Source organism: Reichenbachiella sp. (assembly GCF_033344935.1).
Lineage (GTDB): Bacteria > Bacteroidota > Bacteroidia > Cytophagales > Cyclobacteriaceae > Reichenbachiella.
This window is the reverse complement of the sequence record NZ_JAWPMM010000001.1, coordinates 2,806,175-2,921,517: the sequence shown is the minus strand read 5'-3', so window position 1 is coordinate 2,921,517 and position 115,343 is coordinate 2,806,175. Positions and strand designations below refer to the sequence as shown.

At 39.3% G+C, this 115,343-nt stretch carries 94 protein-coding genes and 1 riboswitch (1 of these 95 cut by a window edge); of the genes, 50 read left to right on the top strand and 44 right to left on the bottom strand.

Going from position 1 to position 115,343, the window contains the following annotated elements; all coding sequences use genetic code 11:
• Nucleotides 1–799, top strand: the 3' portion of a protein-coding gene (locus R8N23_RS12705) for a GAF domain-containing sensor histidine kinase (protein WP_318171981.1). The gene continues 434 nt to the left of window position 1, outside the view; only the last 799 of its 1,233 coding nucleotides appear in the window; the start codon falls outside the window, past its left edge; it ends in the stop codon at nucleotides 797–799.
• 210 nt (nucleotides 800–1,009) lie between these two features.
• On the opposite strand, the gene R8N23_RS12700 is transcribed toward R8N23_RS12705, so the two are convergent.
• From R8N23_RS12700 to dnaX, 3 genes are all read right to left on the bottom strand, one after another.
• A complete protein-coding gene (locus R8N23_RS12700) occupies nucleotides 1,010–1,552 on the bottom strand; it encodes a transposase (RefSeq protein ID WP_318171980.1) in 543 nt (180 codons plus the stop codon).
• Nucleotides 1,553–1,691: 139 nt separating this feature from the next.
• Nucleotides 1,692–1,943, bottom strand: coding sequence for a hypothetical protein (locus R8N23_RS12695; RefSeq protein ID WP_318171979.1), 252 nt, complete (start codon nucleotides 1,941–1,943; stop codon nucleotides 1,692–1,694).
• A 305-nt stretch (nucleotides 1,944–2,248) separates the two neighbouring features.
• Entirely contained in the window at nucleotides 2,249–3,364 is a 1,116-nt protein-coding gene (gene dnaX, locus R8N23_RS12690; protein ID WP_318171978.1) for a DNA polymerase III subunit gamma/tau, read from the bottom strand.
• 153 nt (nucleotides 3,365–3,517) lie between these two features.
• Here dnaX and R8N23_RS12685 point away from each other — a divergent pair, with 153 nt between their 5' ends.
• The gene (locus tag R8N23_RS12685) at nucleotides 3,518–3,835 is read left to right on the top strand and encodes a hypothetical protein (protein ID WP_318171977.1); all 318 of its coding nucleotides are present in this window, start codon (nucleotides 3,518–3,520) and stop codon (nucleotides 3,833–3,835) included.
• Nucleotides 3,836–3,860: 25 nt separating this feature from the next.
• Here R8N23_RS12685 and thiH read toward each other — a convergent pair whose 3' ends face one another.
• From thiH to R8N23_RS12625, 12 genes are all read right to left on the bottom strand, one after another.
• Complete coding sequence (gene thiH / locus R8N23_RS12680) at nucleotides 3,861–4,982, bottom strand: 2-iminoacetate synthase ThiH (protein WP_318171976.1); 1,122 nt, start codon at nucleotides 4,980–4,982, stop codon at nucleotides 3,861–3,863.
• Nucleotides 4,975–5,745 (bottom strand): thiazole synthase, encoded by a 771-nt coding sequence (locus R8N23_RS12675; RefSeq protein ID WP_318171975.1) that lies wholly within the window; start codon nucleotides 5,743–5,745, stop codon nucleotides 4,975–4,977. The genes thiH and R8N23_RS12675 overlap by 8 nt, the downstream gene beginning before the upstream one ends.
• Complete coding sequence (locus R8N23_RS12670; protein WP_318171974.1) at nucleotides 5,711–6,370, bottom strand: thiamine phosphate synthase; 660 nt, start codon at nucleotides 6,368–6,370, stop codon at nucleotides 5,711–5,713. The genes R8N23_RS12675 and R8N23_RS12670 overlap by 35 nt, the downstream gene beginning before the upstream one ends.
• Entirely contained in the window at nucleotides 6,367–7,113 is a 747-nt protein-coding gene (locus R8N23_RS12665) for a hydroxymethylpyrimidine/phosphomethylpyrimidine kinase (protein WP_318171973.1), read from the bottom strand. Before R8N23_RS12665 ends, R8N23_RS12670 begins: the two co-directional genes overlap by 4 nt.
• Nucleotides 7,106–7,678 carry a thiamine phosphate synthase gene (locus R8N23_RS12660; protein WP_318171972.1) on the bottom strand — a complete coding sequence of 191 codons (573 nt, stop codon included), beginning with the start codon at nucleotides 7,676–7,678 and terminating at the stop codon, nucleotides 7,106–7,108. Before R8N23_RS12660 ends, R8N23_RS12665 begins: the two co-directional genes overlap by 8 nt.
• A 4-nt stretch (nucleotides 7,679–7,682) precedes the next feature.
• Nucleotides 7,683–9,554, bottom strand: coding sequence for a phosphomethylpyrimidine synthase ThiC (gene thiC / locus R8N23_RS12655; RefSeq protein ID WP_318171971.1), 1,872 nt, complete (start codon nucleotides 9,552–9,554; stop codon nucleotides 7,683–7,685).
• 9 nt (nucleotides 9,555–9,563) lie between these two features.
• Entirely contained in the window at nucleotides 9,564–9,770 is a 207-nt protein-coding gene (thiS, locus tag R8N23_RS12650) for a sulfur carrier protein ThiS (RefSeq protein WP_318171970.1), read from the bottom strand.
• A complete protein-coding gene (locus tag R8N23_RS12645) occupies nucleotides 9,767–12,010 on the bottom strand; it encodes a TonB-dependent receptor (protein ID WP_318171969.1) in 2,244 nt (747 codons plus the stop codon). The genes thiS and R8N23_RS12645 overlap by 4 nt, the downstream gene beginning before the upstream one ends.
• A gap of 52 nt (nucleotides 12,011–12,062) precedes the next feature.
• A riboswitch (TPP riboswitch) is annotated at nucleotides 12,063–12,167 on the bottom strand.
• Nucleotides 12,168–12,223: 56 nt separating this feature from the next.
• Complete coding sequence (locus R8N23_RS12640; protein ID WP_318171968.1) at nucleotides 12,224–12,760, bottom strand: ATP-binding protein; 537 nt, start codon at nucleotides 12,758–12,760, stop codon at nucleotides 12,224–12,226.
• Nucleotides 12,727–13,359, bottom strand: coding sequence for a nicotinamide riboside transporter PnuC (gene pnuC, locus R8N23_RS12635; RefSeq protein ID WP_318171967.1), 633 nt, complete (start codon nucleotides 13,357–13,359; stop codon nucleotides 12,727–12,729). The genes R8N23_RS12640 and pnuC overlap by 34 nt, the downstream gene beginning before the upstream one ends.
• Before the next feature lie 66 nt (nucleotides 13,360–13,425).
• Entirely contained in the window at nucleotides 13,426–15,051 is a 1,626-nt protein-coding gene (locus R8N23_RS12630) for a tetratricopeptide repeat protein (protein WP_318171966.1), read from the bottom strand.
• Nucleotides 15,052–15,096: 45 nt separating this feature from the next.
• A complete protein-coding gene (locus R8N23_RS12625) occupies nucleotides 15,097–15,618 on the bottom strand; it encodes a hypothetical protein (RefSeq protein WP_318171965.1) in 522 nt (173 codons plus the stop codon).
• Between the two features lie 490 nt (nucleotides 15,619–16,108).
• Between R8N23_RS12625 and R8N23_RS12620 the strand changes: the two genes are divergently transcribed.
• From R8N23_RS12620 to R8N23_RS12610, 3 genes are all read left to right on the top strand, one after another.
• Nucleotides 16,109–16,510 (top strand): hypothetical protein, encoded by a 402-nt coding sequence (locus tag R8N23_RS12620; protein ID WP_318171964.1) that lies wholly within the window; start codon nucleotides 16,109–16,111, stop codon nucleotides 16,508–16,510.
• A gap of 115 nt (nucleotides 16,511–16,625) precedes the next feature.
• The gene (locus R8N23_RS12615; protein WP_318171963.1) at nucleotides 16,626–17,735 is read left to right on the top strand and encodes a sensor histidine kinase; all 1,110 of its coding nucleotides are present in this window, start codon (nucleotides 16,626–16,628) and stop codon (nucleotides 17,733–17,735) included.
• Nucleotides 17,732–18,490 carry a LytTR family DNA-binding domain-containing protein gene (locus R8N23_RS12610; RefSeq protein WP_318171962.1) on the top strand — a complete coding sequence of 253 codons (759 nt, stop codon included), beginning with the start codon at nucleotides 17,732–17,734 and terminating at the stop codon, nucleotides 18,488–18,490. The genes R8N23_RS12615 and R8N23_RS12610 overlap by 4 nt, the downstream gene beginning before the upstream one ends.
• A gap of 110 nt (nucleotides 18,491–18,600) precedes the next feature.
• Here the strand turns inward: R8N23_RS12610 and R8N23_RS12605 are convergent, their stop codons facing one another.
• The 3 genes from R8N23_RS12605 to R8N23_RS12595 form a co-directional block, all read right to left on the bottom strand.
• On the bottom strand, nucleotides 18,601–19,431 hold the full coding sequence (locus R8N23_RS12605) for a S1 RNA-binding domain-containing protein (protein ID WP_318171961.1): 831 nt from the start codon (nucleotides 19,429–19,431) through the stop codon (nucleotides 18,601–18,603).
• A 67-nt stretch (nucleotides 19,432–19,498) separates the two neighbouring features.
• Complete coding sequence (locus tag R8N23_RS12600; RefSeq protein ID WP_318171960.1) at nucleotides 19,499–20,461, bottom strand: calcium/sodium antiporter; 963 nt, start codon at nucleotides 20,459–20,461, stop codon at nucleotides 19,499–19,501.
• Nucleotides 20,462–20,654: 193 nt separating this feature from the next.
• On the bottom strand, nucleotides 20,655–21,803 hold the full coding sequence (locus tag R8N23_RS12595) for a vWA domain-containing protein (protein ID WP_318171959.1): 1,149 nt from the start codon (nucleotides 21,801–21,803) through the stop codon (nucleotides 20,655–20,657).
• A gap of 205 nt (nucleotides 21,804–22,008) precedes the next feature.
• Here R8N23_RS12595 and R8N23_RS12590 point away from each other — a divergent pair, with 205 nt between their 5' ends.
• From R8N23_RS12590 to R8N23_RS12580, 3 genes are read left to right on the top strand one after another with little or no spacing between them, the layout of a single operon-like run.
• A complete protein-coding gene (locus R8N23_RS12590) occupies nucleotides 22,009–22,506 on the top strand; it encodes a GyrI-like domain-containing protein (RefSeq protein WP_318171958.1) in 498 nt (165 codons plus the stop codon).
• Nucleotides 22,503–24,482, top strand: a complete 1,980-nt coding sequence (locus R8N23_RS12585; protein WP_318171957.1) for a histidine kinase — start codon at nucleotides 22,503–22,505, stop codon at nucleotides 24,480–24,482. The genes R8N23_RS12590 and R8N23_RS12585 overlap by 4 nt, the downstream gene beginning before the upstream one ends.
• Nucleotides 24,475–25,233: a LytTR family DNA-binding domain-containing protein gene (locus R8N23_RS12580; protein WP_318171956.1), complete on the top strand. Its 759-nt coding sequence runs from the start codon at nucleotides 24,475–24,477 to the stop codon at nucleotides 25,231–25,233. The genes R8N23_RS12585 and R8N23_RS12580 overlap by 8 nt, the downstream gene beginning before the upstream one ends.
• Here the strand turns inward: R8N23_RS12580 and R8N23_RS12575 are convergent.
• Nucleotides 25,230–26,027 carry a DUF3108 domain-containing protein gene (locus tag R8N23_RS12575; protein WP_318171955.1) on the bottom strand — a complete coding sequence of 266 codons (798 nt, stop codon included), beginning with the start codon at nucleotides 26,025–26,027 and terminating at the stop codon, nucleotides 25,230–25,232. The two genes, R8N23_RS12580 and R8N23_RS12575, sit on opposite strands and share 4 nt — an antisense overlap.
• A gap of 137 nt (nucleotides 26,028–26,164) precedes the next feature.
• Between R8N23_RS12575 and R8N23_RS12570 the strand changes: the two genes are divergently transcribed.
• The gene (locus tag R8N23_RS12570; RefSeq protein WP_318171954.1) at nucleotides 26,165–27,340 is read left to right on the top strand and encodes a twitch domain-containing radical SAM protein; all 1,176 of its coding nucleotides are present in this window, start codon (nucleotides 26,165–26,167) and stop codon (nucleotides 27,338–27,340) included.
• Here the strand turns inward: R8N23_RS12570 and yaaA are convergent.
• Entirely contained in the window at nucleotides 27,315–28,094 is a 780-nt protein-coding gene (gene yaaA, locus R8N23_RS12565; protein ID WP_318171953.1) for a peroxide stress protein YaaA, read from the bottom strand. The two genes, R8N23_RS12570 and yaaA, sit on opposite strands and share 26 nt — an antisense overlap.
• Before the next feature lie 97 nt (nucleotides 28,095–28,191).
• Here yaaA and R8N23_RS12560 point away from each other — a divergent pair, with 97 nt between their 5' ends.
• From R8N23_RS12560 to R8N23_RS12545, 4 genes are all read left to right on the top strand, one after another.
• Nucleotides 28,192–29,415 (top strand): helix-turn-helix domain-containing protein, encoded by a 1,224-nt coding sequence (locus tag R8N23_RS12560; RefSeq protein WP_318171952.1) that lies wholly within the window; start codon nucleotides 28,192–28,194, stop codon nucleotides 29,413–29,415.
• A 139-nt stretch (nucleotides 29,416–29,554) separates the two neighbouring features.
• Nucleotides 29,555–31,921, top strand: coding sequence for an ABC transporter permease (locus R8N23_RS12555; RefSeq protein ID WP_318171951.1), 2,367 nt, complete (start codon nucleotides 29,555–29,557; stop codon nucleotides 31,919–31,921).
• Nucleotides 31,922–32,086: 165 nt separating this feature from the next.
• Nucleotides 32,087–33,211 (top strand): PAS domain-containing protein, encoded by a 1,125-nt coding sequence (locus R8N23_RS12550; RefSeq protein WP_318171950.1) that lies wholly within the window; start codon nucleotides 32,087–32,089, stop codon nucleotides 33,209–33,211.
• Between the two features lie 30 nt (nucleotides 33,212–33,241).
• Entirely contained in the window at nucleotides 33,242–34,765 is a 1,524-nt protein-coding gene (locus R8N23_RS12545) for a HAMP domain-containing sensor histidine kinase (RefSeq protein ID WP_318171949.1), read from the top strand.
• Here the strand turns inward: R8N23_RS12545 and R8N23_RS12540 are convergent.
• A complete protein-coding gene (locus R8N23_RS12540) occupies nucleotides 34,762–35,343 on the bottom strand; it encodes a hypothetical protein (RefSeq protein WP_318171948.1) in 582 nt (193 codons plus the stop codon). The two genes, R8N23_RS12545 and R8N23_RS12540, sit on opposite strands and share 4 nt — an antisense overlap.
• 188 nt (nucleotides 35,344–35,531) lie before the next feature.
• Here R8N23_RS12540 and R8N23_RS12535 point away from each other — a divergent pair, with 188 nt between their 5' ends.
• From R8N23_RS12535 to R8N23_RS12510, 6 genes are all read left to right on the top strand, one after another.
• A complete protein-coding gene (locus tag R8N23_RS12535; RefSeq protein WP_318171947.1) occupies nucleotides 35,532–37,445 on the top strand; it encodes an OmpA family protein in 1,914 nt (637 codons plus the stop codon).
• 113 nt (nucleotides 37,446–37,558) lie between these two features.
• Nucleotides 37,559–40,603, top strand: coding sequence for a two-component regulator propeller domain-containing protein (locus R8N23_RS12530; protein WP_318171946.1), 3,045 nt, complete (start codon nucleotides 37,559–37,561; stop codon nucleotides 40,601–40,603).
• A 53-nt stretch (nucleotides 40,604–40,656) separates the two neighbouring features.
• Complete coding sequence (locus R8N23_RS12525) at nucleotides 40,657–41,643, top strand: ChbG/HpnK family deacetylase (RefSeq protein ID WP_318171945.1); 987 nt, start codon at nucleotides 40,657–40,659, stop codon at nucleotides 41,641–41,643.
• A 296-nt stretch (nucleotides 41,644–41,939) separates the two neighbouring features.
• The gene (locus tag R8N23_RS12520) at nucleotides 41,940–48,071 is read left to right on the top strand and encodes a T9SS type A sorting domain-containing protein (RefSeq protein WP_318171944.1); all 6,132 of its coding nucleotides are present in this window, start codon (nucleotides 41,940–41,942) and stop codon (nucleotides 48,069–48,071) included.
• Between the two features lie 184 nt (nucleotides 48,072–48,255).
• The gene (locus R8N23_RS12515; protein ID WP_318171943.1) at nucleotides 48,256–48,471 is read left to right on the top strand and encodes a cold-shock protein; all 216 of its coding nucleotides are present in this window, start codon (nucleotides 48,256–48,258) and stop codon (nucleotides 48,469–48,471) included.
• Between the two features lie 55 nt (nucleotides 48,472–48,526).
• Nucleotides 48,527–48,718, top strand: a complete 192-nt coding sequence (locus R8N23_RS12510; protein WP_084370440.1) for a cold-shock protein — start codon at nucleotides 48,527–48,529, stop codon at nucleotides 48,716–48,718.
• 57 nt (nucleotides 48,719–48,775) lie between these two features.
• Here R8N23_RS12510 and R8N23_RS12505 read toward each other — a convergent pair whose 3' ends face one another.
• Nucleotides 48,776–49,645, bottom strand: a complete 870-nt coding sequence (locus tag R8N23_RS12505; RefSeq protein WP_318171942.1) for a DUF72 domain-containing protein — start codon at nucleotides 49,643–49,645, stop codon at nucleotides 48,776–48,778.
• Nucleotides 49,646–49,888: 243 nt separating this feature from the next.
• On the opposite strand from R8N23_RS12505, the gene R8N23_RS12500 reads away from it, so the two are divergent.
• Entirely contained in the window at nucleotides 49,889–51,058 is a 1,170-nt protein-coding gene (locus R8N23_RS12500) for a T9SS type A sorting domain-containing protein (protein WP_318171941.1), read from the top strand.
• Nucleotides 51,059–51,111: 53 nt separating this feature from the next.
• Here R8N23_RS12500 and R8N23_RS12495 read toward each other — a convergent pair whose 3' ends face one another.
• Entirely contained in the window at nucleotides 51,112–51,927 is an 816-nt protein-coding gene (locus R8N23_RS12495) for a M48 family metalloprotease (protein WP_318171940.1), read from the bottom strand.
• Between the two features lie 134 nt (nucleotides 51,928–52,061).
• On the opposite strand from R8N23_RS12495, the gene R8N23_RS12490 reads away from it, so the two are divergent.
• A complete protein-coding gene (locus R8N23_RS12490; RefSeq protein WP_318171939.1) occupies nucleotides 52,062–53,411 on the top strand; it encodes a DEAD/DEAH box helicase in 1,350 nt (449 codons plus the stop codon).
• A 6-nt stretch (nucleotides 53,412–53,417) separates the two neighbouring features.
• Here R8N23_RS12490 and R8N23_RS12485 read toward each other — a convergent pair whose 3' ends face one another.
• Entirely contained in the window at nucleotides 53,418–56,345 is a 2,928-nt protein-coding gene (locus R8N23_RS12485; protein WP_318171938.1) for a CHAT domain-containing tetratricopeptide repeat protein, read from the bottom strand.
• 67 nt (nucleotides 56,346–56,412) lie between these two features.
• Nucleotides 56,413–57,837, bottom strand: a complete 1,425-nt coding sequence (locus tag R8N23_RS12480) for a hypothetical protein (protein ID WP_318171937.1) — start codon at nucleotides 57,835–57,837, stop codon at nucleotides 56,413–56,415.
• 123 nt (nucleotides 57,838–57,960) lie between these two features.
• Here R8N23_RS12480 and R8N23_RS12475 point away from each other — a divergent pair, with 123 nt between their 5' ends.
• Nucleotides 57,961–58,437 carry a nucleoside deaminase gene (locus R8N23_RS12475; RefSeq protein WP_318171936.1) on the top strand — a complete coding sequence of 159 codons (477 nt, stop codon included), beginning with the start codon at nucleotides 57,961–57,963 and terminating at the stop codon, nucleotides 58,435–58,437.
• 5 nt (nucleotides 58,438–58,442) lie between these two features.
• Here R8N23_RS12475 and R8N23_RS12470 read toward each other — a convergent pair whose 3' ends face one another.
• Entirely contained in the window at nucleotides 58,443–58,826 is a 384-nt protein-coding gene (locus R8N23_RS12470) for a response regulator (protein ID WP_318171935.1), read from the bottom strand.
• The gene (locus tag R8N23_RS12465) at nucleotides 58,827–59,960 is read right to left on the bottom strand and encodes a sensor histidine kinase (protein WP_318171934.1); all 1,134 of its coding nucleotides are present in this window, start codon (nucleotides 59,958–59,960) and stop codon (nucleotides 58,827–58,829) included. It lies immediately after the preceding gene.
• Nucleotides 59,961–60,098: 138 nt separating this feature from the next.
• Here R8N23_RS12465 and R8N23_RS12460 point away from each other — a divergent pair, with 138 nt between their 5' ends.
• Nucleotides 60,099–60,425, top strand: a complete 327-nt coding sequence (locus tag R8N23_RS12460) for a PadR family transcriptional regulator (RefSeq protein WP_318171933.1) — start codon at nucleotides 60,099–60,101, stop codon at nucleotides 60,423–60,425.
• Nucleotides 60,422–63,013 (top strand): ABC transporter permease, encoded by a 2,592-nt coding sequence (locus tag R8N23_RS12455; RefSeq protein WP_318171932.1) that lies wholly within the window; start codon nucleotides 60,422–60,424, stop codon nucleotides 63,011–63,013. Before R8N23_RS12460 ends, R8N23_RS12455 begins: the two co-directional genes overlap by 4 nt.
• A 37-nt stretch (nucleotides 63,014–63,050) precedes the next feature.
• On the opposite strand, the gene R8N23_RS12450 is transcribed toward R8N23_RS12455, so the two are convergent.
• The 5 genes from R8N23_RS12450 to R8N23_RS12430 all read right to left on the bottom strand — a co-directional run bounded on the left by R8N23_RS12450 (nucleotide 63,051) and on the right by R8N23_RS12430 (nucleotide 66,778).
• Nucleotides 63,051–63,644, bottom strand: coding sequence for a hypothetical protein (locus tag R8N23_RS12450; protein WP_318171931.1), 594 nt, complete (start codon nucleotides 63,642–63,644; stop codon nucleotides 63,051–63,053).
• Between the two features lie 67 nt (nucleotides 63,645–63,711).
• Nucleotides 63,712–64,278: a hypothetical protein gene (locus R8N23_RS12445; RefSeq protein ID WP_318171930.1), complete on the bottom strand. Its 567-nt coding sequence runs from the start codon at nucleotides 64,276–64,278 to the stop codon at nucleotides 63,712–63,714.
• A 144-nt stretch (nucleotides 64,279–64,422) separates the two neighbouring features.
• Nucleotides 64,423–64,920 (bottom strand): hypothetical protein, encoded by a 498-nt coding sequence (locus R8N23_RS12440; RefSeq protein WP_318171929.1) that lies wholly within the window; start codon nucleotides 64,918–64,920, stop codon nucleotides 64,423–64,425.
• A gap of 134 nt (nucleotides 64,921–65,054) precedes the next feature.
• A complete protein-coding gene (locus tag R8N23_RS12435; protein ID WP_318171928.1) occupies nucleotides 65,055–65,687 on the bottom strand; it encodes an MAE_28990/MAE_18760 family HEPN-like nuclease in 633 nt (210 codons plus the stop codon).
• On the bottom strand, nucleotides 65,684–66,778 hold the full coding sequence (locus R8N23_RS12430) for a DUF262 domain-containing protein (RefSeq protein ID WP_318171927.1): 1,095 nt from the start codon (nucleotides 66,776–66,778) through the stop codon (nucleotides 65,684–65,686). Before R8N23_RS12430 ends, R8N23_RS12435 begins: the two co-directional genes overlap by 4 nt.
• Before the next feature lie 194 nt (nucleotides 66,779–66,972).
• Here R8N23_RS12430 and R8N23_RS12425 point away from each other — a divergent pair, with 194 nt between their 5' ends.
• The 10 genes from R8N23_RS12425 to R8N23_RS12380 all read left to right on the top strand — a co-directional run bounded on the left by R8N23_RS12425 (nucleotide 66,973) and on the right by R8N23_RS12380 (nucleotide 72,178).
• Nucleotides 66,973–67,824, top strand: a complete 852-nt coding sequence (locus tag R8N23_RS12425; protein ID WP_318171926.1) for an ABC transporter ATP-binding protein — start codon at nucleotides 66,973–66,975, stop codon at nucleotides 67,822–67,824.
• Complete coding sequence (locus tag R8N23_RS12420; RefSeq protein WP_318171925.1) at nucleotides 67,821–68,576, top strand: hypothetical protein; 756 nt, start codon at nucleotides 67,821–67,823, stop codon at nucleotides 68,574–68,576. The genes R8N23_RS12425 and R8N23_RS12420 overlap by 4 nt, the downstream gene beginning before the upstream one ends.
• 1 nt (nucleotide 68,577) lies before the next feature.
• Nucleotides 68,578–68,952 carry a GntR family transcriptional regulator gene (locus R8N23_RS12415; protein WP_318171924.1) on the top strand — a complete coding sequence of 125 codons (375 nt, stop codon included), beginning with the start codon at nucleotides 68,578–68,580 and terminating at the stop codon, nucleotides 68,950–68,952.
• A gap of 26 nt (nucleotides 68,953–68,978) precedes the next feature.
• Nucleotides 68,979–69,494 carry a hypothetical protein gene (locus tag R8N23_RS12410; RefSeq protein ID WP_318171923.1) on the top strand — a complete coding sequence of 172 codons (516 nt, stop codon included), beginning with the start codon at nucleotides 68,979–68,981 and terminating at the stop codon, nucleotides 69,492–69,494.
• A 27-nt stretch (nucleotides 69,495–69,521) separates the two neighbouring features.
• Nucleotides 69,522–69,707, top strand: coding sequence for a hypothetical protein (locus R8N23_RS12405; protein ID WP_318171922.1), 186 nt, complete (start codon nucleotides 69,522–69,524; stop codon nucleotides 69,705–69,707).
• A 4-nt stretch (nucleotides 69,708–69,711) separates the two neighbouring features.
• Complete coding sequence (locus tag R8N23_RS12400) at nucleotides 69,712–69,930, top strand: hypothetical protein (RefSeq protein WP_318171921.1); 219 nt, start codon at nucleotides 69,712–69,714, stop codon at nucleotides 69,928–69,930.
• Nucleotides 69,931–69,932: 2 nt separating this feature from the next.
• Nucleotides 69,933–70,889 carry an NAD(P)-dependent alcohol dehydrogenase gene (locus tag R8N23_RS12395; RefSeq protein ID WP_318171920.1) on the top strand — a complete coding sequence of 319 codons (957 nt, stop codon included), beginning with the start codon at nucleotides 69,933–69,935 and terminating at the stop codon, nucleotides 70,887–70,889.
• A 214-nt stretch (nucleotides 70,890–71,103) separates the two neighbouring features.
• Entirely contained in the window at nucleotides 71,104–71,547 is a 444-nt protein-coding gene (locus tag R8N23_RS12390; RefSeq protein WP_318171919.1) for an Hsp20/alpha crystallin family protein, read from the top strand.
• 106 nt (nucleotides 71,548–71,653) lie between these two features.
• Nucleotides 71,654–71,839: a hypothetical protein gene (locus tag R8N23_RS12385; RefSeq protein ID WP_318171918.1), complete on the top strand. Its 186-nt coding sequence runs from the start codon at nucleotides 71,654–71,656 to the stop codon at nucleotides 71,837–71,839.
• 147 nt (nucleotides 71,840–71,986) lie between these two features.
• Nucleotides 71,987–72,178 carry a hypothetical protein gene (locus R8N23_RS12380; protein WP_318171917.1) on the top strand — a complete coding sequence of 64 codons (192 nt, stop codon included), beginning with the start codon at nucleotides 71,987–71,989 and terminating at the stop codon, nucleotides 72,176–72,178.
• Here R8N23_RS12380 and R8N23_RS12375 read toward each other — a convergent pair.
• From R8N23_RS12375 to R8N23_RS12355, 5 genes are all read right to left on the bottom strand, one after another.
• Nucleotides 72,165–74,552: a leucine-rich repeat domain-containing protein gene (locus tag R8N23_RS12375; RefSeq protein ID WP_318171916.1), complete on the bottom strand. Its 2,388-nt coding sequence runs from the start codon at nucleotides 74,550–74,552 to the stop codon at nucleotides 72,165–72,167. The two genes, R8N23_RS12380 and R8N23_RS12375, sit on opposite strands and share 14 nt — an antisense overlap.
• A 2-nt stretch (nucleotides 74,553–74,554) precedes the next feature.
• Nucleotides 74,555–75,388 (bottom strand): hypothetical protein, encoded by an 834-nt coding sequence (locus tag R8N23_RS12370; protein ID WP_318171915.1) that lies wholly within the window; start codon nucleotides 75,386–75,388, stop codon nucleotides 74,555–74,557.
• A complete protein-coding gene (locus R8N23_RS12365) occupies nucleotides 75,385–75,960 on the bottom strand; it encodes a hypothetical protein (RefSeq protein WP_318171914.1) in 576 nt (191 codons plus the stop codon). Before R8N23_RS12365 ends, R8N23_RS12370 begins: the two co-directional genes overlap by 4 nt.
• A gap of 21 nt (nucleotides 75,961–75,981) precedes the next feature.
• Complete coding sequence (locus R8N23_RS12360) at nucleotides 75,982–76,467, bottom strand: nucleoid-structuring protein H-NS (protein WP_318171913.1); 486 nt, start codon at nucleotides 76,465–76,467, stop codon at nucleotides 75,982–75,984.
• Between the two features lie 146 nt (nucleotides 76,468–76,613).
• Entirely contained in the window at nucleotides 76,614–77,645 is a 1,032-nt protein-coding gene (locus R8N23_RS12355; protein ID WP_318171912.1) for a HAMP domain-containing sensor histidine kinase, read from the bottom strand.
• Between the two features lie 197 nt (nucleotides 77,646–77,842).
• On the opposite strand from R8N23_RS12355, the gene R8N23_RS12350 reads away from it, so the two are divergent.
• The 11 genes from R8N23_RS12350 (at nucleotide 77,843) to R8N23_RS12300 (ending at nucleotide 96,928) form a co-directional block, all read left to right on the top strand.
• Entirely contained in the window at nucleotides 77,843–79,534 is a 1,692-nt protein-coding gene (locus R8N23_RS12350; RefSeq protein WP_318171911.1) for an FG-GAP-like repeat-containing protein, read from the top strand.
• Between the two features lie 167 nt (nucleotides 79,535–79,701).
• Nucleotides 79,702–81,006, top strand: coding sequence for a HAMP domain-containing sensor histidine kinase (locus R8N23_RS12345; protein ID WP_318171910.1), 1,305 nt, complete (start codon nucleotides 79,702–79,704; stop codon nucleotides 81,004–81,006).
• 33 nt (nucleotides 81,007–81,039) lie between these two features.
• Nucleotides 81,040–81,711 (top strand): hypothetical protein, encoded by a 672-nt coding sequence (locus R8N23_RS12340; protein WP_318171909.1) that lies wholly within the window; start codon nucleotides 81,040–81,042, stop codon nucleotides 81,709–81,711.
• A 152-nt stretch (nucleotides 81,712–81,863) separates the two neighbouring features.
• Nucleotides 81,864–83,018 carry an alpha/beta hydrolase-fold protein gene (locus R8N23_RS12335; RefSeq protein ID WP_318171908.1) on the top strand — a complete coding sequence of 385 codons (1,155 nt, stop codon included), beginning with the start codon at nucleotides 81,864–81,866 and terminating at the stop codon, nucleotides 83,016–83,018.
• A 65-nt stretch (nucleotides 83,019–83,083) separates the two neighbouring features.
• Nucleotides 83,084–83,599, top strand: coding sequence for a HEAT repeat domain-containing protein (locus tag R8N23_RS12330; RefSeq protein WP_318171907.1), 516 nt, complete (start codon nucleotides 83,084–83,086; stop codon nucleotides 83,597–83,599).
• 1 nt (nucleotide 83,600) lies between these two features.
• Nucleotides 83,601–85,019 carry a protein adenylyltransferase SelO gene (locus tag R8N23_RS12325; RefSeq protein WP_318171906.1) on the top strand — a complete coding sequence of 473 codons (1,419 nt, stop codon included), beginning with the start codon at nucleotides 83,601–83,603 and terminating at the stop codon, nucleotides 85,017–85,019.
• A 70-nt stretch (nucleotides 85,020–85,089) separates the two neighbouring features.
• The gene (locus tag R8N23_RS12320) at nucleotides 85,090–87,114 is read left to right on the top strand and encodes a M13 family metallopeptidase (RefSeq protein WP_318171905.1); all 2,025 of its coding nucleotides are present in this window, start codon (nucleotides 85,090–85,092) and stop codon (nucleotides 87,112–87,114) included.
• Nucleotides 87,115–87,406: 292 nt separating this feature from the next.
• Nucleotides 87,407–91,852 (top strand): hypothetical protein, encoded by a 4,446-nt coding sequence (locus tag R8N23_RS12315; protein ID WP_318171904.1) that lies wholly within the window; start codon nucleotides 87,407–87,409, stop codon nucleotides 91,850–91,852.
• A 4-nt stretch (nucleotides 91,853–91,856) separates the two neighbouring features.
• Entirely contained in the window at nucleotides 91,857–93,734 is a 1,878-nt protein-coding gene (locus R8N23_RS12310) for a hypothetical protein (RefSeq protein ID WP_318171903.1), read from the top strand.
• 2 nt (nucleotides 93,735–93,736) lie between these two features.
• The gene (locus tag R8N23_RS12305) at nucleotides 93,737–94,780 is read left to right on the top strand and encodes a PorP/SprF family type IX secretion system membrane protein (protein ID WP_318171902.1); all 1,044 of its coding nucleotides are present in this window, start codon (nucleotides 93,737–93,739) and stop codon (nucleotides 94,778–94,780) included.
• A complete protein-coding gene (locus tag R8N23_RS12300) occupies nucleotides 94,781–96,928 on the top strand; it encodes an OmpA family protein (protein WP_318171901.1) in 2,148 nt (715 codons plus the stop codon). It begins immediately after the preceding gene.
• A gap of 11 nt (nucleotides 96,929–96,939) precedes the next feature.
• Here R8N23_RS12300 and R8N23_RS12295 read toward each other — a convergent pair whose 3' ends face one another.
• Nucleotides 96,940–99,858, bottom strand: a complete 2,919-nt coding sequence (locus tag R8N23_RS12295) for a CHAT domain-containing protein (RefSeq protein ID WP_318171900.1) — start codon at nucleotides 99,856–99,858, stop codon at nucleotides 96,940–96,942.
• A gap of 197 nt (nucleotides 99,859–100,055) precedes the next feature.
• Here R8N23_RS12295 and R8N23_RS12290 point away from each other — a divergent pair, with 197 nt between their 5' ends.
• Complete coding sequence (locus R8N23_RS12290; RefSeq protein WP_318171899.1) at nucleotides 100,056–100,319, top strand: hypothetical protein; 264 nt, start codon at nucleotides 100,056–100,058, stop codon at nucleotides 100,317–100,319.
• A gap of 17 nt (nucleotides 100,320–100,336) precedes the next feature.
• Here R8N23_RS12290 and R8N23_RS12285 read toward each other — a convergent pair whose 3' ends face one another.
• Nucleotides 100,337–103,276: a triple tyrosine motif-containing protein gene (locus tag R8N23_RS12285; RefSeq protein ID WP_318171898.1), complete on the bottom strand. Its 2,940-nt coding sequence runs from the start codon at nucleotides 103,274–103,276 to the stop codon at nucleotides 100,337–100,339.
• A gap of 268 nt (nucleotides 103,277–103,544) precedes the next feature.
• Here R8N23_RS12285 and R8N23_RS12280 point away from each other — a divergent pair, with 268 nt between their 5' ends.
• The gene (locus tag R8N23_RS12280; protein ID WP_318171897.1) at nucleotides 103,545–104,603 is read left to right on the top strand and encodes a clostripain-related cysteine peptidase; all 1,059 of its coding nucleotides are present in this window, start codon (nucleotides 103,545–103,547) and stop codon (nucleotides 104,601–104,603) included.
• 10 nt (nucleotides 104,604–104,613) lie between these two features.
• Here R8N23_RS12280 and R8N23_RS12275 read toward each other — a convergent pair whose 3' ends face one another.
• Nucleotides 104,614–104,961, bottom strand: a complete 348-nt coding sequence (locus R8N23_RS12275) for a hypothetical protein (protein WP_318171896.1) — start codon at nucleotides 104,959–104,961, stop codon at nucleotides 104,614–104,616.
• 22 nt (nucleotides 104,962–104,983) lie between these two features.
• Nucleotides 104,984–105,622, bottom strand: coding sequence for a response regulator transcription factor (locus R8N23_RS12270; RefSeq protein WP_318171895.1), 639 nt, complete (start codon nucleotides 105,620–105,622; stop codon nucleotides 104,984–104,986).
• A 225-nt stretch (nucleotides 105,623–105,847) separates the two neighbouring features.
• On the opposite strand from R8N23_RS12270, the gene R8N23_RS12265 reads away from it, so the two are divergent.
• From R8N23_RS12265 to R8N23_RS12255, 3 genes are read left to right on the top strand one after another with little or no spacing between them, the layout of a single operon-like run.
• A complete protein-coding gene (locus R8N23_RS12265; protein WP_318171894.1) occupies nucleotides 105,848–106,234 on the top strand; it encodes a hypothetical protein in 387 nt (128 codons plus the stop codon).
• A 44-nt stretch (nucleotides 106,235–106,278) separates the two neighbouring features.
• On the top strand, nucleotides 106,279–107,379 hold the full coding sequence (locus R8N23_RS12260) for a hypothetical protein (RefSeq protein ID WP_318171893.1): 1,101 nt from the start codon (nucleotides 106,279–106,281) through the stop codon (nucleotides 107,377–107,379).
• Between the two features lie 21 nt (nucleotides 107,380–107,400).
• Nucleotides 107,401–108,429 (top strand): matrixin family metalloprotease, encoded by a 1,029-nt coding sequence (locus tag R8N23_RS12255; protein ID WP_318171892.1) that lies wholly within the window; start codon nucleotides 107,401–107,403, stop codon nucleotides 108,427–108,429.
• A 221-nt stretch (nucleotides 108,430–108,650) separates the two neighbouring features.
• Here the strand turns inward: R8N23_RS12255 and R8N23_RS12250 are convergent, their stop codons facing one another.
• The 3 genes from R8N23_RS12250 to R8N23_RS12240 form a co-directional block, all read right to left on the bottom strand.
• Nucleotides 108,651–109,958, bottom strand: a complete 1,308-nt coding sequence (locus R8N23_RS12250) for a flavin-containing monooxygenase (protein ID WP_318171891.1) — start codon at nucleotides 109,956–109,958, stop codon at nucleotides 108,651–108,653.
• Nucleotides 109,959–110,062: 104 nt separating this feature from the next.
• Nucleotides 110,063–114,025, bottom strand: coding sequence for a T9SS type A sorting domain-containing protein (locus R8N23_RS12245; RefSeq protein WP_318171890.1), 3,963 nt, complete (start codon nucleotides 114,023–114,025; stop codon nucleotides 110,063–110,065).
• Between the two features lie 226 nt (nucleotides 114,026–114,251).
• Nucleotides 114,252–115,283 carry a leishmanolysin-related zinc metalloendopeptidase gene (locus R8N23_RS12240; RefSeq protein WP_318171889.1) on the bottom strand — a complete coding sequence of 344 codons (1,032 nt, stop codon included), beginning with the start codon at nucleotides 115,281–115,283 and terminating at the stop codon, nucleotides 114,252–114,254.
• Nucleotides 115,284–115,343 lie beyond the last annotated feature (60 nt).

The window sequence follows — 115,343 nt, the reverse complement described above, 5'->3', positions numbered from 1 at the left end:
ACCCAGAAAACTCAATCAGGAGCAGATAAGGGCGCTTAAGGCCATGTCGAAACAAGTCGTCAATCTATTTGATCAGCGATACAAAAACTTCCAACTCATGAGTTTGCAAGAGCAGTTGATGGGTAGGAATGAAGAGTTAAAAAAATTTGCCGCTACGGTTTCCCATGACCTCAAATCTCCACTGGCTAACATCAGTGCACTGACCGATATGATCGAAAATGAGAGTCAGGGCAAGTTGTCGGAAGAGGCACATTTGTATTTGACGCATCTTAGATCATCTTCCAATCAGTTGAGAAGATACATCGATGGCATGTTGGAATTCTACAAAAGTGATGAATTGGTTGGGCGAAAGGTTGAAAAGGTGGTGGTGGAAGATCTCATGCGTGAATTGGAAGAGATGGGTTTTAATGAGCCAAATGCCTTACTGAAGTTTGAAAGTAATAAGAAACAGGTTCGCCTGAATAAGGCGGCCATTATGCAAATTCTGCTGAATTTGGTAGTCAATGGCCTGAAATACAACTCGAAACGAGATCGCTTAATCACCATTAAAATCAATGCCAATAAAACAATGAATCATTTCGAAGTGAGTGACAATGGTGACGGAATGCCTGAACAGTTTATGAAAAAAGCATTTGATTTATTCTCCATAGAAGGAAGAAAGGATAGAAAAGGGGAGTTGGGTACAGGAATTGGCCTGGCAACGGTCAAGAAATTGGTGGAAAGCCTAGGCGGCACCATCTCCGTCGAATCCAAACCTAACGTAGGAACGACCTTTACCTTCGATACTTTTAATGCTTGAAGTCGAATATTTTTGATCGTCTTTCTTAAAGCATTATCTATACGTGCCGTTTAATAGTTATCCTTAATTCTTGAGCTCTTTCAATTCCTTCTTTTAGACAATTTTCGCGTTGGCTCGTGAGGACACGAGCCTGGGCATGAAAGTACGCCTTTGCTCGTGTCTCCACGAGCCTGAGCATGTAGGCCTTGGTTCGTGTCTTCACGAGCCCTCCTAAAACTCATTCCCTAAGTGCTTTAAAAACCCAAAATCAGAGCTTTGGTTTTCGTAGAACGATCCTGATGAATATTTATAATCAACCCAGTCATTTACCAATTTCCATTTGCCTGAAACCGGATTACGATGGATATAATCTAATTTCTGATAAGCAACGGCCGGTGTCCAAAGTTCTATCGCTCTTGAATTTTCTTGCCAAAATTTATGTTTCTTGTTTGGTGCATCAATTTGGTAGGAGTAAAGCTCTTCTTTGGGTAGCATTTTCTTGAACTCATGTGCTGTGAATTTCAATAGAGATGCACTGGGGAGCTCCTTGCCATTCAAATTGTTTAACCGCCAAATTAAATGTATATGGTTTGGCATGACCACAAATCCAAATATATCAATAAGATCTTTTTTGGAAAGATGAAGTAAAGAGTCGGTAATGATTTGTTTGTGTGCACTTTTTTCGAGTAGTGTTTGCCATTTGTTTATAGTAGCTGTCCAAAAGTAGATTTTACCTACTTCAAGATTTGATTTGCGAAGGTTAGTGGTTTGCATGATAGAAAATTAATCAATTCCATTCATTGGGTCGCTCGTGAGCACACGAGCATGGGCATGAAAGTACGCCTTTGCTCTTGTCTCCACGAGCCTGAGCATGTAGGCCCTGGTTCGTGTCCTCACGAACCTGAGACTTGAATCAATGATCCGTATCCAGTCCAAACTCATCCGCTAGCTTCAATAAAGCTGGGTTTTTCTTCGCCATGGCTTTGAACTTCTCTTCGGCGGTATATGGGCGTCGTTCTTCAGTATCTTCAGAGATTTGATAATTAAAAGCAATCGAAGTATTTCTAAGCTCACTGCGCAGGAAACCTAACAATTCTACTTCGACATTTTCAATCATCGCAATCTCTACCGAGTTGGTAATAGTCAGTTGGATTTGGCTATCCACTACCTTAATTGGTTTGGATAGGATGATTTTGACAGTATTAGATACCTTCTTCTCTGAAATGTATTGGTCTAATTTTGTTCTTACACCTTCTGATGTAATCGGAGTAAGTAGCTCTTCAGTATTGGTTTCTTTTACCTCTTCTGTAGTTTCTTTTGGTTCTTCTTTCTTGTTGAATATGCTCTTGAGGCTTGGCGTTTTTTGAACCGGAGCAGAAACAGATTTTAGCGGTACAGGCTTTGGTTTATCCTGAGCGGAAGATGAAGTGGTTGGGGTAGTAGTATCAGAACTAGAAGAGCTGCTAACTGCTACGCCGTCACTTTTTTTTTTAGATCAGCTGGTGCACCGGCTGACAATTTAAAGGCTTGGTCCAAGTAGCCAAGTTTCATTAAGGCTAGCTCCACATGAAGCCGCTGATTTTTGCTGGATTTGAAATTCAAGTCCGCCAAATTCAAAATATTCAATCCTGACATTAAGAAAGAAAGCGAAATGGCTTTTGCCTGAGTCAGATACTTTTCCTGAATGTTTTTAGAAACATTGAGGAGTTTGACGGTTTCCGGGTCTTTACATACCATCAAGTTTCTAAAATGCTCAGACATGCCTATCAAGAAGTTATGTCCATCGAATCCATTTTTCAAAATCTCATCGTAGGTCAATAAGGCTTCAGAGACATTGCCTTGATCCAACATATCTGTCAACTTGAAAAAGTAATCGTAGTCAAGGATGTGAAGGTTTTTGATCGTATCCTGATAGGTCACCTTATCTCCCGAAGAAAAAGTAACAATCAAGTCAAAAATAGATAGTGCATCTCTGAGTGCTCCATCAGCCTTTTGTGCAATCAAGTGAAGTGCTTCCTCTTCACAGTCAATGTTTTCTTTTTCAGCAATTTTCTTTAGCTGATAAGTGATGTCATCAATTTCAATTCTATTGAAATCAAAGATCTGACATCTGGAAAGAATGGTAGGAATGACCTTGTGCTTCTCTGTAGTAGCCAGAATAAAAATGGCATAAGCAGGAGGTTCCTCTAAAGTCTTCAAAAAAGCATTGAAGGCCTGATTCGAGAGCATGTGAACCTCATCTATAATATAGACTTTATGAGTGCCTTGTTGAGGTGGGTAGCGAACCTGATCAATCAGATTTCTGATATCCTCAACAGAGTTGTTGGAAGCAGCATCAAGCTCATAGATATTCAAGGCATTGGCGGATTCGGCATTGCCCTGATCATCAAACTTATTGACCATTCTGGCCAGAATCCTCGCACAGGTGGTTTTTCCAACTCCACGTGGCCCACAAAACAGCAAGGCTTGCGCCAAGTGGTTGTTGTCGATGGCATTCTTCAATGTGGTTGTAATATGGCTTTGACCTACTACTTCGGCAAAGCCGAGCGGTCTGTACTTACGTGCCGATACTACAAAATTTTCCATGGGCGCAAGATAGCAATCAGTGAATAATTTCCTCACAAATTGCCGAGCAATAATTTAAAAATTTCAATCTTCATTAAAATTATAATCCATGATTCATGGGTTATAATTTTTCGTAAGGTATGTTTAGATTTGATGTGACAAAATCAATTTGCTATGAAGACAATAAAATTACTATTAATGGTATTGGCGCTCGCCTTATTTGCTTCTCACCAAGGAGTGGCACAAAAGAGTAAAAAGCCCAAGTATACCAAAGAATCAAAAAAGCCTAAGGCGTATCATGTGCATCAGCATGTCATGGTAACCATGAAAGATGGTTCGCAAGTAGAGGCAGTGGTACATGGACATATTTCTAAGAAAAAGTACTGGGTGCGTCAGTGGCACAGTGGGAGAGAAGGTCAGGTTCATGAAAAGTACATCAGAGCACTTTCTGAAAATGAAGTCACAGAATTGAAGAAGACAAAGAAAAAATAAATGGAAGCGACAAAGGCCGCTTTTTTTATGCTTTAATCTCAAGTGCTACATCCCAATCCTTCCATACCGGCTCGTAACCATTAGCCTGTAGCATCTCCATGATTTGTTTAGGTGAACGTTCGTCTGAAATTTCGAATTGCTCAAGTGATTGTGGCTCTACTTCATATCCTCCAGGGTTTGTCTTGGATCCTGCGCTCATGGTTGTGATGCCCAATTTGATCACATGATTTCTGAAAGTGTGGGTTTCCCGTGTAGATAGCGACAACTCAACCTCTTGATTAAACAATCGATAAGCACAAATCAATTGGACCAATTCACGATCGTTCATGGCTACTTTTGGCTCTAAGCCTCCGGAAAAGGGACGTAGCCTCGGGAAGGAGAGTGAATACTTCGTTTGCCAATAGGTTCGCTCCAAGTAGTCCAGGTGAAGGGCTGTGAAAAAGCTATCCACTCGCCAGTCTTCCAAACCGATCAAGGTGCCTAACCCCATTTTGTGAATACCGGCTTTTCCCAATCTGTCTGGAGTATCCAATCGATATTGAAAATTAGATTTCTTGCCTTTTGGGTGATGCTTTTTGTAATCAGCTTCGTGATAAGTTTCTTGATAAACTAAAACTGCATGTAAACCAGAAGGGATCAATCGCTCGTAATCAGCCTGATCCAAGGGTTGAACTTCCATACTCACATTAGCAAAATGTGGTCGGATTTTTCTAATGGCGTGTTCAAGGTATTCGACACCCACCGTTTGATTGGCTTCGCCAGTGACTAATAACACATGGTCAAACCCCAACTTTTTGATGGCTTGTACCTCACGAGCTATTTCAATATCGTTGAGTGTTTTTCGTTTGATTTTATTATCCAGACTAAAACCACAGTAGGTGCAAATGTTTTGGCATTCGTTGGACAGATACATGGGAGCAAAGAGCTGCATGGTATTGCCAAATCGCTGCAAAGTCAACTCATGACTTTTTTGAGCCATTTGCTCTAGATACTGAGCAGCGGCAGGGGAGATCAAGGCCTTGAAATCTTCCAATGAACGGTCTGGATTGTTTAATGCTACCTCTACATCTACTGCAGTTTTTGCATAGATAGAAGCCTTTACTTCATCCCAACTGTATTGCTCAAAAAGATCTTTGAAGTTAGGCATCAAGGAAAGCGGTTAAAGGGCTGCTGGCCACAGCATTTTTCACCGGCTTGGCTAGTTTGGCTTCAAAAGCCATGCGTCCGGCTTCGATGGCGATTTTAAAAGCAATGGCCATTTGAGTAGGGTTTGGTGATACTGCAATGGCCGTATTGACCAAACAAGCATCAGCACCGAGTTCCATGGCTTTGGCTGCATCGGACGGTGCACCTATGCCAGCATCCACCACAACAGGAACTTTAGCTTGCTCTATGATAATTTCCAGAAAATCAATGGTTTTCAATCCTTTGTTGCTTCCAATAGGAGACCCTAATGGCATGACGGCAGACGTGCCAGCGTCTTCGAGTCTCTTGCAAAGTACAGGGTCGGCATGGATATAAGGCATCACCACAAATCCTTTTTTTGCCAATTCCTCCGTAGCCTTCAATGTTTCGATGGGATCGGGCATGAGGTACTTTGGGTCTGGGTGGATTTCTAATTTGACCCAGTTGGTTTCCAAAGCTTCTCTGGCCAGTTCGGCCGCAAACACTGCTTCCTTGGCATTTCGAACACCAGACGTATTTGGCAAAAGGTTAATACGTTCATGAGATAAGTGTTTGATGATCTGATCGTTTTGGTCTTTCACATCCACTCGTTTGAGTGCGACTGTGACCAATTCAGACTCGGAAGCCTCCAGAGCTTCTTTCATATCTACATTGCTCTTGAATTTGCCCGTACCTGTAAACAAGCGTGACTTAAAAGTCTTCCCCGCTATCGTCAAATGTTCCATCTGGAAGGAGTAATTTAATTTCTTCTATTGTTTCTTTTTTGTCGAAAGAATTGTTGATCAATGAGGCTACCGCAATGCCGTGGCAGCCAGTCATTTGTAGATCAAAGATATCTTCCATTTCTATACCACCAATGGCGATAATGGGCACGTCAATTTCCTGAATGATCATGTTGTTCAGGATGTTGGAATACCCTCTGATGCCCAATTCTGGGCTGAGGTTTTCTTTGGTAGTCGTGAATTTGAATGGGCCTAGGCCTATATAGTCCACTACTTTGGATTCGTAGAGCAATTCCACTTGCTCCCAGGTATTAGCCGTGCCTCCTATATAGGGTTTGTCACCCAATATGGCTCTGGCTTCCACTGGATCCATATCGTGTTGTCCGAGATGTACGCCGTTGGCTCTTACTGCTTTTGCTATTTCTACATGATCATTCAAAATCAATTTGGCGCCATATTTTTTACAAATGGTTTTGGCCTCAAAGGCCATTTCTTCAATTTCATCCAGTTCGCGATCCTTCACTCTCAGTTGAACCCAGTCAATGCCTGCCTGGCAGGCTTCTTTGATATTTTCGATGTGACTTTTGTCGTCGGTCTCCTGTGAAATGTAGTGCAGTCTACTTATCATATCTCAATATTATAATGTGCTCCTAATTGGTTGACGCCACTTTTTAAGTAGCCTTCAACGTACCTTTTTGCAAAGGTACAAGCAGTTTTTAATTTCATCCCCTTCGCTAGGCCTGCAGCAATGGCTGAAGATAAGACGCAGCCTGTGCCGTGTTTGGTTTTACCTTTCACGCGCTGACCTGCAATGATGGTTTCATTTCCCTCTTGGTCTATCAATTTGTCTGACGTATCGTCTCCCTCGGCATGCCCACCTTTGAGCAGTATATTGGTACTGAAGGCTTGGTCACCCAAAGCAGACTTTAATAATTCGTACTCAGGTAGGTTAGGGGTAATCAATGACACTTGTTTGAGCACCTCAGCTAATTCATTAGGATTTAATCCTCTTAAAAAATCAAACCCAGATGAGGATCTTAAAATTGGATCCCAAATGATTGAGATCGTCGGGTTATGAGCCCGAAGGTGTGCTATAATAGAACACAAATTCTCCAGGTTTTCAATGATACCAATCTTGGCCACATCAAAGCTGTACTTAGCAAAAAGTGTGTCCAATTGAATCCGAATATCCTCCCAGCTATGCCAATGTACTTTTGTTACTTCGTCTTCATTTTGAGCGGTTAGTGCAGTTTGCACAGCCATCCCTTGCACCTTGCATTGTTGTAAGGTTTGAATGTCGGCAAGAATGCCGGCACCACCGCATGGGTCGAACCCGGCTATGCTCAATACGATGGATGGATTGTCAGGCATTGATTATATCTATTGCTTTATCAATTCTCCTTTGGACTGAATTTTCCATCCAAATGGTTCCCAAAAGTGCCACTCCTTCAAAGTTCATTTCCTGAATCTGTTTCATCTTCTTGATGTCAATTCCGCCTAAAGCGTAGATAGGGAATTTTTTGAAAGTAGATAGAGCTTCATTCAATCGATTGTGATTGAAATTGGCCTTGTATTGTGACTTTGAAATACTCTCGAAAATGGGACTCAAAAAACCATAGGAAAGCGAAGCTTTCTCCATCTCAATTTCATCCCAATGATGAAAGGATTTAGACTGACTTTGAGCGCCATTGGCTTGATAGTCACTTCTGTAATGCTTGCCACCTAATCCAAATTCATCTACTAATTCATGATGACTATGTAGACTTATTTTATGATAGTAGTTAGAATCCAAGGATTCAATATAAGCCCTGATTTGATCTTTTGTTGCAGCAGGTTTTCTTACATGAAAACGTTCTATGTCACTTTGCAACAAGAGGTTACAGGTTTCAAGCTCGCCTTCTACTTTGACTTCCGGTGTAATGACAATTGTTTTCAAAATCTTACTGCTCTAAGTACAACTCGCTACCTTTTTCAGCAAATTCTTTGGCTTTTTCTTCCATGCCTTTTGATAGTGCGTCTGATTCAGCTACTTCTTTCTCAGCAGCATACTCTCTCACGTCTTGCGTGATTTTCATGGAGCAGAAGTTCGGTCCACACATCGAACAAAAATGGGCTACTTTGGCACCTTCAGCGGGTAGGGTTTCGTCATGAAATTCCTTGGCTGTATCCGGATCAAGCGATAGGTTGAACTGATCTTCCCATCTGAATTCGAAACGAGCTTTTGACAAGGCATTGTCTCTGTACTGAGCGCCAGGATGTCCTTTAGCTAAGTCTGCGGCATGTGCTGCAATTTTGTATGTGATCACACCATCCTTCACATCTTTCTTGTTAGGTAGACCTAAATGCTCTTTAGGTGTCACATAGCATAGCATGGCGCAACCATACCAGCCAATCATGGCTGCACCAATTCCTGAAGTGATGTGGTCGTATCCTGGTGCAATGTCTGTCGTCAATGGCCCGAGGGTGTAGAAAGGAGCTTCGTGACATTCTTCCAATTGCTTTTCCATATTTTCTTTGATCATGTGCATCGGTACGTGACCTGGGCCTTCGATCATTACTTGGACGTCGTGCTTCCAAGCGATCTTAGTTAATTCACCAAGTGTTTCTAGTTCAGCGAATTGTGCTTCGTCATTGGCGTCAGCCAAAGAGCCTGGTCTTAAACCATCGCCTAAAGAGAAGGCCACGTCGTAAGCTTTCATGATCTCGCAGATTTCTTCAAAGTGCGTGTACAAGAAACTTTCCTTATGATGTGCGAGACACCACTTGGCCATGATCGAACCACCACGAGAAACGATACCGGTTACACGCTTAGCGGTCATTGGGATATATCTCAAAAGAACACCCGCATGAATCGTGAAGTAATCCACGCCTTGTTCGGCTTGCTCGATGAGTGTATCTCTGAAAATCTCCCAGGTCAGATCCTCAGCTTTACCATTTACTTTTTCGAGTGCCTGATAAATTGGTACGGTACCTATTGGCACAGGAGAGTTTCTAAGGATCCACTCGCGAGTCTCATGGATGTTTTTACCTGTAGACAAGTCCATAATGGTATCTGCACCCCAGTGACATGCCCATACCGCTTTTTCCACTTCTTCTTCGATCGATGAGGTTACCGCAGAGTTGCCAATATTGGCATTGATCTTTACCAAGAAGTTTCGCCCGATGATCATTGGCTCGGATTCCGGGTGGTTGATATTGTTCGGTATGATGGCTCTACCAGCCGCTATTTCATCTCTTACGAACTCAGGGGTGATTTTACCTTTAGGCGTGTTGGCACCAAAGCTGTCTCCTGCATGCTGGTTGTTGAGATGTCCCCATTCCTCAATCTTTTGATTTTCGCGGATGGCGATATACTCCATCTCAGCTGTTACAATACCTTTCTTGGCGTAATGGAGCTGTGTGACGTTTTCTCCTTTTTTGGCTTTTTTAGGATTAGCCAAATATTCAAATCTCAAATCATCGAGTGAATTATCGTTCAAGCGTTCGATGCCGTATTCAGAAGATATGCCTTCCATTTCTTCAACATCGTTTCTATCTATGATCCATTGCTCTCGTAACTTTGGAAGCCCTTTTCGTACATCAATATCAACGTTAGGATCCGTATATGGACCGCTTGTGTCGTAAACGGTTACTGGAGGGTTACATTCCTTAGGCGCTGAAGGATTGAATTTTAAAACCGTATCATTCAATCTAATCTCACGCATCGCTACTTCGATGTTGTGAATTTCACCTTTTACATATACTTTTTTCGAGGCCGGAAACGGGTCTCTAGTGATTTTTTCTTCTGAAGGTATTTGGTCTGATTTAGCCATGGTTTTTTATTATCCGCCCTGAGTGGCGGTGATTATTAGAATATTGTCGTTGTCTTGTACTTCGTATTGTTCCCAGGTTTGCCTGGGTATGATTTCTTCATTGATAGCCACGGCTATTCCACTTTCGTGGAACAGATTATTGGCTTTCATTAGAGTGATGAGGTGGCTTTTTTCTTTATCCACTTCGTAAGTCACGTCATTTAACTTGATGGTCATAGTTTGATATTCAACCCGATCATGAAATTGGTACCAGCTTGTGGGTAGTAAAAATTTTCTCTGATTTCTTCACCACCGCCTCGGTAACCCCAAGTATATCCATTGGCAGAATACATTTTATTGAAGATGTTGTAAACCGCGAATTTTAGACTGATCGCTTTAAAACTATTTCCAGTGAAAGTATAGGTACCTATGGCATCACTGATGTAATAGGCATCCAACTTACGTGTGTCGCTTGAGGTGTTGTCTAAGAATTGCTCACCTACATACTTGTGTACCCATCTCAAATTCAAGCCTTTTACCGGCGAGTAGTCAATATTTCCACCCGCTACAACATTTGGAGAAAAGGCGATGTCTGTTTCTCCATAAGAGATTACATCTGCATTGTATTCGTCCCAACCTAAGCCATAATTGTATATCGTCTCATCATAGCTTTCAATCTTGTTTTTACTGAAAGTGGCATTAGCGTTAATTTTCAATTCTTCAGTCAGTTGATAACCGACCTGCATTTCGATTCCAGCTCTATAGCTTTTGTCTACATTGGCTCGAAGAGATGACCCTACATCATTCAACTCACCAGTTAAAACCAATTGATCCGTGTAATCCATCCAATAGAAGTTGGCTTGGAATGAGTAGTTGCTGGTAGTTCGGCTATATCCAACCTCTATATCGGTTAATTTTTCTGCTTCTGGAATGGTACCAGCTACATTGTCAGTGAAGTCTGATCTCACTGGCTCTTTGCTACCCATAGCCACAGAAGCGTAGGCACTTGACTGGTCGTTGAGTTGGAATTTGACTCCAAATTTAGGATTGAAGAAATTGTAATTATGAGACTGGTCAATGGTCTGACCATCATTGTCATCACCTTCCATGGTGTAATCGACAGTTCGATATTGTAGATCACCGAAAAGAGACAACTGATCTGATAGGTCGTAAATCGCCTTTCCAAAAATATTGAAATCTCTTTTCAGACTGTTGTTGAAATAATAGGGGTGACGTATAGCGCCATTGCTAGCATACTCAGCCCATATTACCTGTCCGTAGTGATCACCATCGTATTCGTTCCAGGCACCACCCAATGTGAATTTGAAACTATTGCTTGGCTGATAATCAAGTGAGAATGTAGTCCCATAAAAGTTGTTGTTCAACCAACGACGTTGGATCAAGTCAGTACTCGTTATGATTTCAGAGCCAATGGTAATGTCATTTAATCCATAGTCAGCCAAATCCCTATCTGCTTTGTATTGCTCAAAATAACCTTCTCCATGAATTAAAAAAAGTGCCACATTCAATGTCAACGATTCAGCTAAGTCAAAAGCAGATATCAATTGATAATGTGTTTGTTCATAGTCATCTACCTCATTGTCATAGGTGTATTGATTGTAGGTTCTACCAGAGTTGAGCAAGTTGGCTCGATCTGCATCACTCAGTCCGTTACGATCGGCATATGCATTCATTCCATCTACATCATCATTTATTCTAGATTCGGGTACGCCGTACCATGCTTGATAGGTTGTTTCATGACCAGAGAAAATGTTGAATTTGACTAAGGATTTCTTGCCATAATATCCTCCTGAAAAGAAGTAGGATTTCAAATCAGAGGTGGCTCTGTCGACATAACCGTCAGAGGTGATTTGCGACAAACGCCCGTCAAAAGCAAACTTGTTGGCAATCAGTCCTGTCCCAATCATTGCTGTATGTTTCCGAGTATTGAAAGAGCCATAAGCATTGTCTAAAGTAACATATGGGTCTTTATTCAACCCATTGGTTTCGATGTTGACAGATGCACCAAATGCCCCAGCACCGTTGGTAGAGGTACCTAATCCTCGCTGCACTTGGATGGAAGACACCGAAGAAGCAAAGTCTGGAAGGTTCACCCAAAATACGCCTTGAGATTCTGGATCATTATAGGGGATGCCATTGAGCGTTACATTTACTCTGGCTGCATCGCTACCACGAATTCTGATTCCTGTATAACCTACACCAGCTCCTGCATCTGACGTAGTAACTGCCGAAGGTGTGTTTTCTAAAAGATAGGGAAGGTCTTTTCCCGTGTTGTTTTCTTCAATTTCTTCCTTTTTGATTTCGTTGAAAGTCATTGGTGTTTTACTCGTCGCCCTGGTAGATGACACCACAATTTCTTTCAAATCAACGGTCTTGATAGAATCTTGGACAGCATTGGATTGTGCAGATACAGTGAAGCTCCATAGCATCGCTGCGGATAATAATATATTTTTCATCTCAAAATGATTCTTAGTTAATACTTGACAAAAGCTAAGGGCACTTTTGTCTTTAGCGTACCACTTTTTTCCCTTCGACCGCATTATCGGCATCAGGTTCTATGGGTGTAATCTCAGCCTGTAGGTTTCATCCATTTAGGCACCCCTTATGAGAACAAAGGTAGGAGAATAGTTTTGTAAAACGCAAGAAGTAAGCTGCGTAATTGGTAGACTTTACTTGTGGAGATGGTTGTTGATGGCTTTAATCGCTCGACGTGTCCGTAGCAATCCTAATCCTGAGATGACTTCATAGGGCTTTTTGAGCCCTTCTATTTCATTTTTATAAATGTCAAAAATCACGTTCCTGTCATGAGGATTTTCTCTCAATGGATCGTGTTCCCAAGCCATATCAGGAGAAAGCAATAAATACAAATCTGCCTTTCTGGTTTTGAAGTTGTCCAATATGTACGGATCGCAGGTATTGTATTTCCACTCTGACCATACTTTTAATACTTCCATACTGGTGTCTAAGAAAACTGTCGAGTTTCCATTAGATAGGAGTTGATCTTCTTTTTTGATTTGCCCTTTGGCGATTTCTAATAAATCACCGTCTTTGTAAGGACGGTTCAGTTCAGTGAGGTATGTCCTGGCATATTCGGGTAACCAAGGTTGTTCGAAGTATTCACTTAGCTGTCTGGAGAGCGTGGATTTTCCAGTGCACTCCGGACCAGTAATGATTACCTTAAATGTAGGTTTGGTGATTTTTTCCATGCTAGGTAGCCCGACACTGCCATGACAATGTACACGCCGTATAAAAATGAATAAAAGTAAATGCCTTTGTAAAAGTATATACCACAGGCCAGAACATCTACAGCAAACCAATAATACCAATTCTCAATTTTCTTTTTTGTCATGAGCCATATACCCGTAACACTAAGAATAGAGGTGGTTGCGTCCCAGTAGGGCAATGCTGCTGGTTCCATATGGCTCCAGATGAAATGAATGTTAGCCAGGAAATAGCCGAAAAAAATAATTCCAATAGTAGATAGTAAAAGAAGACTGAAATTCTGCTTCGAACTATAGTTTGTAATAGGAAGTTCCTTTTCGTCCTTCTTTTTTCCATGAATCCAAAAATACCAGCCATAGATGTTAAGTATAAGAAAGGTTACATGTAACAATAGGTCCCCATAGAGTCGAATTTCCCAGAAAACCACAAACGATACCAGAACATAGAGTATGCCGGCCGGCCAGGTCAATACGCTCTCTTTGATTAGATACCAAACGGCAAGAAGACCGAATACTAATCCTGCTAACTCATAAAGGTCTATGCTCAGTGCATAGTTTATTATATCGTTGAAAAATTGATTCATTGCATGGCCGTCTAAAAATTGGCATGCAATGATAACAGGATTATATGAAATGTGAATTTGGTAGAACTAAGCTATAGCTAAATGTTGTCCTTCAGAGTCGAATTTAATCAGAAAGTCTACCAGATTGTCTTCAGTTGCCAGACCGAATTTTTTCCTTATTCTATATCGGGCTGTTTTCACACTATCTGATGAAATGCCCAATATCCTAGACGATTCTTTAAGGTTCATGTTTAATCTCAACAAAGCACAAAGCTTGAGTTCAGCATTGCCCAAATCAGGAAACCGATCCTTTAGCCTCACAAAAAAGTCTCCATGAAGTTCTTCGAACATTAATTTGAAATTATCCCAATCGTGATCTATTCTAAAGCTGTTATTGATGATCCCATTCATCTGGTTGAGTTCTTTGATAGAACGAGTATCTGACTGCTTTTTGAGTTCAGCTATTTTCTCAGTGAGTTCATTGAGTAATTCATTCTTCTGAATGAAATTGAGCGCATAGGAGGTAAGTTCTTTGTTTTTTTGTTCAACCTGTGACTGAAGTTCTTTCTCAGTCATTCTGGCATTTTTGACTCTCAATCGTAAAGTGTAAATCATTAGACTAGCTAGAAGCAATACTGCCGTGGAGATGATGAACAAAAGCCAATAATCGAATCGGTCTTGAATTTGCTGATTTTCGAGTTGAGCCAACTGATTTGCTTTTTTTTCGTCCTCGTATTTCAGCTGTAAAATTTCAGTTTCTTTTTGCACTTCTGCACTACTGATAGAGTCCTTTATCTGAATGTGTTTATGATAGAAGTCTAATGACGCTTTGTGGTCCTCAATTCGCGAATAATAGTCAGAAAGTCCTAGTAATATTTCTTGTTCAATTCGTTTTGCATTGATATCTGCTGCAATCTCTTGAGCAGAATCAAGGTAAGCCTTGTCCTTTTCTAATTGGCCCAATTCTGCATAGTTGGACGCGAAATTCGTATAAACTTCTGCCAGCCTTTTTTTGCTTTCTTTAAGCCTCAGCTGTTCGCGAGCTAATGCCAGGTGTTTGATGGCTTCATTGTATTCTCCTCTGCTATTATAGGCTACTGCAATATTGTTATTGACCAAAGCCAGACCCACAGTATCCATGAGTGCTTGTATATAGGGGAGGTCTTTTTTAAGATAGATTAATGCCGAATCGAAATCTCCAAGCTTCCTATATTCAGTTCCGATATTATTATAAGTCCAAGCCAGCAGTTGACTGTCTTGTTCGATTTCAGCTAATTCAATAACTGATTTTAGCTTATCGATGGCTTTATCGTGTTGGTTGAGGTTGCCATATATGTTAGCTGAATTCATGATGATTATCCTCAGCCATCGATCTTCACCAAGTCTTTCATATATTTCTTGAGCTGCAAGATTCTCTTTGAGCCCCTTTTCTAATAGCCCTTGAGTCCAATAGGCGATCCCCAAAATGTGATGTGAACGTGCAATACCAAATTCATAGTTGTTTTCGCTGGCAAGATTCAATGCTAGCAATCCCATTTTTTCTGTAAGATTCGGATCTATGGTGTAATAATCGTAGGCAATGCCAACCATCCAGTCTACTTTTTTCTCCATAGTGGGAATAGTATCTGAGATTGCGATAAGTGAATCTAATTGTGCTCTTATAGAAAAGGAAAAAGTCAGAAACAGGGTAATAGCAATTATGGACTTTTTCATTCTCGATCAGTTTAAGTGAAGAGCCGAGGAATCGCCGGTTTAGGTTTAGCTTGGTGTAGCTGTTGTGGAATCTTTATTTGCATTTTGTGAAGATTCACCCAATTCAGTATAACCAGCCGAAACAATCTCTCTCTGTATCATATAAGAATTGTCCTGGTGACAAATATGTGAACAACCAATGGACAAGGCCTGACCTGGTTGTAATTGATACATACGGATCATTTCATTGATATTATTACCTGGAAGTTTGAATTTTGCTTTGATTACAGCAGAGATGGCTTTTTCAGGGTTTTTATTTTCCATTACAAGAGAAATTCCGCATTCATCTTTTCCACAACCACCATTAGCATATATACTAAGGTCTTCAGTAGCATCGTTGCCAAAAGAATCACCATGAAAATCCATACCACCACCGTTTTCCGACGCCAGTGCCAAATTATAAATGTCCATATAAGTCAATTCACTGGTATGCTTATCTTCTGGGAGTGCAGATGGGTCTGAAGTTCTCTTACTACAGGCGTAGATACTTATGGAAATGATCAAGAAAAGAACAGACGTTTTTGACATAATTAATGTTGAGTTGTGCTTGTTGCAATAATAACTAAAGTTAACACGAAATTTAATGACCAACGGCATGGATAAACAAGCTTAAACTAATTTTTATCACAAAATATGGATTCTATAGAAGCCTGTGCCCTACATATTGGCTTACGGAGTCAGAATTGTATAACTTGCACCCATGAATATTGTAAGGAGTTGGCGAGAACAAAAAATCATTCTAAAAACATGGTTTCCTATTTTGAGAGATGAAGATTTTTTGTTTGAACCAGGGGAGAGAGAAAATATGCTAGATCGGTTGGCTGCTAAATTGAGTAAAACTCGTACTGAGCTAGAATTTGTATTTTCGGAATTACAACGATATTGAATGCCCAATGGGATAAACCCATTCACTTCTTTTTGATAGCAATCTTATTCACCATCACCTGACTATAGCAGCATATTCTCAATAAGACTTGAGAATTTTTAACTTATTAACTAATTAAAAAATCAATTTGGCATGGAAAATCATGTATTAGACAATCTTAAATATTCATATCTCTGGAATAAGTACCGTCCAATGGTACTGAAGTTGATGAAGGATGCGGCGGACAAACCACAGCAATATAAGTTTCAGAAGCACGAATTTCATGATATCAACCCAAAAGAGAAAGGTGGGCACTCTTTTACCATGGAATTGTCTAACGGCCGTCCGAGCAAAGAGGTGAAAACTTCGATGGTAGCCAAAAGTTTGTTTGCCGTATTGGATCAGTCCATGACCGCTTCGGACTTGTCACAAGGGGCTACTTATGAATTCTCAATGGATAAGCAATACAATTTGGAAATTACTCTAAAAGAAGCTAAAGAGGAGATAGTCGAGGCTGTTTCAGAAGAAACAGACGAAGTTCCAAAAGAAGCTTAATAAAAAAGTGATAATAAGCCGACAGGCTTATTATCACTTTTTATGCAAATTATCACAGTTAAGACACCCCAAGTTTAGTCTTATCGTATCTTTAGTATTTCATTGACAGACTAAAGTGCGAAATATAAACAGAACGAAAGCCTATTTTGAGAGATTGCCAATTTCCTTGGCAACACTTATGATGCTGGTGGCTTTTGTTACAGTTTTCCAACTCTTTCAACAATATGCCTATCATCTGACCAGTGGATTCGACTTTGAATTTAGCTGGTTGGCCATCACTACAAAGCTTTTAATTCGTAACATCATATGGGCTATCTTGAGTCCATGGCTGTTGCTATTGGGAAGTGAAATTTCTTCTTCTCAACAAGTACTTCGATTGAGCACACTTATTTATGTGTTTTTGCTGATTGGAATCACAGTCATACAAAATGCCTTGTCTCTGTGGCTTTACAACCTTAGTTACTACATGCAGGTGGGTTACATGCGTGATTTTTTTGGTGGTAATAATCGCTCAGATCTTGTGTCTGGTTCGTTCACCAGTTTGATTGAGGGTGTGGTCATGATTGGATTGTTTATGGCGCTTGATTATCAAAAGAAGCTGGCTAATAAGGAACGAGATTTAGCAAAAGCTCAACTTAATGCTTTGAAAATGCAATTGCATCCACATTTTATTTTTAATACGCTCCATTCTATTTCTTCGATGATTGATATTGACGTGAAAAAGGCGCAACGAATGATTACTAAAGTGGGAGACTTACTCAGAAGTATGCTGGCACACGATGAAGTCGAATTGGTCACCTTGAAACAAGAAATTGACTTTATCCGAAACTACCTTGAACTTGAACAAATCAGATTTCAGGATAGAATGAAGGTCGATTTTGATATAAGTGAAAATTTGACTGAATGTAAAGTCCCTAATTTGATTCTACAGCCGCTCATAGAAAACTGTATCAAACATGGTGTATCCAAAAGTGCCGGAAGGAGCAATATTATAATTTCTGCAATGCCGTATCAAAATGGTTCACCTGAATCATGGCTCAAGTTGGAAGTCAATAATTTTGATGAGAAGGGCTTTAACTCAAAAAGTCAAACCGGTTTTGGTATTGGACTTCAAAACGTTAAGAAGAGGTTGGAACAAAACTATATGAATCAATACTTTTGCGATTTTAAAAAAATTGACAACCAACATTTTAGATCTGAAATTAGAATTCCTTTGAGTGTATGATTAGGTGTGTAATTGTTGATGATGAGTTTTTAGCTCGAGAACGATTAAAAAAACTACTAGCGGAGCATTCTGACTTTGAGGTAGTTGCGGAAGCCAAAAATGGCGAACTGGGAGTTGAAGTTATTAAGATTAAAGCACCTGATGTGGTGTTTTTGGATATTCAAATGCCGGACCTTGACGGTTTTGGTGTAATTAACAATTTGGACAAAGTCCCTCATATAGTGTTCACAACGGCCTATGATCATTATGCGCTGAAGGCTTTCGATGTGCATGCTTTGGACTATTTGCTCAAACCATTTGACGAGGATAGACTTAGTGATACATTAGAATTGGTTCGGGATCGAATAGCTTCAGACCAATCCAGTCTACTAGCCAGTCAAATGAAATCTTTACTTAAGACTTTTGATGAGTCTAAAGGCAAGTTTAGGAGATCATTTTTGATTAAAGAAAAGGGTTTTGAAAATGAGGTGATGGTAGAAGAGGTTATCTATATGGAGGCGCAAGGTAATTACGTGAAGTTAGTAACTGAGAAAAAGGATTACTTGTATAGAATAGGGATGAATGTTTTGGAATCAGAGCTGGATCCTATGCATTTTATGCGTATTCACCGAACCTACATCCTTAGTAAACAATGGATTGAAAAGCAGAGTTATCAAGGCAACAATGAATTTAAATTTACCTTGCGAAATGGCGCTGTGTTAAACTCCTCCAGATCTTTCAAAAAGCACATTGCAGAGCATTCCACTGATCACTAATTGAACGATTCAAACCACTAGATTTCGGTAGGTTCATATCAACCTGTACCTTAGGTAGGTACATTTCAAGTTCAAGTTGGCCTTCTCAGTAGATTGAGAGGGCTTTTTAGTTATATCAGTTCGATACTATCAGGATGAAGTTTGACTAACTTCTGCTTATATAGAATACCTAGGGAACGTTTGAAGTTCTTTTTGCTCATTTGGAGCATCATTTGTATTTCTTCCGGAGCACTTTTGTCATGAATATTGAGCTTGCCATTGTTGAGCTTTAATCGTTCTATTATTTTGGAAGCGCCGTCTTCAAGTTGGTCCATGCCGGTTTTCCTGAGACTGATATCAATTTTGCCATCTTCTCTGACTTCCTTTACAAATCCTTTCATTTTATCGCCTTTCAGCAATTCTTGAAAAACTTCGTTTTCGTAGATAAGGCCTTGGTATTTATTGTTAACTATTACTGCGGTTCCTAGCGGTGTAGTTTCACCAATAATGAGATCTACCTCTTCATTAGTTTCTAATTCGACATTTTCAGATTCTATGTAGTAGTGAATTTTAGCACTTCCAGCTAACCTCTTGGTGATCTGATCGAGATAGACATAAACCATGTGCCATTGGCCTGGTCGCATGTTCTTTTGTTGCTCGCTAAATGGGACAAGCAAATCTTTTTCAAGCCCCATATCCATGAATGCACCAATGTTGTTCACATCTTTTACTTCCAGGCAAGCAAATTCATTGCGCATAACTTTAGGCGTAAGGGTGGTAGCAACTATTCGGTCTTCAGAATCGGTATAGACGAAGACTTCCAACTCATCTTCTTCTTTGGCATTCTCTGGAACGTATTTGTTGGGAAGTAGCACTTCATTTTCCTCTTCGTCTATCAGAATGGCTCCTGGAGGGACAAGCCTGGCGATGCTGAGTGAATTGTATTTACCGATTTCTATCATGCTGCAAAGCTAGGTCTTTTCAATAGAAAACCTCCAAGGATTAATAACCCTGAAGGTTAAAACTATATTAACCTCTGCTGACTAAATAGGCCAGGTAACAGAAATAAGTAAGAACGAATACTGTTCCCATCGTTCGCCCTATCACAGCTTTTCTGCCAATGACGATTGCTAAGATCAATAGGGTGCCAGATCCTATTACCATCAATATGTCAGAATTAGAAACAACATCAAATGGGAGTGGTCTAATCAAAGAACTAATACCTAAAATCCAAAGTAAATTAAAGATATTAGAGCCTACTACATTACCAACCGCCATATCTGCCTGACCTTTCCGAGCCGCAATCACAGATGTAACAAGCTCAGGAAGTGAAGTGCCAATGGCAACAACAGTTAATCCAATAAATGTTTCACTTAGACCAAATAAAAGAGCGATTTCGAAAGCACCATCAACTACCCATTTACCACCGATGAAAAGTCCAATGGATCCAGCAACGACATAGACTATGGATTTGGTATTTGATAAAAATGTTGAATCATCGTTTACGGAATTTGGTTCTTCCTGTTTGGTATTGGAAACCACATAAATGTAGGTCATGAATAAACCAAAAAAGAATAAAAGTATCGCTCCATCATATCTACTCAGGGTTAGCCCTTTTACATCTACAAACAAATCTGCATTGGCCAAAAAACCAACCATAAAGGTGGCCAGAAGAGAGATGGGGATTTCAGTAAAATAAATGCTCTTCTTTATACGAAGTGGACTAAAAATAGCTGCAACTCCAAGTATCAAAAGTACATTGGCAATATTGCTGCCCAAAATATTGCCAATGGCGAGCTCAGAACTTCCATCAAAACTCGCTAATAAGTTTACTATGAGTTCTGGCATACTTGTGCCAAATGAAACTATCGTAAGACCTATTACCAATTCCGAAATATTGTTTTTTTTAGCAATTGAAGATGCGCCATCAACCAGTATATCTGCCCCTTTAATAAGTAGCAAAAAACCCAAAACAAACAATATGTAAATCATGATAGATTAGTTTAGAAATTATAGCCTTATAAAAGAATGTAACATCAACGTTGTTGCTAATTTCATGTTTGTTAAACAAATGACTTCTATTACTGTAATAGTTTAATTTTAAATCTTAACTCTTGACTTAATACCAAAAAAGCCACCATAAGTAACCTTTACTTCTGGTGGCTTTTTGATTTATCATTCGAACCTACTCAAAAATCAATTCTTTTGATTTACCCAATGCTTTTACCGCATTAACCATGGCTTGATCTAAAGTGTTTTCTGATGCTTCAGCGGGTTTATGGTCGGCAATGTATTGTTTTCGTTTGGCGCTCAGTTTTTGAATTTCCTTTTTGATAGACTCTCTCTCATTGGTAATTTGTTTGACATACGATTTTCTCTCTTCGGTATCCATTTCTTTCATGGGTTCCGGAAGGTATTCTTCTTCTACAGATTCTAGCACTTCTTCATTGTCTTCATAGGCATCTACCAAATCCCAGCTTGAATTTTTATACGCATGAGAGCTTTTTGAAATGGCGCGCTTTACTTTATTTGCCTGACTATAAGATTCCGCATTTTGATCTTGTCTCATCTGCATTTCCTTTTTGCTTTTACCTTGAGAACCATAGTAAATGTATGTTTTATTAAGATCGTTATTCAATTGATCAATTTTATCATCATAGGGCGTTTGTACATAAACAGTTTTTTGATTTTGTTCGATACTCATGTATGACCCACCCGTGAGCGTTGCACCATGTCTCCATGAGGTACGAATGCCTTCATTGTAATCTCCACAGAAAATGGTATTCACCACGATGTTTTTTTCTTTGGCCAACTGGCAAGCCGATTCATACGTAATGTTGCCTTGGCTAAAGGGTTCATTACCCGCAATGAATATCATCTTTAAATCAGCCTTAGATTCTGACCAGTTCAGTTTTTTGATTGATTTATTGATGGCATACCCGCAGTACTCGTCTCCACCATTAGTGGAAAGGCCGAACAATCGCTCTGATATTTCGTCCAAATCCGTTGTGAGATCTGTAACCATTCGCATATAACCTTCCGCTTGAGGCAGATCGTCATTTCCGTATTCGAAGAGTGCAATTTGTATCTCTGGTCTCGAGCCATTGCCACATTTGGCGGCGGCCAATTCGTTTACTATCGTCCATAGTTGGGATTTGGCCTGATCAATTAACCCATCCATGCTGTTGCTGGTATCGAGTAAAAGAGCCAGCATGATTTTTTGCTTTTCCGGTTCTGGTTTGGCTTGAGTAGTAGGAGTGAAACAGCCTGCTGTGAAAATTATAATAAGAAAGAAAGCGATAGTTTTAACTGATACTGAGGTTGAATTATTCATGACTTTTTTGTTTAAATGATAATTCAAAAGTCCACGGAATCAATGAAATAAAATAGCTGCGATGAGGGAAGGGTAGTTTTGAATGAGTAAACGATTGGATTCATTTAGTTGGAATGTATATTTCAATTATCAGCATCCAAAACCCATTTTTTATTCCTTGCTTTTGTGTGCAAATTTGTTGGCGTTCGAAATAAAAATCTGAATTATGCAAGCTCCGCGAATTGTTGAATCGTTGCCCAAGACACTTGTAGGTATGTCTATGGATATGACCTATGCAACCAATAGTCTTACAGGGAAACTATGGGGTACATTTATGCCAAGAAGGCAGGAGGTGATGGGAGCTGTTTCATCTGATAAATATTCATTGCAAAAATTCAAGGAAGGATTTGATTGGAGCAGTTCGAGTGCGGATACAGCATTTGTCAAATGGGCGGCCATGGAAGTGGATAATAGAGACAAAGTGCCAGAGGGCATGGAACTGCTGGACTTAGCGGGAGGTTTGTATGCTGTTTTTATACATAAAGGTTTGAGTAGCCAATTTCCAAGAACTTTGCAATACATTTTGGGAGAATGGATGCCCAGCTCTGAGTATGAACCTGATAGTTCGCGTCCGCAGTATGAGCTACTAGGAGAAAAGTATATCAATAATCACCCTGATTCCGAGGAAGAGGTTTGGTTTCCTATTAAGAAACGGGAAGGTTGAAGACTTATAGAAACATATTGACAATTGCTATTTGCCTTTTGGTCATAGGTATAGGAAATGCTCAAGAAAAGAGTAAGAAAGCCTCAAGGTATAAGAGCTTATCTGAGCGTAATATTTCGGTTGATCAAAGTGTACCTAGCTTACTGGAAGAGGCGGAAGCAATAATCGAAACGAACCCTTCTAGAGCATTGGACCTTGTAGAGCAAGCATTGGCTACTAGTATTACCCAGAAAAGTCTTTTCAATGAGGCCAAATGTTATATCGTTCTAGGAAAAATAAATGAGAATCAAAATGAGCTCAAATTGGCTAATCAAAATTATTTGTCTGCTTATCAAAGACTAGCCAAATCATACGCAAATACAGAGGAGTATAGAACCACATTGGAAGGACTCGGTAGAGTGAATTACGAACTAGGAAATTTTGAAAACTCAAAGCAATTCTATGAACAACTGAGTCAAACGGAAATTGATGAAAACAAACGGTTGGAGGTTGAACTGAAACTGGCCGAAAATGAAGTAGAGCTAGGCGAAACACCTCAGGCATTAGAACGGGTGAGTCAACTGGAACCTTCTTCAACTTACAATCAATCCAGGCGACTACAATCTAAAGGCCGGGCAGTGAAAGCACGGGCTTATGCCAAAGAGGATAATTTCGCTGCTGCGGAAGAATCCTTGGCGCCAGAACCCTCAGTGGCAGGAGCAAGTGATGCAGATGATCTGGACTATGAATTGTCTGAAGTGGTTTTGGAGGATGTGGAAGCAGATGAATTGCTTAATATCTATCAAGAACAAGATAAAAAAGAAGAGGAGATTGCGCTTCGAGAGAAAATTGCGGTGAGCAAAACAGCAGCCAATAAACCCTTGCAAGCAACCAAGCAGCGTCAAGCCATCGGTAAAGTATTGATTGAACAAGGTAAGACATCTGAAGCTATTGAGCAGCTGAAGCAAGCAACTGTGTTGGCTGACTCCACAGGTAGCGCTGAAGAAAGTGCGAGCGCTTATTTGGCATTGGCACAAGCCTATGATCGGTCTGGTGAAAAGAGTTCAGCTCTAAAAGCTTATAAAGCGCATAGTGAAGCGTTACAGCGTTTTATTGAGGAGAAACAAAATCAAACTAGTCTGAGGGAATTTCTGCTGAGAAAGCAACAAGGCATTCAAAATTTGACCAAAGATCTTGCATTGGACGAGTCGAGTTATCTTCTGGATGAAACTACGATGGAGCTTCAGGATCAACAACTCAAAAGTCAACGACTATTGATTTATGGTTTATTGGCTCTATTGTTATTGGTGATTGTCGGTGCCTACTTTATTCATCGAAAGGCACAGCAAACCAAACGGGTAGGGCAGTTACTGGCTTTGAAATCTCTACGTTCGCAGATGAATCCGCACTTTATTTTCAATGCATTAAATTCTGTTAATCAGTTTGTAGCTCTAAATGATGAAAGAGCGGCAAATAAGTTTCTAGCTGACTTTTCTAAACTAATGCGCATGGTTTTAGACAATTCTCAGAAGGAGTTTATTACCATGAGAGAGGAGCGAGAAATGATTGCCTTGTATTTGAAACTAGAACACTACCGTTTTAGAGATCAGTTTGAGTATTCATTTGAGATTGACTCAACTCTTGACTTAGATGAAATCGAAATTCCGCCGATGCTTATTCAGCCTTACATTGAAAATGCCATCTGGCATGGTCTGCGATATAAGGAAGAAAAGGGTCGACTTAGCGTGCGTATCTTCCAAAATGGAGAAGGGGTGAAAATTAGCATAGAAGATGATGGTATTGGTCGGTTTGCTTCTAAGCAATTGAAAACTGACAATCAAAAAAAGAAAAATTCTGTAGGGTTGAAAAACACATTGGAACGAGTCTCTATTATTAATCAGGTTTACAAAACGAATTATTCGATCTCTATATCTGATTTAAATACAGATCGTTCAGGTACCAAAGTAGAAATTCTAACGCCATCAAATCATGGATAAACTCAAGGCAATTTTAGTAGATGACGAACAGGATAGTAGACAAATTCTGTCCAATTATTTATCGAAATATTGCCCTCAGGTAGATCTCAAAGCTGAATGTAAAAATATTCAGGAGGGTTTGGCTTCCATTAAAGCCTATCAACCTGATTTAGTTTTCTTGGATATTGAAATGCCTTTTGGTACCGGTTTTGATTTGCTTGAGCAATTGGATGAGGTTAATTTTGAGACTGTTTTTGTGACTGCCTATGACAATTATGCCATTCAAGCATTGAATATGAGTGCGGCCTATTATCTGCTAAAACCGCTGGATATAGATGAACTGGTAACAGCCGTTGAAAAGATTCATGAAGAGCGGAAGCAAAGCAAAAATTCCTTTCATGTGCAAGTACTGCTGGACAATATCAAACACGAAAATGAAAGGCCCAAGAAGATTATGTTGCCTACTTTTGAAGGATTTGAAATCGTACCTATAGACCAAATCATCTATTGTGAGGCCGATGATAATTTTACTAAGTTTCATTTGAAAGATGTGACCAAACCACTACTAATTTCCAAGACGTTGAAGCATTTCGAGAATATGTTGCCAGCCAACAAGTTTGTTCGAATACATCGGTCCAGCCTAATCAATACGGACTATGTGATTAGATACACCAAAGGAAAGGGTGGTTATGTCACGATGGAAAATCAGGTGGAACTTGAGGTCTCTCCAAAGAAAAAGCCTCAATTTCTTGAGGCTTTCAAATTATCTTAAAATATGGGTTCACCATCATTGAGCTCTACCAATTCTACTCTACCTTTTCCAAGAAAGGGGAGCTTGGTTTGGATAAGCAACGGATATTGATTTTTGTCAGAACTAATATAAATCTCCACCGGTCTATCTTTCTTCAATTTGTCATTTTCTGGAAGTAAGAGGTGCAGGCAATATACTCCAACAAATCGCTCGTTAAACTCGATAATTTGCTGTCCCATGTATCGAACACCCACCTTGTAAAGTTTCTTTTCGTAGTGAGTGGTTAGCATCACAGAATCTCCTACATTCAAACCAATCCAATTGTAATGTTTGAAAAATAAGAAAGTACCTAGAATGTCTTGTGTATCTTCCTCTAGTTTGACTTTCCAAGCGCGATTTGGGTCATCTCTTTTATAATCTAAGACTTTAACATCCACTGTCATGGAGTCGAAGTTATAATTAGTCCACTGCTCCCAAGTAGCATTTCCACTCACTACATTTTTTTCGTTGTATATGGGCTTCTGAGTCTTTTTGTCAATTATTGAGGTATAATGATCGTCTAGGCTTCCCAGCCAGTTTCCCAACCCAAGGGTCTCTGCATAGACACCTACTTTGTAGCAGGGAAACCCTCGCCAATAGGAGTCATTATCAATGGTGACTTCACCACTTCCAATACTAAACCAGCCCAATTTTAGTTTGTACTTGAGATTTTCAACCTTAGGAGACGGATTATCTACTCCATTCGATTGTGCGAATAAGGTATGACTAACAAAAAGCGTCAGGAAAAAAATGAACTTGTCAAACTTAAAATTCATAACTCAGGATTTAGTTTCAACAATAATACTTCCATGATGCTTTAAATAGTATTTTTGGATTGATCAGTTGTAGCAAACAATAAATTTAAAACATCAATTTCGAGTTCTTGCAAAATTCAAACCAAAACTTATGTTTAATGCCCTGGCTCCATCTACACGTCGATACGGATGGGTTAGTCAAAGCTTGTTGTAATGCCAACATTGTCTTGGGAGATATCAACTTACAATCTATACAAGAAATTTGGCAAGACGAACCAATCAGAAAGTTTAGAAAGTTCTTGATAGAAGGGGGAAAGGACAAAAGATGTAGCTCATGTTTTAGCAAAGAGGAAGCAGGAAAGAGCAGCATGAGGACAGAAACCCTTCAAAAATTCGAACACCGAATGCATTGGGTGGATGAAACTGATATTGATGGAAAATCAGTGAACGCCAAACCGGTTTATTTGGATATTCGATTCAATAATTTGTGCAATCTGCGGTGTAGAACCTGCTGGCATGGTGCCAGTTCTAGTTGGTTTGAAGAAGCCAAATTGCTGAAACAAAATTTTGGAAATAAACCCATAATCGAAGCGAGTAAGGATAGTTCAGGGTTTGTGAAGGAGCTTTTAGATCAGGGGGTGGAAGTTGAAGAAATTTACTTTGCAGGTGGGGAGCCACTGATGATGAAGGAACACTATGATTGGTTAGAGGGATTGATTCAACAAGGCCAGACCAAAGTTCACCTGAGATATAATAGCAACTTAAGTGTGCTTAAACTCAAAGGTAGAAGTGTCTTGGATTTGTGGATGCATTTTGAGCGAGTAACGGTATCTGCCAGTATTGATCACATGGGAGCAGCAGGAGAATATATCAGAAAGGGTGTGTCCTGGAAAGGTTTTGTGGATAATATGAGAACAATCAAAACTAAAGCTCCTCATGTCATGCTTGAAATTGCCCCGACAGTGAGCGTGTTCAATGTTTCTTCTCTACCTGATATTCACCGATATTTTGCAGAAGAAAAGCTGATAGACATTGATTCGGTTTATTTAAATCTTCTTTCCAGACCGGATTATTACAATATAAAAGTATTACCAGAAAAGCTTAAGCGACAAGTTGGTCAGTCTATTGATAAGCAGATAGAATGGCTTGTGGCTCAAGGTGCCAAAAAGTCTCTGATCAATGAGTATAAGGCACTGATTCAATTTATGAATAAGGCCGATTGGAGCAGTAAGGTGCCAAAACTCAAAAAACAACTCGAAGTTCTTGATGGATTAAGAGGGGAGAGCTTTCATCAAGTTTTTCCGGAACTTAGCCAGGTGCTTGATCCCTCTTAAATACTAAATGATTTTCAGATGACATTTGAGGATCGAAGTAATAACCTTCATAGTCAAATGCCTTAAGTAGTTCAGGGTCATTGATTCTGTTTTTAAGAATATACCTGGCCATCATGCCTCTGGCTTTTTTAGCAAAAAAAGATATCACCTTGTATTTATCATTCTTTAAATCGAGAAACTCTACATCGATTACTTGAGCCTTGAGTGTTTTTCTTTGAATAGCTTTGAAGTACTCATTGGAAGCCAGGTTGATGATTACTTGATCTCCTTGTTCTTTTAAATCCTTATGAACCAATTTCACTATTTGGTCATTCCAGTACTTATATAGTGTAGAATGTTCACCTACTTGAAGACTAGTACCCATTTCTAAGCGGTAGGGCTGAATAATATCTTTGGGACGAAGCAGACCATATAGGCCGGATAAAATTCGGAGATGCTTTTGCGCAAATTCAATATCTGAAGCGTCAAGCTGATCTACGTCTAATCCAATATATACATCACCTTTAAATGCATGAATACTCTGTTTTGAGTTGTCCAGCGTATGTTCTCTTCTGTAATCCTTATATCGCTTCACATTGAGTTGAGCAATGTTTTCACTCACACCCATAAGCTGCTGAATGTCAGCTGCTTTTTTTAATCTCAATTCCCGGATCAGGCGATTGGTTTGTGTAGAAAATCTTGGGGTAGTGAATGATTCTTGTTCTACGTTGTTTTCAAAATTCAGCGTTTTAGCCGGGGAAATCACTGCGATCATAAGGTAATTTTTACGTATGTGGACAAAACTAAATGAACCTTCAGAATTATTGGACTTTCGGTAAATCTTTATCGGATTTACCCCTAAATTGAAAGCGATGAACTTACTTAGTTCGAATAGAAAAATGGCAAAGTGGAAACTAAATATGTGTTTGTTAACTGGGTACATGACTTTATCATATACCAGTATGGGACAAACAACAGCACCATTGCCAGAGCCATCATTTGATACCTGGACTTCATTGTTTCTTTTTGTCTCGTTGCAAGCCCTGTTTGTGTTTGTTGCGCTTTTCAATTTGAAGGGGACACAATCGCAGGCTAACAAAATTCTGGCCTTTTTGTTACTTACTTTTTCTGTTATTCTCTTCAGTTATGTGTTGTATTGGACAAACTACAATCGCGAGTTTCCTTACCTCAATGGATGGTACCATCCGCTATTGCTTGTCTCTGGTGTACTGTTTTATCTTTATGTACGAAATATCACTACTGGTCAAAAGCTTAGCAAGAGTGATTGGTTTCATTTCATTATTCCTATCGGGATTGCTATTTGTTTAGCGCCGCTATACATAGACAATTTTCAAGGGGAGAGGAAACTAATGCTAAATCAAACCCTTAGACCTTTCATTATTGTTGGGCTCAATGCGTATTTGAAAGTGGTGTTTTTGGGTGGTTATTTGTTCTTCTGTTTTAGACTTTATTATCAAGCCAATCTCAAGGATTCTTATCTCAAACCATGGTTCAACTATTTATTAATTAGCTACGCGGGGTACTATCTGACCGTTGTGCTCTATTATGCTTTGGTTAACTTCAGTTTTTTTAATGTGACGTGGGATTACATGATCTCATTTGCTATGTCATTCTTTATTTTTTGTGTGAGTTTCTTGGGATACATCTATCCCCAGGTTTTAGCGGGGAAGCCAGTTTCCAACATATTACTTAGACATAAATATCAGAATTCCGGATTAACAGAACGCGGAGAACTGGAGTTGAAGGATAAGTTACTGAGTTTGATGACCGAGGATGAGCTTTTTTTGAATAACGATCTTAATCTTAACGAATTGGCTTTGAAAGCCAACACCACTAGACACAATGTATCGTTAGTTATCAATAAGTATTTCAATCAGAACTTTTTTGATTTCATCAATGAGTATAGGATTAAATACGTGAAGGAGTTGTTCTTAAAACCTGAATGTCAGGGAGAGCATGTCATTCAATTGGCCTATCGCGCAGGCTTCAATAATAAAGTTTCCTTTAATAAAGCATTTAAAAAATTCACAGGTCAAACTCCATTGTCCTATCGCTCGGAGAAAGCAGAAGGGTAGATTGCCCAGGAAGTTGATATTAGCTAGTCTATCGAGCTGAGTCAGAAGTGAATCATTGTGTTTTCCACAATTATTTATTGATCTGTGCAACTATTTCACGAGTGTATCAATCTCTAGATAAACTCAACTCAACACAATCATGCTTAAGAACTTTCTAAAAATAACTCTCAGGAACTTATTCAAGAATAAACTTTACTCAGCGATTAACATTATGGGACTGTCCATTGGTATCGTCTGTAGTATACTTATTTGGCTTTGGGTTTCAGATGAATTGTCCTTTGATAAGTTTATTCCAAAATACAAGAACCTGCACCAGGTGTGGGTGCATGCCACATTTGACAATAAAATAAATACCTGGCAATCTATTCCGTTGCCTACCTATGAGGCCATGAAGACGGCTCACAGTAGTGTGGTAAATTCTGTAGTGACGGGGTGGGGCGGTGATCGTTTGCTTACTGTAGATGACACACGATTGCTTAAGCGAGGATATTATGCAAGTGAGGAATTTTTGGAAATGTTTGAGTATCCACTGTTGTCGGGCGATCCAGCAATTGTTTTAGATGACCCGCATTCTATTGTCATTAGTGAATCATTAGCTCAAACACTTTTTAAGAATGAAGACCCATTAGGTCAAGTGATCAGATTTGAGGATCAGGTCAACCTTAATGTTACAGGTATTTTAAAGGATGTACCAGCTAATTCATCTTTTGAATTTGAGTTCCTGGTTCCCTGGAAACAGAGAGAGATGCTGAGCGAATGGGTAGTTAGAAACAAGACCAATTGGGGTAATTACTCTTTTCAAGTTTTTGTGGAACTGAATGATGAAAAAGCTCAGGGTGCAGTAGATGAAGCAATTGCCACCATGCTTGCGGATAATGGTGAAGATGATATGCCGAGAACACTCTTTTTGCACCCCTTAGAAAAATGGCGGCTGCACTCCAATTTTATCAATGGAGAAATTAAAGAGGGCAGGAATGATCACGTAAAACTCTTTTCAGTAATTGCCATATTTATTTTGATCATTGCTTGCATCAATTTTATGAATTTAGCCACTGCTCGTTCAGAAAGACGCGCTAGAGAAGTAGGTATTAGAAAGAGTCTAGGATCGACCAGAAAATATCTGATTCTACAATTCATAGGAGAGTCATTAATCATCTCTTTAATCTCTTTTGTATTGGCTGTTTTATTAGCAGAGCTTGTACTTCCTGCTTATAACAATCTGGTGGACAAGTCATTGTTTATCAATTACAAATCATTAGAATTTTGGCAAATAGGGTTAGGTATTGTTTTTATCACGGGTGTATTATCAGGAAGTTATCCAGCGTTTTACTTATCCTCCTTTCGACCAGTAGAAACGCTCAAGGGTACCATCAAAATTGGGAAAGGCGCAACTTCCCCGCGTAAAGTGCTTGTAGTGATGCAGTTTGGTTTTTCTATTTTGTTACTCGTGAGCACAGTTGTGATTTTCAGACAGATTGAGTTGGTGAAAGATAGAGATTTGGGTTACGACCAATCCAATCTAATTTCAGTCGATTATAGTGATGAGTTGGCTGAAAATTATGATGTTTTGAAAAATCAATTGTTACAGTCTGGTGCCGTCGATGCGGTCACTCGTTCCAACAGTAGAATCACTTCAATCAATTCAAATAATTTCTTAAGCTGGCCAGGCAAACCTGAAAATCTAAAGGTCATATTTACTACAATTTCTACCGAATATGACTACACCAAAACTATGGGTATAGACGTACTTCATGGTCGTGATTTCTCTAAAGAATTTGTAACTGATACTTCGGCTATTGTGATTAATAAGGCTGCACTTGATTTGATGGGATTAGAAGACCCTATTGGTACTACGCTTGACTTATGGGGCGATAAGCGACAGCTGATAGGAGTAGTTGACAATGTGATTATGGGCTCTCCTTATAAAGAGGTTAAGCCAATGTTTATGATCGTGAATCCCGATTGGATAAATGCTATTACAGTTAGGCTCAAAAACAATAATAATCTGAATGAGAATTTAAAAACTGTGGAAGCGATATTTGATCGATATAATCCAGCATACCCATTTGATTATCAGTTTGCCGATGTTGAATTCCAGCGAAAGTTTGACACAATCAATATGACTCAAAGGCTAGCCACTATATTTTCACTACTTGCCATTTTTATTACAGGTCTGGGCTTGTTTGGTTTGGCATCTTTTACCGCAGAGCAAAGGACCAAAGAAATCGGAATTCGAAAAGTATTAGGTGCTAGTATAACTGGTCTTATTGCACTCATGTCGAAGGACTTTTCCAAGTTGGTTTTGATCGGGTTTGCATTATCCGCTCCGATTACCTGGTATTTGCTTGATCAATATCTCGATCGGTATCCTATACGTGTGGATGTCCAATGGTGGATATTTCCAGTGATAGGTTTCATAGCATTAATTTTTTCTTTGCTGATCGTTGGCAATCAGGCACTTCGAGTAGCACGATCAAATCCTGCAACGTCCTTAAGAGATGAATGAATTTGTTTGAGTTTTGTTCAAATTAATTGTTCTATCAGAATAGCAAAAAAATAGAATATCATTAACTTGCGGGTCTATTATAGTTGACCTATTTTAGACCCTCCCTGATATCCTATAATCCATTAGCGAAGGCTAGGAATATGCATTTTGGTGAATGAAAAATTAATGGTTAGGACAAAAGCAAAACACAAAACTTTATTACAGCTTTCTAGATCGGACTACTTGCACAATGGTAGGTTCAAAGATCTTGTGCATGAAGTTTTGGTCGCACTTACTTTTGAATTAGACGTAGAACGTGCGGGTTTTTGGGTCTTAAATCAAGAAACAGGAGCACTCAAAAACCTTTTCTTATATCAAAAGGAAGAAGATGAATTTGTAAAAGGCCACACTTTCGAAAGAAGCACCAGTCCAAATTTCTTTGAGGCCATTAAAACGAAATTAATTATCAAAATTGATGACGCGGTTGAAGGAAAGCTTACTGATGAAATAAAAACTTCCTACATCAGACCAAACGATATCAAGTCAATGCTTGGCATTCAAGTTTGGTATAAAGAGGTCATTCTGGGTGTAGTTTTCGTGGAAAAGACCAACAATATGCATCGGTGGACTACTCATGATAAAATTTATCTCACTACAGCTGCATCATATATATCGCAATCCTATAGTTCACAACTTCGAATCAAAGAAAAGGGATTGCGCCAACTCACAGAGGCGAGTTACCACTCAGTGTTTAAAGATAGCCCTGTTCCGATGCTGATATACGATCCCGACTCATTTACGGTACTAGATGCTAATAATGGTGCAATATCATTGTATGGCTATGATTTAGACGAATTCAGACAATTGACTTTGATGGATTTAAGAGCTGATGCTGGCAATACCTCTAAATCTTCAGATTTGGATTATGAACAGAAGTTGGGTACTAAGTGGGAGAAATCAGAATGGCAGCATAGAAAAAAAGATCAGTCACAATTCACTGTTGAGATATCTGGGCATTCGACTACCTATAGAGAAAGCCGTGCGCGTATAGCTGTGGCTATAGACATTACCAGAGATAAAAAACAAAGAGAAGAGAAGGAGGCAGTCATTGCAAAACTTGAAGACTACGCTTTTTATGCTTCGCACAACATAAGAAGACCGATATCATCTATTTTGGGTATTTTAGATTTGGTTAAAATGTCCTGGGATGATAGAGAGAGTTACGAAGAACTAATGGCCAACCTACAGATAGCAACGATGGATTTAGATGAGGTGATAAGAGTAATGAATGCTAAATTAGACCTCGATTAACAAGAATTTTAAAGAACCGTAAGGCAAGCGATGAAGAATAAAGTAAGAGATACCATATTGAAGAGAAGTAGTTTTATCATTTTGATGCTACTCATACTAAGTGCTTTTGCTTTGCTTAGAATGCTGGCTACGCATCAGGATATAGATGATGTAGCTCGAATTGATTTGCCTTTAGTCGAAATTTTGACGCAGATAGAAACCAACCAGTTGGAGCAATCTATCAACTTTGAAAGAGCCATTCGATATGCAGAAGAATTTGACAAGAATCAGTTTGCAGAAGAACATTTTGTTCGTGCAGATAGTACGTTCCGATACTTGGCGGCCCTGGTAGATCAGGATTTGCTTGATGCAGATGAGCAGGTACAGCAAGCATTGAAAAATACTACCAGCAGCAGCCAGCTGTCTAAACTGAAAACACTGGAAGTGGCTTTGAAGAAATTGGAATCTGAGCATACTAGTTATGAAAAGCATGCCATTGAGGTGCTCGAACTATTGGAACAAAGAGATTTAGAGACTGCCATGCTAAAATCTGAAAAAGTGGAATCTGAAGAAAATGAATTCAATGGACAAATAGAAGGTGTATTGATGCGTTTGGAGATGTTTACAGAAGCTCAGGTAGAGTCGGTTGAACAAGAAGAAGAAATGTCAATGCAGTGGATAGTGGTGCTCACGATATTTTTTACAACTCTTTCATTGGTAGCTGTTTATACTTTTAGTTATAAGATTTGGGTACCGCTAGAGCAAATCAGAAAAGGAGCTGAAAGACTTGGGGCAGGCAATCTTGATACTCGTATTCAATTGAAACCGGAAAGTATCACTGAGGATTTGGTTGATGCATTCAATAATATGGCTGACCGCCTGCAAGACGCACAAGAAGAGATAGAGCGCTTTACGCATTTTTCATACAGTACAGCACATGATTTAAAGGCGCCAGTTAATAATATGAAGTCATTGATTGAAATGCTGGAGAATACCAAAATGGGAGACAATAGTTATGACACAGTCTTGAAGAATGTGAAGCGTAGTGCGGAGCAATTGTCCATGACCGTAAATGCGCTTAATGATGTGAATCACCTCAGAGCTTCATTAAATCAGGATCCTCAGTTAGTCTCTTTTGATAAGGTTTTGGCTGAGGTGGCTCAAGGCATGCTTCAGGATATTAAGGATTCAAATGCGACCTTTAAGAAAGATTTTTCTGCGTGTAAACAGATTAATTATCCTCCATTACACTTGAAGAGCATCATGCAGAATCTGCTGACTAATGCAGTGAAGTATAAAAATCCAGAGAAGCCTCTGGTTATCGAACTAAAAACTGAGGTGAACAAAGGAAGGGTATCACTAATAGTGAAAGACAGCGGATTAGGCTTTGATGCAGTAAAATATCAAAAGGAGATTATGAAACCATTCGTTAGGTTGCATTCACATGTCAATGGGAGTGGTCTTGGAATGTACATCATTAGTACGATCTTGAGCTACCATCATGGCGAACTATTGGTGGATAGCCGTCCAAAGCAAGGGGCTAAATTTACAGTTCATCTCAACGAAATGGACTAGAAGCCGGAAGCATCTTCCTTTTCTTTCTTCTTAGCAGGTTTGAGTGCTTTTGGATCGAGTTCCTTAAGGTGATGAATGTGTTCATCTACTAGATCTACCCTTTCTGTGACTGCATCTATATATTCGATGAGCTCTTCTTCCAAAGCAGAAATATCTTTGTCAAAACCGCCACTATCTTTTTTAGCCATATTCTTTTCTATGTGAATCACTTTTTCACATTCCTTTTTTAGAAAGGCTACGAAATTTGGGTTCGTATAGACGGTTTCTAAGGTCATAATGTCGGCCAAGGTTTCTTTAGCTTCTGGATCTGAACTCACATCATATTTGTCACTTACGGTATAGTACAGCGTTGTATCATAGTGATGGATTTGATCTAATAGATCGAGTATTTTGTTTCTGTATGGTTTGGAATGGCAATATTCTCGCATGCCATCATATTTCTCCATTTTCAATGCTTCAATATCCCATGTGGTTCGTAGCTCATCTACTATGAAAATTATATCATTGACCTTTTTCTGAGCTGTTAGTGAAAGCGTAGACAAGGAGAAAAGTAGAAAGGTAAGTGTGAGCTTTTTCATATTGATTATTAAAAATGTAAAATGAAGTTAAACAAATCTAAGAGATATACTTAAAAAAGGCTCAAGATGATGATGGCTTTGACTGCTGCTGTCATTAATTGCTCTTATTGAGTTGGCTTCTAAACATTGGTAATATCTAGTTTTCATAAAGATTCCTTATTTTGCGTATACATCAACCAATTATCATAATGAGAATATTTAGTATAGTTTTTCTAACATTTGCACTTGCTACTAACCTTCATGCACAAAACTTTGCGGACGCTTTTAAAGACGGAGGGAGGTATTTTAAGCATTCCCGATATGATGAGGCAATCGAAAAATTCAATGAAGCCTTAAAGTACAACAGTAGGTCTGATAAGGCTTGGTTTTACCTGGCTATGTCCTTTAAAAGAAATAATCAAGCGGAGCAAGCATCTATTGCATTTGAAAAACTAAGAGCTGTGAATCCAGATTACAACCCAGTTCAATATTTCGAGGGTGGTGAGGTCTTTATTGAATTGAATAGGCTGTCAAGAGCTGAAAGATACTATGAAAAGTTTTTGGACATGTATCCTGATATTCCAAAAAATCAGCTCAAAAGACACGAGGCTAAAAATAGGTTGATTTATGCTCAAACGAGTAGATCAGTAAGGGAACAACCGAATACAACATCAGATCCAGTTTTGGTATCTCAACTAAATAGCTCGTACAACGATTACGCTCCACAAGTTAATCCTATGGGTACAAGGCTCTATTTTACGAGCGTCCGACCTGGTGGATTTGATAATGTACAGGATAGTTCTCGAACCAATCACTATGGCGAGGATATTTATGTGTCTAATATTGTAAACGATTCTTGGAGTAAACCGATGATGCTCCCAGAACCAATCAATTCTATTAATGATGATTTTGGATCAGCATTCACAGGAGATGGACAAACGATGGTGTATGTACGATGTGGAGGAGATGAAAGTGTAGGGAATTGTGATTTATACATTACCACATTAGATGGAACCAAATGGTCTGAACCAGTAAATATGGGGAATGTGGTAAACAGTGAAGATTGGGAGTCGCAACCAACAATTAGCTCGGATGGAACCAGAATTATTTTCACCTCATCTAGAGATGGTGGTTATGGAGGGGCGGACCTTTATATGACAGAAATTAATCATTTAGGTGATTGGGGGATACCTCAGAACTTAGGAAGTACAATCAATACGCCTTTAAGTGATAATAGTCCATTTTTGGCTGCGGACGGAAAGACTTTATACTACGCTACCAGTGGACATCCTGGTTATGGCGGAGTTGACATATTTTACAGCGTTTTTGAGAATGGTAAATGGGCGAAGCCCATCAATCTAGGTGCTCCAATCAACTCATCGGGTGAAGATAAGAATTTTAGTATTTCGGGTTCTGGAAAAGCATACTTTTCTTCTTCCAGAGATAGCGATAGCTACAATATTTATGAAACCGAGTTGCCGGATTATTTGAAACCAAAGCCAACTGCAGTTATACAAGGTTTAGTGGCTAATGCTAATACGAATGAACCCTTGGGTGCTTTGGTGATGATTGAAGACATTGATACCGGTGAATTGATCGCTATCAACAAGAGTAATTCCGAAAGCGGAGAGTATTTGGTGGTTTTGCCAGCTGGTAGGAATTATAGTGTATCTGCCAGTAAAGATGGCTATTTCTTTTATTCTCAGAGCTTTGACTTGCCGAAAGACACTACTTATCAAGAAATCACTAAGGATATTGGGCTCGAGCCAATTGAAAAAGGCACTAAAGTGGTGCTCAATAATATATTCTTCGAATCAGGTAGAGCAGAGCTGAAGCCAATCAGTTATGTAGAGCTTAATAAAGCTGCTGAACTTCTTCAGCAAAACGGAACTATGGTGATTGAGGTAGGTGGCCACACGGATAACTTGGGTTCTGAAGATTCAAACCTTAGACTATCACAGGCGAGGGCGAATGCCGTGGTAGATTATTTGAAATTAGCAGGAATAGAAGAAGCCCGACTTCAGGCCAAAGGATATGGAGAATCAGTACCACTAGAAGACAATAGTACTGCTGAAGGACGGAAGGCCAACCGACGAACAGAATTTGTTATTGTTGAATTCTAATTATCAGAAAATGTTTTGTCCAACTAAAAATGTTGATGCTTTCAATTCAATAGTTTTTGATTTATCTTTTGTTGAAGGAACCTGACATTTTTAGTTGGTCATAAAAAACATGCATGAAAGGACATCTTGCTTTTGTATTATTTAGCTTCTTTATAGTCAAGGTTGCATGTGGACAAGAAGCTGGTTTTGACCCCAAAGATCCCATCCGAAACATAAGTCTGGCACAATGGACTGCTGAAGACGGCCTTTCTTCCAACAATCTCACACACGTATTTCAAGACTCCAAAGGACTTTTATGGATCACTTCATTCAATGGAGTGATGATGTATGATGGTGAGCGTGTCGAGATTTATGATATCAACAATTTGGACCTGCTTGAAACAGATGGTTTTTATACGGTTACAGAGGATGATAACGGAGTGATCTATTTAGGCTCACAAGGGAGTGGCCTGATTAAATACTTCAATGGTATTTTTTCTAAGGTAGAAAGCCGGTCTGGCCATTTACCTAAATCTATTCCTTCACTTTTAGTCAGTCAAACCGGAGCGCTTTATATCGGAAGCAATAATCAAGGGTTGTATAAACTAACAGACAATGACGTTGAATGGATTGATATTCCATCTTTGAATAAAAGTACCATTAGTAGTGTTAAAGAAGACTCCGAAGGGCGAATCTGGGTGGCTACTGAAGGCCAAGGCCTTTTTTGTTTGCGAAATGACAAACTGGAAAAACACTTATCGACTAACGAAGGATTACACGATAATTACATTGAAAGCCTGGCATGCACTAGTGATGGCTTATTGATGATAGCATCAACAAAGGGGCTACAGTATATTGATAGAAATGGCTTGTTAATCTCAATTGACGAGTTGTCCGATGTCTATATCAATTACTTGTTTGTAGATGAGTGGAATTCAGTGTGGGCCGGGACTGAAAATGGCCTTGCTCGTTGGTCTGGAGAGCTAAATAAAGTCGATTGGGTCTATGGCAAAAAAGGCCTTGACTTGGTTCGGTTAAGCTCCATCATGATAGATCGAGAGAATAGTCTATGGTTGACTTCAAGTAGGATAGGCTTGGTGAGATTAAAAGAGAGCAGACTCACAAACTTAATGGAACCCGATATCTCAAGTAATCGAATTAATATTCTGCATGAGTCGTGGGATGGAAATTTGTATATAGGTACTGATCAGAATCAGCTGGATATATATAGAGATGGCAATTATGATAGGATTAAGATTACAACTGACTTGGCAGGTAATGGGGTGAGAGATATTTACCATGATAAAGATGGCACGTTTTGGTTGGCCACGTATGTAGGTGTAATTCACAAAGATGGAGAAAAGGAAACGTTGTATTCCACAGCTAATGGAATGCCGGCTAATAATTTCCGATTAGTGCTGAAGGATAAGAAGGGATTCTTTTGGTTTGGTTCAAGGTCTGGTGGTTTAGTGAAGTTCAAGGATGGTGTGGTCCATGAAATCTTTGACAATGAAAACAAATTGGAATCAAATTTTATACTCAGCATTGCAGAATCTTCAAATGGGAATTTATTGATTGGCACTCATAGTGGTGGCATTTCTGTTTTAGATTCATCAGGAGAAGTTTCAACTTATCACCTCAAAGAAGATGATGCTGGTGTTCTGTTATTCAATATTGACTTGATGTCTGATAGTACAGCATTGGTGACTGCCAATGTGGGACTACTTTTTTTTGATGGTTTCCATTTAGTACCAGTTAAATTAACTTCTGATCGGAGAAGTAAAACATTTTTTGATCTGGTAGATGATGGTAAGAATAATTTTTGGGTCACCACCAACTTAGGGATTCTTCAAATTGATAAATCAGACTGGGATAGTTATATGAGTAATAAAATTGAGGAGCTTCCTTATATTGTTTTGGATGAAAATAGTGGGATGAACAACAAAGAATGTACAGGAGCCACGCGATCATTATTGACCACCGAAGGTAAGGTAATGGTTCCTACGTTAGGAGGTGTTTGTGAAATTAGCCCAAATAATCTACGTGTGGACAATTCTCCTCCAGATGTATTGATTAGATCTGTACTAGTTGATGACGAAGAATTGCCTATCCAAAATGAGTTCACGGTAATTGAGCCAGGAGCGCTAAGGTATATTTTTGAATTTGCTGTTATTAGTTACACAGCTCCGGAGCGGAATCAATTTAGATACAAGCTCGAAGGTTTTGAAAAGGAGTGGAGTAGTTCAGACTACTCTGGCCGAGTGGAATACACAAATTTACCGCCAGGGAAATACACTTTTAAAGTAGTAGGTGCTAACGAGTCTAATATATGGAATACGAATCCTACAACCTTTTCATTTAGAGTTAAGCCCTTTTTCTATCAAACGATATGGTTCTACCTTTTGATATTGGCACTAATGATTGGTATTTTTTTAATTATTTATAAATGGAGAATTTCATTTATCAACAGGCAAAATGTAGAGTTGAAAAAGGTGAATGCCGAATTAGACCGCTTCGTATACAGTGCTTCTCATGAGATTCGATCTCCTCTATCTTCGATTTTAGGTTTGATTAATCTGGCAAGATTGGGGGAGCCTAATAAACAGGCGGAGTACTTTGACCATATAGAAAAGAGCGTCAATAGACTGGATGATTTTATCCATGATATTGTAGACTACTCCCGAAATGCTCGATTGGGAATTGAAATTGAAGAAGTGGATTTTGAAACTATGATTTCTAATATCCTTGAGGATATCAGCCATACTGAGAATTTTGAAAGAATCCATCATGAGGTGAGTTATTCTCTGGAGAATACGTTTTATAGTGATCCGAAAAGACTAAAAATTGTTTTAAGTAATATTATTACAAATGCATTTAAGCATCATCAGCCAGAAAGGGTGGACCATCCTTCCGTCTCAATTGAAGTTTCAGGAAATAAACAGGAAGCTCAAATTGTAGTGCAGGATAACGGCCCGGGCATTGAAAAAAACCACGTGCCTAAGGTGTTTAAAATGTTCTATCGTGCAACCACTAGAAGTGAGGGGTCAGGGTTAGGTCTGTATATAGTCGAGGAGACATTAGCCAAATTACAGGGTTCGATAGATGTTAAGTCAAAATTAGGAGAAGGTAGTACCTTTAAAATATCAGTAAGAAACCTGAAAACATTATTTGAGAAATAGATTATCTTATGTTTGGTTTTGTAAACTGTCTTTAGACTGATTAATCCAAAGTCATGAACAAAGTAATTTTTACAGCAGACGATTATGGGGCGATCCCAGCTATAGATCAGGGAATAATTAAAGCTGTAAATGCCGGGAAGATCAATTCAGTAGCTGCTTTTTCAAACCACCATCAATTTGAATCTAAACTTAAGACATTGCTTGATGAGTGTGATGCTCGAAAATTTGAAATAGGATGTCATCTCACGATATCTTCCGGTAAACCAGTGTCGGGAAGAAAAATAGGCCTACTGACTCGAAGAGGGACGCTAAGTTTACGCAAAGGAAAATACTTTAAGAAGTACACACAAATGCGCCGTACCAGGCATGTCAACAGAGAACTAAATGACTTACACTACGAACTCAGCAAACAAGTTGAACAGTTTGATAGGATCAATGTTCCAATCTCTCATTTAAGTTGTCACCACAATACTTTATTTTTCTTTAAGGACTATCATGAAGTTTTTTTCCAGGTGGCTAAGGAAAATGGCCTTGCCGTTCGTTCTCCTTTGAATATTCCTAAGGCCATGAATGACTTATATATGTCTATGGTGGTACTCAGAATGTTTGACAATATGAGCAAAGAAAATAGACATCGTATCCTTACACACACAAGAAGCATGCGAGCGTTTCTAGCTCATTATAATGATTTGCCAAAAATGCCGATTGCGCTCAATACGGTGCATTATGGACCTTTGGCACTCCCAACAAACAATTTGACGGATCAGGAAATTGATTCTTTTGCAGACGAAAAAAATCTTGCGTTACGTGAAGACCTTAGTATGGATGCACCAGAAGAGGAAGTAATGGAATATGTATTTCATCTGATAGATGATGACTATGCCAAGCTGGATGAGTTTTGTAAGCAAACGAAATTTTCAAATTCCAAATATACCGGTATTGATTCGGGTTACTTCGATAGTCGAATGGCTGAACAGCGAGCATTACTCAATTTTGATTTGTCTACGCTAGTCTCATTTCAATCTTGGACGAACTTATAGTGAGTGCAGAACTAGACCCTCTTGAACAGACGAAATTCTTTGTTGTTATAATCTCTTTTTTTTATTCTTGACAACCAACTTTGTTGACGTCTAGGTGATTCAGCCTAGATTGAATAGGTGGTATAACTTATTTATTGTTCAATAAAAATTTAAACCATTGAATATAAAATAATAACTGGATAAATTAAAAAAGGAGATGTGAGAAACCTCCATATATAGAAGCAAAAACACCTTTAACGGCAGTAGAGATTAATTGATTAGGATGATTGGAATGATGTACCCTAAACCTAGTCGAAATGAAAAGGATTGTTTTATGCTGCGCCTTACTTATTTTCTTATTTTCAATTTCTAATGCTCAGACCACCGTCTATTTAGCTGACTTTGAGGCTGACGCCAACGGCTGGTCTACAGCCAATTGGACACGTGATGGAGACGGAGCTCTTGGTACCTCCGATGGGAACTATCTTCATCCAACTAGTTTTGATAACTATGGTCTAAGTGTTGATGTCACGTCTACAAGCTCCAGTATAGATCTAACTGGTCATTATAATTTAATATTTCAAATTGACATAAGTTATAATACTGATGATACAGGAAATGGAGTTACCAATAGTCAAGATGGTTTCAATATTGAATATTCTTCGAATGGTGGCGTAGGCTGGAATTTACTGGGGGCTGTCGATGAGGGAGTCAATTGGTACAATGACAATGATGTGCAAGCATTAAACGAGGAAGGATGGGATGGAGACAATGGTGGCTGGAATACGGCTCAAATTTTATTACCCTCGGAGTTAGAAAATAATTCGCAAGTTCAATTTCGTGTGAATTTTGAATCTGGAGGCACGCCCATTACTGAAGTAGTAGATGTAGGAATTGGTTTTGATAATGTAACCATACTTAGTTATAGCGATTCTGATGGCTCACCTGGTAATGTAGCTACTAATTTAAGCCTATGGTTGAAAGCAGACTCAAGAGCACTTTTGGATGGTGCAGAACTTTTAGCCTGGGCTGATGAAAGTGGAAATGATAATCATGCGTATGAAGAGACCAGCGCAGATAGACCAGGGTCAAATGGCCAAATGATCAATAATAATCCAGTGATAGATTTTGATAACAGCCACATCGAAGGAGCTGCTGGTATTTACACTAACGAAATTTTTGTAGTAGTAGACCCAGATTTCATAAGCAGTTCATCAGCAGAAACGGGTGACATCTTGGGTTATCAACCAGGAGATGTGGGGAGTCTGGAACTGGGTTCTGCTACCGTTGATTTTGCTGACGAACTTATTACGCATACAGAATCGCCTAGTGGGGGGTATCGATCAGCTTATCAGGACTTAACTGGAGAGGTGGTGTTAGCCAATCCAATGATTATCAATGATAGACTGAATGTGACCAGTGATGGACAGGATTTGTTTGTGAATGGTCAGCTGGTCAGCAATATCGAATCAGGTACCTGGTCTGGGTTTAGTAATCAGCCATATATTCTAGGCTATGGATTTGATATATCCGACGATTTCCAGGGAAGTATAGGTGAGGTAATTAGCTATTCTGGGCGGTTGAGTGATAGCGATCAGCAAGACGTTTTTACTTATTTGGCAATTAAATATGGGCTCACATTGGATGAAGATCCCAGTAGCGGAACAGTTAATTTTGATTATCAGATTAATGGAAGTACGCTCATCTGGCCTGGTACTACAAATGCAGGTTATCAAACCTATCATCATGACGTCGCAGGTATAGGTAAGGACGAGTCTGCTCAGGAACTAAATCAAACGAGCAGTCAAAGTGTGAATGATGCGACCATCGTCAATATGGAAAATGCGAGTGATTTGGATGATGGGGAGTATCTGGTTTGGGGAAATGACGATAACCCAAATGCTTTCACAACAGATGATGTCATTTCGGGGATTTCCGAAAGGTTGGAGCGAATATGGAAAGTAAAAGAAACTGGAGATGTAGGTACGGTTACTTTGAATTTTGATATTACCAACCTGGCTGTGGATAAAGATAATACCACATTGAATCTTTTAATTGCCCCAAATACTGCAACCATGCCGACTGATTTGTCTAATGATGCCGTGACTACTCTGGTAATTGGTGGAAATGTGACTGATTTGGGTGGTAGAGATATTCTTACCTTCACTTCTGTTGACTTTTCAGATGGAGATTTTTTTACATTGGGCGGTGATGTACAAACTATTGCACCTGGTGGGGTGTCTTCAGGCTTAACCTTATGGCTTCGTCCAGATGAGGGGTTAGAAACGAGCGGTAGTCTGGTGACGTCTTGGAAAGATGTAAGTGGGAGTGGCAATGACGCAGATCAAGGGGATAGTAATGAGAAACCCTCCTTGGTAAACAAAGAAATAAATGACAACGATGCTATTGATTTTTCGGATGATTTCCTTGATGGCATTGCTGGATTTAATACACAAGAATATTTCATTATTTTAAAGCCAGATGCTGCTATTGCAGGAGGAGCTTCAAATGGCTACGTGCTAGGTTTGCAAAATGGTGCCTATGGTGGGATGTATTTGGGTGTCCAAGGTACGGACACCTTAGTTGGACATGCGATAAATGATTATCGTTCTGCTTATGTTGATGGGGTAGCAAGTATCACAAGTCCGGTTGTTATGATCAACTCCAGGAATAATTTTGGAGCCACCGGGCAGGACCTTTTCGTGGATGGTATAGAAGTGGATAATGGAGACGGGGGCACTTTTGCCAATAGAACAAATTCATATTTCAGACTAGGAAATAATTTTCTTGGTACAGATGGTTTTGATGGCAAAATTTCTGAGGTAATTAGCTTTAATACCCGACTGTCAGACGCTGATCACAGAGATGTAGAAACCTATTTAGCTATTAAGTATGGTGTCTCATTAGATATTTCGGGTGAAGGTTATACCGTAGGAGGCGTGACGATTTATAACAACACAGCTTATGATAGTGAGATTGCAGGTATTGGCTATAACCTGGACCATGGGCTGTTTCAAGTGACCTCGCAAAGTACAGAATCAGGTTCAGCCGTTAAGGTCTCTGGTGGAAGTGATCTGGATTCAGGTGATTATTTGATTTGGGGTAATGATGGAACAGCTAAGTCTCTTACCCAGTCTACAGAACTTCCTTCGAATTATGGTAATCGTTTATCTACGGAGTGGCAAGTGGATGTGACTGGGTCCCCTGGTACCGTCACAGTAAAAGCTAATCTTGCTGGCGTTACAGATTTCTCGTTATTAAATAAGGCTCCTTCACTATACGCTTTATTAATCAATACAAACAATAATTTTTCAACGGTTGTTACTGAGATTCAAGGGAGTAGTTTCTCAGGAGATACGATCATCTTTGAAAATGTAACCTTCTCTAATGATGACTATTTTACTTTAGCTCTGCCTCCTTTGCCTTCAGGTGCAATAGGAAAGAGTAACGGAACATTATGGTTGACATCTGATGCTGGTGTCTCTACTAGCGGCAGTGATGTTACTCAGTGGGATAACCAGGTTTCTGCCGCTGGATTGAGTGCTCTTGAGGATATTGATGGTTCACCACCACAGACTGCTACAGTTAATGGTTATGATTACATTTCGTTTGATGGCTCGACCTATTTAGAATCAAATGGAACAATAGCTGGGTCGACGGTTTTTGGTTCGACAGATAATACATTTGTTGCTTTGGTGAAACCGGATGCTGGGACTCATCTGGCGTTTTGGGAATCTGCTGCTGGAAATACAGCGGCATTCGGCTTGAATGGAAATAATGCCTCAATGACTTTTGTTGACGCTGGTTCAAGTGAACAGGCAAACGGTGCAACAAACGTGGTATCTCCAGGAACATTTCAAATTATTTCTTATCAATCCACCTCAGCCACAAGTAATAATGTTTTTATCAATGGAGGTTCAAGTGATGGCACTTCATCAGCAGGAACTTTAGCAGCCGGTAACGCTGGACTTGGAATTGGAGCTACTCCTGCTGGCGCATCGGGGTTTGATGGTGATTTGGCTGAAATTGGTTTTTGGAGTACTGCGTTATCTAGTAATGATCGAAGAGATGTAGAGAGTTACTATGCTTTGAAATATGGTATAGATTTAGATATTTCTGCCGGAGATTATACTTATAATAGTGGAAGCTCCTTATATAACAGAACAGGTTATGGAAACCGCATACGTGGTGTAGCTGCCAATAATGACCAGGGGCTTTTTATCAATGCAAGCCAAAGCATAAACGGAAGTGACATAGTTGAGTTTAATAGCCCATCTTCACTGAATCATCTCGATTACCTGATTTTTGGAGATGATAACGCTGGGTTAACCTATATATCATTAGGCCTTCCTCCATCAGTGACCGAACGTGTTACTCGAAAATGGGGAGTAGATGAGGTGAATGATGTCGGTACTGTTACGGTCTCTATCGATGTTTCATCCGAGGACAATACTGGATATGTTGTCGGTAATTTTGCACTTATTTTGGATACGAATGATGATTTTACCGATGGAATTTTAGACTTAATTGCAGCTACTTCATTTACCTCAGAAGTAGTTACTATAGAAAATGTTGATTTTAGCGGAGCCTCTTACTTCGGCTTGGCTACAGGTATTGATTTGGCGACCGATACGGATTCCGACGGTATACCCGATTATTTTGAAGTTGCCTATGGTTCGGATTACACTGATGGTGATAGCCCGGTAGCTGGAGGTGCAGGTTCTCCTCCAACAGATGCGGATGATGCCAACGGCCCTTTGGAGACTACTTCAACTCTTAATACTGGGAGAATTAGCGGAGCACTTGAGCAAATTTTGATAGATCAAGGAGCTGTTGCGCCAATTACCAGGAATACAGACACCGATGGGGATGGAGTTTCTGACTGGCGTGAGGTTCGCGATGGGACTAGTCCTTTTGATGCTGATACACCGACAGCTAACGGGAATGATGACTCTGATGGTGATGGATTGAGTGATGGTGTTGAGGCATTGATCCTCTCTGAAGGTGGACCAGCTGATTCGAACCCTGCCACGGATACTGACAATGATGGTATTCCTGACTATTATGAAGTATTCAATGGCTATGACCCTAGCGATGCAGATGACCCATTAGCAGGAGGTGGTGCATTGTCAGACACCAACGATGGTACAGGATCTCAAGAGGGCTCTGCGCCAGTTATAAGTGATGCACTTGAAAGTCTTTTGATTGAATCGGGAGCTAGTTCGCCGATTGAACTAGATACGGATACCGATCTAGATGGTATTCCTGATTATATCGAGGTGGTGAGTGTTACTGACCCATTCAACGAAAACAGTCCAAGTGTTCCTTCTAGCATCACGACTATTCGTGCTTTACAAGCAGACTATGAGTCTACTAACCCAAACTGTGAAAACTTAAATGGTTATCAATGGGTACATGTGACGGACAACTTGGGTAATCTTGTTTTTTCAATAAATCCAGTTGGAAATAACTTAGGAGAAACTTGCTGGGCTGTCCGCGTGCTCGATGGAGAACCAAATGTTAGAGACCGAACAATAAATTCAATAGATGAGTATGTTATGAATAGAAATTGGTGGATTAATCCAACAAGTCAGCCGGCAGGGGATTACCCGGTTTATCTGCGTTTCTATTCTTTAGCTTCTGAACCGACCGATTTGAGAACAAGAGTTGTCAACGACGGATATGACCCAGATGTGCTTGCCGATTTTGTGCAGGACAGTATCAATTTTACCAAGCATGGAGGAATCAATGATTTAGATCCATTCGAAGAAGGCTCAAGCAAGCAGCTGATTCATAGTCGTGGCGAATCGTTTAGGAGTACAAATTATCAATTTACCTTGGGTGTAGAGAGTTTTTCTTCTTTCGTTGCATTCTACAACCCAGGACATCCTAGCTACGCGTTGCCTGTTGAATTGGCTTACTTCAAAGGTGAGGCAGATGATCATCGCATTGATTTACAATGGCGAACTTATAGTGAATTAAATAGCGATCATTTTGTTTTAGAAAAGAAGGTAGGTAAGGATACATTCATTGCGCTAAATAAAGTAGATGCTACGGGAAGCACAGATCAAACAACAGATTATTTTTATAGTGATAAGTCGCCTAGCCACGGAAAAAATTTCTATAGGTTAAAACAGGTGGACATAGATGGGTCTTCGATTTATTCTGAGGTTATTATGGTGGAGTCTTATAGTGAACTAAATCACTGGGTCGTTTATCCAAATCCGACAAGGGAATCACTTCAAGTCTTTTTAGGAGAGTCAGAGGTAACGAACGAGGAGCTAATGATTAATCTGTTCGATGTTTCAGGTCAGCAGTATAATCCTTCTTATCAGATAGAACCAGATCGTTTAATAATTAATACAGACCTTGTTAATAGTGGGTATTATATTTTGAAGATTGCTGTGAGGGGCCGGGTGCAGTCATTTTCTGTTCTTTTAGAAAAATAGGACTTAATATTTATTAAATGAATTGTTGATACTAAATATAAATTAAAGGACTACCTTTGCATTCGGAATCCATAAGATCCATCCCGCATTTGTCCTTTCTACAAAATATTAGGCTTATCCGTTTTGATTTTATTTCTTCCTTAAATGGGTAAAGTGCTCATTTATTTAAATGTGAATATACGATATGTCAAAATCCCAGAATAGCTTCATCAAAAATCAGAAGGCCAAGAAGAAAATGCTTAAGAAGAAAGAAAAAGAGGAGCGACGAAAGGAAAGACAAGAAAATAACAATAAAGGAGGTGATTTGTCAGATATGATGGCATATGTAGATGAGTTTGGAAATATTCTCTCTGAGCCTCCTGAACCAAAGATTGAAAAGAAAGAAGATAAAAAGGACTAACTAGTAGAATTATCTATAACTTAAGCAAAGAATTTTTTTAATAATTTAATAAACAATGCAAGGAACAGTAAAATTTTTCAATGACGCCAAAGGATTTGGTTTCATTAAGCCATCAGATGGAGGAGACGACATTTTTGTACACACTTCAGGTCTAGTGGATGAAATCAGAGAGAATGACGAAGTTGAATTTGACACCGAAAGAGGTAAAAAAGGAATCAACGCGGTAAACGTAAAAGTTTTGGGTTAATCCTTTCTTTTGATATCATACAAAAAAGACAAGCGAGTTCTAATGAACTCGCTTTTTTTATGCTATCATATTAGGCCCTCTTACCGAAGAGCCAAGTTCTTTATTTAATTGTTCGATGAAATGGGCTGATAACAATGGAGATTCTTCCTCCAAATTTTGATGTACAAAGAAATACAATTCTTTCAAACCTTGTGCTTTCCACTGCTTGACTCTATTCACCCAATCATTTAATCTTTTATAATCCGAGGGGTGATTAGCTCCCACATATCTGACAAATGCAAAAGGACTTGTCAATCGCATATGTAGTAAATCTCTTCGACCAGCGGTATCCGTGATGATGTTGGCTATTTTGTTCGCCTCAAGTAACTCATATAGTTTTGAACTATTCTCCTTATTGTTGTACCAATCCGTATGTCTTAACTCTACGGCTAGCGGGATACCGGTGGGCCAGCTTAAGATAAATTGTTCAAAAGTATCCCAGTTTTTGGGAGCAAAGTTGTCAGGCATTTGAAGAAATGGCATGCCCAATTTGTTGCCAAACCCTGCAATACTATCGCAGTATTCAGCAACAAGTGTCTCGCAGTTGCTTAGTCGCTGAAAGTGACTAATTGATTGAGGAACCTTAGGGAAAAATTTAAAATCTTCTGGCGTTTTTTGTGACCACTTAACGGATTGTTCGTTTGGAAAAACTCGATAGAAAGTTGCATTCAGTTCAATACTATTAAATTGAGTCGCATAATAGGCCAATTCATCTTTGGTGCCACGTGGGTAAAACCCTTTTAAGTCCTGCCGATTCCATTTGGCGCAGCCCACGTAGATTTTACTCAATCCATCTTTATTCGTAGATAAAATTCTTTTGTTTTTTGGATCATCAGCCGGCAAGTTGAAGTCCACAAGATCTGGGTTTTCTACACTTCCAAATTTCATAGCTTAAATGTAGTATCAATTGAACCAACTAATAACCTGAATATATAGGAATATTTTTTTTGAAGAAATGTCATTAGGCAACATCTAAGTGTGATGGCAATTGAAATGTTCCAGTTTTAAAAAGTGAGGGTTTAGATTTGGATAAAACCAAAACCTATCTTATGCCTATCAGAACATGAATTTCACTGGAACTTTTCTGTTTCCAGACTTTCAATATTTTTTAAAACCATAAACTATTTAACCATGAAAACTATTTCTACCATTTTGTTGGTGGCTGTTTCCTATTTTGGGTATGCCCAGCATATGCGGCATCCCGGCGGCCTCAATTACACAGTTTCTACTTTTTTAAACTCGCCTGATGCGGATGTAGACGATGCACTTGCTTTTGATTCAGAAGGCAATTTATACGGCTCTAACTTTGCCGGAAATTCTGTTTACAAAATCACTCCATCTGGAGAAGTAAGCACTTTTGTAACTGGCTTGAGCAATCCCAATGGTCTTGCTTTTGATAGTCACGATAACCTTTATGTAGCTGAGTACAGTGGTTCGGCTATACATAAGTACGATATTGAGGGTAATCTTCTCCAGACCTATCCAATTGATGGGTTTCCTTCAGGAATGATTAGTGCCTATCATAGTGATAATGTTATTTTCACGACCGCAGATTTCAACGATGAGGCTAATAATATGATTGCCGAATTGTCTCCTGATGGGAATATAAATGTTTTACATCAAGGAGCACCAATTAACCTTGGAGTTGGGTTAGCCTATGGACCTGGTGGCACACTTTATATAGGAGATTATTTGGATCGAGAAATTTATAGATTGACAAGAAATGGTGATTTGGAATATGTGGCTACAGTTCCAGCACCTGATAATTTTGTCCCATATTTGGCATTTATCGCATACGCCCAAGGTTATTTGTATGGCACGGTATACGGGGAGAATAAGATTTATAGAATAAACCCTCGCAAGGTGGATGATGTTGAGATATTTGCCGGTAGTACTTATGGAGATACAGATGGCCCCTTGTCTGAGGCTACTTTTGGCTTTCCTGCTGGGATAATAGCAAATAGATCTGGAAATACTCTGTACGTTTCAGAGTTTAGCGGAGTAGGAAATATCAGAAAAATAAAGAGAGGTGGAGGTAGACCATGTTATACAAGGATAAAGCTCAATGCCTATCCAAATCCAGCCTCTGGTCAATTAAATATTCGTGTGGAGTCATCTGATGCTGATGTGCAGTTGATTGTATATGATAAAATGGGTCAGAAAGTGTACGAGGAAACGTATGAAACTTCTGATAACCTGTTGATCAGTAATATTGATTTGACCGGATGGGATTCTGGTTTGTATGAACTTAAGGTTACTAGCGGTGACAATCAGACGTCAAGACGGATTGTTGTGAGGTGACATTATTGCTAAAGAGATAGGAGGCTATGACCACTATCTCTTTAGTTCTATTTTTATGGTAAACTTGCCTGAAACTCAGCGTAAGTCATGCCAGTTTCAACAACGGCGTCTTTACTGCAGCCTAAATCATTCGCCTTAGCATTTATATCTTCTACTCTTGAATCTGGGGCAGGGTGAGTGCTGAGCCATTCCGGACCGCTGCTTTGACCAGATTCAGTCAATTTTTCAAAGAAGGTGGCAGCTCCATTGCATGCATAGTCCGTATCTTGCAAATAAATGACGGAGTGTTCGTCAGATTCCGCCTCGTCTTCTCTACTAAACTTTAATGAAAAGAAACCAGCAGCCATTTGAGCTAATTGGGTATCGCTTGCCTGACCAAAAATAATTTGAGAGAGTAGTTGCAATCCCAATTGCTGTTTCATCTGATCACTAGAGTGCCTTTCGGAAGCATGAGCTATTTCATGACCCATAACACCTGCCAGGTCATCTGCTTTATCCAGATATTTAATCAGTCCGGTATAGACATAGATGTAACCTCCTGGAGTGGCAAATGCATTAAGTACATCTTGATCAATTATTTTCACTTCATCATAGTGGAACAAATCCTTGTACTTCACGTCATCGCTAGCCACAATAGCGGCTGTCATATCACGGATATAATTGTAGGCCTCAGGATACTCCGAGTCTGACAGGACTGGATAATCAGTAGGGTTGGCAGCAATTTGTGCTACCACGGATTGACCCAAATTCACATCATTAGCAGGGGTAAGGCCCGTCAATTGGTCCAACACTGAACCGTCTTCTTCATTACAAGAAAGGAATGTACTACCAACGATAGGTGAACTAAGTAAATATTTCAATGCTCTCATTTATTATGGATTTGAACTGCAGAATGATATTAATTTCAATACAAAGTTAAACAAAAGGTAAGAATGATAATCTCCTTCAAAAGCGTCTTTTGAGTCCTTAATATTATATCTAGCTTTGTGCAAAATTTACATACATGCAGACTTTCGATTCACTTCAACTCAAAAACCCACTTAAAAATGTCATCGCCGACTTTGGGTTCGAACAGCCTACTCCCATTCAGGTTCAGGCGTATCCAGTGATATTGTCTGGTAAGGACGTTGTTGGGGTTTCTCAAACGGGAACAGGAAAGACCTTTGCATACATGTTGCCATTACTCCAAGAGTTAAAGTTCTCTAAGCAACAGCATCCGAGAATATTGATTTTGGTACCTACTCGAGAATTAGTTACTCAAGTGGTAGAGCAGATCGAATCATTAGCTAAATACATTAATATTCGTGTGTTGGGTGTTTTTGGAGAGTCGAATATCCGTGTTCAGAAAGAAGCTTTGGCTGAAGGACAGGATATCATAGTAGCTACTCCTGGGCGCTTGTATGATCTAATCATCAATCGGGCCTTGCAGCCTCGTGATATTGCTAAGTTAGTGATTGATGAAGTCGATGTTATGCTTGATTTGGGTTTCAGAGTACAGTTGACTAATCTTTTTGAATTGCTTCCATCGAAAAGGCAGAACATCATGTTTTCCGCAACCATGACCGAAGAGGTGGATACGTTGATAGAGGACTTTTTTGATGCGCCTGCTAAAATTTCCATTGCCGTTAGTGGTACTCCTCTGGACAATATCCAGCAGTCTTGTTACGAAGTAAAGAACTTTCATACAAAGACCAGATTGTTGAATCACTTACTTGAAGACCGGAATGAATTTCACAAGGTGGTAGTTTTTATATCCAACAAAAAATTGGCAGATCGTTTATTTGAAGCTGTGGAAGAATTATTTGGAGCTCAGGTGTGCATCATTCACTCCAATAAATCACAAAACTATCGTCTACGTTCAGTTGAAGAGTTTGATGAAGGGAGTAAGCGTATTTTGATTGCAACTGATGTAATTGCCAGGGGATTGGATTTAGACAAGGTATCACATGTCATCAACTTTGATGTGCCCAATTATGCGGAGAATTATATGCACCGTATCGGACGGACGGGCAGGGCAGAGGAATTAGGTAAATCAATCTTATTTTTTACCGAAAAAGAAAAAGAGCAAAAAGAGGCTATTGAGTCATTAATGGATTACCAGATACCATCCGTTGAATTTCCCGAAGAGGTAGAAATAACTAATGAACTGATTCCGGAAGAAAGGCCAAAAATTGCGGAAAGTAATTACAATAGAAATACAAAACCTAAGAAAATTATCACCCCAGATGCCGAGAAAAAGGAGAAAAACAAGAAAGTAAATCTCGGCGGTTCCTACAAAAGAAAACTGGCCTCTAAGCACAAGAAGCCTAAAACCAGAGGAGATAAAAACCAAAGCAAAAAAAGAAAAAAGTAGATGTACTTAGTTCAATAAAACGAAGGCACCCCAATAGTAAGGCTCTGGGAAGTCTTGTCTGAGCCTTTTTTGAGCAGAAATGAATGCATCATTCTTACTCTTCCCATTCATCCATTCGCCATAGAAGTAGGTCATTAGGTTTTTAGTAGCCTCATCGCTTACTTTCCATAGACTCATGATCACAGATTCCGCGCCTGCTACCTGAAAAGCACGCTGAAGGCCATATACACCTTCCCCTGATTTTATTTCTCCTAAGCCTGTTTCACAGGCACTGAGCACTACTAAGTCAGTGTCTTTCAAATCTAAAGTGAGCACTTCATAAGCCGTCAGAATACCATTATCAGTTTTACTGGTTTCGTTGCTGTGTTCATAATCAGAAGATTGCATGGCATTTTCTGCATTAGCCAACATCAACCCAGATCTAAGTAATGGGTTGGCTTTGGCTTGGCTCACTTCTATGCCAAGGACCTTTTCACTAGAAGTGTTATCCTCTGGTAAAAAGAATCCATGTGTAGCCACGTGCAGTAATGATGGGGAACTGATTTTTTTGAAATTATCTTCTGAGGCGTTCCCCTGCATATATGTGCCTACCTGATATCCCTTCGACCTTGTGATTTGACTGATGGTTTCAATTTCAGCTTTGGTGCCCGGTAACGACACTAATAAACCTTGGTTGCCGTAAGTAGGGTAGCCGAAAAAATCTGCTTTTTTATTCTTCGAACTCGAGGACTGATTGAGTAAATCACGGGTACTTGAATAAAGATGAAAGTCCATTCCATCAGATACAAAAGATTGATCAGGTTTCCTTAATGCGCTGATGTTCACTTGAAAATAAATTCCATCTAAAGAGAGATGCACGTTTTTAACTCCTCCTAATTTCTTATCTACCACTTGCCAGTATTTTTCGTAAAGAATCGGATTATCAATTTTTAAGCGCACCATATTTTGATAGCCTTTGGCATATTTTCCATCTAGTTCATTTCCGTTGTTGATTAAGGCTAGGCTAGGGTGTTGGGCATTCGGGTCAGCGATAAGAAAGGCATACGTTTTATCACTGGTAAAACTATTCTTGAAAGTTGGAAAGCCAATGACTTCAATAGCCACATCTGTTGGTGAGAGACTGGATTTGATGTCCTGTAGCGAGGCACTTGGGAGTTTGTTGGCTGAAGCAAAATCAGAAGATACTTTGCTTAATTCTTTCTCCAACTGATTGGCCTTTTGCTCAGCTGATGGAAGATCAATTTTCATCTCTTCCAATTGAGTTTTAGAATAGGTATAATATAATAGCAAATCTTCCTTGGCCCGTTGCCAGTTTAAATATAGTGTCTTTAAACCTTCATTGTCACTACTTAATATCTCTTCTCTCATTTTGGTAGAAGCACTAAATAATATTCCTTTTGTTTTCAATTGGATGTTATACATTTCGGTGAGAAGTGCTGGTTCTTCCGTGCCTCTCTCGCATGCATAATTGTAGAACTTAAGGATAGAGGGTCTGATTTGTGCCCAGTATTGTCCTTTTTCATATTCACTCATGGCTGCAAAGTTTTCCTCTACCAGGTCCAGATTGGAGGAGATCACTTGTTTAAATCTCTCATTGGCTGAGCTATAATTTCCTTGTTTCCAGTCTATTACTGCCAAGTCTTCAAGTGACCTCAAGTAGTCCGGATGATTGGTTCCGAAATATTGGTCGTACGCCTCGTTGACTTCTGTCAGAATATTTTGAGCCTCTGTATAGTTGCCTTGATATAAGTGAAATTTACCCAGATTGTGGTTGGTTTTAATATAGGCTGGATGTTGCGTGTTGTATTTCTGCGCAAATATTTTGAGTGCATCTTCAAGCAGTGATTGTACCTGATCCAGTTTGCCAGACTCCATGAGTACACTGGCTAGATAATTTTCCACATTGGCATAGTCGGTCTGATTTCTTGCCATTCGCTTTCTCTTCAATTCGAGCACTTCGTTGAAGATGTTTTCAGCTTCATTGTATTTGCCAGAGCTATAATAAATTAGCCCTTGATTGATTTTAAAACTTACATTATCACGCCCCTTGGCTCTTAGCTCGTCACCAGCCATAGTCATGGCTTTTGCAATGGAACTTTCAGCTTCCTCAGCTTGGCCTATTTCGTTGTAATACAATGCCAAATTGCTTGTCATGATAGCGTGGGATAACGAGTTTTCTTTATCATGCTTTTCAAGCAAATTGGCCGCTTTATTAAAATACTCTTCAGCCGATGTGTATTTACCTTGTGACTGGAGAATCACAGCATAGTTATTGTAAAGAGAGGCAAGGCCAATGCATTCATTTCCAATTTCTTCTTTGAAATAATTGATTGTGTTTTTCATCAGCCCTTCTGAAAGGTTGTATTTACCCTCGGCATGGATGGTAATTGCTAGATTGGCCATGGTTTTCCCAATGGCATACTTTTCTTCAATAGAGACCGTGTCCATAGTCAGCATTTGACGTATATCAAAAACTGAATCAAGAGAGATTTGGCTGAAACTTTCAGCATTCGTGAATAAATCAATGGCTTCCAGGAATTTATAGGTGGCTATTTCTGGGTGGATGTAAATAGAGAATTCGGCGGTGCGGTTCAGCTCAAAAATCTTTTCGTAAACCTCCGGTTCTACTGTTTCTCCGTCTGTAGTATAGTCTGATCCTAAAGTATAGAGCAAGCTTTCTTGACTGTCGCGATTAGCGAAAAATGACGCTCTGTTGCCCTGCGAGAATATGTAATTGTAGAATGAAGTATCCTTTTTAAGCTGCTCGGCTTTTAGTTTTGCTACTTCACTGTCGGTATCAAACAGCGTGTTTACCGCTTCTAGATTCTCTTTTTTTACTAGGTCGTCCAATTTCAACTTCCCAATTTTGAATTGGGCAGCAAGTGGCTGTGCTAAAAGTAATAGAAAAAGGATGGGTAATGTCAGGTGCTTCATTTCAGTAAATTTTGGTATTCGAAGTTATAAATTATTCTGAAACACTCACTTGCAATCGTTAATCTTCTTAGCCTTTAGAACTTCGGCTTTTAGTGAGTTTACTTTCATACTGGCTATTGGATAGCACCTGATTCATCATCTTAATTACATCGTCAATTTCCAAAGAAGTATCGTTGATGTGTTTCAACATTTCTGGAAGTTCTTCTTGATCAAAAGCATTGTTATTGAGAAGTAAGCTGGTAAGTCCTAAAAGTCTGGACAATGGGCCTCTTAATTCATGTGAAGTTTGGAAAGCATACTCTTCAAGATGGTTTAATAAAATCTTTCTCTCCTGATCCTGCTTGCTTTTTTCGGTAATATCCAATTTGTTGAGCCATAGCCACTGCACTTTATTGTCTTCAATATGTGAGGTGATGTGACTGATAAACCAGCGATTGGTGTCATGTATAGACTCTTCGAGTGTAATTCCTTCAAGTCTATATCTCTGGTCTACATAGGCCTCCATGAGGTTGGTCATAGACTCATTGTGATCCATAATGAATGCCAAATTTTCCCCGACTAGTTTTTGAGTATCATTCTCCAGATACAATTGTGCAAATACATCATTGCATTCAACTAATTTGAGATGCTGGATGAGGTGTTCTACCTGTTCGTTTTTTGGAAGGCTGATATCTAATGGGGGATCCAGTTCCAGCTGAGCTATTCCTTCGAAACTATTGGTAAATAGTTTTCTGTACTTTTCCTGACTTTCCTCCAATTGATTGGCGATCGCTATTAACTCCCTTTGTTTGTTTTGTAAATCTTCCGTTCTTTCAGCTACAACTTCTTCCAGGTTGGAAGTTAATCTGTCCAGCTTTTTGTTGTTTTCAACTAAATGAATATTCGCCTTCTCGTAGATATATAGCAGATAACCGATAATTAAGTTGAAAATGGCCCAATAGTAGATAGAGGTTTGATAGGTGTAAACATTATCAATTAATATTTCAGCTGTCTGTTCATTACTGTCAAAATAGAGCAGATAAGATTGCTGGAAGAATATACAAACCAGACTGAAAAGCATAGCGGCAGTGAATGCTATAGGCTCTCTTTTATATGAAACTAAAATTTGGGTGACAAGAGATAAGCCTATGATACTTAAGTCAAAATGAAAGTAATAGTCAGATGAAGTACCCTGAACGACCGGATCCAAAACAAGCCAAAAGGCAATCCAAGAAGCCAAATAAATCCATCGACTGAAATCAAACAGACCTTTCCGGTTGAGGAAATAACAGACCAATGAAGCCATGCCGAACATCAACCTGGTAAATTGATCGAAGTTTAATTGTTCAGTAGGAACCAAGAACTCCTTGATGTCAAGAAGATAGGAAATGAAAATAACTACTGGAACAGCCAGAAATATTACATTGGCCAGAATAATTCTTTCCCGCGTGGTGTCTGATCTGGACGTAGCTCCAACCAGAAAATATTGATCAATGAATTTTCTTATTATCACTGTCGAAGTTTAGTTAGGTAATCGAAATATTGGGTGCAGCTGTGTACTTCAATTTAAAACATAAAGTATTGAACACAAAATTAACTAAGAGGAGTTAACTTCATGACATTCAGATCAAAACAAATGGAAAAGAATAAAGATAAATTTATGCGTGAAGCCATTAGGCTTTCCGTTGACAATGTAAAGTCCAACACCGGAGGACCTTTTGGTGCAGTGATCGTAAAGGATGGCAAAATAATAGCTAAAGGCACTAATCAGGTCACTGCAAAGAACGACCCAACGGCTCATGCCGAAGTTGTAGCCATCAGAGCTGCTTGCCAAATTTTAGATACATTTCAATTGGATGGATGCGAAATTTATACAAGTTGTGAACCATGTCCCATGTGCTTAGGGGCTATTTATTGGGCCAGACCTGATAAAGTTTACTTTGCGAACTCTAAATCTGATGCTGCTAACATTCAATTTGATGACCAATTCATCTATGAAGAAATTGCAAAACCAATTGCTGAAAGAAAACTTTTCACCCAACAAATGCTCAGGGAGGAAGCCTTAGAGGCCTTTAAAATTTGGAGTAATAGTGAATTGAAGAAAGAATATTGACTGGCTTAAAAATGAGAGACTAGAATATCTTCCACTTTTTCAACCGAAATGGGCTTGCTCACAAACTCTTGAATCTCACTACAAATTTCAGCTCTTTTTCTGTCCTTGGGATCCATAGAAGTGCTCAACATGACAATAACAATATTCTCTTTCTGTTCGAGTGGCAGGGATCTAAATTGATCAATAAAATCCCAGCCAGATAGGGCTGGCATATTAATATCAAGGAAAATAAGGTTGGGTCGACTAACCTGAAGATAATCTAGTGCTTCCGTTGCACTCAATACCGAACCAATCTGTTTGAATCGATTAGTTTTCTTCAGAATGACTTCGTGGATGAAGTTAGTCGGGACGTCATCGTCAACCAATAAAACATGGTCAATTTGATTCATTTATTTTGGTATGGTAAAGTGAAACCTGGCGCCATATTTTGAATTTTGGTCAAGCCATATTTTACCTCCAAAGGTATCTAAAATTTTCTTGCAATGCGCTAATCCAATTCCATTGCCACCGTAGGTAGTTTTGTTATGCAGCTGCTGATAGATGATGAATATTTTTTCCTCAAACTGTGGATCAATTCCAATTCCATTATCAGAAACTGTAAACTGAAAATATCGATTTTTGTCTGAGTGGGTAACTTCAATCTTACAAGGAATGTCTGGTTTGCTGAATTTCAATGCATTTTCAATGAGGTTTTGAAATAGCATACGGATTTCAACTGAACTGGCTACTACTTCGGGAAGATCGCCGAGTTGAATAGTGGCATTTTTCTCTTGAATCAATCCTTGTAGATCTTTCAAAATATCTTCACAAATTACCTGACAATCAATGGTTTCTAATTGAATATCCTGACCAATCCTCGAATATTCAAGAAGCCCAGTGATCAACTCCTTCATACGAGTAGAAGCGTCCTTTATAAAATCAAAATACAATTGACCTTCGTTACTCAGTTCTTTTTTGTTTTCCGATTGAAATAAGTCAATGTAATTGATGATGGTATGCAGTGGACTTTGAAGATCGTGTGAGGCTATAAAAGCGAATTGCTCAAGTTCTTTGTTCTTCAATTCCAGATCTCGGTTCTTTTGTTTTAAGTCTTCAAATATTTTCTTTCGCTCTGTGATGTCGGAATAGGTCCCGAGTATTCCTATCACTTCTCCGTCATCATTTTTGAGTGGTATTTTATTGGTTTCTAACCAGGATTCCTTTCCATCGGCATGCTTTTGAGGTTCGATGATACCTAGTTCTGACTCCCCACGGTCCATTACTTTTTGGTCGGTTTTAATAAAAAACTCTGCTTCGGACTGTTTCCAGGCTAAATCAAAATCTGTTTTACCTAAAATATTAGGAGCCGCGTCCACACCGGCGTCTTTTGCGAATAGGTGATTAGAGCCTAGATAGATGGAGTCCCTATTTTTCCAAAATATGCGCGTTGGGATGTTGTCTAGAATCAATTGAAACATTTTATCCCTGGATATAGGGAAAATGTCTGATTCTGAGACGTTTTTTGAGGTTTCTTTTTTAGCCATGTTTAGGTGTTAGTAAGTCTAAGATACCAAATCTGAATCGCTTAGAAAAGTGATTAGTAGTTCTGAATCATTTAGTCTCCATTTGTGAAACAAATAATAATTCACTACGTTTGGTCTTCAAATAAGAAACAAATAGATATGAAAGGTTCAAACTTAGGAGAGTTTCAAGAGATTGTCTTATTGTCTATTCTAATCCTCGATGATGAGGCTTATGGTCTGAAGATCCAGCAAGAGCTAAGTACAAGACTCAAACGCACAATGAGTAGGGGGGCTCTTCATACAGCACTGACCAGATTAGAAGAAAAAGGATTTATCTCCTCGCATACAGGTGGAGCTACGGCTGAAAGAGGTGGAAGGAGAAAGCGATTCTACACCTTAACAAATGCTGGTAAAGAATCTCTCAAGCAAGCACGAGAACTACGAGAAGAGATGTGGAGTTTGGTTCCAAAACTTGGCCTGTCATGATAGACTATCAACTTCCCAAATTGTATCTCAAGCTATTTGAATGGTTCTGTAGAACTGAGCTATTCGAAGAACTTCAGGGCGATTTAGAAGAAGCTTTCGAAGAAAACATAAAACTATATGGCGCCAGAAAGGCGCGTAATATCTATCGATTAGAAGTTCTGAAAATGATCAGACCTTCAGTTGTTGGATTCGGTCAATTTTACTCAAAATTTAACCATTTAATCATGTTCAAAAATTATTTCAAAACTTCCATGAGAAGTATGATGAGGAGCCCACTCAGCTCTTTCATTAATGTATTTGGTCTATCGGTGGCGATAGGCATTTGCTTAATTGTCTACGCATTTATTGATCAGGACATCAGTGTAGATCAGTTTCACAAGAATAAGCACGAGGTGCATGTGGTCACTGCTTTTTCTAATGAGGACGGAGAATTGCTTCAATACGGTCAGACTCCATTACCCTTGGCACAGATGCTTGAGAAGGATTTTCCTCAGATAGATCAGGTCTGTAGGATCGAGGACTTGGGAATCGTATTGAAGTATGGAGATAAAGTATTTCATGAACGAGTGAGAATGGTGGATCCCACATTCTTAGAAATGTTCACCTTTCCGATGCAATGGGGCGATACCAGAAGTTTAAAGGACCCGAACAGTATTATTCTCAGTGATGAAATGTCGGTGAAGTACTTTGGAGACTTAAACCCAGTAGGAAAAGATTTGCTCATGAAATTTGAGGATGAATACATCAAATCCTTCACAATTAGTGGTGTTGCAGCGCCTTTTCCAAAAAGTCATGCCATTGATTTCGACTTTCTTGTCAACTTTGAGAATATCAGACAAGCAGAAACGGCATACGATCCGGCCAATTGGAATCGATCTATAAATGCTACTTTAATTTCAATCAGAAATCCTTCAAACATTGATGTGATATCGGATGGAATGGACGCCTATAAATTGCTGCAAAACGAATCTAACCCTAACCGGCCAATAGAATCATTTGCACTTGTGTCCATTGCGAATTTACATGCAGCTTCTAATGATATCATCAATGGTATTTCTTATGGCATGCGAAAAGAAGGCTGGGTGATTTTATCTATCATGGCTGGATTTATACTCTTGCTTGCCTGTATGAATTATATCAATATTGGAATCGTATCAGCGGCCAAACGACTGAAAGAGATTGGCGTGAGAAAAGTGATCGGAGCGAACCGAGGTCTGGTGATTATCCAGTTTTTGGCAGAGAATGTTCTGCTGACCTTTTTCGCCTTGTTGTTTGGGTTGTTTCTAGCCTATAGTACTTTCATCCCATGGTTCAATGGACTCTTTGGGAGAGGACTTGAGTTGGTCCTGATGGATATAGATTTGTGGATTTTCTTATTTGGGATGCTGCTGCTCACCGGCCTAGCCTCAGGTATTTATCCAGCATTGTACATATCCAAGTTTCAGGTTGTGGGCATTTTTAGAGGTTCAGTTCGGTTGGGTAAGAAAAATCCCTTGACAAAAATATTCCTCACTTTTCAATTGATTTTGGCATTTATTGCCATCTCAGGAGGCGTTTGGTTTACCCAGAATAATGCTTACCAGTCTACCAGGAGCTGGGGCTATGAACCATCTGAAGCGCTGTATGTGGATGTGCCTGATCAATCTGCTTTTGATCAATTGTACGCGTCTATGTCGCAGAATCCCAATGTATTATCTATTTCAGGGTCTAGTCAACATTTGGGGCATGGCATGCCAAAAGTTACTTTGGATTTGCCCGATCGAAAGTATGAGGTTGGACAGTTTGCAGTAGATGCTTATTATTTCGAAACTATGGGATTGGATATCTTGGAAGGAAGAGCTTTTAAACCTAATCTGGAAAGCGACAAGAGAGCTATTGTAGTCAATGAGCAGTTTGTACATAACCTGGCACTTCAGCAACCGATTGGCGAGATAGTGAAAATGGACAGCTCAAGGTTTGAAATAGTAGGTGTGGTAAAGGACTTTCACAATTGGGATTTTGATACAAAAATCCAACCCATGATTTTTAAGGTAGCAGCTACAAAGGATTTCCGATATTTATCGATGAAAGTAAGGTCAGGCAAACAAAGCGACGTCTATCAAGGCTTAAGAGAAGAGTGGATGGGTCATTTCCCAAATACCCCATTTCAAGGTGGTTATCAAGAAGGTGTATTTAGTGGATATTTTGATTACTTAGATAGCAGTGCGGAATTCATGCGGGCATTAGCCATTGTAGCAATTATTTTGGCCAGTTTAGGGCTTTATGGACTGATCACTCTAAACGTATCAGGAAGAGTTCGCGAGTTTAGTATTCGCAAAGTATTAGGCGCCAGTGTACAGAGTGTCGCCACGATGATAACCAAACAGTATGTATTGCTATTTGTGCTTTCGATGCTAATTGGCGCACCTGCAGGTTATTTCTTGATCGAGACCCTTTTTGATACGGTATTTGCCTATCACATGCCGATGAATTATTCCGGTCTTATTATATCTGCTTGCTTTTTAGTTTCAGTTCTGCTATCCACGATTTTTACTCAGGTCAGGAAGATCTCCAGATCTAATCCCGTAGATGGCTTGAAAGTAGAGTAGGCTTCGAAACCTATAAGATTTTTAAAACCTTATAGGTTTAAGTTTCCCAATGATCTAATAGTTCTGCTGTATTTTCAACATGAAATTTCACATATTCATTTATACCTCCGAACCATTCCAGAACCTCAGTTCTTGTCAATAGTGTTGGTTTATTTGAGAGAAGAGAATGATAGGAGCTGTGTGGCCAATCGTTCAGATTTTGAGTAAATCCATGCTTGATCAGGTTTTGATGAATGTAATTAATGACGATTGTGAGATGTTGGTCTGTTTCTATTTTAAAACGTTTGGTATAATCAATCCAAAGAGCCCCTTTTCGGTCATATTTTTTGTTGTAGGCCTTGGTATAAGCATTCAATAGATTGCTTATTTGTTGCATGATCAGTTTGTGAAAATCGCCCTTAAACTTTTGATGCTTTTGGAGCAGTTCCTCACTATGCGTTCTGATAAGGATGTGAATGTGATTGGGCATTAGGCAGTAGCAAACCGTGTCACAAACTGAAGTAATATAGTAGGCGTACTTACTGAGAAAGTAGTGATAATTCTCGTCTGTTCGGAAGAGATTCTCATCACCTACAGCGTGATTGACAAGGTGATAGAAGGTGTCCGGTTGGAATTTTTCTAGGCCTTTCATTTGTTGATTTACAAACCTATAAGGTTTCAAAAACCTTATAGGTTTAATAATGACTAATATAAGAAATCTATGAGCTTCTTTTCCTCTTTATCAACCAAACAAAAAACAGTATGATCACCACCAACCAGCATACCGTCGTCACTCCACTTTTCAATTGAGTAAACAGATTGGCCGTTTGAATGACACTTGCTGATATTTGGGATGTATTGGTAATCATTAGGGCAATGGAAACATTCTCTGCATAGTCCAATGCCATAGCCAGGAAGGGCAACAAGTAGAGATGAGAGAAGAGAGGATGAGGTTTCATTTTTATCAAACCAGACAATCGAATAATCAAAGTACTCAGTAGCAGTGCCAGCAAGAAAGGGTAGAGGACATCCAGTAGAAATAGCTGAGGAAATAGATAGAGATCAATGGTCTCTTGATTAAGGTTTTGAAGCATCACTGTAGCTTCTTCTACTGAATAACCAGTGGCTCTCAAATCGAAGGCTTCGGTACCAAATTGGGCATTGATGCTGGGAAAAGTGAATAGCATCATTACGAGCAGTACGAGATGAGCCACAACGAATAAGACAAGGATTGCTCGTTTGGTAGTTAGTCGCTCAAGAATGGAGTAGAGTTTTGTAAGGGGCATGAATTTTATTGAGAGATTAAAGGACAGTCAGCTAATATGCGTACGATGGACTTTTTCAAAGTAATATAAATGTATCGGATCACACCAGTCTTTGCAAATAACTGAGTAAGCTTCTGGGTGATTGTATCTCTGTGCTATAGCTTTTTACCTTACTAGCGTAATCAGCTGCTGATGGTAAGCATCGATTCTTGCATGCGCATTGCCATCAACTAAAAGTATGACAATCATCATGACGATTGTAGTAATTCCAATCGCTCGCCAATTGGGTGTGTTGACGAAAACAATCAATAAGGCGGCTATGACGATAATTACAGGAACAACTTTAAAAAACACTTTGTATTGTTTTAATGTACTTTCTACACGAGCTATTTCCGAGTCTGCAAAAGCAGTGGCATCCTGATGGTATGCTTTTTCAAATTGGTTGATTCTTGACTTGTTGGTGAAAAACAGTCCAACACCAATAGTCATCAGTAAACTGCCTGCTACCAGCATGGGGATGACGTATGCCTTGGCCAATTCGGTTTTGCCGAGTTGCCAAAACCCTGCACTTGCGGCTAAAAACAAAATAGCGAATAGGATAAAGAATCGTGTGGAGAATACCTCCGCTTTGGCCCACTCTTGGGCAACTTTTAAAAGTTCCATTGATTATTGTTTTTCATTTCTGTCTTGTTTCAATTTATGTGAAACAAAGATCAAGAGAAAGTAGACTATTGACTTTACTCAAAAGTCGTTTATACTTTGTTTGAAAGTTGGGTGTTGTTGTTTTTTGTAAACAGTTATTTTTTATAGCTTTCTTGGACTGCCGAATTTTCAATCAGTGATTTATAGTACTCCATTAGAGGAATTACGTTATTGTATACTATTTCAAAATCTTCATAAACTATGTCTCTATAAGTCCCATGTGCTATATCATTTCGAGTATCTACTAATTTTTTATCAATGAAATTTTCTTTGGATTCAAAATGTGAAAGCTCTAAACCAAGAGAGATTAGAATATCCTTCAACACATGGAACTTCAAATTTGATTTGGTATCAATAATGTCCTTATCATGTATTTTGCAAGCCTTTTGATTGCTTTTAATAATATCCTCAATTAGTAGTATGCACTCTTCAATGCCATTTCCTTTATTTAACCGTTTTTGGTAAGACAAAGCTATAAAATTAAGCTTCATTTGATCGAGAGGAATTTTTTTGGTTGAAATGTAGCTGACAAAGATTGAAGAAGACATTTTAACAAAACCTTCCCAATGCGCATAGCTTAGTGCTATTCCTCCTCTGACCAAAGGAATTATAAGTGTTGAACGTTTATTTCTTTCAATGATGAGTTTGTAATCAATGATTTCCTTTTTTCGCCATTGAATTTCGTTATCGAGTTTATCCTGTAATTCATTAATTGTTCTAACTTTCATTGAAATACCTCTTGACCAACAGAAATGGTTTTTGGTAGTCTACCTGCAGCACTGTAGCCTTTCCATGTTATATTATCGTCCGAAATCTTTTGCCAGCACTCAACAATCTTTTCCCTTATTTCCGTTCTGTGTACTTCCCAATGTTCAATATTATTGGCTATTCCAAGAGCGACCATTTCAAATGCTGATACAATAAATCCACCATAGAATACATTAGAAGTTAGATTATAACGTTTGAATGCATCGTCACCAACAGTTTCATCTATTAGTCGGAAAGTCCGTCTAAAGAGATCTTCTGTGGCTGTCCAACTATTATTATGTTTTTGAAAATAGTCAACGAGCATATCATCAAGATAAATTCCTAAATCTTTGACTGAACTTAACGCTGCCGGGTCTACATCCTTTAGAACAAGGAATCTAGATGTCAATTCCTTGTCATATTGCTCATCTAAATTTTTGTCTGATATATTTATTGTGTTCAAAAATGGATCGTATTCAGAAAGATCTTTCAATTTTTCAAAATACTCCTCGTTATTCATTATTAGAAGACAGTTTCTTACTTCTTGAGGTGTCAATGAACTCCCACCAGTATTTAATCGCTGAAATAGTTCGTACTTACTACTAGAATCACTCTCTTTTTGAATTATCACAAAGTTTAATCGGCTCCTCTTAAAATATCTCTGTTGAGCATCTGTAAAAGAGTGTTCATCTTCTGAATCCCATTTCTTCTTTTCTAGAGATGGTAGTAAGGTGGTTTCAGTTAACTCTAATGGATCAATCAATTCGTTATTATTGTTTCTAAGGACTCCAATAAATTCAAGAATTGTAGATAATCTTTGGAGTCCATCAACGACATCCCAAATTCCATCTGCTCTTTGTGCAACGAAAATTGAAGGAATTGGAATGTTAAGCAATATTGATTCAATAAGCTTGGATTTTTGCGCGTCACTCCATCTATAAAATCTCTGAAATTCAGGATGAATGTCTAAGTCTTCATCAGAATACATGCTGATAATTTCGCCAATAGACATGCTTAAGTTTTCTGTATGAATCTCCTTTGATTTTAACTCAATTTCGTCTTGTAGTGCCATACTCTAATTGTTTTCAATATTTGGATAAAGTTACTATACACTTTACACCCCGAATATGGTGGATTTAATCACATATCCCAAATAGTTGCCTTAGCATAATAGATAAAAATTGAAATTATTTTCCCTGAAATGAAACCTTATTTACATTTGAGGTGTATTAGCATGATAGTACACTAATTTACTTCAAGAAAAGTATGGTACATATTGAAAATGTTTCTTTTGGATATCCTTCCAAACCTCAGCTCTTTGAGGACTTGAGTGTGTCTCTGCCTTTGGGAAATATCTATGGGCTCCTGGGCAAGAACGGGGCAGGGAAGTCCAGTTTGCTCAAACTCATTGCTGGCTTATTGTTTCCTAAAGCTGGAAGTTTGCATGTCGGTGGATGTCTACCAAAAGATCGGAGACCCGAGTTTCTCAGCGAAATCTATTTGGTGACTGAGGAGTTTGAAGTGCCAGCCCTGGGTATGAAACGATTTGTGGATTTGTACAGTCCGTTTTACCCCAGATTCAATCAAGCGTTATTTCAAGCGTATTTGAACGAATTCAGCTTGCCGAATGATGAAAAGCTGACTGCTTTGTCGTACGGACAAAAGAAGAAGTTTCTGCTGTCATTCGGTTTGGCTACCGATTGCCAGCTTTTGATTCTCGATGAGCCTACGAATGGATTGGACATCCCATCCAAAAGTCAGTTTCGCAAGGTAGTGGCCAGTGCCATACACGAGGAACGAAGCTTTATCATTTCTACGCATCAAGCACGAGACATGGAGAATTTGATCGACCCGATCATCATTCTGGATGAAGGCCAGATCGTATTCTTTGAAGACTACGAACAAATATCAAAGAAGCTAACTGTAAGCAAAGTCAAGACCCTTCCACAGAGCGATCAGGTGGTTTACTCCGAGTCCAACTTTAGTGGCTACACGGTGGTGGAAGAAAACAGGAGCAATGTGGAGTCCAATATGAATCTGGAAATCCTATTCAATGCCGTGGTAAACAACACGAAGCGAGTGCAAGAAATATTCAAAAATCAAACGGTAGAAGGATGAGTCAATATTTTAATATCCATCGGTTTTTGAGGCTGCTCAAGCTAGAGTTGTTCAGGAGCTTTAGAGGCATATTCATGACCTTTGAGATCACTTTCGGCATGCTCTTTTTTGTCGGGTTGCTCATGTCCATTATTGTAGAGGACAGCATGGTCTTCTTTGAGCATACGGGTGGCTATGCTTTTACTTTGATTATTGGCGGATTTGTGCTTAGCTCATTGGCTTTCAACGATTTAAGTAACTCACTTAAAAGCTGTAATTACCTCATATTACCTGCTTCTACTTTTGAGAAATTTCTATCCATGTGGTTGTTGACTTCCGTGGGATGGATAGCCTTTTTCAGCTTCACTTACTATTTGTATACCGTATTTGTCGCCAATCCTATCGGAACTATGATCGACAGTAACATGCGATTTGAGGATTTTGATCCACTGAGTCCGTTTGCAGTTTCGGTGATGAAATACTACTTCGTATTGCAAGGTCTGTTTCTACTAGGTGCCGCACACTTCAAAGGCTACGTGTTTCCGAAAACTATTTTCACCGTGATCTTGATGGCTATTGTAGTTGGTATGCTATTCTATCTGATCATGGGTGATTTGATGCAGGATGATCAGGAGTGCTTATCTGACAATAATCCGTATGTGGGCAAGCCGATTTACAAGATTTGGCTATTGGCGCAGTGGGCATTTTGGTGGTTGTTGGCTCCATTTTGCTGGGTGGTGACTTATTTGGGATTGAAAGACAGGGAGGTGTAAGATGGAGTTTAGAGACGACCAAGCCATATATCTCCAAATTGCCGATCATTTCTGTGAAAACATCCTGTTGGAAAAATGGAAGCCGGGAGATCGGATTCCATCGGTCCGAGAAATGGCGGTAAGCATAGAAGTAAATCCCAATACGGTGATGCGAACATTCACCTACCTGCAGGAGAAGGGCATTATCTACAACAAACGAGGTATTGGTTACTTCGTGTCGGAAGACGGTAAAATCAAGACCAGTGCACTGAGAAAGGAAGATTTTGTTACCAGCGAATTACCACGATTGTTTAAAGCCATGGACTTGCTTCATTTATCCTTAGAAGACATTTCGAAGTATTACCAGCAGCATTTGAAAGAAACTCAAAAGAACTAACCAAAAAACTTAAGACGATATAAACCATGCAAACCAGTAAGAAAATATTAATCACGACCGCAGGGATTCTCCTGGCACTATTTATAAGTAGTCTGATGGTGATGCGCAGTGATGTGCAAGCCATCTATGCGAGTCAGGCCGCCGATGTGCAACTGACCGCTGTACCTGTAGAAGCATTTAGCGTGTTGCACTTTGCGGGCCATTGGAAGGTACAGGTCCGGCAGGGTAGAACGTACCAAGTAGAAGTGGCTTTCGATCCTAAGAACCAATACTTGCCTCAATTAGAAAACAGAAACGACACGCTACATTTCTTCATCAAAGGGGATAGTTCCATAGCGGTGAGGGCCAAAGTGATCACGCCGGTATTGCGCGGGGTCAAGGCCGAAAATGCCTATGTCACACTTAAAAACTTTCAATTGGACTCCATGACCATTAAACTAGACGCAAGTCATTTGATTGGAGAAGAAAACAAATTCATTTATACCACTTACGAAACCATCGGAAACTCCAAAATAGAATTTTTGGACGATCCTTTTAAATAACAGATTAACAACAGAAAATATATAACCATGAAAGATAAATTCAAATCATCAAGCTCAAGAGGCAGTTGCTTTTACTTCTTAGGATTCTTTGGCGCTGCTTATTATTTCATTTCTACAGCCGCTGGATTTTGGCTGGGTGTAGGAGGCTTCTTCAAGGCCATCGTTTGGCCGGTATTCTTTGTATATGAAGCCTTTCGCTTTTTAGAAGTCTGATACTATGGAAGTACTAGTATTTAGAACAGATATCAAATCTCGCAAGCGAATGGATCAATTCGCCTGGGTATTCAACCAACATCCTTATATCAAGGAATGGAATGTAGACCTTCAGGATATTGATAAAGTATTGAGGGTGGAAGCTTCTGATCGACTATCTGAAGCGGATGTGATAGACCTGGCTCAGACCTTTGGTTTTAATTGTGAAGCATTAACAGACTAAAAATGAGAACAGTAAAAATAGATCGTTATGGAGGTCCAGATGAGATCTATGTAACCGAGGTGGATAAGCCAACTCCAGCGGATCATGAAGTGCTGGTCAAAGTCAAAGCAGCAGCTGTCAATCCTTTGGATTGGCATGTGATGCGCGGCACACCCTATTTTATGCGCGCTCTGACTGGTATTTTAAAACCTAAGCAGCAATTCCAAACATTGGGAGCGGATGTGGCCGGAGTGGTAGAAGAGTTAGGGGGTGACGTCTCTAATCTAAAAGTAGGAGATGCCGTCTTTGGTGATATTTTCAACTACGGATATGGCGCTTTGGCAGAATACGTCTGTGTGCCAGAAGAAGCTTTGGTATTGAAACCTGAGAACATCAATTTTGAAGAAGCCGCCGGTGTGCCTGTGGCTGCGCTTACGGCCTATCACGGGCTAAACAAATTTGGTAAAATCAAACCGGGATCAGAGGTATTGATCAACGGTGCTTCCGGAGGTGTAGGGACTTTTGCAGTGCAATTGGCCAAATACTACGGTGCGAATGTTACAGGAGTCTGTAGTACCAGAAATATCGATTTAGTAAAAGACTGTGGTGCTGAAGATGTGCTTGACTATACTGAACAAGATATTAGGAGTCAGAATAGAAAATATGATCTGATTTTCGATGCTGTGGGTAACCTCTCCTTATCGGACTACAAAAGCTTATTGACTGAAAATGGAAACTGTGCGGTAGTCGGGTTTGGTGGTATGTCTCATTTGATTGGTGCAGGCTTACTCGGAGGCAAACGAATCAAAATGGTGGACTTTAAAGCCAACCAAAAGGATTTGCAAGTTATGGCGGATTTACTGGAGAGTCATGATATATCTACTGTAATCGATCGAACGTATTCGTTGGATGAGACTGTTGAAGCCATTCGATATTTGGAATCCTCCAGAGCCAGGGGCAAGGTGATTATTCTCCTTTGAGAAAAAGTTAACAGAAGTTAAAAATTGTGAAAACACGGCTTTTGTTTGAAACAAAATATCCAGCTTTTTTCGTATTTGTGACTGATTGAATAATTTCGATCAGTCGCGACTCGCTCGGTTTGTAGCGTTAAGTTTTGATGGTCCGAAAAGTAATTTTCGGATTACGGTTTAACCGATTTTTTGTTGAATTGTTTAACTATTAAAATTTGAAAAAATGAACTTAGTGAAAAGAAGCAATTATGTTCCCACATCATCTTCATTCTTTGATGATTTTTTAACTAAAGATCTTTTTGACTGGTCTGGATGGACTGACCAAGGTGGTTCTGTTCCGAGAGTGAATATTGTAGAAACGAATGAGGATTTCCGAGTAGAGATGGCTGTCCCGGGTATGAAAAAGGAGGACTTTCATCTTGAATTGGACAACGACATGCTAACTATCCAGTCCGAGGCCGGTGTAGATGATGCTCAGATGAATGGCAATTTGAAATTCACCAGAAAGGAGTTTGATTATGGATCCTTCAAGCGGTCCTTCTATCTCCCGAATACGGTAGAAATGGATAGCATTGAAGCCAAATATCAAGACGGAATTTTAAGGCTCCTCATACCGAAAAAAGAGGAAGCCAGAAAAAAACCTATCAAAACAATAGCAATTACTTAATACCTGATTCAATAATTTGCTTGGATTCGTGTAGCTAGAGGCGGACGCCTCTAGCTCTCCGAGCAAAGTGGTTTTCTATCATACATTTCAAAAAGAAAGGAGGATCATGTATCAATCACAATGGTTGAGATTCCTGAGTTCAGGATATGTGTTGATTGCCCTATTACTCACCTTAGTAAGCTGCATCAAGCAAGAATCTGTAGAGAATACTCAGGATCAAAAAATGGAAACAGCGGAAACAAAGATTGATTCCGTTGCTTCGAAACCGGATTCTACATCCGTTGCAAAGTAGTTTAATCAATCACATTATAAAAAGGTCCAATAATGTTCATGTATTTGATGATGGTGTCTGAGATGTCCTTGATAAGGAGTCCACCGGAAGTTTGCGGCTTGTTATATTTTGAATATCTGTGTCAACAAACCCTAACTCAATAATAAAATGAAAACTTCTTTTTTAGATTATTATAAACTCATTCTAGAGAAAGTTAGTTTTGATAGCGGCCTTTTGGCAAAAGAATATCAGAAGGCGGTAAAAGCATTGCAGCCTGATGAAGTTGAAGAGTTTCAGCAATGGCTAGAAAACAGCAACTTACAATTGAAGCTTATGCCAAACAGATCTAATAAAAGGTAATATCACAATCAGGTCTATCAGCTTTAAAGGCATCTACCTTAGCTTGGCTGAGTCTGGTGTTATTGCATATGAGCGTTTGGATTCTTCTCATGCTCGCCAATCGATCAAGTCGCCAAATACGAGTATTGCTAATATCTATGTTTTCCATGTTAACCAGTTTGTCTACTCCTTTTAGGTTTTTAATTCCTGTTCTTGAGCAGTTCAGGTTTTCTAGTGAACTGAGATAGTATAAGTCTTTTAAATCCTCAATAGCTGTGTTGGAAATATTTAATGATTTCAATTGAGCCAGTTGGTCAATACCTGCTAGTGTTTGAAGTGGTCCATTGGTATAGCTAAGTGCTTCTAAACTGCTAATTACATACAATTCACTCAGATGAGTAAGTTTCAATCGATCCATACTCACTGATTTCAAATTGATGAAGGCTTGTAGGGGTGCCAGTGATTGTACGGGTTTGTTGGAGATGTCAATTTCTTGTTTCTCAATCAACTGGTGCAAGTGATAAGCATCTGAAGCAGGAAGGTTGAATACAGTTTGCCAGACCGGAGAAATATTATTCCACCAGGCGAGGAGAGAATCTGATTGGTAGATGATGACCGTGTTAGGATTAGTGTTGAGGTGTTCGATCACTTGTGGTTCTTCCACAAAAGTACCTTCCACATCCACATGCTCAAGGCTATGTAGCTGCTCTAGCGTCTTCATATTTTTTAATTTAGTCTGACTTAGGTTGAGGTGCTTGAGCTTCTTGTTTGATGACAGATCATCGGTTGATTCTATAGGTAAATTAATGCCAATCAGATATTCCAACTCAGGCATTTCTTTAGCGAAGTCTAAAGTGACAAAATCGTTGTGACTGACATCCAAATACTTCAGGCGTTTGAATTTAACCAATGGGGTTTCCATATAGAGTTTCCTGTTAGCCACATTCAAAGAATCAATAATCAAGAGTTTGGCCAGATCTTCTTTAGTTGGCTCACTATGACCGATTAGCTCCGCGAAAACATTTTTCCAATTGGCTGGTAATTCAATCCACCATTTCATTACCTGCTCGCTGTTGGTCACCACTACAATTTGAGGGTGTTGTGTCATAAAGTCGGAGGCGACTTGCTCACTCACACCAGATAGGTCAGCATATATCTTCTTTAATCGAGGATTGTCTCCAACTGGCGCTAGCACTTTTACCGCCGTCTGGTTGATATACAGTTCTTGAAGGGAGGGATGTTTTTCCAAGCCATTAAGGTTGGCGATTTTGGATTCAGATAAATCTAAAAACTCCACTTGAGCCAGACTTTGAAAAACAAATAAGTGGTCGACTTGGGTGCGAGATAAGTTCGCTTTTTTCAACTCTTTACTTGATGCTAATAGCGTAGGGTCATCAAAGTTCGTATTCGAAAGGTCTACGACCTTTAGAACCTTGAGCGTTTTGATTGGACTGAAATCTGCAATAGTTGTTGCAGAGAGGTTAAGTTGTTCTAAATGATTTAATCGACCTATTTCGGTAATGTCTTGTATTGGGGTTTGAGCAAGATTTATTGATTTCAATTTCGGAAAATATTGCACCACAGATAGATCAGTCACTTTGGTGTTAGAAGCGTTAAGCGTCTTCAAATTCCTAGCATAGCGGAGTGGGTTTAAGTCCGCAACTTTTGTATTACTGATATCTAGATATTTCAAGTCTTTCAAAGCTGAAAGTGCTTCCAGGTCTTGTATGAAGACATTGTCAGAAACATCCAGGCTATCAATGGCGGCTATTCTTTCCAGAGCGGCGCCGGAAATAGAATCAAATGCTACTTGCTGATTGAATATCGTAATCCATTCAAAAGGAAGACTTTCCCACCAGAGCTGTAATTCCTTTTCGCGACTGACTTTCGTACTATATACGCTTACTATTTTCAGGTCACTGGCTTGTTCATCCAGGTTGAGTTCAATAAACCTTTTCTGAGACTGGTTCTGTGTTTGTCCATCGTAAGTGATGCCGGTAATCGTGCTTTCGAAGCTGGCTAAGAAGTAATAAGAACCATCTTCAAGATTTACTTTTTCGATAGAAACATCCTGAAAATCAAACTGGATATTTTCAAAAAAGAAATCTACATCACGAAGGTAGGCGGATACATCTTTGTTGGTAATGACCTTTCTATCCAATGCTAAGTCATCTTCGATTTGAACAAACTGATCTTTGAATACCTTTTTATAGCTCTCCGCAATAATTACCTCTTTGTCTCGAGTAGAATTCTTGCTGGAACCTACCGTATTGAGCATATACTTATAGAAGTTGACCAAACTTCGTACTTCGTCATATCTGGCAGAATCCTCAGCCACTTGGCCATTAGACGTGATAAACGCTAAAGAAAGTAAAAAAGAAAAAAGGTATTTCATAGTTAGTCCTTTCGGTAGATGTAATCTTTCATTTGCTGTTTTTGGTCCTCATTCGCTAAGGGAACCAAACTCGAAATTAACCACCCTGAATTGTATCCAGGTCTATTGAAATTGGAGATAGAAAAATAATAACCGTCAATAGCAAAAAAATGAAAGGCGGTGTTTTTGGCAGACACAAAGGTTAAATTTCCTTGATTGAGCTCATATAGGAAGATGCTCAAGTAATCCGGCGTATAGGTATCTGATGTATATTGTTCCGCATGTTTTTGTTTGTCAAGCGCCTTGCGCAAAGTCATAAAATCTAACTCGTGACTCATCGGATGAAGAAATTGTTTGTCAGACCCTGAGGCCTTATCAAACCACTTACTGAATTGACTGAAAGCGACATCCTGAATAATCCACTCATAGCCTTGCCCTTGAGGTTGCAGCTTCATGTAAAGGGTACCAGAGATAGATCTTCCTTTATATTTAAATGTGGCACTTACCTCAGCAAACCAGTCATCGGTATGGAAGTCAAGAAACGCTGGGGACTTTTTGTCAGTTATGATTTTGACAAACTCCTTGGCTGTTGTGCCATCTATCTGACTGGTTTGGGTGTCGAAAAGTACCGGTACATACTTTCTCCTCAATGAGGCATCACGGTATCTTTTGTCCGTAGGGTAATAGCGTTTGCCATTTTCATCTTCCTCACCATTAAACCTTCTAAAGAATTGATTGATTTGTTTGGTAGAGGCACGTAGTTGATCTTCGGTATCCTTCATGTCATCGGTGAGTCCCTGACTCACCGATATATGAAATGATAATATGGTTAAAAGCGCGAATAGGAGGGTTCTCATGCAGAGGTTTCGGTTACTCGGATGTCACCTAGCATCACGTCCCAGAATTCTATAATACGTCCTGCGATTTGCGTTTCTTTTCGTTTCACAAAAATGGTAATATCCTTTTTTGTGGTGTCCTTATATTCCATGGTTCCATCTTTGGATGACCCTTCGAATCTTTGATAAACAGTAATTACCCCAACAAAAGTGCCATCGGGTTGTTGCTCTAAGTCGCTTACATAATGGATGTCATACCACTGGATTTTTACTTTGTCATAGTTCAACGCCATTAATCTTTCGAAGTACTCTCTCACTTTGTAATAGTTGACTTCTTCTCTTTCCAAAGAAGAGACGCCCATTTCGCTATCTTCAGCAAACAACTCCTCAGCCCGGTCCATTACCCGTTGAGCTTCAGAGAATTGTGTCTCCTTGTTTCCAACAATACTAATGTACTTACTGAGATCTTTTACCTTTTCCAAGGCCAAGGAGTCAATGGCTTGTTTCCTTCTAGGATCAATATTTTTTTGTGCAAATGCACTGGTGCTCAGCAACACAGCTAAGAACAGCGCGGTATATTTTATCAATTGCATGTCTTTATATTCTGTTTAAGATTATTTTTTTAGAACTAACTCCTTAATTCGACCCTGTGAGTCATAAACCACTTCTTCCACAGTAGCAGCTTTAGTTTTGGTGTCTTTGAGATAGTTCAAATACTTTGAAATGGTAGTCGGCTCATCGTAGTCAGGATTAGCTCCGTCGTTATAAATAACGATAAGCACTGGAGCGTCTGGATTGCTGAACATACCCAAGGCTTGATCAATGTTGTTGTTGGCTACGCTCGTAGATGAAGCTCCAGAAACGGCGCTAAAATAGTTGTTCAGTTTTTGTTCCTTAGATAGGATTTTCTCAGGCACTCTTTCTTCGACCACTTCCTCTGTCACCTCTTCGAGTTCTTCTACTACTTCATCTTCTACTGGTTCTACCTCTTCAACAGGGGTGACCTGCGCCAAGTTCTTTTTTGTCTTACAGGATGATGTTCCTATCATCAGTGCCACTACAAGTGCCACAGGTATAATATTTAAAGTGTTTTTTGTCATGGTTGAAATAATTTGAATGTGTTTTTAATATTCATTTGTTCAAACGTCAGGCACTATTACAAATAGCGTTCCAGTTCTGATTAACGAGATGAAAATAGTTTTATTTAATGAAATAATTGAATTATGCGAAAGTAAATCCACAGGTGCTAGGCGATGACTGCCTCAAGTTGCTTAGGAATTGAAACAATAAAGGTGGTGCCTTTGCCTATTTCACTTTCCACTTTGATTTTGCCACCCAGTTGTTGGCAAAGGCTTTTGATTATAGACAATCCAAGGCCATTGGAAGGTTCTCCGCCAGTTGGTGTTGCAGATAGCCTGGTAAATGGTTTGAACATTTTTTGTTGGTCTTGCTCACTAATGCCCGGGCCTTCATCGGTGATTTTAATAACCAGCTGTTCATCCTCTTCATTTATGTCAATGAAGATCGTCGTGCCTTTTTCTGAAAATTTGATGGCGTTGGACATCAAATTGTCCATGATTCTTGAAAGCAACCCTTGATCTGTTTGAAGTTCAAGGCTTTGGTAGTCTCCGGCAAGTTCTAATTTCTGCTTTTTTGATGATAATGATTTTTCGAAGTTAGCTTGCCAGCTGTTTACGAATTCACCCAATTGCAACGTTGAAATCTTAAGCTCAGGTTTTTGATTTTTGGCTTGATTGATATCCAGAAGATCACGAATCATCTCATTGCCATGTCGAACTACGGACCGGATTTTGTCAATATAATCCTTCTGATCATCGTTCAGGTTTCCATCCATAGAAACCAATTGTATGAGCCCTTCTATATTATTTAAAGGTGTTCTCAGATCGTGTGCGACTATACTGATAATTCCGTCTTTTTCTCGATTAAGATCTGATAGTTTGGAGAAGGAGTTTGTCAAATGTTCAAAGGCTTCTTCAATGGCAATGTTTTTCACCTTGATCTCTTCGTACGCCTTTTTGAGCTTTTCGGATTGTTCTTCTAACTCTTCTTTCTGTTTGGATATTTCAGAAGTACGTTTTTCAACTTTTCGTTGTAATACTTTTCGTTGAATTTTAGTTCGACGAGTATAGAGTCTGAAGAGAAGGTAAGCACCTATAATTACCACAACAGCAAACAGTAGAATCAGCCAATTGCTGATACTACCGGAATCTGACAACAAACTAGTTGCCTGCAATGCCGCTATTCTTTTCCCAAACATGCTTCCTTCTTTATTATCTGAAAGATAAAGGTTCTACTTATAAACTGCCATTTTAATTTAAAATTTGAAATCCTAGAAAAATGAAAGTAGAATCTGTCGTAGATTAAACCAGGAAAGAATAAAGTTAAGAATGATCGGAGTTTACCTGTTTGCTAAATGATGAATCCATTTTTGAACTAAACTCAAAATAAATTAAGATGAAAAAAATTATCATAATCTGTTTATTGCTCTCGTTGGTCGGCTCTTTTCATTTTATTCATGGACAGTCTGATTCTTCTCAAATAGTTCAAGAAGCATTTCAAAAAATAAATGGTGGCCAAGTGGATGAGGCTATAGAAGATTTGAAAGATGTATTGAACCAAAGACCAGAACATGATGGTGCTTTGGGAATGCTCGGATTGGCCTACAGAAGAAAGGAGGATTACACTACCTCACTGGAGTTTTACAAAAAGGCTTTTGAAGCACAGTCTGAAAATGCTCGCTATCAATTCAATCTGGGAGTAGCCTATGCATTGGCGTCAAATCTAGATCTGGCATTTTCTACACTTGTCGATTTAAAAGAAAAGAACACTTTCAACATCACCAATATAGGCTTGAGTCCGGCCGCAGTAATACTCAAAGAAGATCAAAGGTACAAAACCCTTTTTCCATTAGAAGAAGCTTATGCTAATCCTTTTGAAGAGAAGAATGTCAAGATTATTCATGATTGGAAGGGTGAGAATCAAAACGATCAATTTGGTTGGATTGCAAGAAACATTGGCGATGTTGACCTTGATGGGATTATGGATTTAACTGCTTCAGCTCCTACAAATAGCGAGGCGTCTAATAATGGGGGTAAAATTTATGTCTATTCGGGTAAGACCGGCGAGCAAATCTGGTCTTATAGCTCAAAAGATGCCAATGGTCAATTGGGAATGAGCATAGAAGCTGCAGGTGATGTAAACAAGGATGGTATACCAGATGTGGTAGCAGGAGCTCCTTATGTGAACAAGACGCTGGTTTTTTCGGGAAAAGATGGTTCGCTGATTTATGAATGGCAAGGAGAAGATGAACGAGGCGCCTTTGGGCGTGCTGTAAAAGGTGTTGGTGATGTCAATGGAGATGGGTATGGAGACGTTCTGATCGGGGAGCCTTATCAGATTTGGGGAGGACCTATCAATAGTGATCAAATCGAAGAGGCTGGAAATGCCTATTTGTATTCGGGAAAAGACGGATCTATTCTTCAAAAATGGAGTGGAGATGAAATAGGAGATGGATTTGGAACCGCATTGGCAGGAAAGACTATAGATGAGTCAGCCATATTAATGATAGGCGCGCCTGGTGTGGCTAATGGCGGTAAGGTTTATGTATATGATGGGTCAAAGAATAAAGCTTCATTTACGATTGATCCCGATGAAACAAGCCAGAGACTAGGAGGTATGTTCATGTCGGTAGTAGGCGATGTTGATAATGATGGCATTCAAGATGTATATGCTTCAGATTTTGCCAATGCCGCATTAGGCAATTCCACTGGAAGGGCTTACGTCCATTCAGGTAAGAACGGAAAAGAATTATACGTTTTTACGGGAGAAGGTCCAGGAGAGGGTTTTGGTATTGGCGTAGCTGATGCTGGCGATACCAACAGAGATGGGTATGACGATTTAGTGATTGGGGCTTGGCAGCATGCTAGTGCCGCGCCGTCTGGAGGCAAAGTATACGTGTACTCTGGAAAGGATGGAAGAGAGCTACGGACACTTACGGGCCAAGTGGCAGGAGAAACCTTGGGCTTCGATGCCACAGGTATTGGGGATGTAAATGGCGATGGGAAGGTAGACCTTTTATTAACTTCGGCATGGAGTGCCATTAACGGACCCAGATCTGGGAGAATAATGATCATTGCTGGAAAATGACTGCTTTTGGTTATTGATTTATATCTAAAGTCAGATTCAAAACATTTGTGTCTGACTTTTTTCTTTTCATATTTTCAACTCTTTACATTCGTTTTTTTGGGCAAGTAGCTCTACTTTTGATTCATCCACCTGCCTGCGTTTGGTACTAGAGAAGGAAAAGGTTAGTAATGGCAAGAAAAGGGTTTACCTATAAATTAAAGGATTTCTATTCTTTAGGTTGTTCAGATTCGTTGAACATATATGAGGTTTGCAAATTGGGAATTATCAATCGACTGACCTTGATATGCATTCTTCTGGCTCTATTATTAATTACAGTTAATCTTAGCATCGGAAATTATCAGGGAATCCTGATTGACATACTTGCGATTCTTACTGTTTTAATTCCGGTACTCACCCTCAATTACTTTCATAAATACAGAGCTGCTGAATATGTTTTCCTGTGGGGAATTCATTTGGCTGTAGTTGCTGGAGCTATTCATGCAGCCTTCGAAAACAGACCCAATGAAATCGAATTATTGTTGATCCCAAGTGCAATTGCAGTGGTTATTCTCATTGACGGGTTTGGCCAATGGTTGTTGTTTATTAGTAATCTAATGGCATTTTTGATTTTGAAATATTTTATAGCTGGATTGGATAATTTGGGGTATATCAAGTTGGTGGCTATTGTTGCCATTGCATATACTGGTATTTACTATTTCGTTATTCAATTTAAAACTCAACTCATTCGAGCTTTACACAAAACAGAAAGGTTGAATGAAGAATTGATTGAAAAGGAAAAGGCACTGACCGAATCCAACTTATCAAAAGATAAGTTGTTTTCTATTGTAGCGCATGACCTAAGGTCGCCTTTGGGCTTGATTCAAAGCTTGCTTGACCCTTCTCTGATCAATAGCTTAGACCGTCAGAAATTTATGGATTATCAAGCGACTATTCGGTCTAGGTTCAAAGTGTTGCAAGAGAATATGAATAACCTATTGGCATGGGCTCAATCTCAATTGGGTAATTCTAAACGAATCGTTTCTCATTTTGATCTCGTGACCGAAGTCGTTAAGATCATTGACCTTTTTGAAGAGATGACAGCTTCCAAACAAATAAAAATGATAAGAATAGGAAAGGAAGAAAGGATGGTGAATTTGGATAAAAACCATCTGAATATCATTTTAAGAAATTTGGTTCACAATGCTATTAAATTTACTCCTGAGAATGGCGCTATCGATATCAATATAGAAGAGCACGCTGGCGCCACGTTAATTCAAATCATCGATTCTGGGAAGGGAGTAAATGATGAGATGAAAACAAAAATATTAAATTCAAAATTGATGGAATCGGGGATTGGTACACAAGGAGAAAGAGGGTCAGGAGTAGGACTTAGTTTCTGTCAGGAATTGATCAAGAAGAATAAGGGAGAATTAAGGATAATAGATAATTCTTCCGGAGGTGCAATATTCGAAGTACGTTTTCCTACCATTTGATCCTTTTAAATAGTCAATCGAGTTAAAAAAGGAATGAAGCAAACCAGCGTTAATCTATTTCATATTCCAGTTGTGGATCTTCTCCATCAGATTCAAGAACGATATCAATATACTTACGATTTTCAGAAGCACGTCATACTATTAGAGAATGAATCTAGGGAGGTATTAGGGCAAATCAGGTTGCCCTTGCACTTGATAATAAATGATCAACTCGAAATAGTGAATGAGTGTGCTCAGGTACTGTATTTAAGTGTTGAATCGGGTAATGCGGCAATATGTGTCATGGAAGGGAAAACTAATATATATCACACTACATTCTCGGCTTATATGACACGAAAGAAACAAGGTGTCAGTCAAATCAAATACCTGAATAAAAAAGGAAAATCAAGAGCAGGTTCAAGAGTTCGGTTGGCCAAAACGATTGAGTTTTTCGAAAACATCAATTCAACCTTGACTGAATTACTTGTAAACCACGTAATAGATAGAATTGCACTCAACTGTAGTACTACATTAATACCATATCTACATCAATCCAAAGTGCCGTGTCCATTTGAGAAGAAAGATGATCGTTTGTACAAAATACCGCTTCATATCTCTCAATCAAATTTCACCAATCTAGATAAGGCGATCAAAAAACTCATGGCACCCATGCTGCTTTATGATATTCGGTTTAAGGAGCGATTTGAAGGATTTGAAAATTGTTAATCTCTTGTTAATGATGAGAGAAATTAGAAGCTAAAATTGAAAATAACTGATCTTACAGAAATTCAAATAAACTCAAAATCATGCGCTATTTCGGATTTCTAATTTTAATACTCGTTTTATCGTCTCCGCTGATTGGGCAAGAATCTATTCAGATGGGACAAACTCATACCATTTCTTCGAAATTTCTAAATGAAGAAAGAGGCGTTCAAGTGTACCTACCAAAAGGTTATAAAGTCACTGATAAGCAATATCCTACTCTTTATATATTAGATGGCCAATGGTATTTCTTCAATGGTGTAGCCATTCAAGAATCTATGAGGGGCGAGTACTTGCTTCCAGAGATGATTGTTGTTGGAGTACTGATGGACAGACCAGGCAGAAATGAGACCCTCAATAAGCAATGGGATGAATTCAAAAGCTTTATTCAATTGGAGTTAGTGCCATTTGTTGATAAAAACTTTAGAACTACTCAAGAAAACATTCTGTTTGGTTGGGAAAACGCCGGTTTCATGGCGTGTGAATTGATCTTAGATAAAGAAAGTGTATTTGATGGAGCTATAGCTTCTAATGGTGCTTACATTGATGATAATATGCTCCAACCGTTTGACTCTTTAAACGAAGAGAGATATCTGTTTCTGGCTAATTCCACCAAAGATATTTATACTGTTTCTTACTCCGATCAAGCAGCTCAATTTCTTGAGAATGCTAAATCTGATAATCTAATTTGGGAGTATCGACAATTTAATGATGAAACTCATGAGGCTTTGACAAATGTCTCTCTCTACCAGGGACTTAAGTTCTATTACCGCAATTTCGCTTCATTGACATTCAGTAGTATTGATGAATTCAATGCTGTAGGTGGAATTCCTTATGTAGAGTCTTATTTTAAATCAAGAGGAGAGCGTTTCCATTTACCAACAGAAGTTGATGAGGGCACTAAAAATACACTGATATGGATGGCTTGGAAACAGGACCAATTTGAAGCATTTGACCTGCTAATGAAGGAGTTTTCTGATGTACTTGAAACAAAGCGCTATGCATCAGCCTATTGGCAAAATCGATTAGCACAATTCTATCTAAAGAACCACGCTTTTGAGGATGCTATTAAGTATTTCGAACAGGGGATTACAAATTATCCGGAAGAAAAATATTTAGCTAAAATGTATCGTGGGCTTGGTCAAGCCTATTTGGGCCTAGGACAAAAGAAATTAGCTAGATCTAAGTATAAACAGGCCATAAAAAAAGCTCAAGAAAACGATGATCCTGACTTAGAAAAGTATCAATCAGAACTAAAAAGTCTAGGGTGAAAAACTGAAGGTGCGGGGTTTATCTAGTTTTGTCAGCTACTTTTGTAGGGAATCAAAATTGAACAATGGATATTTCAGTGCTAGTAGAACAATTATCTGGAGAATTAGATGACCAGGCTTTCAAAGCCTCAGACCTCTTGGCCCAGAAAAATTCAACCGAAGTAGTTAGTGAAATGGTTAAGCTGCTCGAGCATTCGAATGATGAATCTAAAATACTAGCGGCTCGGACCTTGGGCTTGATTGAAAGTAATAGTGAAGCACTAGACGCATTACTTGAAGCCATTGATAAGAACCCAAAAATTGCAGGAGAATTGCTCGTTCATCTCGACGGTTTTGATCTTAGCGAAAAGTATGTGGCTCTTTTTAAGCTATCACTGTTCGGTAGTTTTAAAGTGTCCTCGGTAGCGCAGGATCTATTGGATCACAAGGAGTTTAACATTACACCGAGAGTCCTAAAAAAAGCAAAAAAAGCCTGGCATCATTATGAAAATAATGTAAAACATGATGAACTATTTGATCTAAAGAAGATGGAAGTGGAAGAACTTCTAGCTGACCTGCAAAGCTTTATAGATAGTGAGTAGCATGGCGATATTAAAAAACTCCTACTGGGACTCCCTTTCTGACAAATTTTATAGCGATCAATCGCCAACTCCGGTTGAGAATCCTGAGACCATTTGTTTCAATCCAGAATTAGCTGAGACATTGGAACTACCCAAAGAGTTGTCTAATCCAGAATTGGCTCTTGAATACCTTTCTGGCAAAGAAGTGCTAAAAGGAACCCATCCTATAGCACAAGCTTATGCAGGTCATCAATTTGGACAATTTACTATGCTTGGAGATGGACGTGCCATTTTGCTGGGAGAACAAGTGGTTGACGGCCATCTTTTTGACATCCAACTTAAAGGGGCGGGCGTTACCAAGTACTCGAGAAGAGGGGATGGTCGAGCCACTTTGTCCTCCATGTTGCGCGAATATTTGATGAGTGAAGCCATGTTTCACTTGGGTATAAATACCACAAGGAGTTTGGCGGTTATGAAAACCGGAGAGCCAGTCTATAGAGAACAGGTGAATGATGGTGCTGTACTTACCCGAATAGCGAAAAGTCATATTCGAGTAGGATCTTTTGAGTATGCAAGATACTACAGTGATGAACTGGAGGCTTTTACAAAATATGTGATTGAAAGACACGATGCAGACCTGTTGGGTCATGAAAACTATGTCATAGAGTTCTTGAAAAGTGTAATGAATAGGCAGGTTGAATTGATCGTGGACTGGATGCGAGTTGGTTTTATTCATGGGGTGATGAACACAGATAACATGTCGATAGCTGGAGAAACTATCGATTATGGTCCTTGTGCATTCATGAATGCCTATCACCCAAAAACTGTTTTTAGCTCAATCGATCGTCAAGGACGCTATGCTTTTGGTAATCAGCCACATATAGCGCATTGGAATTTGGCCATTTTAGCTAATTCACTATTGCCTTTGATTCATGCGAATGAGAAAATAGCCGTTGCTCAGGCTGAAGAAGTGATTCAGTCATTTCCTCAGAAGTACACTGAAAAATACCAACGTATGATGCGTCAAAAGCTTGGACTTGTAAAGGTTGAGCATTCAGATCAACAATTGGTGCAAGATTTACTGAATCTGTTAGAAAAGCATCAGGTGGATTACACTAATTTCTTTACTTCCTTAAGGTTTCATTCTATAGAAGAAAAACTGCAATCGGACGCAGAATTCAAAGCTTGGCATTCTCGTTGGCAAGAGGCTTTTAATCGGACTAATAATCAAAGTGAAGGTTCTGTGTTAATGGAACAAAGTAATCCTGTAATTATACCACGAAATCATTTAGTAGAGGATGTTTTGAAAAGAGCCACAGAAGGAGATATGAGTCCTTTTAATGCATTGATGATTAAGTTTTCGAACCCATATAAGCCTCAAGAATCTCAGCTTGTGCCATCTGAATTTGACGGCTCCTATCAGACTTTCTGCGGTACTTAAATCAGAACCATTTCTAATAGCTATTTGAGAGCTTAAGAATTAGATTATCTTTGATTAGATACAACGACCTATGAAAAAGATAATATACACATTCCTTGCCTTTGGCACTTTAGTTTCTTGTTCCAACGAGAATCAGTCTGATGAATTAAGCACACGCCAATATGTTGATGTAGCTGGATTAGATCCGAATACCAAACCAGGTGATAATTTTTTCAATCATGTCAATGGACTTTGGCATGATACCGCCAGAATAGCTGATGATCAATCTGGGGTTGGGTCTTATCGCTTTTTGAATATTCCACAGAAAATGCTCTTGCAAGATATTTTAGAAGAGCTGTCTACAGGTGAGTTTTCCAAAGGAAGTAATGAGCAACTGGTCGGAGATTTTTACGCTTCAGGCATGGATATCTCGCGAATTAATCAGTTGGGTTTCGAGCCAATCAAACCGCATTTAGAAAAAATAGAAAAGATAGAGGATGTATCAGGACTCATGTCATTTGTTGCTAGTGAATTAAAGGCAAGTGTATATTCCATTATTAGTCTGGGGATATATCCCGATCAAGCCAATAGCAAAATCAACATTGCCCATTTTGGTCAAACTGGTTTGGGCCTGCCAGACCGAGATTATTATTTTAAGACAGATTCTTCTTCGGTCGCTATTCAGCAGGCCTATCAAAAATATGTTCAAACGTTATTTGAATTGGTAGGATCTGAAAATGCACAGTCACAGGCAAAAACTGTATATGAAATTCAGAAACAGTTGGCAGCATCTCATAAAACAAGGATTGAAAGGAGGGATGTAAAGGCCAATTACAACAAATTATCACTAGCAAGCCTAGAAGAAAGACAACCGAATATCGGGTGGACGTCTCTATTCAATACGCTTGGGCTTGCAGCCGACTCCATTGACATGAGACAACCGGCTTATTATGACGAACTCAATGTCATGCTGAAATCTGTGCCGCTAGAGGACTGGAAAACATATTTACGAGCTGATATTTTAGTTAGCAATGCCAGTGTATTAAGTGAAGATTTTGAGAAGGCAGAATTTGAGTATACCAAAGTCTTGTCAGGCCAATCTAAACAAAAATCCAGGGCCGAAAGAATGGTTCAAATGGTTGATTGGCGATTGGGTTATGCGCTGGGGCAAGTTTATGTAAATCGTCATTTCAATGAAGAAGCGAAGAAACGAGCATTAGAATTGGTCAATAATCTTCAAAAAGCTTTCGAGATTAGAATTGATCAGTTGGATTGGATGAGTGACAGTACCAAACTAAAAGCCAAGGAAAAACTATATGCGATCACCAAGAAAATTGGTTATCCTGATGTTTGGAGAGAATACAAGGGTATTGATATCGATAAATCTAAATTTTTCGAAAATGTGGTTGAACTCAGGAAAGAACAATTCAGATTTGAATTGGCCAAACTAAATCAAGCGCCAAATAAAGAGGAATGGAGAACTACGCCGAGTACAGTTACGGCATACTATAGCCCTCCAGTGAATGAAATTGTTTTTCCTGCAGGCATCTTACAATATCCATATTTTGATCTCCATGCTGATGATGCCATTAATTATGGCGGAATAGGCATGGTGATTGGCCATGAACTGACCCATGCCTTTGATGACCAGGGAGCCCAATATGACAAAGACGGAAATGTAAAAAACTGGTGGACGGAAGAGGATTACAAAAGATTTAGAGAAAGGACTCAGAAAATGATTGATCTCTACAGTACATTTAAAGTACTAGATACGGTAGCGATAAAAGGAGCCCTAACCGTGGGTGAAAATACAGCGGACAATGGCGGAATAGCCATAGCCTATGATGCTTTTAAAATGACTGCCCAAGGCCAGGATACTACTCGAATCGATGGGTTTACGCCAGACCAACGCTTTTTCCTATCTGTGGCAAGAATCTGGAGAGTAAAAATGAGAGATGAATTTTTGAGAAACTATGTAGCGGTGGACCCTCATTCACCAGCGATGTGGAGAGTAAATGGCCCATTGATGAATGCCGATGCTTTTTATGAAGCATTTGATGTTCAACCAGAAGATAAAAACTACAAATCAAAATCTGAAAGAGTAGTAATTTGGTGATTCATGAAAAAGTATGAGAATTCTAGACTCATAGCACAATGACTTTTCTGATCCATTAGTCTCTAAATTTCGAATATTCGTCGAATTATATATTTATTGTGCTCACTACTTGTTTATTTTGAAATTGGTAGTAGCTCATAATATCAAATTGACTTGAAAAGGTTTTGAAATTATTGGCCAATCCACGACCACCATCCTTATTATCCCTATGAGAGAAAGGCCGCAAATGATGCGGCAATGAAAAAGTGATGACTATATTTAGTCAATTGTTGTAACTGGCAATATTTCAACCATGGTAAGAAAAATAATAGGTGCGTTAGCTATTCTTTTAGTAGCCTCCACAGCTCAGGCTCAAAATTCAATCGGGGTCAATACGGACACTCCCAACCCAAATGCAGCGATGGACATAAAACCCGTCGCGGGTCAGGCACAAGGGGTACTCATACCTAGACTGTCCACTGCAGAAAGAACAGGGATGTCTCTCGGAGCCGCAGACAACGGTCTAATGGTTTACGATGAAACTTTAGGCAGTTTATTCATTTGGAATGGGGTATGGAATCCTGTGGCCATTGAAGGGTCTACAGTAGTAACTGTTGATGGGTTCACAATCAACGGAGATGGAGGAATAACACCGTTGAGTGTGAATGTTGGAACGGGACCAGATCAGCTGATACAATTGGATGCGTCATCAAGACTTCCTGCAGTGGATGGCTCACAACTTACTGGGATTACACCCACCCTTAATCCTGGAGATGTTACCACAACAGAAATATTGGATGGTACAATCACAGGGACAGATATAGCGGGTGGAACCATTACAGATGGTAATATCAGCGATGTTGATTTTGGAAAAGTCACTAATATTCCTGTCAATTTGGATATTGATGCGACAGACGATCTTACTATCGCTGATCTAGGGAATGCGGCCGGTAATGTGGTACAACTGGATGGGTCTGCAAGACTTCCAGCGGTAGATGGCTCTCAATTGACTGGTGTGACGGCCACTATTGCTGCTGGGTCGGTGACTACAACCGAAATCGCTGATGCTACTATTACGGATGCGGATATCAATGATGTTGATTTTGTGAAAATCACCAACGTTCCGGTCAATCTTGATGTTGATGATACTGATGATCTTACTACTGCCAATTTAGGGGTTGCTGCGGGTAATGTAGTGCAGCTGGACGGTTCTGCAAGGCTTCCTGCAGTAGATGGATCTCAACTAACTAATCTTCCCCCTGCGGCAGTCAATGCGGATGGAACTACAGTCCTTGGAGACGGCGATGCAACGGCCCTGAATGTAAATGTGGGTATTGGTCCAAATCAGATCGTTCAATTGGATGCTTCTTCGAGACTACCTATTGTAGACGGTTCACAACTAACCAATCTACCAACAACTCCGGTTAATTCCGATGGAACTACTGTCCTTGGAGATGGTGATGCTACAGCCCTGAACGTAAATGTGGGTATTGGTCCAAATCAGATCGTTCAATTGGATGCTTCTTCGAGACTACCTATTGTAGACGGTTCACAACTTACCAATCTACCAACAACTCCAGTCAACTCCGATGGAACTACGGTTCTCGGAGATGGTGATGCCACTGCACTAAATGTAAATGTAGGTTTAGGCCCGAATCAGATTGTTCAATTGGATGCATCTTCTAGACTACCTAATGTAGATGGTTCGCAACTTACCAATCTACCAACAACTCCGGTTAATTCTGACGGAACTACCGTTCTGGGTGATGGTGATGCTACAGCGCTAAATGTAAATGTGGGTATTGGCCCCAATCAAATTGTTCAATTAGACGGAACGTCTAGATTACCTAATGTAGATGGTTCACAACTTACCAATCTACCAACAACTCCAGTCAACTCCGATGGAACTACGGTTCTAGGAGATGGCGATGCTACAGCACTAAATGTAAATGTAGGTGTAGGCCCGAATCAGATTGTTCAATTGGATGCATCTTCTAGATTACCTAATGTAGATGGTTCGCAGTTAACTAATTTACCAATCACTCCAGTCAACTCCGATGGAACCACAGTGCTAGGAGATGGCGATGCTACGGCATTAAATGTAAATGTAGGCGTAGGCCCCAATCAAATTGTTCAGTTAGATGGTACGTCAAGACTGCCAGTTGTTGATGGCTCTCAGTTAACAAATGTTGTGGCCACTAATGTGACTAATGTGTCAAGTGAAACGGCTGCGGACGTGGCTGCTGCCACAGCTGAAAGTAAGGATATTGGATTAGTTTCGCACCCACTGATAACTGACAATCAACCACATTTATCTGCCACGTTACAAGTAGGGTCTGAAGTGAATAATTTGAATGTTTTGAATGGATTGTCAGCCGGTACAACAGACTTGGGCACATTCACTAATGGAATTATTACACCTAGTACTAATATCAAAACAGCCTTGCAGGATCTTGAAAACGCGGTGGATGGCGCTACTTTATCTAGTGGAAACGGCGTGACAGTTTCTGGGTCAAATATTGATTTAGGCGGAGTACTTTCAGCTTCTACCAATGTTACTACAGGTGCAGGTACAGACTTAATTGTAGATGGAGCAGGTCAGCTGGATGTAGACGCCATTGCTGACTTTAGTGCACAATCTAACTTTTCTAATATTAATGTGACCGGAGGTGCCATTACTGGATCTAGCTTAACGCAGGTTGATAATGTTTTTGCCTTGGAGGATGAAGGAACCGGCAATACTGCTGCTTTCGAATTAAGTGCATTGACAGCAGCTCAACTGTACTCTTTGCCTGATGCAAGTGGACAAATTGCTTTGACAAGTGATATTGCAGGAGCTAGCTTATGGGCGGATAATGCTGGTGACATCAATTATGCAGCTGGGAATGTTGGTATCGGGACAGTGATTCCTAAGTCTTCCCTCCAAGTGGACCAATCCATAGGGCTATCTCATTTTGAGAATGCCACAGCAACTGTCAATGGTGATTTTATTGGTTCTGATCTTTATGCCGATAAGACAAATGTTACTGATAATGACCTGTTAAGAAATTCAGGTGCTCAGGGTAGTTTCATTTTCTTCGAAAATGGACAAATTTCCTTCCATCATACCCCTTCAGGACCTGCTGATGGAGTATTGGACCTTGCTAATGATATTCAATCATCTTTGACACTTTACAATGATGGCTCTGCTGAATTTGATGAAATGGTTGCATTCAATTCTAATGAAGCTATTGTACTACCAGCAGGTTCTAGTATTGAAAGAGATGCCATTGCATCTCCAGTTTCGGGTATGCTGAGGTTTAATTTTGATGATTCTCAATTTGAAGGTTATAACGGTAGTGTATGGACTGGCCTAGGCTCATCTTCGTTTTCAAATATTAATACCCCTATCACTTTTGACGGAGATGCATCGGGTGTTATACAAGTATTACCACCTTCTAGTGGGCAGGGCGGAGTTCTTCATCTGCAATCAGGAGATGCTGCAGGTGGTAGTGGAGCAGATGGGGGCAATGTGGTCTTGCAACCAGGTTTTGGAGATGGGATTGGCTTTGATGGGTTAATAGATTTACAGGGTGATGCATATATGCATGCTGGGACCATTTATTCTTCAGGTGTTGACCATGACATATTTGTCGAAGGAGCTTCCGGAACTGTAGGAAATAATCTATCGGTTAGAGCAGGAGATGGAGATTCTGGTTTTAATGGAGGTAATTTGATTTTAGCACCTGGTACAGGTATAGGCAATCCAGGTCATATTCAAATGGATGCCAATACTGCTTTGGTATTACCACGAGGAAATGATATAGAACGAAGCGGAATCATTGCTCCGATGGACGGTATGATTAGATACAGTACTGAAGGTGGGTCTGAAGGTTTTGAAGGAAGGGTATTAGGTGCCTGGCAGCCGCTTGGTGGTGGTGGAAGCATTACTGGAGCGGCAAATGGATTAAATGTAAATGGTAGCAATATAGAATTGGGTGGCTCACTTACCACATCCACTGAAATTTCTGTAAATGGAAATGAATTTTCGATCAGAAGGGGATCTCCAACTAATGCACCCACCATGCACGTGTATAATGATAATGGGTCGAATGGTACTGGAGGTAATATTGTTTTTGATGGAGCGAATAGTTCAGCTGTTCAGACAGAGATAGGTAAAATAGAAACAAGATTTACCAATAATACAGTTGGAGTAGAAGCTTCAGAATTGGTAATGAGTGTGAAAATGAGTGGGTCATTGATTGAAGGATTGCGAATTGATGATGTAGGAGAAGTAAATGCTAATGCCTATAAGTACAATAGTCCAGTCACTAAATACTATGGGATTCCCCCAATTGCATTTAATTTGACTAGGCAAAGTGGGACTGGAGATAACGTCCTCGAGTCAAATGCAGGTAGCTCAATTTTTGTAAAATCTGCTGCATCAGAATTGGGTGCAGAAATTTCGGCACCTGTAAATTTACCTGATGGAGCTGTTATTCAAGCGGTTGAAATCTTTGGTCGAAATCAAGCTGGACATGATGCTACAGCTCATTTTGTTGCGAAATCGTATTCAACGGCGGTTACTTTTGATGATACCGTAATTATCCCTGATGGGACAACTGGTATTGCAGGTTTTAATATAGGTGCCTCTGTAGGAAAGGTAATCGACAATAGTTCGAACAACTACTTTATTTATATCGAAATACCAACAAGTGTAGGGCCTACTGCCGATTTCTCTGGAGCACGTATTACTTACACTATGGACTACGTAGATTAAAAATATGAAATACTTTTTCATCTACATATTAATCTTTCTTCCAGGATTTGGTTTTGCCCAAACCACACTGCTTGGCTCATCTACTACATTGAATGTTGAAGGTAATTCGACTTTTTACATCGGAGGTAGCGCTACATTGAATGGTACAGTTACGAATGAAGGAAATGCCATCATTCAAGAAGATGCTCAGATCGTTGGTCCAGTAGATAATAGTGGAAATTTTGTTGTGAGAGGTGATGCTGCCTTTGGTGCAGCCTCAGTTGTAAATAGTGCTACAGAATCAACACTCGGAGTAAGAGGTAATGCTTCATTGGCCGGAACGATTACGAATGATGGTGATTTTTTTATAACAGGAGGAGAGACTTCGGTGCTCAACGGAACAATTGATAATAACAGCAGCTTTAACCTGGAATCCAATCTTCAAATTAATGGATTATTGGATAATACTGGAGGAGTTTTAGGCGTGCTGGGTGATGTGACACTCGACGGCACGCTGCTCAATCCTGATGGATCCGAAACCGTAATTGATGGAAATTTTAATTCATCGGTTATTCTAACTAACGGTGGCAAGTTCGCCATTACGGGCACAGCTATTTTGGAAAATGATTTCAACACTACCAATGAATCCTTGTTTGGAGGAGAAACCACATTTGAGGGTATTATTATCAATGATCAAACGATGGCCTTTGCCTCTGATGCCACTTTCAATGGAACTTTAACTAACAATGGAACCATTGCTTCAGTAGAAAGTGGGGAATTAAATTTTGTTAACAACAAGCACTTGGGTGACTTAAGTTTTCTCGACGTAGAAGATAGAAATGTTATTGATGAAGTGACTCTGGTGAGTAGTGCAGATTCTATATTCATTAATGAACTGAGTTTAAATACGGTAGGCAAAATAACATTGCCTCCAAATTTCATTTTGGTGCAATCTGGATTAAATATTGAGAAAGGAATATTGAACGCAACCAATCAGGAGACCTTTCTTGTTCAAGGAAAAATCAGTGTTAAACCATCTAATGAAGTGTCAACTCCATCTTACGTGGAAGGCAAAATGCTCGCAGTTACTAGTGATACGGAAGCTACTGTGTTTCCAATGGGGATTAATGGTAGTCCTAATTACGTAGCGGTCAATAGTAGCACACCTGGTGTAACACTGAAGGTAGAGTGTAGACAGCCCAACCCAGATAGTTTACAAACAGATGAGCATACGATGGGCCTAGCTCCTCAAGTAGAATGGTCTATTCAGTCTTTGACAGATAGTGCGGAGTTAACAGTTTCAGTTAGTTATTCAGGAGTTGACTTTACTAATTCTCCCAATTTCATCAATGCCCGAGAATACGATGCTACCTTACAAAAATTTGCAAAAGGAGATTCTGTGTTTAGTGCACTTCGAACAGTGGCTTCAACCAATAACAATATCGGAACCGCTGTTCCAGAAGAAGGTACTATTCAAACCGCTAATAAGATTTGGATTACTTCTTCGCCCACAAGGTTTGCACTTGGTTTGTCTCCTGTGCTCACCGAACCCGAAGTGTATCTTCCTAATGTATTTTCACCTGGTGCCTTTCTCAGTGACAATACCATATTTAGACCTTTTGTAGGTGGAGTAGTAGTCAGCTCCATTTCTTTTCTGATTTTTGATTCATTCAACCGAGAAGTGTATACGGCAACGCTTACTGGCGAAGACCTTAATCTAGATGATTTGGGTTGGGATGGAAATCTGAAAAGTGGTCAACAAGCTCCTGAAGGTGTATACTATTATAATGTAAGTATCACTTATGATATCAGTGAGGATGTGAGTGATAAGTATTTTGTTAACGGTGAAAGAGAACAGACACAGCATTTTAGTAAACTTGGATCTGTGTTATTAGTCAAATGACAATGAAGAAAGCGCTACTTCTCATATCCTTTATTTATTCCTTTGCTGCCTTCGGTCAGGAAGGTCAGTTTTCTCAATATTTTGCGAGCGGGGCACTTATGAACCCTGCGTTTCCCGGTACAATCACTACGATCAATTTTAATTCTAATTATAAGCGAGCTGGCAATCCAGATACGGAAAGTTATGTCGAGCTTATGCAAGGGTCTTTCAGTTACCCACTGAGAAGAGTTACCACGAGGGAAGAGTACTTTGGTAGCGTTGGTGTTACCTTCTTCAGGGAGAGTAGAGGTTATCAAGGAGCTTATAGAAATCAAAAAGTTATTGGCAACTTTTCGTATGTGGTGAATTTATCTGAATTGAGAAATCAGCTATTGGTATTTGGGGTACAAGCCGGATATGCCCAACAAAACATTTCTGGTGATGGTTATCGATGGGGCTCACAGTTCAATCAGTATTTGGATGGTGGCTATGATGGTAGCCTGGCAGGTGAGGGCATCGTATTTGACCCAGTGTGGTATCCTGTAATCAATTTTGGTGCGCTATACACCACTTATGATAATGACGATTACAAAATCAGGGACTATGCGTTTTCTGCGGGTATCAGTGCTGATAATTTGAACCGACCAAAGATTGGTTCCATTGAAGATTTTGATGCCAGAAAGGCCATGCTTTACAAAGCTTTTGCGGTATTTCAGTTTCCCCTGGGAGCGAGGTTCTACGGGCACCCATCAGCCTATGTGCTCAATTCGAATGGTAGCACCCAGATGAATCTAGGTATGTATATTTCTACATTTGTTAGCTCATCGAAATCTAATCTGGGTGTAGAACTGCAGACAGGGGGATGGTACCGTGTAAACGATTCTTTTATCGTTTTAATAGGCCTAAAGGTTGAACAGATCAAAGTTGGCTTTAGTGTGGATATGAATGCCACGAATCAGGGACTTAATGAACAAATAAATGGCAACGTATCTGCCTACGAGATATCTTTAGGGTATAGTTTTGAATTACATAAATCGTATAGGAGACTGTCCAATCCCATGTTCTAAATGAAAATTATACATTCAGTAGCGCTCTTTCTTATATTCTCAATGAATGCATTGGCCCAATCTGTGCCAAAATACATTGAGCTGGGTGATGAGCAGTTTGATAAAAACAGATTTTTAGAAGCCATTCCTTATTACGATAAAGCATATGCTATAAGTAAAAAGAATTACTACGCTGGATATCAATTGGCCGTTTGCTACGAACAAACGCTACAGTACGAAAAGGCGATGAAAGGCTTTAAGAAGTTAAGCGAGCAAACTGGCCATGATTACCAAACGAAATCTATTTATAAGTATGCGACGCTCAACAAACTAGAGAGTAAGTTTGATCTGGCAGATTCTATTTATCAGGAGCTGGCCAAAATTACAGACATAGATCCTGAATTGTTGGAGTTAGCCAATAGGCAAAGAGAGGGATGTTTGATCGCGAAAAGAGAACAACAACAGGACAGGCATTATCAAGTCGAGTATATCAAAAAGTTGAATAGTAATTTTCATGACTATGGCGCTACCGAAAATCCGGCAGATGGACATTTGGTTTTCGCTACATCAAGAAACCTTTCAGGTGAACAATATCAGGGGAGTCAGTACAGTGGACTTTTGCCTGACATGATGATGTATGAAGTTCGTGAAAATGGCAGCTACCATAACATCAGTAACAAGCACAGGTTTGACAAATTGAATACCAAATGGTCTGAAGGATCAGGCACATTTAATGCTTCTGGAGACAAGTTCTATTACACTTCTTGTGAAAATGAAAAGAATGCTGGTTGCAAGATCAAATTCAGCGCCTTGGTTGATGAAAAATGGTCTGATCCCGTTGAACTCAATGAATTCATCAACGAACCAAACTCAGAAAATAAACATCCTTCATTGTCTATAACTGGGGATACGCTTTTCTTTTCTTCAGACCGGCCTGGTGGTCAAGGGGGTAGTGATATTTGGATGAGCCTGCGAGGCGATGACGGAGAGTCGTGGTTACCTGCGATCAATATGGGTAAGGTGATCAACACTCGTGAGAATGAAATTACACCATACTATTCTTCTGCTCATGAAAGTTTGCTCTTTAGTAGTAACGGACATGTAGGCTATGGGGGGTATGATATTTTTGGCGCCAAGGGGCATTCGTTTTTTAGTCCTGACTTGTTCAATATTGGGTTTCCTTTCAATTCTACCTGGGACGATACTTATTTCTTTATTGGTGATTCAACAGGGTATCTATCTTCCAATAGAGAAACCAAAGAGGTGTTGGATTTGTATAAGTTTTCTGTACCCAATGAGAGGTTATTCCTATCGCTGTTATTTGCTGGAGAGTTGATGGTGGATGCTCAAATAGTATCGAGGTATAGGGATGTTGGCGCCATTGACCTGGTCACCTTTAGAGCGGAAGATTATGAAGGATATGCTTTGTTTCAACCGGTGATAACCAAGAAAAAAGATTTAAGAAAACTGTTCAATTCTAGCGCGGTGGAAGGAGGATCTGTGGCCTCGAACTTAGAATCTGCGAGATCCAATCGTGCGGAGAGAACTAAAAGTAGAAATACTGTAGTGGCTCAAGCGAAACCAGCCAAAATATATGAATCAGTCGACAATGTAGAGCATTTGTATTTTGATTATGGAGATTATACGCTGCGATTGCAGTCGAAGCAAGCACTCAATGATTTCTATGCAGCGGTCAAAGATGAACCATATAAGAAAATCAATCTATTGTCGTATTCTGATCACCATGGTTCTGAAAAAGGTAATGTGGCACTTTGCCAGAAAAGAGGAAATGCAGCCAAAGCTTATTTAATTGATTTGGGTGTACCAGAAGAAAAAATACAAGTAATGGCTAGAGGGGAAATGCGGTCTGAAAAAGAAAAAGACCATTGGTTTAGGCGGGTACTTGATAGAAGGGTAGAGGTGCACGTAGAGAGCCATGAACCACTTTCGCTACCAGCGGCTAGGAATGTAGTCTTGAGGAAACCTTTGACGCTGGATAATATTGCTGAAAAAATGAATCTTGATCCGAAGGATGTTCACCGTTGGAATGGAACTACCAAAAAGGTCATTACGCCAGGACATTCGGTTAGGCTGTATATTCCTAATTCAACTATAGTTGATCCAAAATTCTTTATAACAGAAGAAAATATTTGGGAGGTTTTTGATTAATTAAAGAACAATCAGCCTTTCGTTACCAATATATAGGCACCCCAGTTGTAGGGATTTTCATCTTCCTGTCTGTATAAGGCCCGAGCATTAAAAAACGCCTGTTGAGGGTCTTCGGTGTCGCGTAATTGCTCGTATAGCAAATTCATAAAACGTCTGGCCGCTTGGTCATTGATCTTCACTAAACTGATTAACACATTATCTGCACCAGCTACGAGAAAGGCTCGTTGCAAGCCAAAAACTCCTTCGCCATTTTTTACCGTTCCCAGACCCGTTTCACAAGCGGCTAGCACTACCAGGCTAGTTTGATCCAACTGTAAATTCATGGCCTCATAAGCCGTAAGAATACCATCGCTGGAGCTGCCTTCTTGTTTACTCAAAAATATACCCGAACTGTGCAGCGGGTCTACGTTGTCTGGATCATCTTTAAAAAAGCCATGCGTAGCAATATGAATAACACCAGGGTTTTGAAAGGTCTTGATTTGATCTTCGGTGGCTTCTGCAAAATAGAATGACTCAGTGTTCCATTTTCTTACATCAAGTATTCTAGTGATATCTTTGGCTTCTTCTTCAGCACCAGCCAATTGCTTCAATTGCATATACTCGGTTTGTACATTGGAGAAGTCAGGATTTCCCACAATTTTAGCTTCTCTAATCAGCTGCTTATCCTCGGCGTAAATTAGGTCTTTACCACTCGTGATGTTTGTGATGTCAATTTCATCTGCAACATATTTCTGTCTTTCAATATCAAATAGAATAGCAGGATTTAGTTTATGATAGATCCCATCAGGAGAGAAGTACACACGGTTTATATCATTTAGATGCGCTTGAATAGGAGCCCAAAAGATCTTGTGAGTGAGTTTGTCTTTTATGCCAAATTTAATAGCGTTGTTATAGAGTTTGAGACCCTTTTCAAAATCTATATCTCTATCCCAGGTCACCGCTTCAATGACACTATCTTGTTTGATTATGAACGCAACATAATGAGCCTGATCTTCAAATCCCTGATCTAGTTCCTGATCAACAATTTTCGCGTGATAATTTCGAAACTGAATCATATCAATCATGGCGGTGCTATCACCTAAAACATTGCTGATTTCTTCCCAAGTATGATAAGCACTTCGTTCTTCTTCAAGGAAAACATGAAAGGTTTGCGCGAGTTCCTTTTCTAAATCGATACAATAGGTTTCCATTTCCTGAATATCCAAACCTTGGCGTTCCCTTTCGTCCTGAGTTAAAAGATAAGCTTGGGCCAAAAGGTATTTTTCCTCACGCCAGGTATTGTAAGTATTGATGATCTTTTCGTCACCACTGCCTAAAATGACCCTTCTCATCTTTTCCGATGCATAAAAGAGCATTCCTTTTGTATTGATAAAATGATTAACGGCATGCACCGCATAAGGTGTATGGACGAAACTAGGTTGAAAAGCTAAGGCGCAATAGCGCTCAATGTTACTTCTGGTTTCATTAAAATAGAGCTTCCGCTGTTTGTCAGTAAGCACAGGAAAGATATCATGCATATGGTGAATTTCTGCATCGAGTGCATGATCAAAAGCATCCATGGCCGCTACCGTATCCTTTTCGATTAGATGATAGATAGCCAGGTCATTCACCGTTTTGATATATAAAGGGTGATAACCACCCAATGAATTGAAGCGTATTTCTTTGGCTTGGTTGAGTAATCGTTTGGCCATACCCATACTTCCAAATTGCATGTAGAGTAAACCCACATTACTGAGCGATGTAGCATAAGTAGGGTGCTTGGTGCCATAGATGGCACGATCCATATCCAATACTTTTGAATACGTGTCAAGTGCTCGTTTAAGCTCTCCTCGGAGCTTATATATACCCGCCAGGTTACTCAAACTGGTGGCATAATCAGGATTGATGCTTCCGTATATTTCCTGGAACGCTTTAGCACTTTCGTTGAAGTATTTTTCAGCTTCCTCCAGGTTGCCTTCTTTCATGTAAATCGTCCCTAAATTGTTGAGTAACTTCGGCTTCACTGTTCTGATATTCTGATTTTCATCCAGGCCTCTGGCAATGTACTTTTCAGCGGACGCCAGGTCGTTGAGGCGATAATACAAGATGCTCAGGTTGTTGTAAGTCTCCAGTTTAAGCAGGGGAGCGTCACTATACAAGCTGTCTTTGCGTTGAAGGTTCTCCAAGAGGTAAGTTTCCGAATCAGAGAAATCTCCCAATTCAATCATCAGAGCGGACAATCGATCAATGGCCTTGAGCAAGAGCCTCTCTTGATTTCCTTCAGCGGCCTCGATAGCTTCAATCAAAATGAGCTCACTTTTGGCCATGTCTCCAGAATTTATGTAGGTAGTTCCTAATTCAATTTGCAAGGCAATTTGAGTAGAATCAGCAGCTAGATTAATCTTACTTATGGCTGTTTCTAAGGCCTCTATACTTTTTTGAAAGTCTCCCTTTTCTCGGTAATAAACGCCCTTATTGAATAGGAACCCAACTTGTTTTTCCTTGTCGTTGGCAAAGTGTCTGTTGATTACACTTTCGGCTTTGTTGAGATAGCTCTCAGCCTCAACAAAATTGGCTGATTCACGGTAGAAGGTTGTTAGATTGTAATACAGCCCCAACAGGTCAGGGTGAGTTTCAGGCTTTGTCTTCAGTTCTTCATTGAGTCCACGTTTTAGCGCATCGAGTCCTTTTTTCTTCTCGTTGATCTCCCAAAGAGACAGCCCAATATTATTGTATAGCGCAGCAATCCCCAATTCTGTGACACATCTTCCTGAGTCCAAATCTTCAAGCAATGCACTGGCATAAAATCTGGCTTTTTCGGGAGACTCATACTTGTAGAGATAAACACTGTCTAGTTTTTGCAAACAGGTTTGTGCGAAACCATTGAAAGTAAATACAACGATTAGTATACCCGTTAATGCATTGACAATGTGTCGCTTATGTGTTTTCACTGAATGTATGTTTTTAATCTTTCAATCAAATGGTTTAATGGAATATCACCATTTGCTAAATATAGTGAATCAAAATTTTGGATGGGTGGATTATCTTGCGGATTCGCTATTCAAAGGTAAGTTTTAAATCATTTGGTTCAAACAATTAGTCTGATCTATCTTGCCAGCCAATCACAAAATGGACAAGTACAAGTATTATGTTTGATGGTTCAAATTATCCCAAATCACTAGAAGAAGAACAATTTGAGAATTGGTTGGAGAGGGGAAGGGAAAGCAAGATTGGGTATGCCTTCTTACTCATTGTTTGGGATGCTTTGGATGAAAAGTATCTGCCTGTGTACATCGAAGATCGTCAATCCATAGCCTCTTATGAATTATATCCTTATGCAACAGGTCAAGAAGCTTTGGTAGCGGTTTATGACTTGTATTCCGAGGCAAGAATTTCTCTTCCGGTGCTGTAGCTTGTTTCCTGTCAAATTTATCCTATAGTTCCCTGCATAGTAGTTATTGTGCCCGACCCAATTCTGGATTGGATATCACAATTGAACTCTACCTGATTGGCTCTGTATTCCATGCTATCTAGGCCTTTTCCTTTTGTTATTTCATCGCAGTCAAAACCTTTGCCATTATCCTCAATAGTAAGTTGTAGTTTTGATTTGGAATAAGCCAAAACCACCTCAATTCTGGAACATTCGGCATATTTCACGCTGTTGTTGATACACTCTTTAGCGACTAAGAAAATGTTACGTTTGATTTTCTTAGGAATGGGCTTTTCTGAGGTGGCGTTTACAGTACCTACAAACTCGATGTCATGGGCCATGCAGATAGGTGAGGCGAACTTCTTGATTCTCTCCATGATTTCATATACAGAATCTTGTTCATCCTCCAAGACCCATATCATATCGCGCAGACCAACAGTGGCCTCGGAAATAGATTCTTCTATTTGTTCGATATGGCTTTTGTTGTTCTTATCACTTTGAGCCAAGTGGGCAAATATTTTTAATGAGTTCAATGTGCTGCCTATATCATCATGAAGGTCATTGGCAATCTCTTTTCGGATGGTTTGCTGTTTTTTAATCTGGACCATACGGTAACGTTGTACCCAATACACCAAGCCAGCTACCAACAGCAATAGCAATACCTTAAACCAGGTGGTCTGATACCACTTAGGCAGGAAATCTAGCGTCATTTTAAGGGGCTCACTGTCTGTTCCTTCAGAATTGGTCGCTATCACTTCAAAGTGATATTTTCCAGGGTTTACACCGATCAAGTCAACAAAATTTTGATTACCAAGCTCCACCCATTCCTCACTCAGCTCGTCAATTTTATAGCGATACTTCATGCGATCTGGGTTTTTATAATCTGGCGATACAAACTTAAGGGTGGTTTTAAAGGCATCGTTGGGTATCGTAAACGAAGACATTTCCAAATGGGTACTGTCAATCTTACCATCGGGTGTATTGATGGTGATACCCGTAGGATAGAGGATTGGAGCTACACTTGAATCGGGAAGGAGGTCAGTATTTACGATCGTAAACCCTCCTGGGCCACCTACATAGATCTTGTTGTCTTTTTGATAGCCACAGAGTTGTTCAAATCCATTGCCATGCAAACCATCGCCTTCATAATAAGTTTTAATTTTTTTTGATTTTAAATCCAGGATTGATAATCCATTGTTTGTGGTCATCAATAGTTTTTTATTTTCGATGTTAAAGATGCGATAAACGCAATTATTGCTTAGGCCATCTTTGGTAGTATGAATTCTCTTGATGTTAAACTCTCTGTCAGTTTCGATTAGCCCATCGCCATAACTTCCTATAAAGTAACTGCTCCCTACTTCAGTTATATCCATAAAGTTGGTGAGCGTTTCGTTATTCTTGGAGTTGTGTATAACATAGGTTCGATTGGTTTGGTTTAAGGGGTTAAATTGCACAATAGAATTGTCTGTTAGGATAAGTACATTTTTATCTCGGTTCTTGAATAAATTATTTATTTTTCGCAATCCATTTACCTCAGATCCAATGGAATCCTGATGATATGTCGTAAAGCTATTGCATCTAGTATTCCATACGGTTAGTCCCTTTTGAAGTACGCTGGATAGTATAAGTATAGAATCATTGTAGTTTATTGCTGAGTTAAAAAAATCATCTTTTAGACCGTGGTTGTACGGATGTTCTTCTATCAAATACTTGTTTGGAGTTGCATTAGCTCTTTTTAGCCTTGAAATTTGATTTGAATTGGAAATTACAATATCTTCTGAGTTGTCTCTGAAAAGAAGAAGATTTGTATTTGTTGTATCCAAAACATCTATGTTTTGAGTAATAAGATCAACAGAGAAAAGGCTGTTGTTACTACCAACCAACACTTCTCGTTTTGATGTGGGTAGAAGTGAATATAGAGTACTTAATTTTAAGTTTTTTATGTACAACAGGGGGTAAGGCGAGAATGTTTTGTCCGTTAAAGCAAAGGAGCTTAATCCAGATTGAGTTCCAACCCAAATTAGATTGTCTAAAGGATTTGAAGAAATTTCAAATATACCGGAGATAGAATTGCCTTTAACTTTCTCATCAATCAACTGGGTGACTTTTTTTGTAATTAGATGATAAATGAATATTGCTTGAGATGTAGAAATGAGCAATTGGTTATTGGATATAGGTTCTATCGCACGTACCTCAATGTCACTTAAAACATCGGGGCTATCTATAATTTTGATTGTAGAGCTAGATGATTCACCAATATTGAGGTGTATTAATCCAATGGTTGAAGCAACGAATATGTTGTTTTTCACTATGATAGCATCACGAAATAGGACATTTTGCTTTTCTTTTAATTTTTGAATATTGATTGGAATTATCGTTTCTCTTGAATCGTTAATCAACTGAATTCCATTACCCTCATTAAATAGCCAAACTCTATTATAATCATCATGTAATATTTTAGAAATATTGTACTTAGTTGTTTCTAGTTGTTTTTCAATTTTTTCAATTCTTAGAAATGAGTCTGTAGGGATATGATAAGCAGAAAGTGCATCGAGTCCACCAATCCACAAAACATCTCCCTGAACATCAATACACCTTACCCACTGTTCTGCGAATGATTTTTGCTTATGATCCAATATTATTGACTTGGAAATAGTTCGACTTGTTATGTCAATGGCACTGATGCTGGCATAAGCCGTCTGAACCCAGATTAATGACCTGACGGTATCCATAACCAGATCTTGAACCAGACTTCCCTGAATATTGTGTTTTGATTGGGACTGATTAGAAAAGGTCCGAAACTCTTTTCCATCGAATAGATTAAGTCCTTCTTGTGTTCCGACCCATATATGATCATATCTATCTGTTACAATTTTGGTGATATGATTACTTGCAAGGCCATGGTTTAGATTAAATTCGTTAAGTTTAACAAACTTCACATTTTGGCTATAAGCAGTATTGAGAATGCACGCTATAAGCACAAACGAGTAGCAATATTTGATTAGAAGATTCAACAGGCTTAAAATAAACAAATAGCACATGTCAATTAAAAAGGAATGGACAATTTTCTTTTTGGTTAAGTCAATTCCTTCTAAGGACCTTAGAAGGTTATTCAATTTACTTAGACCCATTGAATCCATAGACTTTGCCCCATACATCAACGTACTCTTTGCTATAAATTTTGACAGAACTTATCTGGACGCTCTATTGGAATTTGACGAAAGTGATTTGGACTTACCAGCAAAAAATAAAAATACCACGGCATTTTTTAAATTGGAGATGGATCAATCGTTGAGGAAAAATAGACTTAAAGTGGTTGCAGAAAATAACAAATTTGATATTTCTCACCCTGATCACGTCAAGTCTTACTTTAAAAAGGAAGTATTAAATAAAAACTATGCAAAAAAATATCTGTTGTTTACGTGGGATCACGGTGATGGATTTGGAATTTTTGAAAGTATAGGCAAAGTTCCAGGTTATGATGGAGATCAGAGCACAAAACAGATCCTTAGCATGAAGGAGTTAAGACAAGCTATTGAAGGGGCTTTAGGAGGTGTGAAAGTCGATTTATTGGTTATGATGAATTGTTACATGCAAAATATTGATACAGCCTATTCATTAAGAAATTGTGTTGAATATTTAGTGGCACCACAGACAGAACTTGGTTTTGATGAATACCGCTATGGTGAATTTTTTTCGGTTCTTGCTAATCATCCTGAGATGGATGCCAAACTCTTGAGCAGGATAATTATAGAAAAATTTCATAGAACCAAGGATGAGATTGATGATGATGTTTCAATTTCGGTGTGTCACCTTTCCATGGTCGAGTCTATTTCTGGCCTACTAGAGTTACTTGCAGATGAACTTGAAAAAAGAATAGAACTTGAGGGGACTGATTTATTGAATACCATTTTCGAAGAAGCTCAATCAGTCCATGAATCGAAAGGATTTATTGACTTCTTCTCTTTACTAAATCAAATTTACCAATTCGGAAATGAAAATGAAAGATCAATATTAGATGAACTAATACCAAAATTTTATGGAATGATAATAGATTCATTTGTGAAATTGGATGATGCCGTTCATTGCAAGTATAAATCTCACTATGGTATGAGTACTTACACACCATTTTCTGTTAAGTTGACTTGGGATCCACTCTTCTTCTTTAAAAAGAAGAGAATGGATCGTTTTATGAATTCAACTGAATTTGCTTTAGAGAATCGCTGGGGACAATTAATGAATAAAATAGAGCAATCTCCCAACTAATTTTATACAATCAACCTCCGCTATACGGAATTTTTGGATCTAAAAGTAACTTCAATAGAAGTTCCGAACTTCCCTCGTTTTTACTTGGGTCTTTTTTTCTTAACTCAAGTAGCCCGTTATCATGTCCTTTATTTCCAATGAGGTTTGAATCAAACTCTATATCTCTGAAATTATTCTCTATTAATGAATCCAAAGAAGCATTTCCTGTTTCTGGTGCTGCATCCATAAAGTCAATGGTAAGGTTTATTGTGAGATTGAGTTTTTTTGGATCATCGTGTCTGGTTATTTTGACATAATTGTTTTGTTCATCTTTGACGAACAACGGATCATTTAGTTTTAAACGTGCATCCAATTCCATAATATATTATTTAAGTTATAAATTAAATAGTTACTAATTCTCTTCTGATGGCTTCCATGGCCATGCCTACGCGGCTTTGTACTTTGAATTTTTGAAATACAGATTCCCGATAGCCGTCTACGGTTCGTACGGCCTTGTTCATTTCGCTCGCGATCTGCTTATAAGTTAAGTCACTGCAGGCATATTGCAAAAAAGCCAATTCCATATCTGAGAGCTCAACAGTAAGTGACTGATCGTTGGTGAGCATTCTACGGTACCTGATATTATCCGTGTCTGCATTGTAGAAACCTTTCTCGTGAATCTCTTTCAGTGCCATTTCCAGTTCTGCTGGATGAATGTCTTTAAGTAAATAGGCACAGCAGCCGGCTTTGAGCATACTGATGATGGTGGCATCATCGTCCTTCATAGAAAGGGCGACCAGTTTCAGATCAGGGTAGGCTTTGGCTAAAGATTGCGCTGTAGCAATACCGCCCATCACAGGCATGTTTACATCTAATAACACTATATCTGGTAGTTTGGGGAGGCGTTGTAGTTTGTCCCAAAGATCTTTGCCATGCATGCCTTCAACGATTACCTCACAATGTTTGAATTGATTGATCAGTGTGCCCAATGATTTGAGAAAAAGCTGCTGGTCGTCTGCTATACCGATATTTATATTCATGGACTTCAACTAGTAATTGGGCTATTTGGTTTTCATTTCAAACACTTAAAGCAAGACTAATTCTTTCTACTCCTTAATGTAAGGGGAAATTTCCCGTATTGCGATTTTTTTGATACAATTTCTTGAAATACGGGAATTTTCCCGTATCCAATACGTGTTTTTTCACCTTGATCAGGCCTCTGGCTATCATCATGTTTGTGTTGAATTATTTTAATACAAATCGATATGAAAGAAAGTCTTAGAATAAAATTGCCAGGTGCCTTATTGAAACTACCTCATGTGGAAATAAAGCCTTTGCGATTAGGCTTTAAACAAGATGTCCACCATTTCCTTCAAAAGGTTATCGTCATTCTACCACCAGAGGTGATTATGACCTTTTTTGGCATTCAGGTAATGACAAGCACCATAGGTACTCCCCCCCTGTGGCTACCCTATGCTAGCATGATCATGGTTCTTTTGTTGCGTATGTTCAGCAATTCCTTTCAATCTGACGAAAGACCATTTAACATTAGTGGATTTATGGTGGTTATTTCAGTAGTGGCTTATGCTATCTGGAACTCAGCCATTGCCGTCTTTTTCTTTTTGTGTACGCTTTTATTGATGACGTTCTAAAATATTCAGTAAAAAAATGTTTAAACCTATAAAATTTTATAACCATGAGACCAATTTGTAACCTATCATTCGGAGGTATTATCCTTTTATCTTTTATTCTGATTCCGTCCTGCGCTCCGCTGCTGAAAGTACATCAAGGGGCCGAAAAAACTAAAGGAATACCATTTTATACTCAAACTGAGGTTTTAAAGAAGCAAACCCAGTATTTGTACAAATGGAATGCAGTCACTTTTGTAAAAGAAGAAGGAGACAAAAAAACTGTTTTGATAAGCCGTGAGGTGCCGATTAATGACGAAGGACTGGACTCGGCCATTGAACTGATGGATAGACTAAATTCCTTAAGTTCGTCTTATAAAATGGCACAACGTCAGTTGGTTTATGAGATTAACAGTATTAGACAAACTCTTCCAGGTAAGAAAAGTACTAGAAGTTCAAAGGAGGATAAAATTAAGCAGTTATTTGAACAATCCGCTCGAAATCAAGTTAATCAAGAAATTGAAATCAACGATTTGGTTGCAAAAATAATAGACACTATACGCTCGATCAACCAAAGGACTAATCACCCTCAAGAAGACACATCGAGTCTACAAGAACTAATCGTTTCCAACTCCATTACTTCCAGTCTTGAGATTGATTATAACACAACTTATTACCTGAATGCTAATATGCCTTATTTTGGTTCGGCATCATTGAGTCAAAAGCTTACCGAAAAAGGTATTTTGACTGAAGCTACAGCTACAGCGGATAATCAAATTGACGAACTCGTGAGTTCGCTAGGGGCCATTGCTACAGGGTTGGCAGCTCCTCTGGCCAGTGTGAAAGTAGCCGAAATAGAGGCTGATAAGGATGAGCTTCAAGATGCAGAAGCATTTGGTGCTCCAGTAACACTACCGGAAACAAAGCCAGTCGTGTACAACTTAATCATTCAAGAAAAAGGGTATTTATATACGTTTACAAAAACATTATGCAGCAGTCCATGTTATAGCCCCAAAGATGGTACAGCCATCCCTTTTGACCCTGTTAATAGTTTTTATTCAAGAGTTAATTGGCCCGCAACTTCTTCTGAACCTAAAAAGGAAGAATCTAAGAATCCAACTATTGGAATATCCGGATCCATCATATTACCGAAAGATGAAAATAAATAACCTTACAAAATCCAAATAACCATGAAAACCATAATTTCAACCTATATCCTGATGTTTGCATTTACTGCTTGTACTTCTCAAGTAGTAAATGATCAAACGCTAGTTCCAGCAGCAAAGGCCAAACGATTGTTTGATATTGCTGAAAACAAAACTGTGATCTCATCCCTAGAGAGTTATTCCACTGGGGATAATTTTGGCTCTAATGTTGAAAATGCCTCAAATTTTATGACGTTCGTTAACAAAGATGCTGAAAGCTATAGGGGAGCGACTCTGAAATCACTCATAACTACTAATCCTGCTGAAGTTGAAGATTTGTCTATAAAATCTTTGCTGGAAGTATATGATACTGTAATGGTGGATAAAGTCATGTATTTTGTGGCCGAGGGTGACTTACTCTTTGATTATGATGAAATGATACAATATGTGTCATCCGTCAATTTTTACAATAAGGACACCCTATTTCAGCAAGAAAAACTGGTAGGAGTAGTCATTGGCGGACAGTTTTCGAAAATCCATAATCCAGAGAACATCAGTTATTCGATTATCAAGCAGACCTTTTCTGAAGCGGAATACAATAATCTTATAGCCTATATGTCAGAGGCCACCGAGGACTGGTCAAGAATATGCAACGTTGCCTTTACGCATCGATCAGACTTGGATGATCAACTGAATGCATCTGACAATCCCCAAGAGTTAACCTTTGTTATCAAGAAGGTAAATTCAGGGACTTTTATAGCCAAGGCTTTCTTTCCATATTATCCCAAATACCGAAGAAAGATACTTATTGATTTTACATTTTTCACTTCTGATTTCAGTAAACCGGGCGTACTCAGACATGAGCTGGGACACGTGTTAGGTTTTCGACATGAACATATACGATCTGGTGCTCCAGCAATCTGTCCGAGTGAAAATATGAATAATACCATTGAATTGTCAGATTATGATCCGAAATCAGTAATGCATTACTTCTGTGGAGGAGTGGGCAGCAAGGACCTGAAAATCACGAAGAAGGATAGCATCGGTGCATCTATATTTTATCCGTTTAATTGACCTTTACAATTTTGTTATGGGGTAAGACTTCTTCTTCTTTCCCATAACAAAATTAGATATACTTTTGCTCATCGTTAGGGATGCTTTTGAATGAGCAATACCTGCCGGTCTATATAGAAGATAGAAATTTTATCAATACTTATGAGGTACACCCCTTTGCGAGTGGTTCTGAGGAATTGATTACTGCATATGATTCTATTCTTAAGTAAAAATTGTTCTACCTAATTAGATTCTCTACTTATGTAATTTTTTGGAAGATGTCTTTTCAGCTCCTTCAAAAATTTGAAATAGTCTACGGTAATGGTATGTCTGGCAGATTTGACCTGTTTGATGTGAGGATGAGTCACTTCTCGTTGGCAAAGGGCTTCTATATTTTTAGGACGTTTCCATTGACCAGCTATAGCCCGAGCGGCTATTTTGCTTTGCAATTCACTTCCTGGCCAAATGCACCCCAGCGGCTGAAACATACCAATGAAGTATAGGTTAGGATACTTATTGTGAATCATTTTCAGGTATAGAGGTACTTCACCTTCGCTATAGTCTATAAAACTCTTATCGAAGAAAGGATGAGCCAACACGAAACCAGTGCAGGCAATTACAGTATCAAATTCTTCCTTTGAGCCATCTTTGAAATGCACGTTTTTACCATCAAAATGATCAATATCTACTTTAGGAAATACTTTACCGTGTCTGAGCTTGTATAAAAGTTCATCGTTTACTGTTGGGTGAGTGGCAGCTACGGCGTGTGTTGGTTTTTGTAGTCCGTAGGATTCGTTAGAACCCGTCAGTAATCTGACAGTCAATCCAGAAAGAAAATACTTCAGTTTCGGCGGTAACCATCTCATCCTGGCAGCTACAACATCTGTTGGCTCGCCAAACAAGAACTTAGGCACTATGCGATAACCTCTTCGCCAACTGATGCTTGTTTTTTTACTTACTCTGCTGGTTTCTACTGCTACATCGCAAGCCGAGTTGCCACCACCTATAACCAGGACTTTTTTTCCTGTAAAAGGGGCTGCTTTTTTGAATTGATGAGAATGTAAATATTCACCAGTAAACTTCCCAGGGTAAGAAGGGTAGCGCGGCTGCCAATGATGACCGTTGGAAACAATAAGGTCTGTAAAAGTCTGTGTCTGTGTTTCTCCGTTTTGTTCTATGGTTACTTCCCATGTATGGTCATCGATCCATTGGCAGTGCTTAACTAAAGTGTTGAACTGTATGGTTTTATAGAGATCAAATTTTTCAGCATAGGCCTGAAAGTAACGCCTTAATTGGTCATGAGAAGGATAGTCCGGTATATTGGGTTCAAATTCATCAAATGTAAAATCTTCATATTGAGAATGTATTTTAGAACTGATGATATGTGTGGTCTCAAATACACTGCTATGACTTTCCTTTTCACTGTAGATCCAATTGCCTCCGACGTCCTCGTTATAGTCGTAAGCCGTGACATTGAGTCCTTCATCCAGTAAATTTTTGATTGCTGTAATGCCGGATGGCCCTGCTCCAATCACGCATACTTTTTTCATATTCATTGTCTTTCAAACTTGAATATAAGTATTTATCGTCAGCGATCGATACGCCACTAATGATTGGGTAGAAATTCGGTACTAAACGGGCGGTTAGTATATGACTATAACTGAATGGCTAATTTTCGTCTAAGGTTTTCTGTACCAGACTGTACGTTTAGTATATAGATTCCTGGTACTAAAACAGTACCTAGGTTGTCCAATGTCTTAAGTTGAGTAGCAGGAGGGAGTATCTCGTGATAAACCACTTTGCCCAGGTGATCAACAATGGTCAGAGATGATTCGTTTTGATTATTGAATCCATCTAATCGAATATGCAAGTTGCCTTTGGTTGGATTAGGATATATCGTAAGTTCAGCTTGTTGCAGTGCTGATGTGCTGATGGCAATCGGATTAAAAACTTCAGATTTGCCATCGAAATCAACTTGTTTCAAACGGTAATAGTTTATGCCTTGGACATAACCGCTATCATCAAATGTATATTCACTCAATTCATTGGTAGTTCCATGACCAGATATGGTGGCTATCTTATTAAAAATCGATCCATCTACCGAATGTTCCAACTCAAAATAATCATTATTTAATTCTGAAGCTGTTGACCAGCCTAATATCACTTGTTCATTAGTAAAGCTCCCGTGGAAAGAAAGTAGGTCTACGGGGAGAGGCGTATTATCTATGTCAGTAGATGTGATTCTCCAGTCTCCATCTAGCTGAGCAGAAGTAACAGCAGTTCTATTTCCTGTAGGAGCCTCGGCTGTACCAGTCGCCGCAGCATGAGTACCTACTGCATTCACTGAAGTGGCACCTGCATTTTTTGCCAGACGAATGTCAGAAATATTGCCACTTGCGCCATAATCTGTCATTGAAACACTGACATCATATGTGCCACCAGTAGCCGTATTAGTCACAATGAATGAAGAATTATCTTTTACTTCAATATCGGTGCCATTATCATCATAATATGGACTCAATTCAGTGACTGATTCGCGATGTGTATGTGTCACATTAATGACTCCTGCACCTGTTTGCGCTACAGTACTATTAAACTCCATGGGACGATAATCCGTATCTGAGCCTATCGGAAATAAACCATAATGACTTCCTGAGTTACTTGTTATCGCAGTAGATGCTGGCCAATACCTTTCAAATGAACCATTGTGGAACCAATTGGTGATAGAACTTGCAGTTCTAAATAGCGCCGAAGTACCGCCAGAGCCTAAGGTGAAAGTGTTTCCATCCAAATCAACAACTCCAGCATTCATCAGAAGAGATTGAGTGACTGTTATATTTCCTGCAGCCGTCAAAGGATTATCCACGGCTGTATTATTGAGTGTTAGATTGTAATAGGTAAAATCAGCAATGGTTTGTGAATCACTACCGTTGTATTCTATGGTGCCCGTACTAGCTGTTAATTCCCCATCATTAGCACTTACAAATTCACCTGCAACTTGTAATAGCCCTGCACCGGAAAAATTAATATAGGCAGAAGTTCTATCTCCAAGAAAGTCGGGGCCTCTATTGACCATGTCTCCACTTATAGTAGCTGTACCAGTGGAAATAGATAATTGAGATACCGGGGTTCCACCATCATCAGGACTAAATACTAATTCTGCGCTGTTCAATGTCCCTGCTGATACATTCATTATATTGGTATCACCATCTAGTGAAGGGATGTTTACTGCATCTGACACGGTTAGTGTAGCGCCATTGTTAATTGTAACTGTATTCGTATTGCCAACTCCCGTTTCATATTCCACAAAAGCACAGTTAGCATCTGCTGCAACAGTAATAGTGTAATTGCCTCCAATCATGGCTATATCTCCTGTTACAGGGTAGGTGGCAGTATTTGTGCCATCGCCGTAATCTACCGTTGACCAGCTTGTTGCTGTATTCCAATTGCCATTTGCTGCCGCATAATAGATAGTATTGGTGACTGTAATGATCCCAGTCGAAGAAAAATAGGTATCATTCTGATTAGTTGCAGCAGAACTGGTACTTCCCCATGTTCCGGGAATTTGTCCACCCCCGTCAAATGCTAATGTCTTAGCTGAATGTGTGAGAATACCAAATAAATCAGCGGTTGCCGAAGCATTAATGTTAAGTGTGGCACTGATATCTGTCGAGTAACCAAATGTGACAGAGTTTGTTCCGCTCAAGCTTAAATTATGAAAGTTAGTGGCTTGAGAGCCAAGAATGAACTGAGCGACAGTTCCGTCAAACTCGATAGTACTCCCTGTATTGGAGAACGTGGCTCCATTATTTATCCAATTACCAGCAATGGTGTGTGTGAATGATTCAGCAACAAAAGTAATTCCTGAAGATAAGGTAAGATTTCCATTGATATCTAAAGCCCCAGCAACTGTTTTGTTGCCACTACCAGAAAGAATCAAATTGTTGTAAGTGAAATTGCTAATTTCCTGATCAACAGTGCCATTGTATTCTATCGTTCCATTGCCATTTGTCGTAAGTGTAACCACATCAGCTTCAAGAAAGGCTCCTCCCAAAATCAACTCACCAGCACCACCTGTAAATTCTATAACAGGGAAGTTTAAGAAAACATCAGATGTTACGTCGCCAGTTACGGTGAACGTACCTGCTCCTATGTTAATACGGTAATCTCCAAATAATTCACCTCCAGTAAAAGAAAAGCTCCCGGCGTTTAATATACCATCACCTACTGTCAGAGTGTTTCCTGCAAGATTGAAAAAACTAGACCCACCCCTTGGCATAGTGATTTCACCTACCACATCCAGAGTGATCCCAGATGCTATGGTGAGCACAGGTTCGCTGGCACTGCCCTCCAGAAAAATAATATCAAGGCATTCTGCTCCTGCATCTACTGTAATTGTATAATCTCCACCACCGATATACACTATGTCACCCGTGGAAGGTATGCTACTTGCTGCAGCTCCATTGTAATCCTCGTTTGACCAAGTAGTGGTTGCACTCCAATTGCCTGTGGTTCTCGTATAATAAAACGTAGGGCCATCAATAGCGGCCTCTATACCTCCCGTAGTCGCTGCAAAATAAACATCATTAAAATTGGTAGCTGAAGAAGAGGATGAACTGCCCCAAATTCCACTGACTTGGCCAATGTTGTCAAAAGATATTGAATTAGTTGTATGATCGAATGTTCCCAAGTCCGCTACGACGCCATTGGCAATATTGAAAATACCTGAAATTGTCGTTGTAATGTCAAACGACTTTGTGCCAGATCCATCAAAATAAAGATCATCAAAGGTCGTGCTGGAGGTGCCACCAATCGCTTGAGCCCCCGTGCCATCAAGTGTTACTTTGCTTCCTGTGAAATCCAATGTATTGGGGTTATTATTAGTGAAATCGCCTGAAATACTAAGATCCCCTTCAACGAACGCATCTCCACTTCCATTAAAACTCAGATTGTTGTAATCGTAGGCACCAACTAATTGATTACTACCATTGTAATTGACGGTTCCTGTACCTGCATTTAGCACACCGCCAGTGAAATCGCCACCAACATTGATGGTACCATTTCCATCGAAAGTAATATCGTTGATAGGTGTACCAAAAAGTACAAACCCATCACCCATCGTAATGTCTCCTGTAACATTAATTGTACCTGTTGACACTGACAATTCAGCTCCTCTATTGAACCCTGCCGCAGCCGCGATTACTATTGATTCACAAGAAAGTGTGCCATCCGCCACATTTAAATGTTTCAAATCACCATTTCCAGTTCCACTTTCAATCGAAACATTGTTTGTCACTGTCAAGCTATTAGATCCTGAAATAGTTACGGTATTATTAGTGCCTCCGCCTGCTATGGTAAATGATAAGCAAACTGCCGCCGTATTGACAGTTACATTAAAACCATTTGGGATCACTACATCATGAGCTGCGGTTGGTACCAAGTTCAATGACCAGTTGGCAGCTGTGTTCCAGTTATTGCTACTGGAGCCATCCCATGTATTAGTTTGAGCTGCCGTTTCTAGGTAGAAGAGTAAGCAAAAGGTTGTACAGAAAACTAGAAATTTTTGTTTCCAGATCAGGGCGCTGGTTGATCGGAGAGATTCAAAAAAATCACACATAAAATTCACTTGAGCAACTAATTAATTTGGAATTACATATTCCAAGAAATTCAAATTTAAAATAAATGATTCTATTTATAACAACAATAAGGCTTGAGTTATCATTTCTTAGTTCTTGATTTGCTGATTAATTATATACCTGTCCCTTTCTTATGAAATTGGCAAAAAAAGACCCGGATGAATGAACAACCGGGCCTCTTTTGTAAAGGTAATGTCTCAAGTCTTCTTATTCGGTAACCAAGTAACCTATAGGTTCGAGAATTACTTCCATGGTAGCTATGTTCAATCCTTCACCCTCAGGGCTAGCTGCTAGCTCATTGATGTCAACGCCTTCAGTTCCTTTTGGCAAATCGTAACTTTCACCTTTGACAGCGGTGCCATAGCCCAAGTCACGCAATGATCCGGCAGTGATTCTACTCAATGGATTCTCTCCTAGATTCAAATAACCTGTCATTAGCTCATTGTCAAGTACCGATTCTCTCCAATGCGACAATCTAGTGCCAGGACCTCCCATATTTTCAATGGGAAGTTCACCAGTACCACCTTCAGCATTCCAGTGTACATTGGCCATATGCCCATTAAAGTATGGGTTGGTATCTGGGCCTTCTCTCAAATCTCTTGGGAAGCCATATTGTGAAACATTCCATAGTGTACCAACACCTAGAACATGGCCCATTTCATGAACAATTACTTCTTCGAATAAGTCTAGCTCATCTAGATAATCCATATCAGCTACATCAAAATACATGACTCCGCTAAGAGATAAAAAATCATCTGTGCGTACATAACGTGGGCCTGCTTGGCCTAAAATATTACCTGGACCGTCTATTGGGGCAATTACTACCTCAATTACGATGTCATCAACAGACTCTATTGGAGGCACTCCTTGAAAAGCTGAAGGAATAGGTCCAGTTACCGAAGGGACATCCTTAATGATGATCCGTTCCCATCGAGCTACTGCAGCTTCGAATACCTCTAATTGCCTATCGGTGAGTGGGACAAGATATCTCAGAGTAATATCAAAACGCCCCCGATTTCCGGCTGTTCTGGCTCCTGAATTTGTATCTTCAATGGTTCCTTTGATTTCTGTCATAGCATCACCTGTAGGCACAAGCTCAAAAGGTGATTCAAGCCTAACGGCAGCAGAATTAGTGTCGCCAAGGTCATCCACACAAGAAGTAAATGATAAAGCAAGACACAAACTACTCAGAGTCAGTGATTGCTTAATAAGTTTAAGGTTAATCATGGGTTTTATCATAATGTATAATGGTTTAATAATGCCACATCAGTGCGGCAAGGTGGAAAAAAATAATACACA

What these genes read in the sequence shown, in the direction of transcription:
- R8N23_RS12700 (WP_318171980.1), bottom strand. Translation starts at nt 1,552, where the DNA reads ATGCAAACCACTAACCTTCGCAAATCAAATCTTGAAGTAGGTAAAATC.
- dnaX (WP_318171978.1), bottom strand. Translation starts at nt 3,364, where the DNA reads ATGGAAAATTTTGTAGTATCGGCACGTAAGTACAGACCGCTCGGCTTT.
- R8N23_RS12685 (WP_318171977.1), top strand. Translation starts at nt 3,518, where the DNA reads ATGAAGACAATAAAATTACTATTAATGGTATTGGCGCTCGCCTTATTT.
- thiH (WP_318171976.1), bottom strand. Translation starts at nt 4,982, where the DNA reads ATGCCTAACTTCAAAGATCTTTTTGAGCAATACAGTTGGGATGAAGTA.
- R8N23_RS12675 (WP_318171975.1), bottom strand. Translation starts at nt 5,745, where the DNA reads ATGGAACATTTGACGATAGCGGGGAAGACTTTTAAGTCACGCTTGTTT.
- R8N23_RS12670 (WP_318171974.1), bottom strand. Translation starts at nt 6,370, where the DNA reads ATGATAAGTAGACTGCACTACATTTCACAGGAGACCGACGACAAAAGT.
- R8N23_RS12665 (WP_318171973.1), bottom strand. Translation starts at nt 7,113, where the DNA reads ATGCCTGACAATCCATCCATCGTATTGAGCATAGCCGGGTTCGACCCA.
- thiC (WP_318171971.1), bottom strand. Translation starts at nt 9,554, where the DNA reads ATGGCTAAATCAGACCAAATACCTTCAGAAGAAAAAATCACTAGAGAC.
- thiS (WP_318171970.1), bottom strand. Translation starts at nt 9,770, where the DNA reads ATGACCATCAAGTTAAATGACGTGACTTACGAAGTGGATAAAGAAAAA.
- R8N23_RS12645 (WP_318171969.1), bottom strand. Translation starts at nt 12,010, where the DNA reads ATGAAAAATATATTATTATCCGCAGCGATGCTATGGAGCTTCACTGTA.
- R8N23_RS12640 (WP_318171968.1), bottom strand. Translation starts at nt 12,760, where the DNA reads ATGGAAAAAATCACCAAACCTACATTTAAGGTAATCATTACTGGTCCG.
- pnuC (WP_318171967.1), bottom strand. Translation starts at nt 13,359, where the DNA reads ATGAATCAATTTTTCAACGATATAATAAACTATGCACTGAGCATAGAC.
- R8N23_RS12630 (WP_318171966.1), bottom strand. Translation starts at nt 15,051, where the DNA reads ATGAAAAAGTCCATAATTGCTATTACCCTGTTTCTGACTTTTTCCTTT.
- R8N23_RS12625 (WP_318171965.1), bottom strand. Translation starts at nt 15,618, where the DNA reads ATGTCAAAAACGTCTGTTCTTTTCTTGATCATTTCCATAAGTATCTAC.
- R8N23_RS12620 (WP_318171964.1), top strand. Translation starts at nt 16,109, where the DNA reads ATGGAAAATCATGTATTAGACAATCTTAAATATTCATATCTCTGGAAT.
- R8N23_RS12610 (WP_318171962.1), top strand. Translation starts at nt 17,732, where the DNA reads ATGATTAGGTGTGTAATTGTTGATGATGAGTTTTTAGCTCGAGAACGA.
- R8N23_RS12605 (WP_318171961.1), bottom strand. Translation starts at nt 19,431, where the DNA reads ATGATAGAAATCGGTAAATACAATTCACTCAGCATCGCCAGGCTTGTC.
- R8N23_RS12600 (WP_318171960.1), bottom strand. Translation starts at nt 20,461, where the DNA reads ATGATTTACATATTGTTTGTTTTGGGTTTTTTGCTACTTATTAAAGGG.
- R8N23_RS12595 (WP_318171959.1), bottom strand. Translation starts at nt 21,803, where the DNA reads ATGAATAATTCAACCTCAGTATCAGTTAAAACTATCGCTTTCTTTCTT.
- R8N23_RS12590 (WP_318171958.1), top strand. Translation starts at nt 22,009, where the DNA reads ATGCAAGCTCCGCGAATTGTTGAATCGTTGCCCAAGACACTTGTAGGT.
- R8N23_RS12580 (WP_318171956.1), top strand. Translation starts at nt 24,475, where the DNA reads ATGGATAAACTCAAGGCAATTTTAGTAGATGACGAACAGGATAGTAGA.
- R8N23_RS12575 (WP_318171955.1), bottom strand. Translation starts at nt 26,027, where the DNA reads ATGAATTTTAAGTTTGACAAGTTCATTTTTTTCCTGACGCTTTTTGTT.
- R8N23_RS12570 (WP_318171954.1), top strand. Translation starts at nt 26,165, where the DNA reads ATGCCCTGGCTCCATCTACACGTCGATACGGATGGGTTAGTCAAAGCT.
- yaaA (WP_318171953.1), bottom strand. Translation starts at nt 28,094, where the DNA reads ATGATCGCAGTGATTTCCCCGGCTAAAACGCTGAATTTTGAAAACAAC.
- R8N23_RS12560 (WP_318171952.1), top strand. Translation starts at nt 28,192, where the DNA reads ATGAACTTACTTAGTTCGAATAGAAAAATGGCAAAGTGGAAACTAAAT.
- R8N23_RS12555 (WP_318171951.1), top strand. Translation starts at nt 29,555, where the DNA reads ATGCTTAAGAACTTTCTAAAAATAACTCTCAGGAACTTATTCAAGAAT.
- R8N23_RS12550 (WP_318171950.1), top strand. Translation starts at nt 32,087, where the DNA reads ATGGTTAGGACAAAAGCAAAACACAAAACTTTATTACAGCTTTCTAGA.
- R8N23_RS12545 (WP_318171949.1), top strand. Translation starts at nt 33,242, where the DNA reads ATGAAGAATAAAGTAAGAGATACCATATTGAAGAGAAGTAGTTTTATC.
- R8N23_RS12540 (WP_318171948.1), bottom strand. Translation starts at nt 35,343, where the DNA reads ATGAAAAAGCTCACACTTACCTTTCTACTTTTCTCCTTGTCTACGCTT.
- R8N23_RS12535 (WP_318171947.1), top strand. Translation starts at nt 35,532, where the DNA reads ATGAGAATATTTAGTATAGTTTTTCTAACATTTGCACTTGCTACTAAC.
- R8N23_RS12530 (WP_318171946.1), top strand. Translation starts at nt 37,559, where the DNA reads ATGAAAGGACATCTTGCTTTTGTATTATTTAGCTTCTTTATAGTCAAG.
- R8N23_RS12525 (WP_318171945.1), top strand. Translation starts at nt 40,657, where the DNA reads ATGAACAAAGTAATTTTTACAGCAGACGATTATGGGGCGATCCCAGCT.
- R8N23_RS12520 (WP_318171944.1), top strand. Translation starts at nt 41,940, where the DNA reads ATGAAAAGGATTGTTTTATGCTGCGCCTTACTTATTTTCTTATTTTCA.
- R8N23_RS12515 (WP_318171943.1), top strand. Translation starts at nt 48,256, where the DNA reads ATGTCAAAATCCCAGAATAGCTTCATCAAAAATCAGAAGGCCAAGAAG.
- R8N23_RS12510 (WP_084370440.1), top strand. Translation starts at nt 48,527, where the DNA reads ATGCAAGGAACAGTAAAATTTTTCAATGACGCCAAAGGATTTGGTTTC.
- R8N23_RS12505 (WP_318171942.1), bottom strand. Translation starts at nt 49,645, where the DNA reads ATGAAATTTGGAAGTGTAGAAAACCCAGATCTTGTGGACTTCAACTTG.
- R8N23_RS12500 (WP_318171941.1), top strand. Translation starts at nt 49,889, where the DNA reads ATGAAAACTATTTCTACCATTTTGTTGGTGGCTGTTTCCTATTTTGGG.
- R8N23_RS12495 (WP_318171940.1), bottom strand. Translation starts at nt 51,927, where the DNA reads ATGAGAGCATTGAAATATTTACTTAGTTCACCTATCGTTGGTAGTACA.
- R8N23_RS12490 (WP_318171939.1), top strand. Translation starts at nt 52,062, where the DNA reads ATGCAGACTTTCGATTCACTTCAACTCAAAAACCCACTTAAAAATGTC.
- R8N23_RS12485 (WP_318171938.1), bottom strand. Translation starts at nt 56,345, where the DNA reads ATGAAGCACCTGACATTACCCATCCTTTTTCTATTACTTTTAGCACAG.
- R8N23_RS12475 (WP_318171936.1), top strand. Translation starts at nt 57,961, where the DNA reads ATGGAAAAGAATAAAGATAAATTTATGCGTGAAGCCATTAGGCTTTCC.
- R8N23_RS12470 (WP_318171935.1), bottom strand. Translation starts at nt 58,826, where the DNA reads ATGAATCAAATTGACCATGTTTTATTGGTTGACGATGACGTCCCGACT.
- R8N23_RS12465 (WP_318171934.1), bottom strand. Translation starts at nt 59,960, where the DNA reads ATGGCTAAAAAAGAAACCTCAAAAAACGTCTCAGAATCAGACATTTTC.
- R8N23_RS12460 (WP_318171933.1), top strand. Translation starts at nt 60,099, where the DNA reads ATGAAAGGTTCAAACTTAGGAGAGTTTCAAGAGATTGTCTTATTGTCT.
- R8N23_RS12455 (WP_318171932.1), top strand. Translation starts at nt 60,422, where the DNA reads ATGATAGACTATCAACTTCCCAAATTGTATCTCAAGCTATTTGAATGG.
- R8N23_RS12450 (WP_318171931.1), bottom strand. Translation starts at nt 63,644, where the DNA reads ATGAAAGGCCTAGAAAAATTCCAACCGGACACCTTCTATCACCTTGTC.
- R8N23_RS12445 (WP_318171930.1), bottom strand. Translation starts at nt 64,278, where the DNA reads ATGCCCCTTACAAAACTCTACTCCATTCTTGAGCGACTAACTACCAAA.
- R8N23_RS12440 (WP_318171929.1), bottom strand. Translation starts at nt 64,920, where the DNA reads ATGGAACTTTTAAAAGTTGCCCAAGAGTGGGCCAAAGCGGAGGTATTC.
- R8N23_RS12435 (WP_318171928.1), bottom strand. Translation starts at nt 65,687, where the DNA reads ATGAAAGTTAGAACAATTAATGAATTACAGGATAAACTCGATAACGAA.
- R8N23_RS12430 (WP_318171927.1), bottom strand. Translation starts at nt 66,778, where the DNA reads ATGGCACTACAAGACGAAATTGAGTTAAAATCAAAGGAGATTCATACA.
- R8N23_RS12425 (WP_318171926.1), top strand. Translation starts at nt 66,973, where the DNA reads ATGGTACATATTGAAAATGTTTCTTTTGGATATCCTTCCAAACCTCAG.
- R8N23_RS12420 (WP_318171925.1), top strand. Translation starts at nt 67,821, where the DNA reads ATGAGTCAATATTTTAATATCCATCGGTTTTTGAGGCTGCTCAAGCTA.
- R8N23_RS12415 (WP_318171924.1), top strand. Translation starts at nt 68,578, where the DNA reads ATGGAGTTTAGAGACGACCAAGCCATATATCTCCAAATTGCCGATCAT.
- R8N23_RS12410 (WP_318171923.1), top strand. Translation starts at nt 68,979, where the DNA reads ATGCAAACCAGTAAGAAAATATTAATCACGACCGCAGGGATTCTCCTG.
- R8N23_RS12405 (WP_318171922.1), top strand. Translation starts at nt 69,522, where the DNA reads ATGAAAGATAAATTCAAATCATCAAGCTCAAGAGGCAGTTGCTTTTAC.
- R8N23_RS12400 (WP_318171921.1), top strand. Translation starts at nt 69,712, where the DNA reads ATGGAAGTACTAGTATTTAGAACAGATATCAAATCTCGCAAGCGAATG.
- R8N23_RS12395 (WP_318171920.1), top strand. Translation starts at nt 69,933, where the DNA reads ATGAGAACAGTAAAAATAGATCGTTATGGAGGTCCAGATGAGATCTAT.
- R8N23_RS12390 (WP_318171919.1), top strand. Translation starts at nt 71,104, where the DNA reads ATGAACTTAGTGAAAAGAAGCAATTATGTTCCCACATCATCTTCATTC.
- R8N23_RS12385 (WP_318171918.1), top strand. Translation starts at nt 71,654, where the DNA reads ATGTATCAATCACAATGGTTGAGATTCCTGAGTTCAGGATATGTGTTG.
- R8N23_RS12380 (WP_318171917.1), top strand. Translation starts at nt 71,987, where the DNA reads ATGAAAACTTCTTTTTTAGATTATTATAAACTCATTCTAGAGAAAGTT.
- R8N23_RS12375 (WP_318171916.1), bottom strand. Translation starts at nt 74,552, where the DNA reads ATGAAATACCTTTTTTCTTTTTTACTTTCTTTAGCGTTTATCACGTCT.
- R8N23_RS12370 (WP_318171915.1), bottom strand. Translation starts at nt 75,388, where the DNA reads ATGAGAACCCTCCTATTCGCGCTTTTAACCATATTATCATTTCATATA.
- R8N23_RS12365 (WP_318171914.1), bottom strand. Translation starts at nt 75,960, where the DNA reads ATGCAATTGATAAAATATACCGCGCTGTTCTTAGCTGTGTTGCTGAGC.
- R8N23_RS12360 (WP_318171913.1), bottom strand. Translation starts at nt 76,467, where the DNA reads ATGACAAAAAACACTTTAAATATTATACCTGTGGCACTTGTAGTGGCA.
- R8N23_RS12355 (WP_318171912.1), bottom strand. Translation starts at nt 77,645, where the DNA reads ATGTTTGGGAAAAGAATAGCGGCATTGCAGGCAACTAGTTTGTTGTCA.
- R8N23_RS12350 (WP_318171911.1), top strand. Translation starts at nt 77,843, where the DNA reads ATGAAAAAAATTATCATAATCTGTTTATTGCTCTCGTTGGTCGGCTCT.
- R8N23_RS12345 (WP_318171910.1), top strand. Translation starts at nt 79,702, where the DNA reads ATGGCAAGAAAAGGGTTTACCTATAAATTAAAGGATTTCTATTCTTTA.
- R8N23_RS12340 (WP_318171909.1), top strand. Translation starts at nt 81,040, where the DNA reads ATGAAGCAAACCAGCGTTAATCTATTTCATATTCCAGTTGTGGATCTT.
- R8N23_RS12335 (WP_318171908.1), top strand. Translation starts at nt 81,864, where the DNA reads ATGGGACAAACTCATACCATTTCTTCGAAATTTCTAAATGAAGAAAGA.
- R8N23_RS12330 (WP_318171907.1), top strand. Translation starts at nt 83,084, where the DNA reads ATGGATATTTCAGTGCTAGTAGAACAATTATCTGGAGAATTAGATGAC.
- R8N23_RS12325 (WP_318171906.1), top strand. Translation starts at nt 83,601, where the DNA reads ATGGCGATATTAAAAAACTCCTACTGGGACTCCCTTTCTGACAAATTT.
- R8N23_RS12320 (WP_318171905.1), top strand. Translation starts at nt 85,090, where the DNA reads ATGAAAAAGATAATATACACATTCCTTGCCTTTGGCACTTTAGTTTCT.
- R8N23_RS12315 (WP_318171904.1), top strand. Translation starts at nt 87,407, where the DNA reads ATGGTAAGAAAAATAATAGGTGCGTTAGCTATTCTTTTAGTAGCCTCC.
- R8N23_RS12310 (WP_318171903.1), top strand. Translation starts at nt 91,857, where the DNA reads ATGAAATACTTTTTCATCTACATATTAATCTTTCTTCCAGGATTTGGT.
- R8N23_RS12305 (WP_318171902.1), top strand. Translation starts at nt 93,737, where the DNA reads ATGAAGAAAGCGCTACTTCTCATATCCTTTATTTATTCCTTTGCTGCC.
- R8N23_RS12300 (WP_318171901.1), top strand. Translation starts at nt 94,781, where the DNA reads ATGAAAATTATACATTCAGTAGCGCTCTTTCTTATATTCTCAATGAAT.
- R8N23_RS12290 (WP_318171899.1), top strand. Translation starts at nt 100,056, where the DNA reads ATGTTTGATGGTTCAAATTATCCCAAATCACTAGAAGAAGAACAATTT.
- R8N23_RS12275 (WP_318171896.1), bottom strand. Translation starts at nt 104,961, where the DNA reads ATGGAATTGGATGCACGTTTAAAACTAAATGATCCGTTGTTCGTCAAA.
- R8N23_RS12270 (WP_318171895.1), bottom strand. Translation starts at nt 105,622, where the DNA reads ATGAATATAAATATCGGTATAGCAGACGACCAGCAGCTTTTTCTCAAA.
- R8N23_RS12265 (WP_318171894.1), top strand. Translation starts at nt 105,848, where the DNA reads ATGAAAGAAAGTCTTAGAATAAAATTGCCAGGTGCCTTATTGAAACTA.
- R8N23_RS12260 (WP_318171893.1), top strand. Translation starts at nt 106,279, where the DNA reads ATGAGACCAATTTGTAACCTATCATTCGGAGGTATTATCCTTTTATCT.
- R8N23_RS12255 (WP_318171892.1), top strand. Translation starts at nt 107,401, where the DNA reads ATGAAAACCATAATTTCAACCTATATCCTGATGTTTGCATTTACTGCT.
- R8N23_RS12250 (WP_318171891.1), bottom strand. Translation starts at nt 109,958, where the DNA reads ATGAAAAAAGTATGCGTGATTGGAGCAGGGCCATCCGGCATTACAGCA.
- R8N23_RS12245 (WP_318171890.1), bottom strand. Translation starts at nt 114,025, where the DNA reads ATGTGTGATTTTTTTGAATCTCTCCGATCAACCAGCGCCCTGATCTGG.
- R8N23_RS12240 (WP_318171889.1), bottom strand. Translation starts at nt 115,283, where the DNA reads ATGATAAAACCCATGATTAACCTTAAACTTATTAAGCAATCACTGACT.